The 114,887-nt window shown below is 69.7% G+C and carries 101 protein-coding genes, 1 tRNA gene and 5 pseudogenes (2 of these 107 cut by a window edge); 39 read left to right on the forward strand and 68 right to left on the reverse strand.

Features of this window, described 5'->3' with window-relative positions; genetic code table 11:
- Both ACN27F_RS13235 and ACN27F_RS13240 read left to right on the forward strand, forming a co-directional pair.
- Positions 1–910, forward strand: the 3' portion of a protein-coding gene (locus ACN27F_RS13235) for a cytochrome P450 (RefSeq protein WP_421433665.1). The gene continues 302 nt to the left of window position 1, outside the view; only the last 910 of its 1,212 coding nucleotides appear in the window; its start codon lies off the left edge, out of view; its stop codon occupies positions 908–910.
- Positions 911–929: 19 nt separating this feature from the next.
- On the forward strand, positions 930–1,760 hold the full coding sequence (locus ACN27F_RS13240; RefSeq protein WP_421433667.1) for an alpha/beta fold hydrolase: 831 nt from the start codon (positions 930–932) through the stop codon (positions 1,758–1,760).
- Between the two features lie 247 nt (positions 1,761–2,007).
- On the opposite strand, the gene ACN27F_RS13245 is transcribed toward ACN27F_RS13240, so the two are convergent.
- The 4 genes from ACN27F_RS13245 to ACN27F_RS13260 all read right to left on the reverse strand — a co-directional run bounded on the left by ACN27F_RS13245 (position 2,008) and on the right by ACN27F_RS13260 (position 6,201).
- Positions 2,008–4,215 carry a hypothetical protein gene (locus tag ACN27F_RS13245; protein WP_421433668.1) on the reverse strand — a complete coding sequence of 736 codons (2,208 nt, stop codon included), beginning with the start codon at positions 4,213–4,215 and terminating at the stop codon, positions 2,008–2,010.
- Positions 4,216–4,220: 5 nt separating this feature from the next.
- Positions 4,221–4,577, reverse strand: a complete 357-nt coding sequence (locus tag ACN27F_RS13250; protein WP_421433669.1) for a PadR family transcriptional regulator — start codon at positions 4,575–4,577, stop codon at positions 4,221–4,223.
- A 134-nt stretch (positions 4,578–4,711) separates the two neighbouring features.
- Entirely contained in the window at positions 4,712–5,332 is a 621-nt protein-coding gene (locus ACN27F_RS13255; protein WP_421433670.1) for a class I SAM-dependent methyltransferase, read from the reverse strand.
- Between the two features lie 80 nt (positions 5,333–5,412).
- Positions 5,413–6,201 (reverse strand): hypothetical protein, encoded by a 789-nt coding sequence (locus ACN27F_RS13260; protein WP_421433671.1) that lies wholly within the window; start codon positions 6,199–6,201, stop codon positions 5,413–5,415.
- A 297-nt stretch (positions 6,202–6,498) separates the two neighbouring features.
- On the opposite strand from ACN27F_RS13260, the gene ACN27F_RS13265 reads away from it, so the two are divergent.
- Complete coding sequence (locus ACN27F_RS13265; RefSeq protein ID WP_421433673.1) at positions 6,499–8,673, forward strand: ATP-binding protein; 2,175 nt, start codon at positions 6,499–6,501, stop codon at positions 8,671–8,673.
- A gap of 367 nt (positions 8,674–9,040) precedes the next feature.
- Here the strand turns inward: ACN27F_RS13265 and ACN27F_RS13270 are convergent.
- Positions 9,041–9,106, reverse strand: a pseudogene (locus ACN27F_RS13270) (hypothetical protein); the annotation flags it as partial.
- A 329-nt stretch (positions 9,107–9,435) separates the two neighbouring features.
- Between ACN27F_RS13270 and ACN27F_RS13275 the strand changes: the two are divergent.
- The gene (locus ACN27F_RS13275; protein ID WP_421433674.1) at positions 9,436–10,182 is read left to right on the forward strand and encodes a hypothetical protein; all 747 of its coding nucleotides are present in this window, start codon (positions 9,436–9,438) and stop codon (positions 10,180–10,182) included.
- Complete coding sequence (locus ACN27F_RS13280) at positions 10,074–10,571, forward strand: YcxB family protein (RefSeq protein WP_421433676.1); 498 nt, start codon at positions 10,074–10,076, stop codon at positions 10,569–10,571. The genes ACN27F_RS13275 and ACN27F_RS13280 overlap by 109 nt, the downstream gene beginning before the upstream one ends.
- A 32-nt stretch (positions 10,572–10,603) precedes the next feature.
- Here ACN27F_RS13280 and ACN27F_RS13285 read toward each other — a convergent pair whose 3' ends face one another.
- On the reverse strand, positions 10,604–11,731 hold the full coding sequence (locus tag ACN27F_RS13285; RefSeq protein WP_421433678.1) for a helix-turn-helix transcriptional regulator: 1,128 nt from the start codon (positions 11,729–11,731) through the stop codon (positions 10,604–10,606).
- Between the two features lie 21 nt (positions 11,732–11,752).
- Between ACN27F_RS13285 and ACN27F_RS13290 the strand changes: the two genes are divergently transcribed.
- The 3 genes from ACN27F_RS13290 to ACN27F_RS13300 all read left to right on the forward strand — a co-directional run bounded on the left by ACN27F_RS13290 (position 11,753) and on the right by ACN27F_RS13300 (position 13,263).
- Entirely contained in the window at positions 11,753–12,559 is an 807-nt protein-coding gene (locus tag ACN27F_RS13290) for an alpha/beta fold hydrolase (protein WP_421433680.1), read from the forward strand.
- A gap of 157 nt (positions 12,560–12,716) precedes the next feature.
- Entirely contained in the window at positions 12,717–12,956 is a 240-nt protein-coding gene (locus tag ACN27F_RS13295; RefSeq protein ID WP_421433682.1) for a hypothetical protein, read from the forward strand.
- Positions 12,898–13,263 carry a type II toxin-antitoxin system PemK/MazF family toxin gene (locus ACN27F_RS13300; protein WP_421433683.1) on the forward strand — a complete coding sequence of 122 codons (366 nt, stop codon included), beginning with the start codon at positions 12,898–12,900 and terminating at the stop codon, positions 13,261–13,263. Before ACN27F_RS13295 ends, ACN27F_RS13300 begins: the two co-directional genes overlap by 59 nt.
- Before the next feature lie 37 nt (positions 13,264–13,300).
- Here the strand turns inward: ACN27F_RS13300 and coaD are convergent, their stop codons facing one another.
- The 4 genes from coaD to ACN27F_RS13320 all read right to left on the reverse strand — a co-directional run bounded on the left by coaD (position 13,301) and on the right by ACN27F_RS13320 (position 17,774).
- Entirely contained in the window at positions 13,301–13,750 is a 450-nt protein-coding gene (gene coaD / locus ACN27F_RS13305) for a pantetheine-phosphate adenylyltransferase (protein WP_421433685.1), read from the reverse strand.
- A gap of 5 nt (positions 13,751–13,755) precedes the next feature.
- On the reverse strand, positions 13,756–14,340 hold the full coding sequence (locus tag ACN27F_RS13310; protein WP_421433687.1) for an HD domain-containing protein: 585 nt from the start codon (positions 14,338–14,340) through the stop codon (positions 13,756–13,758).
- Between the two features lie 377 nt (positions 14,341–14,717).
- Positions 14,718–16,547 (reverse strand): Hsp70 family protein, encoded by a 1,830-nt coding sequence (locus ACN27F_RS13315; protein ID WP_421433689.1) that lies wholly within the window; start codon positions 16,545–16,547, stop codon positions 14,718–14,720.
- 63 nt (positions 16,548–16,610) lie between these two features.
- Positions 16,611–17,774 carry a helix-turn-helix domain-containing protein gene (locus ACN27F_RS13320; RefSeq protein WP_421433691.1) on the reverse strand — a complete coding sequence of 388 codons (1,164 nt, stop codon included), beginning with the start codon at positions 17,772–17,774 and terminating at the stop codon, positions 16,611–16,613.
- A gap of 126 nt (positions 17,775–17,900) precedes the next feature.
- On the opposite strand from ACN27F_RS13320, the gene ACN27F_RS13325 reads away from it, so the two are divergent.
- From ACN27F_RS13325 to ACN27F_RS13340, 4 genes are all read left to right on the forward strand, one after another.
- On the forward strand, positions 17,901–18,146 hold the full coding sequence (locus tag ACN27F_RS13325; protein WP_421433692.1) for a toxin HicA: 246 nt from the start codon (positions 17,901–17,903) through the stop codon (positions 18,144–18,146).
- Positions 18,146–18,490, forward strand: a complete 345-nt coding sequence (locus ACN27F_RS13330; RefSeq protein ID WP_421440167.1) for a type II toxin-antitoxin system HicB family antitoxin — start codon at positions 18,146–18,148, stop codon at positions 18,488–18,490. Before ACN27F_RS13325 ends, ACN27F_RS13330 begins: the two co-directional genes overlap by 1 nt.
- Before the next feature lie 85 nt (positions 18,491–18,575).
- Positions 18,576–19,112 (forward strand): hypothetical protein, encoded by a 537-nt coding sequence (locus ACN27F_RS13335; protein ID WP_421433694.1) that lies wholly within the window; start codon positions 18,576–18,578, stop codon positions 19,110–19,112.
- Positions 19,105–19,599 carry a hypothetical protein gene (locus ACN27F_RS13340; protein ID WP_421433696.1) on the forward strand — a complete coding sequence of 165 codons (495 nt, stop codon included), beginning with the start codon at positions 19,105–19,107 and terminating at the stop codon, positions 19,597–19,599. Before ACN27F_RS13335 ends, ACN27F_RS13340 begins: the two co-directional genes overlap by 8 nt.
- Before the next feature lie 214 nt (positions 19,600–19,813).
- Here the strand turns inward: ACN27F_RS13340 and ACN27F_RS13345 are convergent, their stop codons facing one another.
- A complete protein-coding gene (locus ACN27F_RS13345) occupies positions 19,814–20,200 on the reverse strand; it encodes a squamosa promoter-binding protein 15 (RefSeq protein WP_421433698.1) in 387 nt (128 codons plus the stop codon).
- A gap of 347 nt (positions 20,201–20,547) precedes the next feature.
- Between ACN27F_RS13345 and ACN27F_RS13350 the strand changes: the two genes are divergently transcribed.
- A complete protein-coding gene (locus ACN27F_RS13350; protein ID WP_421440168.1) occupies positions 20,548–20,982 on the forward strand; it encodes an NUDIX domain-containing protein in 435 nt (144 codons plus the stop codon).
- Positions 20,983–21,031: 49 nt separating this feature from the next.
- Here ACN27F_RS13350 and ACN27F_RS13355 read toward each other — a convergent pair whose 3' ends face one another.
- Both ACN27F_RS13355 and ACN27F_RS13360 read right to left on the reverse strand, forming a co-directional pair.
- On the reverse strand, positions 21,032–21,880 hold the full coding sequence (locus ACN27F_RS13355) for a hypothetical protein (RefSeq protein ID WP_421433700.1): 849 nt from the start codon (positions 21,878–21,880) through the stop codon (positions 21,032–21,034).
- Between the two features lie 68 nt (positions 21,881–21,948).
- Positions 21,949–22,215, reverse strand: coding sequence for a hypothetical protein (locus ACN27F_RS13360; protein WP_421433701.1), 267 nt, complete (start codon positions 22,213–22,215; stop codon positions 21,949–21,951).
- Between the two features lie 387 nt (positions 22,216–22,602).
- Between ACN27F_RS13360 and ACN27F_RS13365 the strand changes: the two genes are divergently transcribed.
- Positions 22,603–23,259 carry a hypothetical protein gene (locus ACN27F_RS13365; protein WP_421433703.1) on the forward strand — a complete coding sequence of 219 codons (657 nt, stop codon included), beginning with the start codon at positions 22,603–22,605 and terminating at the stop codon, positions 23,257–23,259.
- A gap of 76 nt (positions 23,260–23,335) precedes the next feature.
- On the opposite strand, the gene ACN27F_RS13370 is transcribed toward ACN27F_RS13365, so the two are convergent.
- The 6 genes from ACN27F_RS13370 to ACN27F_RS13395 form a co-directional block, all read right to left on the reverse strand.
- Positions 23,336–24,388, reverse strand: coding sequence for a CU044_5270 family protein (locus ACN27F_RS13370; RefSeq protein ID WP_421433705.1), 1,053 nt, complete (start codon positions 24,386–24,388; stop codon positions 23,336–23,338).
- A complete protein-coding gene (locus ACN27F_RS13375) occupies positions 24,345–24,938 on the reverse strand; it encodes an RNA polymerase sigma factor (protein ID WP_421433707.1) in 594 nt (197 codons plus the stop codon). The genes ACN27F_RS13370 and ACN27F_RS13375 overlap by 44 nt, the downstream gene beginning before the upstream one ends.
- 125 nt (positions 24,939–25,063) lie before the next feature.
- Positions 25,064–25,789: a GPP34 family phosphoprotein gene (locus ACN27F_RS13380; RefSeq protein ID WP_421433709.1), complete on the reverse strand. Its 726-nt coding sequence runs from the start codon at positions 25,787–25,789 to the stop codon at positions 25,064–25,066.
- Positions 25,786–26,076 carry a flavin reductase gene (locus ACN27F_RS13385; RefSeq protein ID WP_421433710.1) on the reverse strand — a complete coding sequence of 97 codons (291 nt, stop codon included), beginning with the start codon at positions 26,074–26,076 and terminating at the stop codon, positions 25,786–25,788. The genes ACN27F_RS13380 and ACN27F_RS13385 overlap by 4 nt, the downstream gene beginning before the upstream one ends.
- On the reverse strand, positions 26,040–26,297 hold the full coding sequence (locus tag ACN27F_RS13390) for a hypothetical protein (protein WP_421433711.1): 258 nt from the start codon (positions 26,295–26,297) through the stop codon (positions 26,040–26,042). Before ACN27F_RS13390 ends, ACN27F_RS13385 begins: the two co-directional genes overlap by 37 nt.
- A 34-nt stretch (positions 26,298–26,331) precedes the next feature.
- On the reverse strand, positions 26,332–26,745 hold the full coding sequence (locus ACN27F_RS13395; protein ID WP_421433713.1) for a DivIVA domain-containing protein: 414 nt from the start codon (positions 26,743–26,745) through the stop codon (positions 26,332–26,334).
- A 475-nt stretch (positions 26,746–27,220) separates the two neighbouring features.
- Here ACN27F_RS13395 and ACN27F_RS13400 point away from each other — a divergent pair, with 475 nt between their 5' ends.
- Positions 27,221–27,463 carry a GntR family transcriptional regulator gene (locus ACN27F_RS13400; protein ID WP_421433715.1) on the forward strand — a complete coding sequence of 81 codons (243 nt, stop codon included), beginning with the start codon at positions 27,221–27,223 and terminating at the stop codon, positions 27,461–27,463.
- A 787-nt stretch (positions 27,464–28,250) separates the two neighbouring features.
- Here the strand turns inward: ACN27F_RS13400 and ACN27F_RS13405 are convergent.
- The gene (locus ACN27F_RS13405; RefSeq protein ID WP_421433716.1) at positions 28,251–29,876 is read right to left on the reverse strand and encodes a hypothetical protein; all 1,626 of its coding nucleotides are present in this window, start codon (positions 29,874–29,876) and stop codon (positions 28,251–28,253) included.
- A gap of 348 nt (positions 29,877–30,224) precedes the next feature.
- Positions 30,225–30,833 (reverse strand): alpha-amylase family glycosyl hydrolase, encoded by a 609-nt coding sequence (locus tag ACN27F_RS13410; protein WP_421433717.1) that lies wholly within the window; start codon positions 30,831–30,833, stop codon positions 30,225–30,227.
- A 342-nt stretch (positions 30,834–31,175) separates the two neighbouring features.
- Between ACN27F_RS13410 and ACN27F_RS13415 the strand changes: the two genes are divergently transcribed.
- Both ACN27F_RS13415 and ACN27F_RS13420 read left to right on the forward strand, forming a co-directional pair.
- A complete protein-coding gene (locus ACN27F_RS13415) occupies positions 31,176–32,531 on the forward strand; it encodes a hypothetical protein (protein ID WP_421440170.1) in 1,356 nt (451 codons plus the stop codon).
- The gene (locus ACN27F_RS13420) at positions 32,531–33,448 is read left to right on the forward strand and encodes a phosphotransferase family protein (protein WP_421433718.1); all 918 of its coding nucleotides are present in this window, start codon (positions 32,531–32,533) and stop codon (positions 33,446–33,448) included. Before ACN27F_RS13415 ends, ACN27F_RS13420 begins: the two co-directional genes overlap by 1 nt.
- Positions 33,449–33,482: 34 nt before the next feature.
- On the opposite strand, the gene ACN27F_RS13425 is transcribed toward ACN27F_RS13420, so the two are convergent.
- Positions 33,483–33,662, reverse strand: coding sequence for a hypothetical protein (locus tag ACN27F_RS13425; RefSeq protein ID WP_421433719.1), 180 nt, complete (start codon positions 33,660–33,662; stop codon positions 33,483–33,485).
- A gap of 161 nt (positions 33,663–33,823) precedes the next feature.
- On the opposite strand from ACN27F_RS13425, the gene ACN27F_RS13430 reads away from it, so the two are divergent.
- A complete protein-coding gene (locus tag ACN27F_RS13430; protein WP_421433720.1) occupies positions 33,824–34,324 on the forward strand; it encodes a helix-turn-helix domain-containing protein in 501 nt (166 codons plus the stop codon).
- A gap of 807 nt (positions 34,325–35,131) precedes the next feature.
- Positions 35,132–35,611: a hypothetical protein gene (locus ACN27F_RS13435; protein WP_421433721.1), complete on the forward strand. Its 480-nt coding sequence runs from the start codon at positions 35,132–35,134 to the stop codon at positions 35,609–35,611.
- 61 nt (positions 35,612–35,672) lie between these two features.
- Here ACN27F_RS13435 and ACN27F_RS13440 read toward each other — a convergent pair whose 3' ends face one another.
- From ACN27F_RS13440 to ACN27F_RS13460, 5 genes are all read right to left on the reverse strand, one after another.
- On the reverse strand, positions 35,673–36,461 hold the full coding sequence (locus tag ACN27F_RS13440; RefSeq protein WP_421433723.1) for a hypothetical protein: 789 nt from the start codon (positions 36,459–36,461) through the stop codon (positions 35,673–35,675).
- A 411-nt stretch (positions 36,462–36,872) separates the two neighbouring features.
- On the reverse strand, positions 36,873–38,720 hold the full coding sequence (locus ACN27F_RS13445; protein ID WP_421433724.1) for a glycoside hydrolase family 13 protein: 1,848 nt from the start codon (positions 38,718–38,720) through the stop codon (positions 36,873–36,875).
- Positions 38,721–38,723: 3 nt separating this feature from the next.
- Complete coding sequence (locus ACN27F_RS13450; protein WP_421433725.1) at positions 38,724–39,599, reverse strand: sugar ABC transporter permease; 876 nt, start codon at positions 39,597–39,599, stop codon at positions 38,724–38,726.
- Entirely contained in the window at positions 39,596–41,185 is a 1,590-nt protein-coding gene (locus ACN27F_RS13455) for an ABC transporter permease subunit (protein ID WP_421433726.1), read from the reverse strand. The genes ACN27F_RS13450 and ACN27F_RS13455 overlap by 4 nt, the downstream gene beginning before the upstream one ends.
- Entirely contained in the window at positions 41,185–42,441 is a 1,257-nt protein-coding gene (locus ACN27F_RS13460; protein ID WP_421433727.1) for a sugar ABC transporter substrate-binding protein, read from the reverse strand. Before ACN27F_RS13460 ends, ACN27F_RS13455 begins: the two co-directional genes overlap by 1 nt.
- 154 nt (positions 42,442–42,595) lie before the next feature.
- On the opposite strand from ACN27F_RS13460, the gene ACN27F_RS13465 reads away from it, so the two are divergent.
- Together ACN27F_RS13465 and ACN27F_RS13470 are read left to right on the forward strand one after the other, a co-directional pair.
- Positions 42,596–43,651 (forward strand): LacI family DNA-binding transcriptional regulator, encoded by a 1,056-nt coding sequence (locus tag ACN27F_RS13465; protein WP_421433728.1) that lies wholly within the window; start codon positions 42,596–42,598, stop codon positions 43,649–43,651.
- A gap of 100 nt (positions 43,652–43,751) precedes the next feature.
- Positions 43,752–45,560, forward strand: coding sequence for an alpha-amylase family glycosyl hydrolase (locus tag ACN27F_RS13470; RefSeq protein WP_421440172.1), 1,809 nt, complete (start codon positions 43,752–43,754; stop codon positions 45,558–45,560).
- Positions 45,561–45,708: 148 nt separating this feature from the next.
- Here the strand turns inward: ACN27F_RS13470 and ACN27F_RS13475 are convergent, their stop codons facing one another.
- The 5 genes and pseudogenes from ACN27F_RS13475 to ACN27F_RS13495 form a co-directional block, all read right to left on the reverse strand.
- Complete coding sequence (locus tag ACN27F_RS13475) at positions 45,709–46,128, reverse strand: hypothetical protein (RefSeq protein ID WP_421440174.1); 420 nt, start codon at positions 46,126–46,128, stop codon at positions 45,709–45,711.
- 72 nt (positions 46,129–46,200) lie between these two features.
- A pseudogene (locus tag ACN27F_RS13480) lies at positions 46,201–47,064 on the reverse strand (YihY/virulence factor BrkB family protein); the annotation flags it as partial.
- Between the two features lie 80 nt (positions 47,065–47,144).
- Positions 47,145–47,657, reverse strand: coding sequence for a 2'-5' RNA ligase family protein (locus ACN27F_RS13485; RefSeq protein WP_421440176.1), 513 nt, complete (start codon positions 47,655–47,657; stop codon positions 47,145–47,147).
- A gap of 38 nt (positions 47,658–47,695) precedes the next feature.
- Positions 47,696–48,721, reverse strand: a complete 1,026-nt coding sequence (gene trpS, locus ACN27F_RS13490) for a tryptophan--tRNA ligase (RefSeq protein ID WP_421433729.1) — start codon at positions 48,719–48,721, stop codon at positions 47,696–47,698.
- Between the two features lie 19 nt (positions 48,722–48,740).
- Positions 48,741–49,679 (reverse strand): hemolysin family protein, encoded by a 939-nt coding sequence (locus tag ACN27F_RS13495; protein WP_421433730.1) that lies wholly within the window; start codon positions 49,677–49,679, stop codon positions 48,741–48,743.
- Positions 49,680–49,802: 123 nt separating this feature from the next.
- Between ACN27F_RS13495 and galE the strand changes: the two genes are divergently transcribed.
- The 3 genes from galE to ACN27F_RS13510 are packed head-to-tail and all read left to right on the forward strand — an operon-like array spanning position 49,803 to position 52,663.
- Entirely contained in the window at positions 49,803–50,846 is a 1,044-nt protein-coding gene (gene galE / locus ACN27F_RS13500; protein ID WP_421440177.1) for a UDP-glucose 4-epimerase GalE, read from the forward strand.
- A gap of 20 nt (positions 50,847–50,866) precedes the next feature.
- Positions 50,867–52,066 carry a galactokinase gene (gene galK, locus ACN27F_RS13505; RefSeq protein ID WP_421433731.1) on the forward strand — a complete coding sequence of 400 codons (1,200 nt, stop codon included), beginning with the start codon at positions 50,867–50,869 and terminating at the stop codon, positions 52,064–52,066.
- Positions 52,067–52,090: 24 nt separating this feature from the next.
- Entirely contained in the window at positions 52,091–52,663 is a 573-nt protein-coding gene (locus tag ACN27F_RS13510) for a hypothetical protein (protein WP_421433732.1), read from the forward strand.
- Between the two features lie 51 nt (positions 52,664–52,714).
- On the opposite strand, the gene ACN27F_RS13515 is transcribed toward ACN27F_RS13510, so the two are convergent.
- The 8 genes from ACN27F_RS13515 to ACN27F_RS13550 all read right to left on the reverse strand — a co-directional run bounded on the left by ACN27F_RS13515 (position 52,715) and on the right by ACN27F_RS13550 (position 60,302).
- Positions 52,715–54,013 (reverse strand): sulfate adenylyltransferase subunit 1, encoded by a 1,299-nt coding sequence (locus ACN27F_RS13515; RefSeq protein ID WP_421433734.1) that lies wholly within the window; start codon positions 54,011–54,013, stop codon positions 52,715–52,717.
- Positions 54,013–54,924: a sulfate adenylyltransferase subunit CysD gene (cysD, locus tag ACN27F_RS13520; RefSeq protein ID WP_421433735.1), complete on the reverse strand. Its 912-nt coding sequence runs from the start codon at positions 54,922–54,924 to the stop codon at positions 54,013–54,015. The genes ACN27F_RS13515 and cysD overlap by 1 nt, the downstream gene beginning before the upstream one ends.
- A gap of 84 nt (positions 54,925–55,008) precedes the next feature.
- Complete coding sequence (locus tag ACN27F_RS13525; RefSeq protein ID WP_421433736.1) at positions 55,009–55,884, reverse strand: 3'(2'),5'-bisphosphate nucleotidase CysQ; 876 nt, start codon at positions 55,882–55,884, stop codon at positions 55,009–55,011.
- Between the two features lie 113 nt (positions 55,885–55,997).
- A complete protein-coding gene (pth, locus tag ACN27F_RS13530) occupies positions 55,998–56,585 on the reverse strand; it encodes an aminoacyl-tRNA hydrolase (RefSeq protein ID WP_421433738.1) in 588 nt (195 codons plus the stop codon).
- Positions 56,586–56,659: 74 nt separating this feature from the next.
- Positions 56,660–57,295: a 50S ribosomal protein L25/general stress protein Ctc gene (locus ACN27F_RS13535; protein ID WP_421433739.1), complete on the reverse strand. Its 636-nt coding sequence runs from the start codon at positions 57,293–57,295 to the stop codon at positions 56,660–56,662.
- A 298-nt stretch (positions 57,296–57,593) separates the two neighbouring features.
- A complete protein-coding gene (locus ACN27F_RS13540) occupies positions 57,594–58,574 on the reverse strand; it encodes a ribose-phosphate diphosphokinase (RefSeq protein ID WP_421433740.1) in 981 nt (326 codons plus the stop codon).
- Between the two features lie 63 nt (positions 58,575–58,637).
- Positions 58,638–60,140: a bifunctional UDP-N-acetylglucosamine diphosphorylase/glucosamine-1-phosphate N-acetyltransferase GlmU gene (gene glmU, locus ACN27F_RS13545; protein WP_421433741.1), complete on the reverse strand. Its 1,503-nt coding sequence runs from the start codon at positions 60,138–60,140 to the stop codon at positions 58,638–58,640.
- Positions 60,141–60,230: 90 nt separating this feature from the next.
- Positions 60,231–60,302: transfer RNA gene (locus ACN27F_RS13550), tRNA-Gln, on the reverse strand.
- A gap of 183 nt (positions 60,303–60,485) precedes the next feature.
- On the opposite strand from ACN27F_RS13550, the gene ACN27F_RS13555 reads away from it, so the two are divergent.
- Both ACN27F_RS13555 and ACN27F_RS13560 read left to right on the forward strand, forming a co-directional pair.
- Positions 60,486–61,457, forward strand: a complete 972-nt coding sequence (locus ACN27F_RS13555) for an acyl-CoA desaturase (RefSeq protein WP_421433742.1) — start codon at positions 60,486–60,488, stop codon at positions 61,455–61,457.
- Between the two features lie 183 nt (positions 61,458–61,640).
- On the forward strand, positions 61,641–62,246 hold the full coding sequence (locus tag ACN27F_RS13560) for a TetR/AcrR family transcriptional regulator (RefSeq protein WP_421440179.1): 606 nt from the start codon (positions 61,641–61,643) through the stop codon (positions 62,244–62,246).
- Here the strand turns inward: ACN27F_RS13560 and ACN27F_RS13565 are convergent.
- From ACN27F_RS13565 to ACN27F_RS13590, 6 genes are all read right to left on the reverse strand, one after another.
- Positions 62,224–62,709 carry a DUF4383 domain-containing protein gene (locus ACN27F_RS13565; RefSeq protein WP_421433743.1) on the reverse strand — a complete coding sequence of 162 codons (486 nt, stop codon included), beginning with the start codon at positions 62,707–62,709 and terminating at the stop codon, positions 62,224–62,226. The two genes, ACN27F_RS13560 and ACN27F_RS13565, sit on opposite strands and share 23 nt — an antisense overlap.
- An 80-nt stretch (positions 62,710–62,789) precedes the next feature.
- Complete coding sequence (locus ACN27F_RS13570; RefSeq protein WP_421433744.1) at positions 62,790–63,245, reverse strand: DUF4383 domain-containing protein; 456 nt, start codon at positions 63,243–63,245, stop codon at positions 62,790–62,792.
- Between the two features lie 139 nt (positions 63,246–63,384).
- On the reverse strand, positions 63,385–65,262 hold the full coding sequence (locus ACN27F_RS13575) for an ABC-F family ATP-binding cassette domain-containing protein (RefSeq protein ID WP_421433746.1): 1,878 nt from the start codon (positions 65,260–65,262) through the stop codon (positions 63,385–63,387).
- Between the two features lie 5 nt (positions 65,263–65,267).
- Positions 65,268–66,224: a 4-(cytidine 5'-diphospho)-2-C-methyl-D-erythritol kinase gene (locus ACN27F_RS13580; protein WP_421433747.1), complete on the reverse strand. Its 957-nt coding sequence runs from the start codon at positions 66,222–66,224 to the stop codon at positions 65,268–65,270.
- Positions 66,225–66,297: 73 nt separating this feature from the next.
- Positions 66,298–67,182 carry a 16S rRNA (adenine(1518)-N(6)/adenine(1519)-N(6))-dimethyltransferase RsmA gene (gene rsmA / locus ACN27F_RS13585; RefSeq protein WP_421433748.1) on the reverse strand — a complete coding sequence of 295 codons (885 nt, stop codon included), beginning with the start codon at positions 67,180–67,182 and terminating at the stop codon, positions 66,298–66,300.
- A gap of 78 nt (positions 67,183–67,260) precedes the next feature.
- A complete protein-coding gene (locus ACN27F_RS13590; RefSeq protein ID WP_421433750.1) occupies positions 67,261–68,181 on the reverse strand; it encodes a TatD family hydrolase in 921 nt (306 codons plus the stop codon).
- 117 nt (positions 68,182–68,298) lie between these two features.
- On the opposite strand from ACN27F_RS13590, the gene ACN27F_RS13595 reads away from it, so the two are divergent.
- Complete coding sequence (locus ACN27F_RS13595) at positions 68,299–69,648, forward strand: hypothetical protein (protein WP_421433752.1); 1,350 nt, start codon at positions 68,299–68,301, stop codon at positions 69,646–69,648.
- A 23-nt stretch (positions 69,649–69,671) separates the two neighbouring features.
- Here ACN27F_RS13595 and metG read toward each other — a convergent pair whose 3' ends face one another.
- Positions 69,672–71,474: a methionine--tRNA ligase gene (gene metG, locus ACN27F_RS13600; protein WP_421433754.1), complete on the reverse strand. Its 1,803-nt coding sequence runs from the start codon at positions 71,472–71,474 to the stop codon at positions 69,672–69,674.
- 127 nt (positions 71,475–71,601) lie between these two features.
- Here metG and ACN27F_RS13605 point away from each other — a divergent pair, with 127 nt between their 5' ends.
- Positions 71,602–72,525: a hypothetical protein gene (locus ACN27F_RS13605; protein WP_421433755.1), complete on the forward strand. Its 924-nt coding sequence runs from the start codon at positions 71,602–71,604 to the stop codon at positions 72,523–72,525.
- A 35-nt stretch (positions 72,526–72,560) separates the two neighbouring features.
- A complete protein-coding gene (locus ACN27F_RS13610; protein ID WP_421433756.1) occupies positions 72,561–74,282 on the forward strand; it encodes a dolichyl-phosphate-mannose--protein mannosyltransferase in 1,722 nt (573 codons plus the stop codon).
- Between the two features lie 212 nt (positions 74,283–74,494).
- Here ACN27F_RS13610 and ACN27F_RS13615 read toward each other — a convergent pair whose 3' ends face one another.
- The 4 genes from ACN27F_RS13615 to ACN27F_RS13630 form a co-directional block, all read right to left on the reverse strand.
- Positions 74,495–76,432 (reverse strand): hypothetical protein, encoded by a 1,938-nt coding sequence (locus ACN27F_RS13615; RefSeq protein ID WP_421433757.1) that lies wholly within the window; start codon positions 76,430–76,432, stop codon positions 74,495–74,497.
- A 56-nt stretch (positions 76,433–76,488) separates the two neighbouring features.
- Positions 76,489–78,180 (reverse strand): ATP-binding protein, encoded by a 1,692-nt coding sequence (locus ACN27F_RS13620; RefSeq protein WP_421433759.1) that lies wholly within the window; start codon positions 78,178–78,180, stop codon positions 76,489–76,491.
- Positions 78,180–78,917 (reverse strand): response regulator transcription factor, encoded by a 738-nt coding sequence (locus tag ACN27F_RS13625; protein WP_421433760.1) that lies wholly within the window; start codon positions 78,915–78,917, stop codon positions 78,180–78,182. The genes ACN27F_RS13620 and ACN27F_RS13625 overlap by 1 nt, the downstream gene beginning before the upstream one ends.
- A gap of 101 nt (positions 78,918–79,018) precedes the next feature.
- Positions 79,019–79,864, reverse strand: coding sequence for a serine hydrolase (locus tag ACN27F_RS13630; RefSeq protein ID WP_421433761.1), 846 nt, complete (start codon positions 79,862–79,864; stop codon positions 79,019–79,021).
- Between the two features lie 146 nt (positions 79,865–80,010).
- Between ACN27F_RS13630 and ACN27F_RS13635 the strand changes: the two genes are divergently transcribed.
- The 6 genes from ACN27F_RS13635 to ACN27F_RS13660 all read left to right on the forward strand — a co-directional run bounded on the left by ACN27F_RS13635 (position 80,011) and on the right by ACN27F_RS13660 (position 91,786).
- On the forward strand, positions 80,011–83,028 hold the full coding sequence (locus ACN27F_RS13635) for a glycine--tRNA ligase (protein WP_421440181.1): 3,018 nt from the start codon (positions 80,011–80,013) through the stop codon (positions 83,026–83,028).
- 230 nt (positions 83,029–83,258) lie between these two features.
- Complete coding sequence (locus ACN27F_RS13640; RefSeq protein ID WP_421440183.1) at positions 83,259–83,906, forward strand: CDP-alcohol phosphatidyltransferase family protein; 648 nt, start codon at positions 83,259–83,261, stop codon at positions 83,904–83,906.
- Positions 83,903–84,463 (forward strand): hypothetical protein, encoded by a 561-nt coding sequence (locus ACN27F_RS13645; protein ID WP_421433762.1) that lies wholly within the window; start codon positions 83,903–83,905, stop codon positions 84,461–84,463. The genes ACN27F_RS13640 and ACN27F_RS13645 overlap by 4 nt, the downstream gene beginning before the upstream one ends.
- Positions 84,464–84,736: 273 nt before the next feature.
- Positions 84,737–90,556, forward strand: a complete 5,820-nt coding sequence (locus tag ACN27F_RS13650; protein ID WP_421433763.1) for a ThuA domain-containing protein — start codon at positions 84,737–84,739, stop codon at positions 90,554–90,556.
- 146 nt (positions 90,557–90,702) lie between these two features.
- Positions 90,703–91,248: a hypothetical protein gene (locus ACN27F_RS13655; protein ID WP_421433764.1), complete on the forward strand. Its 546-nt coding sequence runs from the start codon at positions 90,703–90,705 to the stop codon at positions 91,246–91,248.
- 94 nt (positions 91,249–91,342) lie between these two features.
- Positions 91,343–91,786, forward strand: coding sequence for a DUF2809 domain-containing protein (locus tag ACN27F_RS13660; protein ID WP_421433765.1), 444 nt, complete (start codon positions 91,343–91,345; stop codon positions 91,784–91,786).
- A gap of 92 nt (positions 91,787–91,878) precedes the next feature.
- Here the strand turns inward: ACN27F_RS13660 and ACN27F_RS13665 are convergent, their stop codons facing one another.
- The 7 genes and pseudogenes from ACN27F_RS13665 to ACN27F_RS13695 form a co-directional block, all read right to left on the reverse strand.
- Positions 91,879–92,478, reverse strand: a complete 600-nt coding sequence (locus ACN27F_RS13665) for a hypothetical protein (RefSeq protein WP_421440616.1) — start codon at positions 92,476–92,478, stop codon at positions 91,879–91,881.
- Positions 92,479–92,689: 211 nt separating this feature from the next.
- A pseudogene (locus ACN27F_RS13670) lies at positions 92,690–92,821 on the reverse strand (helix-turn-helix domain-containing protein); the annotation flags it as partial.
- Positions 92,818–92,970 (reverse strand): hypothetical protein, encoded by a 153-nt coding sequence (locus tag ACN27F_RS13675; RefSeq protein WP_421433767.1) that lies wholly within the window; start codon positions 92,968–92,970, stop codon positions 92,818–92,820. The gene ACN27F_RS13675 and the pseudogene ACN27F_RS13670, both read right to left, overlap by 4 nt.
- Before the next feature lie 119 nt (positions 92,971–93,089).
- A complete protein-coding gene (locus ACN27F_RS13680) occupies positions 93,090–93,263 on the reverse strand; it encodes a hypothetical protein (protein WP_421433769.1) in 174 nt (57 codons plus the stop codon).
- Positions 93,264–93,539: 276 nt separating this feature from the next.
- A complete protein-coding gene (locus ACN27F_RS13685) occupies positions 93,540–94,661 on the reverse strand; it encodes a helix-turn-helix domain-containing protein (RefSeq protein ID WP_421433770.1) in 1,122 nt (373 codons plus the stop codon).
- A 694-nt stretch (positions 94,662–95,355) separates the two neighbouring features.
- A complete protein-coding gene (locus tag ACN27F_RS13690) occupies positions 95,356–95,634 on the reverse strand; it encodes an LLM class flavin-dependent oxidoreductase (protein ID WP_421433771.1) in 279 nt (92 codons plus the stop codon).
- A gap of 56 nt (positions 95,635–95,690) precedes the next feature.
- Entirely contained in the window at positions 95,691–96,710 is a 1,020-nt protein-coding gene (locus ACN27F_RS13695) for an aldo/keto reductase (protein ID WP_421433772.1), read from the reverse strand.
- 123 nt (positions 96,711–96,833) lie between these two features.
- Between ACN27F_RS13695 and ACN27F_RS13700 the strand changes: the two genes are divergently transcribed.
- A complete protein-coding gene (locus ACN27F_RS13700; RefSeq protein WP_421433773.1) occupies positions 96,834–97,457 on the forward strand; it encodes a TetR/AcrR family transcriptional regulator in 624 nt (207 codons plus the stop codon).
- 92 nt (positions 97,458–97,549) lie between these two features.
- On the opposite strand, the gene ACN27F_RS13705 is transcribed toward ACN27F_RS13700, so the two are convergent.
- Together ACN27F_RS13705 and ACN27F_RS13710 are read right to left on the reverse strand one after the other, a co-directional pair.
- The gene (locus ACN27F_RS13705; protein WP_421433774.1) at positions 97,550–99,379 is read right to left on the reverse strand and encodes a DUF2201 family putative metallopeptidase; all 1,830 of its coding nucleotides are present in this window, start codon (positions 99,377–99,379) and stop codon (positions 97,550–97,552) included.
- Positions 99,380–99,400: 21 nt separating this feature from the next.
- Positions 99,401–100,138, reverse strand: a pseudogene (locus ACN27F_RS13710) (MoxR family ATPase); the annotation flags it as partial.
- A gap of 23 nt (positions 100,139–100,161) precedes the next feature.
- On the opposite strand from ACN27F_RS13710, the gene ACN27F_RS13715 reads away from it, so the two are divergent.
- Positions 100,162–100,914, forward strand: a complete 753-nt coding sequence (locus ACN27F_RS13715; protein ID WP_421433775.1) for a hypothetical protein — start codon at positions 100,162–100,164, stop codon at positions 100,912–100,914.
- On the opposite strand, the gene ACN27F_RS13720 is transcribed toward ACN27F_RS13715, so the two are convergent.
- The 7 genes from ACN27F_RS13720 to ACN27F_RS13750 form a co-directional block, all read right to left on the reverse strand.
- Positions 100,911–104,234: a discoidin domain-containing protein gene (locus ACN27F_RS13720; protein WP_421433776.1), complete on the reverse strand. Its 3,324-nt coding sequence runs from the start codon at positions 104,232–104,234 to the stop codon at positions 100,911–100,913. The genes ACN27F_RS13715 and ACN27F_RS13720 overlap by 4 nt on opposite strands.
- 26 nt (positions 104,235–104,260) lie before the next feature.
- Positions 104,261–107,155 carry a discoidin domain-containing protein gene (locus ACN27F_RS13725; protein WP_421433777.1) on the reverse strand — a complete coding sequence of 965 codons (2,895 nt, stop codon included), beginning with the start codon at positions 107,153–107,155 and terminating at the stop codon, positions 104,261–104,263.
- A gap of 77 nt (positions 107,156–107,232) precedes the next feature.
- Positions 107,233–108,858 (reverse strand): glycoside hydrolase family 13 protein, encoded by a 1,626-nt coding sequence (locus tag ACN27F_RS13730; protein ID WP_421433779.1) that lies wholly within the window; start codon positions 108,856–108,858, stop codon positions 107,233–107,235.
- A gap of 91 nt (positions 108,859–108,949) precedes the next feature.
- The gene (locus tag ACN27F_RS13735; RefSeq protein ID WP_421433781.1) at positions 108,950–109,858 is read right to left on the reverse strand and encodes a carbohydrate ABC transporter permease; all 909 of its coding nucleotides are present in this window, start codon (positions 109,856–109,858) and stop codon (positions 108,950–108,952) included.
- Positions 109,859–109,870: 12 nt separating this feature from the next.
- Entirely contained in the window at positions 109,871–110,776 is a 906-nt protein-coding gene (locus ACN27F_RS13740; protein WP_421433782.1) for a carbohydrate ABC transporter permease, read from the reverse strand.
- An 11-nt stretch (positions 110,777–110,787) separates the two neighbouring features.
- Positions 110,788–112,191, reverse strand: coding sequence for an ABC transporter substrate-binding protein (locus ACN27F_RS13745; protein WP_421433784.1), 1,404 nt, complete (start codon positions 112,189–112,191; stop codon positions 110,788–110,790).
- Between the two features lie 217 nt (positions 112,192–112,408).
- On the reverse strand, positions 112,409–113,413 hold the full coding sequence (locus ACN27F_RS13750) for a LacI family DNA-binding transcriptional regulator (RefSeq protein ID WP_421433785.1): 1,005 nt from the start codon (positions 113,411–113,413) through the stop codon (positions 112,409–112,411).
- 274 nt (positions 113,414–113,687) lie between these two features.
- On the opposite strand from ACN27F_RS13750, the gene ACN27F_RS13755 reads away from it, so the two are divergent.
- A complete protein-coding gene (locus ACN27F_RS13755; protein WP_421433786.1) occupies positions 113,688–114,278 on the forward strand; it encodes a hypothetical protein in 591 nt (196 codons plus the stop codon).
- A gap of 18 nt (positions 114,279–114,296) precedes the next feature.
- Here the strand turns inward: ACN27F_RS13755 and ACN27F_RS13760 are convergent.
- A pseudogene (locus tag ACN27F_RS13760) lies at positions 114,297–114,569 on the reverse strand (IS701 family transposase); the annotation flags it as partial.
- Positions 114,570–114,723: 154 nt separating this feature from the next.
- On the opposite strand from ACN27F_RS13760, the gene ACN27F_RS13765 reads away from it, so the two are divergent.
- Positions 114,724–114,887, forward strand: partial view of a hypothetical protein gene (locus ACN27F_RS13765; RefSeq protein WP_421433787.1) — the 5' portion only. It continues 160 nt past the right edge of the window; 164 of the gene's 324 nt are visible here — the first part of the coding sequence; the start codon lies at positions 114,724–114,726; its stop codon lies beyond the right edge, outside the window.

Below are 114,887 nucleotides of genomic sequence, written 5' to 3' on the forward strand. Positions count from 1 at the left end.
ACTCAGAAGCATGATCACGTCACAATTCACCGCGCGGCGGGTCCGTGCCATGCAGCCCGCTATCGAAGCGCTGGCGGAACGACTGCTCGACGACGTCGAAACCCGGCCACGCCCGGTCGATCTGCACGACGCGTTCTCCAGGAAACTACCGACGCTGGTCGTCGCCAACCTGATCGGTGTTCCGGACGAAGACTCATCGTTCTTCGTGGAGAAGACCAGGATGGTGATGTATCAGGACGATCCCGCGAAATCCTTCGCCGCCTACCAGGATATGTCGAACTATCTGGCAGAACTCGCCCAACGCCGGCAGCACGACCCGCAGGACGATCTCATCAGCCAACTGGTGGTGAACAATCTCGCAACTGGTGAGATCTCGCTCAACGAGTTGATCGGCATCGCGCGACTGGTCCTCGTCGCCGGTCACGAGACGACGACCAACCAGATTGCCCTCAACACCCTGAGTCTGTTGCTCGACGCAGATCTACTCAAGTCGGTGCTTGCCGACGACGGAGCGCGGGTACCGCAGTTCATCGAAGAATCGATGAGATTTTGGTCGATCTCACAGGACGCCATAGTTCGACTTGCACTCGAGGATCTGGAACTCGGCGGCCGACAGATGCGTAAGGGCGACGCCGTCGTCATATCCATACCAGCCGGGAACCACGATCCCAAGGTCTTTCCGAATCCGCGTCGGATCGATATTCAACGGAATACCCAGGAGCACTTGCAATGGGGAATTGGGCCACACTATTGCCAAGGTGCACCGCTCGCCCGGCTGGAAATGGCAATCGCGGTGAAGTCCTTGTTCGCGCGGTTCCCGACACTGCGGCTGGCCACCGACAGACCTGAGACGCTCTTCCGCCGAAACACCGTATTCCACGGCCTGGAATCACTGCCAGTCGAGTGGTAACAACGACACGGAGGATACAATGCCGTTTGTCAAAGCAACCGATGGTACCAACATCCACTATGTAGACAGTGGTGCCGGTCGGCCCATGGTCCTGCTGAGCAGCGCCGCGATGGGTCTTCAGATGTGGGACCGGCACCTACCCCTACTGGCCGCCGCCGGCATCCGGGTCGTCGCCTACGACCGTCGTGGTCACGGCAGATCCGACTGGCCGTGGGACGGCTACGACTACGACACCCTCGCCGACGACCTGGCCTGCCTGATCGAAGGCCTCGGGCTGACCGAAGTCACCCTGGTCGGCAACGCGATGGGTGGTGCCGAACTGGTGCGCTACCTCGCCCGGCACGGCGCTGACAGGGTCCGTCGGGCCGTGCTGATCGCCACCGTCACCCCCACCCTGCGTCGCTCACCGGACAACGCGAGTGGAATGACGGCCGAGGAGTTGGAACACGTCCTGACCGCCCTGCGGGTGGACCGTCCCCGATACTTCACCGAGATCGCGACCCCCTTCTACGCCGGTGTCGATGCCGCGCCTGGCGATGTCCCGCTGTCGGCGGAGTTCATCCGATGGTTCAGCGACCAGGCGTTGCAGTGCTCGAGCCGAGCGACGATCGAGTCGAATCGACTGCTGTTCACCAGCGACCTGCATGAGGATCTCCCACATGTCACGGTCCCGACCATGGTGATCCACGGTGCTCGCGATCCGATCGCCAGGCTGGCGGAGTGTGGCGAAGCGACTACCGGTCTGATCAAGGACAGCCAGCTCGTCGTCTACGACGACGCTTCCCACGGCTTGGCGGTGACCGCCGCCGATAGGCTCGTCGCCGATCTCCTTGCCTTTGCCCGCGACTGACCGGTCGCCGGGACAGTCGGCACACCCGACTGTCCCTCCCAGCAGGTGAACTGGACACCGGCCAGCCATCGGGTATGACCCGAGGTCGGCCGGTGTTCAGCTTCTGGCCCGTCGGGGCCCGGCCCACCGGTTTTCCGCTACGGCAGCTGCTTCGTCTCGTCGACGGCGGCCCGTCGCGGTGAGCCCCGGCGGTTCGAGCCGCCTCGGACCGCCCGCCGCCTCGGACGTTGCCGCATTCCACAGCGGCTCAGCCCAGCGGGAGCTGGGCGACCGCCGGGTCATTTTCGGCGGCTGGTGATGGTGATGGTCTGGCTCGGTCGAGGCGGGTCGCGGCAACGTAGCCGATCAGCAGGCCGACGGTGATGGCACCGGGTAGGTAGGGCACACCGTCGTAGGCTCGCCCGTACTCCATCGGGAAGAGCACGAGCAGGGACAGGACCATGCCGACGATCACGATGGCGGGCGTGACGAGGAGGCCGACGACGAGCAGCGGCGGGGCGAGGAGCAGGTGTTGCCCGAGGCGTCGGGGGGAGGCGGGTCGGCCGCGGATCGCGGCGATCGCCCAGGCCGCTACGGGGACCGCCGATGCCAGAGGCACCGTCGTGGAGAGGAAATCGATCATGGGCCGTTGTCCATTGAGCGTGGGCTCGGGAGAGTACTGGTAGTAGAGGACGCCGCCGATCGCCGTTGTCAGTGCGACAGCGGCAGGCAGCCGCCAGAATGGTCGACGCGGCTGGCGACTGGACGTGGCCAGCACGCCCATGGCGGCGACGATCGTGAGTACGGTCGGCAGGCCGACCGCGACCAGCAGCAGGACCGGCGGTGCCGACACGTCCGGCACGATGTAGACCCGGGTGTAAAACCCGCCCGGGACGAGGAACGCGGCCAGCACGGTGATGGTGATGACGAGGCGGCGAGCGGGTGGCCGCCGCCGGGCCACGGCCGGGCGGGTCGAGACCGACCAGACGACGATGCCGAGGACGAGCCCACCCGCGGCGAGCCAGGGCAGCAGCCGGGGCGTCGTCCACCCGCCGCGTACCACTGCCATGTTGACCCCCACCAGTACGGCTGAGCCGGCCAGCGTCGGCAGCAGCGGCCGGCCACGGTAGGCGGCGGCGATGAGCAGGCACAGCGCGGCGCAGACGATGCCGGTCAGCTGAAGCTCGTGCATCCACACCCGTCCCTCCTCAGTCGACCACTGCGGCCAGCCGGCGGGCTGCGGGGGCAGCAAAGTGCCATCCGGCATCACCCGGCTGGGCCAGGAGTTCTGCACCCCGATGTTGGGCGTCAGATAGGCCAGCGTCACCGCCCAGGCGAGCACCGAGTAGATCGCGCCCGCCAGGGCGACCCGATGCCACCACGGACCACACGCCACAGCCGGAATCAGGCTGGTCGAGCGCTGGCCGGTCTGGCCAGGCGCGATCGGACCGATCTGGTCGGACGCGACCTGGCCGGACGCGACCTGGCCGGGCCCGGTCGCCGACGGCACAGCAGTCGCGGCAGCGGCAGCAGCAGCCGCGGCGGGGCCGAGCGGCCTGGCCAGCCTGATCGTGTGAGCCAGGGCCAGCACCACCGCGATGAACACGAGCCCAGGCAGGACCGGCAGGACGGCCTCGATCGGCAGCAAGTCGCGCGAGGTGCGGTAAGACAGTAGTGGAAAGGGCTCGCGGCTGAGGTAAGCGAGCCACCACCAGGGTCGCCCCGCCGCCACAGCCGGTGTCTGGGACGCCAGCAGCACCAGGGCATAGGTAGCGGCCAGCGTCAGCGCGGGAGCGGCGAGCCCGGCCAGGGCGATGGCCGACACCCGACGCGCCCGGCGGGACAGCACCGCGACACCCACCGCCACCGGCGGAAGCAGCACCACCAGACACGAAGCCACCACGACGGCGAACAACGCACCGTCCCACACCTGATTCGCGCCACGCGCGAGCACGTCGACAGCCAGCAGGCCCGCGATCACCGGTAACGTCGCCCACCCACACCCCGCCACACCGACCGGCCGGCCGACACGCCGCCGCAACAGCCGCCGGGCCAACAACGTGCCGACCACCGCCGCGAGGACGACATGAACCACGTAGTTCATGACCAACGAGGAGATGGCGGTGGCGGGCGTCGGGGGCAGCCAGCCGGTCAACGGCCCCAGCGAGCCCACCGCCGCCATCGCCACCACCAGACTGAGCAGCGGCGCGAGGAACAACCACCCCGCATGCGCCTGTACGGGTGAGGACCTACGCAGCCAGGACAGCACCCCGGAATCAGCACCCGGCGGACGGGCGAGCGCCAGACTGCCCGCGAACCGCACCTGCCGCCACATCCGTACCGGCGCGACGACACCGGCCTCGTGGCCGAGCGCGTGCAACTCGCCGGTCCACTCCCGACCCATCTCCTCGCGCAGGTACGCCGGCCAACGCCGCACCGCCACACCCAACAGCCACACCGCAATCCGTTGCGACACGACCCTCACCACCCCGGAACCGACGTGAACGTCGCGGCACCGGCCGCCCGCGTCCCACCCGCACCACGCGGACGCAGCTTCGCCCGCAGGGCCGCGAGCTCAGCACGGGCCGCTACCACCCCCTCCGGCGTGAGGCGGTGGTAGCGCCGGGCGGGCCGCCCTTCCACGCTGGGGTCGATGTCCTCCCAGTCCGCCCGCACCCAACCCGCCTCCTGCAGCCGGGTCAGGATCGGATACAGGGTGCCGCTGGGCTGGCCCGTGGCCTGCATGAGCTCCAGCCCGTACCGGCCGGTCTGCGGATCGTCGAGCAGCACTGTCAACACCTGAGCCACACTGGTGGTCATCCGGACACGTTCAGTCATGGGTGGGACCATACTCGGTCCTCTACATAGGGTCCATCCCTGATTCGGTTCAGTCACAGGTGCTGGCCCGTCCGCACGCACACGTACCGCCGCTGACCTCACCGTCGCTCCAAGACGGTTCGAGCTTCAGTACATCATGGATGAAGCGGGGCGGTGGCGCGGTAGAAGACGAAGCTGCTGAGGTGACCGAACCGGCCCCGACCGCGACCGTTCTCGGAAACGGCCGTCAGGCCTGCCCCCGACAGCGCGGCCAGCATCCGCTCGGGTCTGCTGGCCACCACTCGGGGATCACTGTGCAGCCGGCCCCTTCCGTGGCCAGGGGCCGTACCGTCGATGTCGACGAGGTGTAGCTGGCCGTCGGGGTGCAGCACCCGCCGGATCTCCCGCAACGCCCGGGTCCGTTCCTCATCGGCCAGGTGATGCAACATGAACGAGGACAGCACCCGGTCGACGCTGCCGTCGGGCAACGGCAAATCGTCGGCGAAGGCGACCTCGTACCGGATCGGGAGCCTGGCCCGGCCGGCCTTGCGCCGGGCCAGGCGCAGCGCACCCTGGTCCGGGTCGATGCCGACGGCGTCGACGTCCGGTTGTCGACGCCCGAGCGCCCGCAGCAGGTTGCCGATGCCGCAGCCGATCTCCAGAACGCGCTGACCGGGCCGGATGTCGGCACGGTCCAGCAACTGTTGGTGCACGCGCCCCGCACCGACGAGCCAGCTGAACGGGTCGTACAGGGGCAGCAACCAGTGCCGTCCCATGGCTGGCACCCGGGTAAACCCTGTTGACGAATGGTCCGACCAGACGGGCGGTCTGGTCAGACCCCAGATCGAAGGTGCTATTAACGCAACGGCCTGAGCGTGAACTCGTCGGTGACCGTGCCCGAAAACAGGGAACCGAGACGGCCCTCGACGACATACGTGCCAAGCGGAGTCACGGTCGCGGTCGTCGGGTTCTGCTCCGGTTGCGGCCACGGCTGCTGCCTGGCCGTGACTGCGGAGGCCCAACCGTCGGTTGAGCGCAGCACCGATACGCCCGAGGCGGCGGTGGAGGCAAGATGGTTGGTCACCACTGCAAGTGTGCCGTCTGGCCGCAGGGCCATCCCGTCCCCGCCAACGAGTGCGGTGTCGAGGTGGACCTCGGTCATCCGCTCCGGAGAAGCTACTGGGATGCGCCACAGGGCTCCCGTGTCGTACCGGACCACAAGAAGGTAACCGCCTGGATGCCAGATTATGCCGTTCGGCCCGACCCCGTCACGGCCCAGCCGCTCGTCGCGCAGCAGAAGGGTCGCGGTGCCGTCCCTGCGCACTCGATAGATCTCGCTGCTGACGATGTCGGTGACGTAGGCGTTCCCGCTCTTGTCGATCGCCAGATCGTTGGCGCCGTGGATGTATTCGGCGCCGCCCGGCACGGCCGACAGGTCGACGCGGTGCTGCAACGCACCGGACCGCAGGTCGAAGATGCCCACCCCCGACTGCCGCAGCCGCGTGGCCTCGCCGGAGCGTACGCCCACCCCCGGATCCTGATAGGCCACCAGGATCCGTTCACGGTGCGGGTCGACGTGCACACCGATGACCGAGACCATCACGCCGTCGTCGATGAGGGTGCGCACTGAGCCGTCGAGGCGCACGACGGAGACGGTGCCGTGGCGTACCGAACCGACGAGGAAGGCGTGCCGCAGCGGGTCCCAGGCGACCCCCTCGGGGTGCAGGCTTGGCGCCCGCGTTTCGATGACCCGCGGCGCCACGCCGGCGTGCGCCGCAGCCGGTGCGAGGGCGAAAACGAGCAACGCCAATGCCGTGGCGCGCGCCCGATGCCGAAGCTCGATCATTCTCGTACGGTAGGCCGGCCTCCCGGCGCGGGCAGGTGTCCGGGACGGACTTGGACGACTCGGGACGGGCGCGCGCCGATCTCGTATCCTCGGCTCGTGTCCGAACTTGACGCTGTGGCGTCGCTGCCGCAGATGCTGGCCGAGCTTGACCTGTTGCGTCGGCACGCTGCCACGGGCACGGGCAAGCTGCGTCTTTCCCTCTCGGACATCGCGAAGGCCAGCGGGATACCACGCAGCACACTGGCCTCTTATCTCAACGGCAGCACATTGATAACGGCCGATGCACTGGATTCGGTGGTGCTTGCCCTGGGCGTGACACCGCATGAGGCGCGCCGCTGGGCGACCGCGTGGGAGCGGATCAGTGCGGGACCGCGCACCCCGCCGGCCGTGCCGGTGCCGCACCAGGTGCCCGCCGACGTGGTGGGGTTCGTCGGCCGCGCGGCTGAACTGGCGGTGCTCGGCGGACCACCGGTCACGGTGATCTCCGGTCTGGCGGGAGTGGGCAAGAGCGCGCTGGCGATCCGCTTCGCGCATCAGGTGGTCTCGCGCTTTCCCGACGGGCAGTTGTACCTCGATCTGCGCGGTTACGATCCGGCGCTGCCGCTGGACGCCGACTCGGCGCTGGACTGCCTGCTGCGCTCGCTCGGCGCGTCGGTGCCAGCCGGGATCCAGGCGCGTGCCTCCGCCTATCGCAGCCTGCTCAACGGCCGGCGGATGCTTGTCATCCTTGACAATGCACGCTCCGCCGAGCAGGTGCGCCCGCTGCTTCCCGGCTCGGCGGGCAACACGACGATCGTGACGAGCCGTGACTCGCTGCCCGGGTTGGTCGCCCGTGATGGCGCTCGCCGTCTGGTCCTGGATGCGCTCACCGAAGCGCAGGCATACGACCTGCTGGCCGCGATGCTCGGGACCGGGCGAATCACTCAACGAGACGCGAGCGAGCTCAACCGGCTGTGCGCCGGGCTCCCGCTGGCGTTGCGCGTTGCGGCCGAGCGGATCGGGGCCCATCCCGCGCGCACCCCGGCCGGGCTCATCGAGGAGATCGCGCGTTGCGGGCTGGATGCGCTTGACGCGGGCGGCGATCCGCTCGTCGACGTGCGCACGGTCTTCTCGTGGTCCTACGCCGCGCTGAGCGCACCGGCCGCGCGGATGTTCCGCCTGCTCGGCCTGGTGCCTGGCCCGAGCGTGGCGGAGCCGGCGGTCGCGTGCCTGGCTGACACGACGGTCGAAACGGCTCGGCGTGCCATGGACGAACTCGTGCGGGCGCACATGGTCACCGCGGTTCCGCCGGTCGGATTCCGGCAGCACGATCTGTTGAAGCTCTACGCGTCGGAGCTGGCCTGCACCGACCCCATGTCGAGCGCTGCCCGCGCCCGTCTTCTTGATTTCTACCTGGGCACCGCATCAGCGGCGATGAATTTCATAGCGCCACACGAGCGACACCTGCGACCGCCCGCGCCCGCATCCACGTATGACTTCAGGGACAAGGCCAATGCACTGTCGTGGTTGGACACAGAGCGAGCCGGTGTTCTGGCTGCGGTCGACACCGCGCCGGACGCCTACGTCCACCGCCTGGCGGCCACGATCTGGCGTTACCTCGACACGGGCGGCCATTACACGCTCGGCCTGCGCCTGCATTCGCGTGCGCGCCTGGCCGCCCGTGCGCAGGGCGAGCCCGTCGCGGAGGCCATCGCCACGGGAGCCCTGAGCCTGGCCGAGTTTCGCCTGGGCCACCACGAGCGGGCGATGTACCACGCCCGGATTGCCGCCAGAGTCGACGATCCCGGCATCCGCGGACTCATGATCGTCCATCTGGCCGTACTCCACCTCGGCGCGGCCCGGCCGCTGCGCGCGCTGGCCACGGCGCGGCAGGCACTCACCCTGCTGGAGCGCGCGGGAGACCGGGCGAGCGCGGCCGTGGCGATGAGCAACATCGCCACCGCGCACGAGCGGCTGGGCTACGACGAACCGGCACTCGAATACTATCGCCGTGCCCGCGACACGTTCCGCGAACTGGACAACCTCGCCGGCGTCGGGCACGCCATCGCCAGCCTGGCGAACCTGCACGCCCGCCGCGGCGCCCACGCGTCCGCGCTCGCCAATCACGAGCAGGCCCTCGCGCTGTTCCAGGCGGTCGGCTACGCCGATGGCAGGGCCGCGGTCCTATGGGAGATGGCACGGCTGCACGCCCGCATGGGTGACATCCAATCCGCACGGACGCTGTTCGACGGGGCACGGGCAGCCAGGCACGCCATCGACCAGGCCGAGTGATCACACGGCGAGAAAGCGGGGAAACCTCAACTCGCCCCATGGACACGAACACGTAGATGGGCATCCGTTGACACAGCCGACGACACGTCGAGGTCATCACATGCTGCGCCGCCCCGGCAAGCCGAGTTGAACAGGCCGCGCCGCCCCGGTCGGCGTGGATCGTGTGCGGCTCGATCCCGTTCCGGCCGATCGCGTCGGCGAGGGGCGGTCGTTCGGGTACGCGGCGGCCGTGGCACGCAGGTCGGCGACGAAGGCAGCCGGCACGGCCCCGGAGACCCCATCGGGGGGTGACGCGCGGCCACGCGGACGACGCGCCCGGCGTGAACAGCACGCGCAGCAGGTTGCGCTCGTCCGGGGTGACGGCGGCCGGGTCGCCGGGCAGGGCAGCCCACAGCGGGGTCCAGGTGAGCAGCGTCCAGTCCGCCGAGAACATCGCGAGCGGGACGTCGCCCAGCCGGGCGGCGACCTGCGGGGACGGGTGGCGGGCGCGGCCCTGCTCCAGACATACCACGTAGTCGACCGACAGGCCGGCCAGCGACGCCAGTTCCTCGCGGCGCAGGCCGACCCGCCCGGCGGCGGGCGGTCGCCGGCAGGCCGGTGTCGGCGGCGGAGAGCCGGCCCCGCCAGGCCTTCACAGCGGCTCCGAACGCGCTGGTCACCCCACCAGTATCCGGGCCCGGCCCGGAGCTGTTCCTGGTACCGCTGGTCCTACCGTCGCGCCGGGTGCTGGCTACGCGTCGCGGCGGCGGCGACAGTCGGAGCATGGACGAGACGATGCTGATGACCGGCGCGAGTCGGGAAATCGGGTGGCACGCGGCGGTCGCGATGCTCGCGGCCGACCCGGGGCTGCGGATGTTCGTGACCGACCACACCGGCGGGTTGGCCGAAGGGCTGCGCGACAAGAACGGAAACCCGCAGGTGTACGGCGTACCCGCGGATCTGTCCTCGCTGGACTCGGTGCGCGCCGCCGCCGATCACGTGATGGCGCGGGCCGCGGTCACGTCGTTCGTCGGCGACGCGGGACTGCAGGTGACCGGCGGGGCCCGGCGCAGCGCCGACGGGTACGAGGTGACGTTCGCGGTCGACGTACTCGCCAACCACCTGCTGCTGCGGCTGCTCGGCGACCAGCTGCGACGGGTGGTGATCACCGGCTCGGACACCCACTTCGGGGACCTGCGGCACAACCTGGGGCTCGCTCCCGCGCCACGCTGGCGGCCCCCGACGGAGCTGGCCCGTCCCGACCAGCCGGACACCGCGGTCGCCGGGCGGACCGCGTACTCGACCAGCAAGTTCTCCGTCGTCTATCTGGTGCACGAGTGGGCAGCGGGAGCGCGACCTGTTCGCCGCCGCCGACGCCCTCACCGCGACCTGACGGTGGGTGCGGGCACTATCGTGCTGGCGTGCACATCCGTTTCGACGTCCCGGCCGATCCCGACTACCCGGGCCGGGTGGCCGCCGCGCTCAGCCGGGTGCGGCTGCGCAGGTACGGCTACATCGGCGCGATCCTGACGGCGACCGGGGTGGCCGCGTTCGTCGCCTCGCGGACGCTCGGCTGGGGTGAGCAGTTCTCGCTGCTGTGGATGTCGCTGGTCACCGCCGGTGTGCTGTCGATGCTGTACGGGCCGTGGGTGCGCTCGCGCGCCCGGCGCCGGTCCAGCGAGTACGCGGTCGAGGGCGGCTACGACATCACCGACGAGAACATCATGATGCGCAGCGGTACGGAGTCCAGCGGCATCGCCTGGGACGGAGTCAGCCAGGTCCACGACACCCCCGGGTTCTGGATCGTGTACGTCGGCCGGATGCCGGCGACCGTGATCCCCCGCGAGTTGATGTCCGGCGAGGACGTCGAGACGCTGCGGGCGTTCCTGGCCGACCGGGGCCTGCTCCCGGCCCGGTGAAGGCGGTCTCAGCCGTACCGTTCGACGAGCTCTCAGCCGTACCGTTCGACGAGCGCGGTGCCGATCGCGGCCAGGTGCTCCCGCACACCCGCCGGGCCGGTCACCTCCAGCCATTCGACCAGCCAGGCGAGCTCGCCGGCGAGCGTGTACTCACTGTGGCCGCGGATCACGACCTCGATGCGGCCGTCGGCCGTGGGGCCGCCCACCTCGAGCCGATCGCCGAGCGCCATCCGGAGCTTGCCTAACCCGTCGGGCGTGCAGACCGCCTGCATCTCGACGGGTGTTCGCCTGCGGTCGACCTCGTCGGCGATTTCCCGCCAGCTCCCGGCGAGGTCGAACCCCGCCGGCCGGTGCACCGGATCGTCGGTCGGGTCGACGGACGACACCCGGTCGATCCGGAAGCTCCGCCGGCCGGCCTCGGTGGTGGCGACGAGGTACCAGGATGGGCCTTTGGCGACGATGCCCAGCGGGTGGACGGTCCGCTCGGTTTCGGTGCCGGCGCTGTCGACGTAGCCGAGACGAACCTGGACGCCACGGATAACCGCCTCCTGGAGTTCGTCGAGGAAGCGAGGCTGCGGACGATCGGCCCAGCTCGCCCCCCATCGTTGGGGGTCCACGACGATCGACGACGCCGCTGCCTGCGCCTGCGCCCGGAACGGCTCCGGCAGGGCCTGGACGAGCTTGCGCAGCGCTGCTTTCACCTCCGGCGTCGCGGCCGAGGCCGGGCCGGCGACCAGGAACAGGGCGCGGGCCTCGCCTGCGGTCAACCCGGACAGGTCGGTACGGGCACCGCCCACGAGGCGCCAGCCGCCGCCTCGGCCCTGCGTGGAGTACACGGGCACCCCGGCCATGGCCAGGGCGTCGAGGTCGCGACGGGCGGTGCGCTCGGAGACCTCCAGCTCCCGGGCAACCTCCGCCGCGGTCACCTGCTCGCGCTGTTGCAGCAGCAGGAGGATGGCCACCAGCCGGTCGGTTCGCATGCCGCCAAGATTCTCAGATAAACCGGTCATGAGGTGACCGGTTTCGGTCGGCAGGATGGCGGCATGAATTTTCCCGAGCCAAGTCTTGTCCCCGTCAACGGCGTGAAGCTCGAAGTCTTCGAAGCCGGCCGACAGAACGCAGGAAACCCGATCGTGCTCTGTCACGGCTGGCCGGAGCACGCCTTCTCCTGGCGTCACCAGATGGCTGCCCTCGCTGAGGCGGGCTACCACGTCATCGCCCCGAACCAGCGGGGCTACGGCAATTCGTCGCGCCCGTCCGAGGTGACCGACTACGACATCGCGCACCTGTCGGGTGACCTCGTCGCGCTTCTGGATCACTACGGGTACAACGATGCCACCCTCGTCGGCCACGACTGGGGCGCGATGGTCGTCTGGGGGCTCACCCTGCTGCATCCGGACCGGGTCAACAAGGTGATCAACCTGAGCCTGCCGTACCAGGAGCGCGGAGACACGCCCTGGATCGAGCTGATGGAAGCCGTACTCGGCAGCGACTTCTACTTCGTCCACTTCAACCGACAGCCGGGCGTCGCGGACGCCGTGTTCGACGAGAACACCTTCCAGTTCCTGCGCAACCTGTACCGGAAGAACGTGCCGATCCGGGAGCCTCAGCCGGGCATGGCGTTCATCGACCTGGCCAGAGCGGAAGCTCCGCTGGGCGAGCCGGTGATGAGCGACGACGAGCTGGCCGTCTTCGTCTCGGCCTTCGAGTCGACCGGGTTCACCGGCAGCATCAACTGGTACCGCAACCTCGACCGCAACTGGCACCTGCTGGCGGACGTCGACCCGATCATCCAGCAGCCCACACTCATGATCTACGGCGACCGGGACACGATCGCGAAGTCCGACCGACTGGCGGACTTCGTGCCCAACGTGGACGTGGTCACCCTGGACTGCGGTCACTGGATCCAGCAGGAAAAGCCGGAAGAAACGACCCGAGCGATCCTGATCTGGTTGGAACAGCAGGACGCCACGGCCCGCGTCCGTTGATCCGCCGTCGGACGTACTCGTCGAGGCTCCGTCGTCGTCACGCCGATGCGCCCGATCCCCCTGATGCCCGGTAGGTCAGCTCTGGGGTTCCGCGCACGGGAAGCACCAGTAGATCGTTGTTGTAGACGGAGCGTAGCCCGTTCCGTAGACTAGCGGCATGGCGACTACGACGATCAGGGTCAGCACGGTCACTCGTGACCGACTGATGCGCACCCGTGCACAGGATTTCGGTGACGCACCGATCGACGAAGTGATCTCGCGGCTCCTCGACGAGCATGCCGACCAGGCGCTGCGAGCGAAGATGCGGGCCGATGCGGAGCACGCTCGCAGCAACGCCGATGACCTCGCGGAGATTCGCCGAGTTCAGGCAGAGATGGACGAAATCAGTGCGTGGTGACGTCTATCGGCTCCGCGCACCCCGCGATGCGGTCGGTCACGAACAGCAAGGCCGACGGTACGCCGTGGTGGTGCAGTCAGACGATCTCAACCTCTCGACGACGGTCGTTGCTCCTACCTCCACCTCGGCGCACCCCTACGTGTTCCGGCCTGAAGTCACCGTGCGCGGCGAGCCGACCCGACTCATGCTGGATCAACTGCGTGCTGTCGACGTCGAGAAAACCATTGGCGACCGGGTCGGACGGCTGAGCCCAGCTGAGATGATCGAGATCAACCGGCTGCTACGGGCTGTTCTCGACGTCCTCTGACCGGAGCTTCAGACACCCTCGCCAGCATCATCGAGCATCACTGTTCAGCGTTGTGCGACGGACGGACCGACTGTGCCGAACGGTGGGCGCGTACGGCGGTGGAGGAGGTGGCGGCCAGCGCTGGACGGGCCGGCAACCAGACGGTCTGGATGCCCAGTCGCTCGTTCATCACGGCGAGCCGGTGCTCATAGTGAAGGTCGGCAGCGGTGCGCACGCCACGGACGATGACCGTGGCGCCACGGTGAAGGCAGTAGGCAGCAGTCAGGCCGGTCCAGGTGTCGACCTCGACGTTGCCCCAGTCCGCCGGAAGGACGTCGCGCACACGTGCCGCCCTGGCCGTGGCCTCGGTGGTCGGCTGCTTGTCGGCGTTCACCGCCAGCAACACGATGACCCGGTCGAACATCACCCGGGTGCGAGCCACCAGGTCGCGGTGCCCCGGGGTGAACGGGTCGAACGTACCAGGATAGACAGCCAACGAACCGCGCACCGGCGTCAGCCGGCCGTGATGGGGTAGCTGTTCTGGAAGGCGAGCCGCTGGTCAGCGTCCGCCGCGATGCCGTCAAGGTGATCGTCGAGGTTGACGAAGGCCCGCCAGGGTTCCTGCCCGGAGGAGGCAGCGAGACGGTCCACGACGAGTTGTTCGAGGTCGACGACTCGTTTGGCCTTCCAGATCATGTCGGCCAGGCTGACGAGCAGGTCTTCGCACTCGATGCCGGGCGACCGCCAACCGGCGTGCGTCGCGGCGAAGCGCGCCAGGTACGGGTCGATGCCGGCGTCGAGCAGGATCTGTCGACCGGCCGGCTCGTGCCGCGAACCCGGCCCGGACAGCTCCGCCACGTGGACGGTCTTGCCGATGTCGTGGGTGGCGGCGCCGAAGAGTACGGCGTCGCGGTCGACAACCAGGGTCGGGTAGTGGACGGTCAGCCAGTCCGTGAGCTGGGCGGCGACGTCGTGTACGGCGCGCAGATGCGCGGCCAGCCGTGGTGACGCGTCGAGCCTGAGCAGAAGGTCACCGACCGGGGCCGGCAGCTGCCGCAGCGGCGGATCATCCAGGGCATGGCGCAGCGTCAAAGGCATGCCAACTCCGTCCCTGCTTGGCGTGCCGGCCTCGGCAAACAATCGTAGTGCGCAGTCAGCTGCCGCATTGCCACCCGTCGCGCGTGGCCTGCTGATGGGCCCGTCAGCCGTACCCGCGCCACCTGGCACCGCCTGCGCCGGAGCCGGCCGTGGTGGCCGCCTGATCTTCGGATGCTCCGCCGAGGTGTCGCCTACGCACGTCAAAATCGCCCCGTGAGGTGTCTGAGCGTCACCTCGATGCACGTCTGCCGTCAGCCTGCACTTCGCTGTCCGGGGTCCGGTCGATCCGGGCTTCATCGGTGGAGAGCTTCATCAGTGGAGCGGGGCGAGACAGCATCGTCGGTCCGGCCAGCCCGTGCGACGTGGCGACGAACCCGTCAGCCGGTGGTCCGGGTCAGGGCGGCGGTTGCTGTGTTGGTGGGGTCACCGAACTCTGTCCAGTACATGTCGACACTGTCCGGGGCGCGGGCGATCAACATCCAGTCCGCCGCGTCGACACAGATCGACTGCGGATCACGAGTGGTGCGCTGGCGCAGGTGCACCTCGCGCTCGGTCGGTAGTGGGGCGACCACGGTGATCGTGCCCTCGCAGCCCAGGCGGGTGGAGCTGAACGTCCCGACATCGGTTCCAGGGCCGAGGGCGATCCGTACGTCCCATGACGTCACCAAGCCGTTCGGCTGTCTGACGGTCCCGCTCCACTGTCCGATGAAGCGTTCCGGCGGACCCGGTGCCACGGACGCCGACGGGCTGGGCGTGGGAGTCGGGGTTGCCGGGCTGGAAACGCCGTTGGTCGGCTCTTGACCTGTGGGCGTCGTGCCGGTGGCGTTGACACCCGATCCGTCTACCCGGTCGCGCACGATGGGATACGCCACAGCGGCCGTGACCAGGATGACCAGACCGAGCCCGGCGGCCACCAGCGACCGCCGGTTCCGCACCGCTCTCCTCCACCAGTCGTTCCGGGGCGGCGGCAACAGTGGTGGTGGCGTGACGGATTCAGCTGACGGCGCGGGACCGGCAGGACCGGCGGGTGCGGTCGGCTCCGTACCGTTGGCGGGCGACAGCGAACCGACCTGCCGGCCGATGTCCGGGACGGAGGCTACTTCTGGAACGGCCGCTCCGCTCTGGACAGCGGCCGTGTCCGCGACGGCTCCGTACGCTACGGCGAGTTCTGGCTGGTCGAAGACGATCGGGGGGCGGCCCAACGCGCGGTGCAGCAGGGTGCCGACCAGCGGGATCCGGGTCGACCCGCCGACCAGGAAGATCGCCGCGACGTTCTGCTCGCTGACGTGGGCGTCGCGCAGCACCGCCCGGGTCGCGGTGACCGTCCGATCGAGGATCGGCAGAGCGAGCGATTCGAACTGCTCCCGCCCGAGCGGCACCTCCGCGTCCAGCACCGGAATGTAGATCGACGTGGACGACGTTCGCGACAGCACCTCCTTGGCCGCCCGTACGCCGTCCATCAACATCCGACGGTTACGCAGGTCGGCTGGGGTGCGCGGATGACGCAGACGCTGCCAGGCCTCATCGGTGGGGCGTAGGTGGGCGTAGATCGAGGCGACGATGGTGGCGTCGATGTCGAGGCCGCCGGCGTCCGGCAGCCCTTGACTGGCGACCACCTCGAACCCGGCCGCCGACCGCCTGATGAGGGTGGCGTCGAACGTGCCCGCGCCCAGGTCGTACACCAGGGCCAGGTCGCCCTCGGGCAGGTCGACGCCGGGCAGCCCGACGAAGTGCGCGGCGGCCGCCACCGGCTCGTGGACCGTCGTGGGCGTCGGCAGTCCGGCGAGTGACGCGGCGGTGGTGAGGGTGGCGAGCCGGCGCGATCCCCACGCCGCCGGATAGGACAGGGTCACTGCACCTACCGGCCCCGCTACCTGCTCGGCCGCACCGCGTACCCGCCGCAGGATCGCCGCGAGCAGCGCTTCGACCGTCACCTCCTGCTCGCCGAGCAGCACGGACCGGTCGTCGATGCACCGCTTGGGGTTGGGCTCCAGATGGGCGGGTCGGGCTGTGGCGGCCTGCTGGGCGTCCACGCCGACCAGGACGGTGTCGCCGTCGACGAACACGGCGGACGGCAGCAGCGGCACGCCGTCGAAGAGGACCGGCCGGACCTGTCCGTCCCGACCGCGTACGGCCGCTGCCGTGTTCGACGTGCCGACATCGATGCCGACGTGGATGAGACCACGCGGTACGGGGCTTTCACTCATTGATGCAACATCCTATGGCCGTCCGACAAGCGGTCCCGGAATCGGCGGCTGGTCTACTGTGGATCAGAATCGCTTCGGTACGGCTCCGTGGTCCGCGAGGTCGGAGCTTCCTCCGGACTCGGGTGCCAGCGCTTCGATGGGCATCTGATGCGGGGTGGGCAGGTCGTCGGGGGTCACGGTGCCGTGCAGCAGCTCGACGACCCGGTCGGCGCTGATCACGCCGTGCCGGTAGGCCCGCATCACCGCCTGCGCGTACGCCGGGGCGAGCGCCGGCGGCTGAAGCTCCTGGACGAACCGCGCGCCACGTACCTCGAGGTAGTCGCCGACGGTCGGCCGCTGCACCTGTAGCAGCTCGCGCTCGGCCCGGGAGATCAGCTCCAGGGTGTACGCGTGGGAAACGACCGCCGACCAGCTCACCCGGTGTTCGGCGGCCAGGACGAACAGCCGCTGACGGGGGTACTCCCACTCGCCCGACAGCTCAGCCCAGCGGGATCTGACCGACGGCCCTGGCATCAGGAAATGGATCGCGAAGGCGTCGATCAAGGCTTCCCGCTCGGACCGGCCGGAGCCGCCACCGACGTCCGCCGCGTACTCGTCGGCGAGCAGGTGGTGACCGAGCTCGTGCGCGAGATTGATCCGCCGCTGACCGGCAATCGCGGCACCGTTGACCAGCGCCACGCCCACCTGACCGGTCCGCAGATAGCCGCCGTCGATCACGCCCGGACCCAGGTCGAGCGAGAACGCGAGCAGGCCCAACCGTTCGACCGCCGCCTGCAGGTCGACCAGCGGACCGTCCCCGCCGCCGAGCAGGGCGCGCGCCTCGGCCGCCCCGGCTTCCGCCTCGGCGAGGGTGGTGACGCCGGGCTGCAGGGCTACGGGCGCCAGCGTCAGGGCTCCGACGTCGCAGAGCAGCTCGACGTCGCGGCTGACCCGATCCAGAATGTCTTCCAGCCGCTGCACGTCCTGGTCTGCCGAGATCCCGGACCGCCGGCTGACGACGGTCTCCGCCGGGGCGGTGAGAAACCATTCGACGGTACGGCCGAGCAGCTCGGCGATCCGCGCCAGCTCAAGCGCGTCCAGTTGACGCTGACCGAGCTCGACACGGGTCAACGCCGAGCGATGGATGCCGAGTCGTTCGGCCAGCTCACGCTGGCTGAACCCGGCCAGCTCGCGGGCGGCTGCCACCCGGCCACCCACCGCTGTCCAGCTTCGCAGCCGTGCACGCATCACAGCCCCACTCCCGCCTCGATGGTGCGAAAATCGCACTACTGAAGGATAGATCGGCAAGATCTGGTACGCCTTGCATACCTCGACAGGTTGCAGTTGTAGTACCACCAGCGGTACCATCGACCCATGCCGTCCGTAGAGAAGCTCATTGAAGCGATGCGAAGAAGCCAGCAGAACATCGCCTACAACGACCTCTACCGGGTGTGCGAGCACTACTTCGGGAAGCCCCGACAAGACAGCAGCTCCCATGCCGTGTTCAAGATGCCCTGGCCAGGCGATCCGCGAGTCAACATCCAGAACGACAAAGGCAAGGCCAAGGCGTATCAGGTGCGGCAGGTGCTCAAGGCGATCGAGAAGAAGGAGGTGCTGTGATGCAGTCCGCTGACCGGCCCGAGGTGTCTCACTTCACCTACCGCGTCACGTGGTCGGCCGAAGACGGCGAGTTTCTCGCTACCTGCGCCGAGTTCCCATCCCTCTCGTGGCTAGCATCCACCCAGATCAAGGCTCTCCAGGGGCTCCAAGATCTACTGCGTGAGGTGCTCACCGACATGGAGGAGCAGGGCGAGCAGGTGCCGCAGCCGTTCGCTGACCGCAGCTACTCAGGCAAGTTCAACCTCCGCGTCGGAGAGAGCCTGCACCGCGAACTCGCTATCCGCGCCGCCGAGGACGGCATGAGCCTCAACCAGTACGTCTTGCGAAAGCTCAACGCTGCCTGAGCATAGAGCTACCGGCGACCAAGCCGCGCGAGGTGGTCCGGCCAGAGAATCCTGTCGCGTCGCGGCGAAGGCGATGATCGGGGCCGTGACCAGCTTCCCAGCGCAGGCGCGCCGCGTACGCGACAGCACGCTCGCGCCACAACGCAGGCTGTCCGCGTTGCGGGAGTGCACCCAGCACTGCGCGCCGTACGGATTCCGCGCCACCTGGCACCACCTGGTCGTCTCCGCGTGTATCCCACGCAAGCCGGTCGACGACCCCGACGCGCTCGTCCGCGCCGTCGACGAACTGCAGCGGGTACGCGACGTGGTCCTGCCCCGCGCACACGAGTACGCCCGCTTACGGCGTCGGGAGAAGCTCGATGGCCAGCGTGGCAAACGATCGTCGCCGCCCTGGTACTCGTTGGGCTGGTCAGACATCGCCTACTGCCCCGACCCGGAACACCACCCGACAGCACCACTGGACACGGTCGTCCGGGCGGTCCTCGACCGCCAAGCAGCCGGTGTCAACTCCGATACGCACTGCCTCGCGTGCGGCAAGGAACGACCCCGACCCGGCCGCGCCTGCCCGACCTGCGGCGTCCATCCAGCCGGTCTCGGCGCACGCTGGTATGGCGGTGGCTGACATCGACGAGTTGCTGCCACGCTCACGTTCCCCTCGGGACTACCTGGATCTCGTCGCCGATCCTCGGGTCGACCAGGCGGTATTGCACACCCTGGCGACCAGCCCGTACTCGTTCGTGCGCCAAGCGGTCGCCGACCATCCGCTCGCCGACGCACGAACCCTGCCCACGCTGCCGACAGACGACCTCGACCGGTGGGATCGCAACCGCCTGGTCGCCACAATCGCGCGGCACCCGAACGCCGACCGGGCGGTGCTGCTCGGCGTATTGGCTGAGACGTCGATGATGCTGCGGCTGCCTGACGTCAGGCCGTATGCCTGTGCCCTCGCTCTGGCTGAGCGTCCCGAGCTTGAACCCTTCGAGGTGTCAGCCCTCAACGATCAGCCTGGCGCCTCCCGCCGGATGCGCCGCGGTGTGCGTCGTCGTCTGGCCATGCGTCCACCAGCCCACCGGTCGTTGTCGTCACCGGACTACGCCGATCGGTCATGATCGGGCTCGTGCCCGCCGCCGCTGGCGCACGTGTTCATGTACCGGCGAGTGGCCAGGCTGGTCTGGCATCCAAAATGTGTCGTCGAGGTGAGGCTGACGCACGTCAAAATCGCGAGGTGAGGTATCTGAGCCTCACCTCGATGAAGTCCCCGCCGTCTCGACACCCGGATCTGCCGCCCGCAGTACGGGCGACGGCACCGGAACTCTCGGCGGGTTACCAGGCATGCTGATCCTCCGCGTCGGGTGGGGGCGGCGGGGCGTACTGGCTCCAGGCACCGTCGCGGAGCATGTAGAGCCGGAAGTAGGACTCCTCCTGGTCCATCAGGAACACCTGCACCCGCTGCGGGTAGCGCCACGGCGTCGCGCGGATCCGGTCCAGTAGCGCATCCAGGTCGGCGTGGTTGAGCGCCCCGGCCCAGACCTCGCACTCCGGGTTCTTCCACCCACCCCAGTGGTTGACGCCTGGCCCAGTCAGAGTCCGAAGCGTGCCGACTCCCCGCGCCTGGCTATTGCAGGCGTCAGCCCTCCAAGGTGCTTCGCGTTCCAGCCAGGCGCTCAACGACTCCACGTTGCCTCGGTCCGCCATGTCCGTCTGAATCATCAGGTTCGCCACCCAGCTCACCCGTACAGGCTTCACGACCTCGCGGCGCCGGACCACCGATTTCGTTGCGTAGCAACTCCTCGACGCGCTCGGAGATGTCGTCGCACCCGCTCCGACCGGCCGCACGTGCAGCAAGCGTCCGCTGGCCAGGCGGGCCGGACTCTGGCAAGGGGCGCACCGCCTCACGGACGTCAGCAGCCGACGAATCCTTCACGATGTCAGCCTCGCTCTCTCCGTCAGCGACCATTCCATCGTCATAGCAGCACCGCATCCAGTCGACCAGCATCTCCACGAGATCGACGGCACCCTACGCCGGGCAGCAGTAGGCTGCCCGGGTGGCCGAACGAGTGGATGCTCGGATCGCCGGCGTGATCCTGGTCGATTCGACAGGTCGATTGCTGTTGCAGCTCCGGGACGGCGACACCCGCGTCGACCCGTACCGCTGGTGTCTGCCGGGCGGGAACGTCGATCCGGGCGAGGATCCACTGGCGGCGGCTCACCGGGAGTTGCTGGAGGAGACCGGCCTCACGGTGCCGGAGCTGCGCCTGTTCTGGCAGGGCCTCGCCCCGTCGGCGAAGTTCCCTGGCGCGGTCGGCGAGTTCTCGATCTTCTACGCGCCGACCGACGCCACGGACGAGGATGTGGTGTGCGGGGAGGGTGCCGCGATGCGGTTCGTGGCCGGCACCGACGTGCGCACTCTGGAGTTCGGACGGGCGTACGGCGAAATCGTCCCGCGCTTCCTGGACTCCCCGCTGTACCGCGAGCTGATCACCGCCGGTTGACCCGATGGCGGGCGGCCGGGTGGATCGCTGATCCGGCGGGGCTGTCCCGTCAGGAGACGCGTGTTGCGTGGGGCGGCGCGAGTAAATCGTCGATCGCCGCGTAAAACTCCTCGAAGCTGTCAATCCGGTCGAGCTTCCTTAGGTAGCGGCGAAACGCCTGGCTGAAGTGGTCAGCAAGCTGGTCGATCTCATCGACCGCCTCGGAAGCCTTCACCGTGAGCGTGCTGGTGAAGCCGAGATCGTGCGCCACCGTCAGGTCGACGAAGATGTCGCCGGATTGGAGGATGTCCGCCAGGTCCGGGCGGTCATCCTGGCTGAGGGCTGCGGTCAGCAGCTCGGCCCGGTCTGGGACGGAGAGCGCGAAGAGCGTGAGTTCCGAGCTGGCATCGCCCGAGACAGCCAGGTGCAGATTGAGGAGATCTTCGGAGCTGTCGAGCGTGAACAGACCAGCGAACCCGGCGTGATCGCGTTCCCACTGATCCGCCGGTGGCCACATGAAAACGCTGGCTCGGCCTGGGACAAACCCGACATCGGCCGCAGGCCACTCGGGGCCTTCAGAGTCGACCTTGTACTCCCACCGGACCAACTGCACCGCCTCCCGGTCGATGCCGAGGAGCCGCGCTGCTGCGTCCCGGTAGTAGGCGGGTATGGCGTACCGACTCCGGCCTGCGGTGAGCGCCCACGCAAACGCCCGCCAGACGGCGAGCGCCTCCCCATCGTTGTTGTTGATCGCGTACCGACGCCACGGGTTCCGGCGCGGCTCCCCGGGATAGTCCTGCTCCCACAATCCGGTCCACGCCGGGCCAGGCAGCTCCGCCTCGGCCGGACGAGCGACGTAGACGTGCAGCCCGTCTCGGTGCTCGTGGTCGAACGTCAGGAACCGCTCCCGGTCAGCCATGGCGTCAGGATGTCAACTCCTGCCGCCGAGGGTCGAGCCCGCTTGTCAAGGGGATGTGGTGGGGATGGTCAGCGGCGGCGGTGGGAGGCGCCGTCGAGGCGGTGGCGGGCGATGGTGAACAGTTCAGCGATCTCGCCCGGCAACCGGGCTGCGGTCTCCCGGTGCAGGTGGCGGCGGGCCTCCGCAGGCAGGCCGGTGAGCACGAAGTCGTCCAGCCCGGTCACCAGACACAACCCGCCCAGCCGGGCCTCGAAAGCCGGCAACGGTTCGCCGTGCTCTAGGCGTACGGTCAGGCGGGCACAGGCCCAGGCGGCCCGGTCCGTGTCGGTCGGCACAGGGACCACGGCGGTGGTCAGCAGCCGGCGACTTACTCCGCCGAGCTCATCAGTGGATCCGGTTAGACGTCATGAAGGCAAATATCTGACCAATTTCGCTCGGGTGACAGCGAGACGCCCAGCTTTTGTCAGGCTCCCTGGAGATTCACTGCCACCGTAGGTCAACCAAGGTCCGACAGACATGACGATCCAAATAAATGACAAAAACCAGCCAGATTCCTGTCCACAATCCACCATTAGCCAGACCGACTTATGCCTCGAAAAGAGATCCTTTCTCTGGGTGACTTGCTGCTAGCTTGGATGGAAGCCCGACACCGTAAAATCAACTCACGCAAGGAGACACGCAGAGTGAGATTGACGCCACGATCGGCAATTTACAGAACGCTTGTGATCAGCATTTTGATCGCGATCACATTCTCCGGCCAGATGGGCGCGGCACACGCAGCGCCGAGCCCAGTTGCGCCGACCGAGCCGACTTTGCCTCGAATCACACAAGAGCCAGAAGGACCTGCGCCTGTAGATCTTGAATCAACCGCGCCAAGCAACAGAAAGGAGATCACTGCAGCGGACATACTTCGAGCCAACCCGAATGCAAAACAGGTCCGAGAAAACGCGGTCAACATCGCACCGGGAGTCGATGTACTACTGCCACCGAAAAGAACCGGGCAGGACAACACTCAAGCTCGGACAGATATTTGCGACTACTACAACCTTTGCTTTTGGGAACACAGCTACGCGGACCTGTTTGGTGCCGGACTTGGATTCTATGCCTGCCAACCAGCAAATGCCATCATGAACCTCGGTGGCATGCGATATCCCGATGGAGCATGGGTAGGAACAGGCAGCTCGGCGCCGAAGTGGAACGACCGCATCTCATCGTTCGAGAATAACCAAACGCCCGGAACGGCCAGCCGCTTTTACAACTACCTTGGATCCAACAACTGGAGCGTCGTAGTCACAAGCTATGCATTCGACTACGAAAGCAACATGCACAACCGGAACGCGAATGACATAGTCGACGGGATTCATGTCTGTACCGAATGACATGCAGCAAGCCCAGCTCTCCCCTTGAGGTGCGTCGGGGCGGCTTCCATCGACCTGGAAGCCACCCCGGTCAACGTCAGCCAGCTTCAGCTGTGCGTCCGTAACTCAGAATCAGATTGTAGACCTGCACCTGTCGTGGTTCGGTAAGCTTGACCAGCTCGTGTGCAAGCAGTTCTCCGGTAACCGGGTCGAAGATCAGCAAGTGTTGGACGTTGCGCTCGGTGTCGTCGGCCGTGACAGCAACACCAGTCCGACCAGCGCGGTCGACGACCTCGCCACGCCAGTGCAGACCAGGCGTGTCAGCGAGGATGCGTAGAATCTGCGAACGGACCGAACGCGGCACCAGGTACAGGCTGTAAATGTCGTTAACTGCCTTGACCGTTGCCCCTGCACCGGCACCGGCACCGACCTTGAGCTTCCTGGCGAGTTCGGACGGGTCCTCGGTGATCGGCTGATCCGGGCCAACCAGCCCTGTTGACGTAACGGGCGTACCGGGTGTCCGGGCGCCAGGTTCGAGGACGCCTTCCCAATACAGTCGGGACTCTTCAGTGGGGAATTCCGGCATCAACTGCTGAGTCCTAGTCATGCCGTTTCCGCTACTGTCCGACCAGGTCTCGACCTCCTCCGCGATACTCATGACATGACCGCCTGGCCCCAGCGCTTGCCGGGCCCCCCAGGACTTACGCCGATGATACGAGTAGGTCCCGCCGGCGTTGTCATATGGGGCATCAGAAATACGGTCGGCGAGGTCCATGAGCATTGGTCCAGCAGCCGGAGGACTGTCCGGCTGTTGGTATGCAACAGGCGTCAACACCTCCAGTTCAGCTCCGGCAGCCGTACTAAGGGAATCATTCGGTGCAGGGCCGGTGGTTCGGTCTCCCAACATCCAGGCCGGCACAGTCACCGCCGCCGCTGCTACAACGATCGCGACAGCAGCCACAACGGCCAATCGTGGCCTGCGGACAAGTGACGGACGCACATCGCCGCCAGCCTTCAGATCCAGCCGAACCGAGCTGTGGTCAGTACGCTCGATGATCTCGTGTGCTGTTTGCTTGGGGGATGGCAAACCCATTCCCCCGACCGGGTCAGCCGGCCCGAGAAGTTCTTGAACTCGCTGGGATGCGCGCATCCTCGCCCCTCTCACTTACAGAGTCGTTCCGCTGTGCGGTACCACCGGTTGTCGAGTCGATGGCTGACTTCAGGCGGCGGCGGGCGCGGTGTAATCGCACCGCTGCTGCCGTCCGACTGCAGCCGAGCGCCGAGGCGGCTTCGGCGACTGATAGACGCTCCCAGCCGATGAGGCGCAGCAGTTCCTGATCCGCCTCAGGCAAGGTCAGCAGTGCCCGCCGAAGGTCAACCATTTCCGCCCTGGACTCGGGATGAGACCAACTGCTCGCATCAGGCTGACTCATCTCGGCAAGCGGCGTTGTGGGTGGCCTTGCGCGTTGTACCCGCCAAAGGTTGGCCAGGAGCCGCCGGGCGACGCCGTACAGCCAGGGGAGCTCGCGGTCCGGCACGTCCGCACGCCGCCGCCACGCGACCGTGAAGACCTCCTGGGCGAGCTCGACCGAGACATCCATGTCAGCCGTACGCCTCAACCCGTACGCCACTATGTTTCGGTAGTGGGCGGCGTAGACGCCAGTGAACCAGCGTTCGTCACGCTCCCCCGTGGGCTTCATACGGTCTCCTGACTGACGGGCTGATGCGGTCTCCCCTACTTGTGTACAGATTCGCGTAAGTGTTACCGCCAAGGACACGTCGATCAGCAGCCGGGCGGGAGAAGACGTCACTGCCAGTGCCACGGTCAGCGGCGGCGGCGGTGGGCGGCGCCGTCGAGGCGGTGGCGGGCGATGGTGAACAGTTCGGCGATCTCGGCCGGCAACCGGGCTGCGGTCTCCCGGTGCAGATGCCGGCGGGCCGCCGGCGGCAGGCCGGTGAGCAGGAAGTCGTCCAGCCCGGTCACCAGGCACAACCCGCCCAGCCGCGCCTCCAGCTCCGGCAACGGTTCACCGCGCTGTAGGCGTATGGTCAGGCGGGCCCTGGCCCAGGCGGCCCGGTTCGTGTCCGTCGGCACCTGGACCACGGCGGTGGTCAGCAGCCGGCGGCGTACCGTCCGGGGCCGGACCACGCCCGCCGCGGTCAGCCGCCGCGCGACCTGGCCGTGGGCCCGCGGCGCCAGCAACGCCAACCACGTCCCGACCCGCCGGTGCCTCGGCTCCGCGTCCAGCCAGCGCAGGATCCAGCCGCCGAGCGCGTCCACCGGTACGTGCCGCGCGGCCAGCCACAACCGGCCGTCGTGCACCCGCACCGCGCCCGCGTCGACCAGGTCGGCCAGCAGGGCGGCGGCCAGACCGTACCCGAGCGGCCCGGCCGGCAGACGCGGCCGACCCGTCACATCATCGGCCGCCAGCAGGAAGAACTCGTCGGCCAGCAGCGGCGACCGGCCCCGTACCGCCGCAGCCGGCACCGGCACCCCACCACCGGAAGCTACAGCGGCGGCCGTGGTGGTCCGGGTGCGGTAGACCGTCATGCCGGATCCCGCCGCCGCGCCCAGGCGATGAACCGCGCGTACGTCTGCGCCGGGGTCAGGCCGGGCAGGTCACGGGCGGCTTCGGCGGCGAGCTCGGCGACGTACATGCAGCGGCCGATCCGGTCGAAGCTCGCCATCAGCTCCGCGCGGGCCGGCTCGCACGGCCACGGCCGGCGGCAGGCCCGGCACCGCCACGACGGACGCCACGCCACATGCCCGACCCGGCCCACCACGGCCACCACCCGCGCGGTCACCGGCCGGCCCGCCGCCGGGCCCGGCCGGGCCACACCCAGGTCCGCCGCAGGGTGACGGTCCGCGCCGGCTGCGGCGCCCACCGACGCCCGGCCGCCTCGACCTGCGCGGGCAGCAGCCCGCCGGTCGGACATGCCGGGCAGGTCAGGGTACGGCCGCAGCCGGGACACCAGCGATGCCGATGCCGGCACAGACTGAACCCGACCACCGCGCCGACCAGCACCGCGATGGCGGCGGCGAGCACCACATCCAGCATCAACGCACCCCTCTCCCTGCATCGCCTACTGTGTTCAACCGACCGGCCGGGCCTGGAACTGCTGCGACTGCCAGTCCCGCAACGCCTGCTTGATCCGCACGTTCTCGTCCCGGGTGGCCGCCAACTCGGCCCGCACGGCGGTCAACTCGTCGGCGACCAGGTGCAGAAAGGCGCGTACCTCGGTCGGGTCGCAACCGCGCCGGCTGCGGACCGCGAACCGCCGGTCGCGGACCAGCCCGGGGCTGATCGACGGCCGCACCACACTGGCGCCGTAGTAGAGGTGGGTGCCGGCGTTGCCGCCGCGCCGGGCCGGCGGACGCGACCCGCCGCCGCCAGCAGCGGCGCCAGGCCGAGCGGCCGGCCGGGTCTGGTTGGCGAGGCTGGCGAGCAGCCGGGCCTGCCGCCGGGTACGCCGAGGGAACAGGACACGGTCGAGGAGTCTGCGCACGGGTGGGACCGCCCTTTCGATAGGTCACGGGATCGCCGCTACATCGCGGTTCGGTGGGGTAGGTGGGATGGGCGGCCCGACCCCGAACGGGGGCGCGGAGGTCGGGCCGCCCGCCCTGCGCACGCAGCCACAAACGGCGGTACGCCCACAGGGCCGCTGGTACGGACATCCGACGGCTCACGTTCCGCCGAACGCCGGAGGTCGGGTTCCTCCTGGTTGCGTGCAGTGGCCGACGGTGCCGCGTGCACCGGCCCGGCCGGGGCGTCGATGGGGATCGCCGAGGTAGCGCCGATCGTCGAAGGAGCAGCTGAGCGCCGCTCCACGGGATCGACGCCACCCCGGCGGGTCTCCCGCAGTGCCTAGCTGGGGGAAACCGTCGCCCACTTTACCGACGTTGCCGGTAAAGTCAACGATGCACTTGAAGTGACCTCGTGATCTGTGATCGAATGTGCGGGCCTAGCTGGGGGATTTCCACATGCCCGCACGTCAGTTCGAGCCGCACTACCGACGCATCATCGCCGACATCCGGCAGCGCATCGCCTCTGGCGAGTGGCCGCCGGGACACCGGCTGCCGTCAACCCGTGAGCTGGCCGACTTCTACGAGGTCAGGAGCCAGTCGACCGTCCGTCAGGCCATCACGATCCTGATCGAGACCGGCGAGCTGTACGGCCACCAGGGACTCGGTGTCTTCGTGCCCAAGGAGACCCCGGGCCGGTAGGTCGGCACAGTGGCCGCCTGCCACGCCGTCTCGCTCCGGCACGACCGGGACCTCGCCGTCGGGCAACCGGGGCGGCACGCATCGCTTCCAGCATCACAACCCCTTTCCCGGGTACGTCCACTATGTTGGCCGGTTGGCCTGGGCTCGTCGCGGGGCCTGCCGCCGCCGGTCACGGGGGCTTCCGGCGGCGGCAGGCCCCGTCGGGGTCCGGCGACTTCTGCCGTACGGCGTTTGTGCCGAACCCCGTACACACCGTGGCCGATGACTGACCGCCTGCGGTAGGCGTCCCGGCCGGGACGGGGCGACGCTCCCGCGCCACTAAAAGGGATGCTTCCCGTTGCGGGAACCATCCCCTGCCTCCCCCTCTTGACATTCACGCGTTGACGTATTCCCCGGCAGGGACAGAAATTGCTCGACGCAGATGGTTGAAGGCGGCGTTCACCAGGTGGGAGATTGTCCAAAATGGATTAGTGCTACAGGCATCCCATCAACAACCTGGGCGCACCCGAAACGGCAAGATCTGCTACCCGCCGAGGACCACCGCACCAACCCATGCACCGCCCTCGCGCCGACACCGACGACGAACTCGAATTCCGACCAGCACGGGAGGCGAACCGCAGTCGCCCTGGCCCGACGCCCCCCAGGTCCGGCGCCGAATTCCTGGTGCACCGAGCCTTACATAAGTCGCTGCCTGAATGGCCCGCGGGGAACGCAGCGCACAGAAGATAGGCCGTTTGGAGACGATAACGGCTGGTCCGGCCTCAGCGGCTTTTTGTCCAATGTGCGGTCAGTCTAGCAATCTGTGTAGACTCTTTCCACCAGGCATGCCGGCAAGCCCCAACTCGACGGAGGCGCGCGCCGCCAGCGCAGCAGGTGTTGACGGCATCGGCTGGAATGCGGCATGCACAAGGCGGTCAACACCTGCAGCAACCAGCATCGGCACAGTACGGAGCGTAGCCCCCAACGCTACCGAATCTGACCTCCCCTTATGCATTACCAGGTTACGCTGTTGGTATAGCCTACGAAATGCATCGCAATAGTAAGAGCGCACCCTTCCAAGAACGGCTGGCGGATCGTCGTACAAGGCTCGCATGCGGGCCAAAGCCGCCATGTCGCCTGGTTCAGCTAGCAGTAATGCCTGCTTCTTGGCGAGAAGATTGTCCAGGACGTCGAGGCGATCAGTGACCGTAGGTTTACTTTCAAGTAGATTTCCGATCTCTCCTCCACCTGATATCAGAGCATCAACTAATTGTGTCATCTCAGCCCGTGGCCAGCTGCACGCAACGATAGCCGCCATTCTGTCCGCAGAACTGGCGCCCGAGTCATCCGGTGGAGCGAGGAGACCTTCCACAACCGCCCACGTTGCAGCTACCGACGCCCAAGTGGTCGAAGTACCTGCGCTCGCCAACAGCTCAAACGCGTCGTCTAGGGCGGCCGTGACGTCGGGATTGGAGCGCTTCAAGAGCAGTCCGTTGCGCTGTATTGAGGGAACGACGACGTCCTTGCGCCAACTGCGAAACGGGCGCCATCTAAGCACGTCTTGGCTAGAACCAACCAAGGCGTCCGAGGCAGCTTCGATCGAATCGGACGATAGTCCGACCACGGTTCGAGCAGTCAGGCGCCGCACCTCATCTTCCGCTGCTGCGATGGCAGCGAAAGGTTCTCTTGCGACGACGCTAAGACGCAAGGCTCCTACCCCTTCACGGAGCTTCGGGGCCCCGGACCGAGTCGAGGTTTGTACCGCCCGGAGATCGTTCCAAGATACAAAATCTTCTCCTGCGGCGTTCACTACCTCAGCCGGCAATTTCTGAAATGGGACGATAACTATGTAGGTAGCGTCTGCCCGCTCCCACATCCTATGAGCTTGCAAGAAAAGCTCACCCAACGATATATCTCGATTTTTATCAAGCGTCGACAGGAGCCAACCGTGTAGATGGTTGGCGGAGAATTGCGCGTCCAAGAGAAAGGCGGCTACCGATCGGGACGCCATTTCAATGCGGTCAGGAGTGATACGCCCCTGATCCGCGACTTCGGCCCACGATTCGAGATACCGCATTTGGGTTCTACGAGCCAGCTCACGCAATTCGTCAGCGTTCGTGGTCGAGGCGAGGCCAGCCGAGTTCTTGCGCGCATGTGATGTGTTCAGAAGCTTAGTGATCTTGTCGCGCACCCCGTCCGGCCCAAGCCCGATGTCACGCCGCACCAGGGTAGCGGCCGACGCAGTCACGTACTTGAGGCCTTCGTCCGAGACCATCGCCGACGAGCGGTACCCGTCGGCATACTCGAGCACCTCCTGAAGCGCAAGGTTCGTTCCGACCTGCCAGAGGCTCCGGTTCCATGAGCTGCGGCGGTCGAAGAGCTCTAGAAGCCGGCGCTTGAGCATTACCTCGACGTTCTCGTCTTGCAGGCTCATGCTTCCATGCTACGGTAGGACCTACGGGCCTCTGGCTCGGTGCTTCCTAAGAAGCGGGAGTCGCCTGATGGCCGCTCCCGCTTTTACCTTGCCTACCAGCCGCAGCTTTCGTCACAGCGTTCGTAGGTCTGCCGGAGCACTCAGCTCGCCCAACCGCTGCACGAGGTGCAACACGCCGTTCCGCCGCAAGCGTCGACCTTCACCCTCGCGGCGGCTCGACAGAGTCGCTGCGCAACTACGGTAAGTCGCTACCGCATCCGTGACATCGGGCTGAGGCAACGACGTCGAACTCACCTGTGGATGCGGCTGAACTGCGGCTCATGGTCCTGCCGGGGGCAGGTCAAGGCGTCAGGGAGGCGCCAGTGTTGGAAGGTGGGGGCCGTCTGCGGGCAGGGTCAGGATGCCGTCGGCGGACGGGCGTAGCGGTGGTGCGCCGCCGTACAGGTTGGCCAGTGCCGGAGCAGCAGCGGACGGCGGGGCCACCAGACCCATCAGGCGCACCGGAGCACCCGACGCACGCCGCGCCAACGCCAACACCGACCCGGACGGCGACTCCCGCAGATAGACCAGGGCATCGTCATCGGCGTACACCCAACGAAGCCCACCGTGCCGCAGCTCCGGCACCTCCCGACGCAACGCCACCAACGCCCGATACACCCCGAACGTCGCCTCATCCCACGACTCCGGCCGATCCCACGGCATCGGCGTCCGCGAACCCTCCCCGTTCTCCCCCCGCAACCCCAACTCATCCCCCGCGAACACCATCGGCGTCCCCGGCAACGTGAACTGCAACCCGGCCGCCACCTCCTGCCGACCCGCGTCCCCCACCACCGTCCGAATCCGCGCCGAATCATGCGAACCGAGCAGCTGCCACGAATGCACCAACGACCGCCACGACACCAACGCCCCGAACGCCCGCATCGTCGCCAACGCCGCCGACCCCGACCGGGCCGGCACACCCTGCGGCTCGGTGGACGTGGCTTCCGCAGAGCCTGCCGCCGCCGGTCGCGCCGGCTTCCAGCGGTGACTGGCCGCGCTCCCGCGCTACTGGAGGGGATGCTTCCCGTTGCGGGAACCATCCCCTGCCTCCCCTCTTGACATTTACGCGTTGACGTATTTCCTAGCAGGGCCAGGAATTGCTCGACGCAGATGGTTGAAGGCGGCATTCAGCAGGTGGGATACTGTCCAAAATCGATCACCGCCACAGGCAGTTCGCGCCACCACGTATCAGATCGTGCGCCACACTTCGGGGGTGTCATGCAGAACCATCCGCTCACCGCAGCACGCGAACGCCTGGGCCTGACCCGCCGGCAACTCGCCGACGCCGTCAACAAGATCCTCTACCCCGACCCCGGCCAAGCAGCCCACAGCGCCTTCACCGCCAACTACCTGGGCAAACTCGAAAACGGCAAGATCCGCTACCCCGCCGAGGACTACCGCACCGCCCTCCGCATCGCCCTCAACGCCGACACCGACGACGAACTCGGATTCCGGCCAGCACGCGAACTGAGGACCACAGTCGCCCTGGTCCGAAGGGTCTACTCCCGATCGGCGAGACATGAGAGTGACCCAGCCGGCGTACTCCCAGGGAACGACATGCGACCCGGGCAGATGCCAGAACACGGCGAGGCCGGAGAGCCGGACACGAACCGTCGCTCCCTGCTCCAGGGGATCGCAGCGGTTGCCGCCTCAGCCGGTCTTCTCGGCGGCTCCGCCGATGACGGCTCGCGTCGGGTAGGCCACAGCGACATCGACCGACTCGACGCCGTGATATCACTCTACCGATCTATCGACTACGAACGCGGCGGAGGCGCGCTCTACCGCGACGTCGCACACCTAGCCGACTCCGCGTCAGCCATGCTGGACCAGCCCTACCCCTCATCGGTGGGCTCTCGGCTGCTGCGGTCGGTCGCGTCAGTCCGACAACTGGCGGGTTGGACCGCGTTCGACGCCTGCCGACATCTCGATGCACAAAGGCACTTCCTCCTGGCTGAGCGGATGGCGGTCGCCGCGAACGATGTACTGCTCACAGCGCGGGTGCGCTACTGCCAGGCCCGCCAGTTCCAGCACCTGCGCCACAACAAGGACGCGCTGGAGACGCTTCGCCTGGCCCGCGACGAGGTAGGTCGACGGGTCACCCCGGCTGTCAGCGCGATGCTCCACGGAGCCGAGGCTGCCTCCCTTGCCGCTCTCGGCGACGGGCCGTCGGCGACACGCGCCCTCGGGTCGGCCACAGACGAGTTCGACCGCATCAACCCGGACAACGAACCAGACTGGATGCGCTTCTACGACCGCGGTGAACTCCTCGCCCAGTACGGACGGGTCTACCGCGACCTCGCCCGGAAGGAAGAAAGCGACCGCTACGGCGAAGCCGCCACCCGCACCGTTACGGAAGCGATCGACACGCTGGGGTCACAGAACGTACGGAGCAGCGTCCTCAGCAGCGTCAGCTTGTGCAGCTCACTGTTCCTGGCAGACGAACCCGACGAGGCAGTAAGCGTCGGCGCCCGCGTCATCGAACAAGCCCGGCAGCTCAGCTCACCACGCATCCTGGACCGCATCCACAACCTGCGACGGGACCTCAAGCGCCACGAACGCCTGTCCACCGTCGCCGACTTCTCCCGCACCGTAGCTGCGGTAGGCGTAGGCAGCTGATGACCGGATCGGCCGGACGGTTCACCGAGCAGGCAATGAGAGCAGCGATGCACCAGATCGCCGCCCGACTCGGCGTCGCTGCCGGCGACGTCCAACAGCTACGGATGACCAACAACGCCGTGTTTGCACTCCCCTCAGCCGGCCTCGCCATCCGCATCGCCCGGTCCCACGCCCTGCACGACCGGGCACTGAAGGTCACCCGCCTGGCAACCTGGTTCGCAACAGTCGACGCCCCGACCATCCGCCTCGCACCCGACATCGAGCAACCGGTACGGGCCGACGGCCTCTCCGCCACGGTGTGGCGGCTCGTCGCTCCTACGCCACGACCGCCGACCGTCGAGGAACTTGGTCAGGTACTCCGCGAGTTCCACTCCCTCGGCTTGCCACAGTTCCCGCTGCCCGAGTGGGACCCGGTCGACGACGTCCGCGCCCGTCTCACCGACGCGGAAGCGCTGAACCCCGACGACCGAGGCTTCCTGCTGGACTGGTGCGACCAGCTCGCACCACGCATCGCGGACCTGAACGCCCAGGCGCGCGGACTGATCCACGCCGACGCACACGTCGGCAACCTGCTCCGCGAAGCCGACGGCCGCGTAGTCCTCTGCGACTTCGACCCGACCTGCATCGGGCCGTGGCAGGTCGACCTGGCCGCCGTCGCCGTCGGCGAGATCCGCTTCGGCCGAGCCGGCGCACACCAAGCCCTCACTTCGGCGTACGGCTACGACGTCACCACCGACCCCGCCTGGCCGACCCTCCGCGAAGCCCGCGAACTGAAGATGATCGCCGCCGCCGTACCGCTCCTAGCCAGTACCCCCGGCGTCGCCGACGAGTTCGCCGTCCGCCTGGCCTCCGCCCGCGACAACGACGACACCGTACGCTGGACCCCCTTCGCCCAGCTCACCGACCGACATCGATAATGTCGTGTCGCTTCGCGTCGCCCATGACAGTGAATCACTGGTACCGTCCGCCTCCGGCGTAGTGAGCGATTGCGAGCAGGAGCAGGAAGGTCCCAGCAAACGAAGCGCCGCCGGTGAGGGCAGCCCGAGGCACCGACGGATCGTCAGCGTAGGCGAGCAGGCCGGCCACGCCGCCGACGATGGTCGACGTGAGCAGCATCAACAGCAGCCACATCCAGCGCGGGGCAGCAGGGCGGTGAGAGGTCTGGGGCGTCACCATGGCTGTCGAAGTTTCATGCATGGAACTACGGTAGCGCCTACGCAACATGTCGCACAAGTGAGCCTGTTGCGGTAGCGTGTTGCGCACACGCAACACCTCAGAACGGAACCCGCAACATGGCAGACGCTGACGAGACAGCCCGCGAGGGTACAGCCGTTGCACCCCCCAACAAACCTGGCGACCGCTTTGCGCAACTGATACGAAGTGCACGCAAAAAGGCTGGATTGACCCAAGACGACCTTGCCAACCACACGGGGATCAGCCGAAGTTCGATCATCCGGTGGGAGCATAGCCATTCTAACCGACCCGATCCCCAGGGCGTCCGCGTCGTCTGTTCTTTTCTAGGAATTGACCCACGGGAAGCAGCTATCGCGCTCGGCTACCTGAGCCGTAACGAGGCTTACAGCTCAGCACCCAAAATCCTCGACCCCCTTGCGGAAGAAGTGATCGAAATACTCGCAGATCCGAATATACCCGACACAGAAAAGGAACATTGGATCGACTACCTGAGGTTTCTTGCCAACAAGCATCGCCCAACTAAGGCTGCAGCAATGCGAGCAACCAACACGTACGGCGCCGCCGAGGCAGCCAAATCCGTTGAATCTGACCCACGGTAGTCTAGATTCAAACCGCATGAGTAGCGCCGAGAAATGTGGCAGCGCAAAAATGAGCAGGAATGACGTCATCGCTGGAACATTCACCTGCAGCGGAATGGACTTCACGCGCATCGACGAGACGTCAACCGGAGTCACATATCCAGTTCCTTGCTAGCCTAGAAGCAATGGTATTACTCTCAGCCCAACAGGGCCTTCCTTAACTACAGGTAGGGCTGGCTGGTATTGTTCGCCGCTATGTCAAGCGACAGGGCCATCCGAGCACGGCAGCGCCTCTTCATCATCGAAGGGGACCGCTCCAAGGAGTTGTTTGGCAGTGACCGCCGGCTTGCTGGAGGCGTCCATGGCAGATGCAAACTGTGTCGAAAGACCAAAAGGTTGCAGTTGAGCCACATTGCACCCAAATGGGCATATCGGTGGATGAAGGAGGAAGGTGCCGTTGTCGGTCGTTACGATTCACTTGGAGTAAGGACCCAGTCTCAGGACGGGGGCAAGCACTATTTGCTGTGTTCCGCCTGTGAACAATACCTAGGTGACGCCGAATCTTATCTCGCTGCTTTGACGCGTGGCACCGCCGAAGACCTGGCAGCTCACGGAATCTCCATGTTTCCGGGTCCTGTACTCTCGGGCGTCAAAGCGCACCTAGTGTACCGTTCTCTAATCGGCCTTTTGATCAAGACCCATTACAGCGATTCGCCTCCATATCACCGCATCGGTATACGTCGGCGGAATTTGGAAGTGCTGCGCCAAGCGGTTGTCCAGGATACGTATAGTGACTTCAGGGTACTGGCAACTCGGTGGATGTGTTGCATGACTCCGGGAATCAACCCGCGAGCCATGTTGTTTGAATCGATACACAGACTACAGGGCTTTGCCGTCTTTGCCGCGACGATTGGTGGCACAGAATGGATGCTATTCTTCGAACGCGCCTCAATCGCTGCACAACAGTTCGAATCCGTCCTCATGGGTTGCAACTATCTGCCGATATTGCTTGGCGATATTACCGAGCACCGAAATCTGGACGAGGTGCGGAATGCCATTGGTGCCACAGCGGACGACATCAGACCGTGGCGAGTCTCTTCACGCGACCAGCCCTGCCCGTGTGGATTGGACGTGAATCGGAATTTTGGTAACTGCTGTGCCGACACATGGTGCCATGCCGCCGAGGTGAGCAACGACTTCGGGAACATGGGAATATTGCATGTCCTGACAGCCGATCTCGCACGCTTATCTGCAGTGGCCAACGCCGACAGCCCACCCGCCGCCCGTTACTGGCGTGGAAGTGCGTAGAGATGGAGCGCTTGCCACGCCCATTGCTAGCCAAGCGTTAAGCGTGTTTGAAATTCAATTGTCAAGGTAGGTCAACCTGACCGATCCCTGGATCCTCGGGTGACCGCAACGCGCCTTTCTGGCGCCAGTGAGCGATCCTTGCCTCGGTTGTTGCAACACTGGCTCGCATCTCCCTGGCCCAAGACAATTGTTCGTCGAGAATTGCTGCAAATCTCTCGCCATCCGGGACCGATACTAAGGTAGTACCGTCAACAGTTCTGATTACTTGATCCACTTGTATGCCCCGGTATAAGGGCTGCTCAAGCTGCGATCGGAGCCGCCTGCGCCACTCCCGGACGGCCCTAGTCGGTATCAGCTGTCGCCAGCCGCTACTTGGTCTCTCCCTAAGGATTCTGTTGAGCCCACTGTCACGGCGTCGGCAATCCACCACCGACGCACGCACTTGCTCGTACGCCGCGGCCGAGCCGTCATTATTGGCGAAAATCGTCTGGTAAAATTTCCCCAGCACTGGCCGAATGACGTTCATATCGGCCGCATGGGACTCCAGCTGGTCGATGCCTTGGACGAGAAGGGCGTGGCACCTCCGAGTTCCTTCCTCCCTATCACGCTTCGTCATTGATTGAAGTCCGTCCACTTCATCCACGTAACTGCGGGCGATGAAGTTCCAAGCTACATCCCCAGCCGCCAAGATCAAGTCGTATGCCGATTCTCGGGCTTGAGCGTGCCGACCATCGAGAGCGACGCGCCCGTCAACGCGCTTTCCATAGATTGCAACGATACCGGCGATAATGGCGCAGGCCAGTGGGACAAGGGCGGAGACGGTGACGGTTACGATGACTGCAGTCGGCACAGCCCCCATTATCGAGATGGGCGGCGGCCTGTGCTAGGCATAGCCCGGCCATTGAACATGTTGCAGTGTCGGGTTTGCGACAGACTCTCGCGTCCATCCCTTGCTGGTCAGACTCTGGATGGCAGTCGGTGCTGCGGTCGATCCGCTGGACGAGTTGGTAGGCGTGCCAGGATCGGCGGTGGTCACAGTTCGGAAACCCAAAGCACAGTTGCCCGCGACACCGTTCGATGTTCGCGTTAGCATGCTGCGATTGCGTAGGCTGCTCATCCAGTTGACCGCCACGACGGACCGCGTGACGACAGCCAGCTACTCCTGCATCGTGGTGTGCCGAGCTGTACGCCAGCCACATCTAAATGCGAGCCAGCGTGACTAGCCTACAGCTCGTGGTCCTACCGGGGCAGGATCAAGGCGTCAGGGGAGGCGCCACACCTGAAAAGTCGGGCCGGTGGCGGGCAGGGTCAGGGTGCCGTCGGCGGACGGGCGTAGCGGTGGTGCGCCGCCGTACAGGTTGGCCAGTGCCGGAGCAGCAGCGGACGGCGGGGCCACCAGACCCATCAGGCGCACCGGAGCACCCGACGCACGCCGCGCCAACGCCAACACCGACCCGGACGGCGACTCCCGCAGATAGACCAGGGCATCGTCATCGGCGTACACCCAACGAAGCCCACCGTGCCGCAGCTCCGGCACCTCCCGACGCAACGCCACCAACGCCCGATACACCCCGAACGTCGCCTCGTCCCACGAGTCTGGCCGCTCCCACGGCATCGGCGTCCGCGAGCCCTCCCCGTTGTCGCCCCGCAACCCCAGCTCGTCCCCGGCGAACACCATCGGCGTCCCCGGCAACGTGAACTGCAACCCGGCCGCCACCTCCTGCCGGGCCGCGTCCCCGACCACCGTCCGAATCCGGGCCGAGTCGTGCGAGCCGAGCAGCTGCCACGAATGCACCAACGACCGCCACGACACCAACGCCCCGAAGGCTCGCATCGTCGCCAACGCCGCAGACCCCGACCGGGCCGGAACCCCACCCGGTACGCCGAGGAAGTCCGGCAACTCCAGCGTCGGTGACCGCAGCCAGCTCCACACCGGCCGGGTGAACCCGGCATAGTTCATCGTGCCGTGCCAACCGTCGGCGTCCAGGTCACGGGTGAAGTCGTGCCCGTGCTCGGCGACGATCAGCCCGTCCGGCCGGGTGTCGGCGACCGCCCGCCGCAGCAAGGCTGCCACCTCCAGCGTAAGCGCGTCGGCACCGCGCCGGCCGGTCATGTTGGCCACGTCGATCCGCCAACCGTCCAACCCGTACGGCGGCAGCAGCCACCGACGCGCCACCGACGCTGGCCCGTCGACGAAGCGTCGCCGCAGCTCAGCGCTGCCCCAGTTGAGTTTCGGCAGCGACTTCACACCCAGCCACGACTCATAATCGCCGTCGTCGCCGAAGTAGTACAGCTCCCGCTCCGCCGACGACACGTCCGACACGGCGGCGGTGAACCACGGGTGGGCGTCACCGTTGTGGTTGCTGGTGATGTCGCCGAGCAGCCGCCACCCGCGATCGTGCACCGCCGCCGACAGCCGCGCCAACGCCTCGTCCCCGCCGAGCAGCGGGTCGACGTGGTCGAACGCGGCGGCGTCGTACCGGTGATTGGACCGGGCCGGGAAGATCGGCGTCAGGTAGACGGTGTTGACGCCGAGCCGCTCCAGGTGGTCGAGCCGCTCCCGGATGCCGTCCAGGTCGCCGCCGTAGAACTGGGCCGGCGTCTCCGGCCCGCGCCCGACGACCGGGGTGTCCCAGTCGCACCGGATCGCCCACTCCGGCAACTCCCGCCCGTCAGCGGCAGCCGACCGGGCGAACCGGTCCGGGAAGATCTGGTAGATCACCGCGTCGGCGGCCCAGGCCGGCGGCGCATCGTGGGTGACGAGCCGGAAGTCGGTGGCGTCCGGCACGTCGTGGTCGACCTCGCCGACCCCGGTCAACCAGCGCCGCCCACCGCCGGCCAGCAGGAAACGGTACGGCGTGACCGGGTTACGGGCCTCCACCTCGCCCCGCCACCACACGTCCCCGTTCGGATCCTGCCGGTCGACCACCGCCTCCGTGAAGCGCGGCTCACCGTCGGCTGTGGAGCGTACCCACAGCTTGTCGACCGGCCGCGCGCCCGCCGGCACCCGGACGAAGACCGACACCCGATCACCCAGGTTTACCCCGGCGGCGGCACCCGGCGCATACAACGACGATCCGTCGTGGTGCGCCTCGAACAGCTGGCCCACAAGCTAACCCTTCACAGACCCGGAGGTGAGACCGGCGACGATGTAGCGGCTGAGCAGCTGAAACACCAGCACCGTCGGGATCGCCGTCAGCAGCGTGCCGGCGGCGAAGATCCCGAAGTTGTTGTTCCGCTCCCCCGCCACCAAGCCGTACATGCCGACCGCAAGAGTCTTCGCCTCCGGGTTGGTGAGGAAGACGTTGGCGATCAGGAACTCGTTGATGGTGTTGATGAACGCCAGCAGCCCGGTGACCGCCAGGATCGGCGCCACCAGCGGCAGCATGATCCGGAAGAACACCTGGGCGTGCGACGCCCCGTCCATGGTGGCCGACTCGTCCAACTCCCTCGGCAGGGTGTCGAAGAAGCCTTTCATCAGCCACGTGTTCACCCCGAGCGCGCCACCGAGGTAGAGCAGCATCAGCCCCCACGGGGTGTTGAAGCCGATCGTCGGCCACAGGTCGGTCATCGTCGAGAAGATCAGGAAGATCGCCACGATCGCCAGGAACTGCGGGAACATCTGGATCAACAGCAGCGACAGCAGCCCGACCCGCCGGCCACGGAACCGCATCCGGGAGAAGGCGTACGCCGCCAGCGACGACAGGAACACCGACGCGAACGACGCCAGCCCGGCGATCAGCAGCGAGTTGCCGAACCAGCGGCCGAACGACGTGTCGGCGAACAGCCGCCGGAAGTTGTTGCCCGACGCCCCGGTCGGGAACAGGTCGGTCGACGACAGGGTGCCCAGCGGGTTCACCGCCGCCGACAGCACGAACACGATCGGGAACAGCGAGAACGCGACGGCCAGCAGCGCCACCAGGTGCCGCCAGCCGACCCGGCCCAGCCAGCGGGTCAGCCCACGACGGGTCAGCGAGCGCCGGTTCACGCGTACACCTCTTCCTGAGCCCGGGTGCGCCGGAAGCTGACCGCGGAGATCACCGCGACGAGCGTGAAAATGAAGATCGAGATGGCGGCGGCGAAGCCGTACTGCGCGCCGGCCGCGCCGAACGCCAACCGGTACGTGTAGGTGATCAGCAGGTCCGTCGCGCCGACGCTCGGGTTGTCCGCCGGGAACGGCCCACCCTCGGTCGTCAGATAGATCGCGTTGAAGTTGTTGAAGTTGAACGCGAACGAGGCGATCAGCAGCGGCGTCAACGCCACCAGCAGCAGCGGCAACGTCACCCGGCGAAACGCCTGCCACGGATTCGCGCCGTCGATCGAGCTGGCCTCGGTCAACTCCTTCGGGATCGCCTGCAACGCGCCGGTGGCGACCAGGAACATGTACGGGTACCCGAGCCACAGCTGTACGCCGATCACCGCCAGCCGGGCCGACCAGTCCTGCCCGAACCAGTCCACAGTCAACCCGAAGAACTGGTTGATCAGCCCGAAGTCGGTGTTGAACATGTCCCGCCAGACCAGCAGCATCGCGAACGACGGCATCGCGTACGGCAGGATCAGCAGCACCCGGTAGAGGTTGCGCCCGCGCACCCGGTCGGAGTGCAGCGCCAGCGCGCAGAGAAGCCCGAGGACGAACGTGCCGCCGGTGGAGCCGATCGCGAAGGCAAAGTTCCAGACCAGGGTGCCGAGGAACGGCCCGGAGATGCTGCGGTCGGTCAACACGCGGGTGAAGTTGTCCAGGCCGACGCCGACCCGCCAGCCCTGCAGCAGCCGGTCGCCGTCGGCGGAAACGAACGAGCCGGCGTCGTCGTCGGCCGTCCACACCGTGCCCGTCACGGTGTCGGTGACACAATCACAACCTTCGTCGTACGCCCGGACGGCGACCCCTTCGTACGCCCTCGACAGCCCGATGGAGCGGATCGCCCCGTCGTCGGTCGGCACCGCCAGGTCGGTGATCTCCTGGCTGCGGGCGCTGGCCTGACCGGCGTTGAGCAGCGTGAACCCGTCGGCCGACGTCACCTTGCCGGCGTCGGTGACGGTGACGTCGCCGGCCGGCAGTTCACGCAGCCCGGACTCGTCACCGGCGTAGACGACCCCGTCGGCCGGGTCGACGACCAGCAGCACCAGGTCACCGGTGGCCGGGTCGCCGACCGTGGCGACGGTCATCGCGTACTCGATGGATCCTGGGACCTGGACCACCGACGTGGCCTGGATGGCCGCGATCGCCTCGGTCTTGCTGCCCCGGTGTCCGTCGCCGAAGTTGGTGAACGCGGTGGAGGCGGTGTAGAGCACCGGGAAGATCTGGAAGGCGATCAGGAACAGGGTGCCGGGGATCAGGTACTTCGCCGGCACGTGTCGCCGGCCCAGGTAGAGGTAGCCGATGCCGGCGGTCGTGACGACCAGGATGCCGAGCCCGACCCACGCCTCGGCGTCGATCAGCGGGAACGCCGCCCAGATCGCGATTGCCGCGACCAGGCCGAGCAGCAGCGCCTTGGCCAGCAGACCGCCGGCCGTGACCGGGTGCGGGGCCCGCTGCTCGGCGGGCCCCGCTCCGGTCGATCCGGTGTCGCGCATTACGTGATCTGTTCGGCGATCGTCTGACCGGCGGCGGTCATCGTGCTCGCCACGTCGGCGCCGCCGATGATCGCGGCTTCGGCCTTGCCGAACGGGTCCCAGATGGCGGCCATCTCGGGGATCGCCGGCAGCACCGCGCCGCCCTGCCCGGCCTGCTGGAACTTCGCCAGATCCGGGTCGGCCCCGGAGACCTGCTCCAGGGCGGCGGTCAGCGCCGGCGGGCGCGGCTCGGCCTCGTACAGGGCGACGGCCAGCTCGGTCTGGGTGGTGTAGTTGGCGACGAACTCCTGCGCCAGCGCCTTGTTGGTGCCCTTCGCGGCGACGTAGAAGGTCTGCACGCCGACGAACGGCTGCGCTTCGGCGCCACCGGCGAAACCGGGGACCGGGCTGATGTCGTACGCGATGTCCGCGCCCTTGGCGTCGGTGATCGCCCACGGCCCGGAGACCAGGAACGCGCACTTGCCGCTGGTGAAGGTGGCGATCGAGTTCTCCGGGGTGATGGAGCGCTTCAGCGCACCTTTGCCCTTCTCGCCCAGCGTGGCGATCTTCTCGAACGCGGCGATCGACTCGGGGGTGCCGACGCCGAGCTGCGTCGGGTCGTAGTCGCCTTCGGCGGTGGTGCCGAACAGGCTGCCGCCGGCCGAGGTGTAGAGCGGGTACAGGTGGTAGGCGTCGCCGTTCTGCCCGACCTGCAGGCAGAGGATCTCCGACACCTTGCCGTCGGCTTTGAGCTGCTCGCCGGTGGCGACCAGTTCTTCGATGGTGGCGGGGGCGTCGGGGGCGAGCGCGGTGTTGCGGATCAGGGCGATGTTCTCCATGGCGTACGGGACGCCGTAGACCTGGCCGTTGAAGGTGACGGCTTGGATGGCGACGTCGGCGAAGCTGGCGGTCTGGTCGGCGGTGAGCTGGACGGGCTCGATGGCGCCGTTCTGCACCAGGTTGCCGATCCAGTCGTGCGCGCCGACCATCACGTCCGGGCCGCTGCCCTGCTGCGACGCGGTGACGAAGGTGGTCTGCTGGTCCTTGGAGATCGCCTGCACTTCGACGGTGACGCCGTTGTCGGCGCCGAACTTCTCGGCGAACGGGGCGAGGGCGGCGCTGCGCTTGTCGTCGGCCCAGATGACCAGGGTGCCGCCAGCGGCGGTGTCGGCGTTGTCGGTGGTGGCGGGTTCGCCGTCGCTGCCGCCGCAGCCGGCCGCGGCCAGCGCGAGCGCGGCGGCCAGCCCGGCGGCCACCGACGTGGTACGGACGCGCATCGGGACTCCTGTCCTGGAAGCTATTGCAGTACGGTGCCGGGTTCGCGGCACAGGTTTCGTCGCGTGTTGCCGGGACGTTAGCAAGACGTTGCAAGTAATGGAAGGGCTTGCAGGTCCGGTCGCAAGAACTTGCCGGTGCGCTACCGTGAACGCCATGCGCGCACGACTGTCCGACATCGCTCGCCAGGCCGAGGTGAGTGAGGCCACCGTGTCCCGGGTGCTCAACGACCGCCCCGGGGTGGCTCCGGAGACCCGCCAGGCGGTGCTGACCGCGCTGGACGTGCTCGGCTACGAGCGCCCGGCCCGGTTGCGCAAGCGCAGCGCCGGCCTGGTCGGCCTGGTCGTGCCGGAGCTGGACAACCCGATCTTCCCGGCGTTCGCGCAGACCATCGAGTCGGCCCTCGCCCAGTCCGGCTACACCCCGGTGCTGTGCACCCAGACCCCGGGCGGGGTCACCGAGGACGAGTACGTCGAGATGCTGCTCGACCGGCAGGTCTCCGGCGTGGTCTTCGTCTCCGGCCTGCACGCCGACACCACCGCCGACCACGAGCGCTACCGCACGCTGATCGCCCGGCCGCTGCCGATCGTGCTGATCAACGGGTACGCCGAAGGCATCGCGGCGCCGTTTGTCTCCTGCGACGACCGGGAGGCCGGCGAGCTGGCGGTGGCCCATCTGGTCGCGCTCGGCCACCGCCGGATCGGCCTGATCACCGGACCGGACCGGTTCCTGCCGGTGCAGCGCAAGGTGGCCGGCTTCCGCGCCGCCATGCAGCGGCTGGTCGGCAGCACCGACGCCGAGCTCGACGAGTTGGTGGCGTTGTCACTGTTCGGTGTGGAGGGTGGCAAGGCCGCCGCGAACCGGCTGCTGGACCAGGGCGTCACCGGCATCACCTGCGGTTCGGACCTGATGGCGCTCGGCGCGATCCGGGCCGCCCGCCAGCGTGGTCTGTCGGTGCCGGGCGATGTGTCGGTGGTCGGCTACGACGACTCGCCGCTGATCGCGTTCACCGATCCGCCGCTGACCACGCTGCGCCAGCCGGTGATCGCGATGTCGGTGGCCGCGGTCCGGGCCCTGGTCGACGAGATCAACGGGCACGCCGCCCCGCACTCGGAGTACGTGTTCCGCCCCGAGCTGGTGGTGCGCGGCTCCACCGGCATCGCCCCGCAGGTCACCCACCTCGCCGCCGCGGCAGCCGCCACCACCGGCTGAATCGGCTTGCGCAAGGATTGCTTGACTCTTGCAACAGCGGCCGGGCATCCTCGATGGCAGGCCCAGCACCACACCGACCGGAAACGGGGAGTCCGTGACGATCAACCCTGCCCAGGCCCACCCCGGCACCGCCCGCGACGACTGGTGGCGCGGCGCCGTCGTCTACCAGGTGTACGTGCGCAGTTTCGCCGACTCCGACGGCGACGGCATCGGCGACCTGCAGGGCATCCGCAGCCGGCTGCCGTACCTGCGCGACCTCGGCGTCGACGCGCTCTGGCTGACCCCGTTCTACCGCTCCCCGATGGTCGACGGCGGCTACGACGTCGCCGACTACCGCGACGTCGACCCGATGTTCGGCACCCTCACCGACTTCGACGAGATGATCACCGACGCGCACGCGCTCGGCCTGCGGATCATCGTCGACATCGTGCCGAACCACACGTCCGACGTACATCCATGGTTCGTCGCGGCGCTCGCCGCCGCGCCCGGGTCGCCGGAGCGCGACCGGTACCTGTTCCGCGACGGCCGCGGCGTCGACGGCGAAGAGCCGCCGAACGACTGGGAGTCGATCTTCGGCGGCCCGGCCTGGACCCGGCTGCCCGACGGCCAGTGGTACCTGCACCTGTTCGACCCGGCCCAGCCGGACCTCAACTGGCGCCACCCCGAGGTACGCGCCGAGTTCGAGCAGATCCTGCGGTTCTGGCTGGACCGGGGCGTCGACGGGTTCCGCATCGACGTCGCCCACGGGATGATCAAGGCCGACGGGCTGCCGGACATCGGCTGGACCTCGGCCACCACCGGACGCCGGCAGATCGAACTGCTCGGCAAGGGCCGGCTGCCGTACTTCGACCAGGACGAGGTGCACGACATCTACCGCGCCTGGCGGCCGATCCTGGACAGCTACCCGGGCGGGCGGATGACGATCGCCGAAGCGTGGGCGGAGACGCCGCAGCGGCTGGCCAGCTACATCGGCCCGGACGAGCTGCACCAGGCGTTCAACTTCGACTTCCTCGACGCCACCTGGTCGGCCGACTCGTTCCACAAGGTGATCGACACCGCGCTCGCCGAGGCGGCGATCGTCGGCGCGCCGACCACCTGGGTGCTGTCCAACCACGACAAGCAGCGGCACGTCACGCGCTACGGCGACGGGCCGGTCGGGCTGCGCCGGGCCCGCGCGGCGGCCCTGCTGATGCTCGCCCTGCCCGGCAGCGCCTACCTCTACCAGGGCGAGGAACTCGGCCTGCCGGAGGTCCTCGATCTGCCGGACCACCTGCGGCAGGACCCGGCGTTCGGCCGTACGGGGGAAAGCCGCGACGGCTGCCGGGTGCCGCTGCCCTGGCAGGGGACTCAGCCGCCGTACGGATTCGGGCCGGACGGCTGCGAGGCGTCCTGGCTGCCCGCGCCGGCGGACTGGGCCGGGCTGTCGGTGCAGGCGCAGACCGGCGTGGCGGACTCGACGCTGGAGCTGTACCGCCGGGCGCTGGCGATCCGGGCGGAGCATCCCGCCCTGCGGGCCACCCCGGTCGCCGGAGCCGGCGCGCAGCCGGGCAGGCAGCGGCCAGACAGACAACAGCCAGACAGACAACAGCCAGACCGGCAGCAGCCGGAGGGCACCGGGGTGACCTGGTTGGCGAGCGAACCGGGGCTGCTGGCGTTCCGGCGCACCACGCCGGCCGCGCCGGCCGAGCCGGTCGGGACTGGCAAGCCGGACAAGCTAGCCGGGCCGGCCGGGACCAGCGGGAACAGCGCCGCCGACCTGGTGTGCGTGGTCAACCTCAGCGGCGCGCCGGTGGCGGTCGGCCGGTACGGCGTACCGCTGATCACCAGTGAGCCGCTGGCGGAGCAGCCGGACGCGACGGTCCTGCCGGTCGACGCCGCCGGCTGGTTTACGTCCTCGCGAGCTGGGTAAACACGGGACAGATCCTGGTCGTTCGTCGAGCTGGCATCGCCGCCGGGCGGCTGGGCGCGGAACCCCTTGTGGTGGGGGGCGAAGGTGGTGTGGTGCCCCGGGAACCAACGGCTCCCGGGGCACCACCGCTGTTCACGGCTGCCGCTGTTCACGGCGGGGAGGTCAGGATGGTGGCGATCCGGGCCATGCCGGCGCGGACCTCGTCCGGCGACGGCGGCGGTGACGGCTCCACGTGCCGCTGCTCCGGCTCGTCGTCGGCGCCGCCGACCAGATCCTCGAAGTCGCCGTACTCGGCGACGTCTTCCTGGCTGGCCGCCTGGGTGGCCGCGATCTCGGCCCGGATCTGGTCCACGGTGACCAGGGTGAGCAGCGGTTCCACCACGGCCATCAGTTCCTCGTCGGCCACCACCGTCTCGGCCAGCGCCAGCGCGTGCGCCCGCTCGTACGGACCGCACACGACCGGCTCCCATTCACCGTCCTGCTCGCCCAGCGGGCCGAAGGTGATGATCCACGGCATCGTGTGCGCCGGCGAATCGTCCGGCAGCTCAAGCGTGACTAGTGCCCCCACCCGACCGATCATCGCGGTCGGAAGCTGCCGCACCACGACTTTGGAGTTATTTCCTCCTTCCGCCGCCTGATCGGGCCGGCGGGTCGGGTCGACCACCCGACCGTGCCGGCTGGTGGCGGCCAGCGCGGCCCCGAACAGCAACAACTGGTTGAGCAGGTAGAGGTAGATCAGCAAACCGACCGCGCCGGCCACCACGGTGTACGCCGGATTGCGCTCGAACCGGCCGACGTAGAACCGCCCCACCGTGTTCAGCACGGTGATGCCGACCGCGACCCCGATGATCGGGACGGCCAGGCAGCGGGCGGGCATCCGCACCCGGGGCAGCACGATCAGCAGCGCTGCGGCCAGCACCATGTTGATCACGACGGCGAGCGCGACGCTGGACACCGCCGCGGCCACCGAATTCTCGCCCAGCAGCCAGCCGAGCAGCGAGCGCAGCGCGTCCACCGCGCCGACCGAGACGCCCAGCAGCAGGAACACCCCGACCAGCGCGACGAGGTCGATGACCTGGCGGACGCCGGGATAGCCGGGCTGCTGGTCGAGCCCGTGGATGAGCCGTTGCGAGGACCGGATCGCCTCGACCCAGCCGATGCCGGTCAGGGCGAGCAGCACCAGACCGATCACTCCGACCCGGCCGTTGTTCTGCTGGATCTGGGCGAGGTCGAGGAACGGCAGGTTCTGCAGCAGGAAGTCGGACACCGCCACGGCGACCTCGGCGTTGCCCTCGACGACCGCCCCGAAGATCCAGTACGCGACGAGACCGAGCGCGAAGAAGGCGAAGAACCCGTAGTAGGCGATCGAGGCGGCCAGCCGCCCGCCGAGCACGTCGTTGTAGCGTTCACCCGCCCGCCACAGGTGGTCGAACCTCGGGTACCGCCGCCTGGTCCGGTTGATCACACTGAGCACGGCGGCGACGATCCGGCCGATGACGTTCACGCCGTCATCTTGCTGCACGCGGCACCCGTTCGAAGCGCCCAGGTGCGGTCAGCCGCGCAGCGACGCGGCCCCAGGTGCGGTCAGCCGCGCAGCGGGAAGTCGCGGTGCGGGCGCCAGCGGCCCTCTCCGGTGTGCGAGAACAGGGTGAATGCGTCGACGTCGAACTGGGCCTCGAAGCCGGCCAGGTCGTCGAAGACCTTGTCCAGCGCGTCGGTGGGCACGTCCTGGGCGACGGTGACGTGCGGGTGGTACGCGAACCGGGTTTCCCGGGTCAGCTCGCTGGCGGCGCCGATCGCCGTGGCGAGCAGTTCGCATTCGCTGATCCCGGCCGCGACCGCGACGAAGACCACGTCGGTGATCGGCCGGAAGGTGCCGGTGCCGCGCAGGTGCAGCGGGTACGGCGGATACGCCGCCGCAACCGCGTCCAGGTGCTCCTCCACCTGCGGCAGGTGGCACTCGACGATGTCGGTCGGGCCGAGCAGGGTGATGTGGGCCGGCACGTACTCGGCGGCGGGATCGCCCGCCTCGGCCCGACGCCGGGTCAGCACCTCGCCCCACGGTGGCGGGACGTCGATGGCGACGCCGATGCGCATCCGCCCGGGGGCCGGCTCGGTCCCGATCACCGCCACGTTCAGCGGCCCGTCGCCGGGGGCAGGAAACCGATCCGGTCGTACGTCGCGGTCAGGGTCTGCGCGGCGATCGCCCGCGCCTTCTCGGCGCCGATCGCCAGCATCTTGTCGAGCTGGGCCGGATCGTCGAGGTAGCCGCGGGTGCGGTCCTGGATCGGCCGGACGAACTGCACCACCACCTCCGCCAGGTCCTTTTTCAGGTCACCGTAGCCGCTGCCCTGGTACGCGGCGACGAGGTCGTCGATCGTACGGCCGGACAGCGCGGCGTAGACGGTGAGCAGGTTGCTGATGCCGGGCTTGTTCTCCGGATCGTAGATGATCTCCCGGCCGGTGTCGGTGACCGCCGAGCGGATCTTCTTGGCCGATCGGGCCGGCTCGTCCAGCAGGTCGATGACGCCGGCCGGGGCGGACGACGACTTGGACATCTTGGCCGTCGGATCCTGCAGGTCGAGGATCTTGGCGGTCTCCCGCACGATGTACGGCGCGGGCACGGTGAAGGTGACCCCGTACCGGGAGTTGAACCGCTGTGCCAGGTCCCGGGTGAGCTCCAGGTGCTGCCGCTGGTCCTCACCGACGGGGACCGCGTCGGCCTGGTAGAGCAGGATGTCGGCGGCCTGCAGGATCGGGTAGGTGAACAGGCCCACGCTGGAGCGGTCCGCGCCCTGCTTGGTGGACTTGTCCTTGAACTGGGTCATCCGGCTGGCCTCGCCGAACCCGGTGATGCAGCTGAGCACCCAGGCCAGCTGGGCGTGCTGCGGCACCTGCGACTGGACGAACAGCGTGCACCGGTCCGGGTCCAGGCCGGCCGCGAGCAACTGGGCCGCCGCCACCCGGGTCCGCTGGCGCAGCACCACCGGATCGTGCCCGGCGGTGATCGCGTGCAGGTCGACCACGCAGTAGAGGGCGTCGTGCGTGTCCTGCATCGTCACCCAGTTGCGCACCGCACCCAGGTAGTTGCCCAGGTGGAACGAGTCGGCGGTGGGCTGGATACCGGAGAGCACCCGGGGGCGGGCGGCAGGCTCGGACATGCCAACGATTCTGACAGCCTCAGCGTCCAGCGGTCCCCCCGGGCAACGGCACCAGCGCGAGGCGGGCGACGCGCCGCCCGTCGAGGCGACGTACCCGCAGCTGCCACGGTTGCGCCGGGATCGGCACGGCGTCGTCCACCCGCGGCAGCCGGCCCAGGACGGCCATCACGTATCCGGCGACCGTCTCGTACGGTCCGGCCGGCAGCGCGAGGCCGGTCCGTTCGGCGAAGTCGGCCAGGTTGAGCCGGCCGTCGAACTGCGCGGGCAGGCCGACCGCCGGCGGGTCGGGTGCGCTGTCGTACTCGTCGTGGATCTCCCCGACGACCTCTTCGATCAGGTCTTCGAGGGTGACGATGCCGGCGGTGCCGCCGTACTCGTCCACCACCACCGACAGGTGCTGGCGTTCCCGGCGCATCTCGGTGAGCGCGGCGAGCACCCGCTTGCTGCCCGGCAGCCGCTTCACCTCACGGGTCAGCTCGCCGATGGTCCGGCAGGTGTCGCCCGGCGGGCGCAGCAGCACGTCGCGCAGGTGTACGAAGCCGATCACGTCGTCGTGCGTACCGTCGACGACCGGGTAGCGGGTGTGGGTCTGTTCGCGTACCAGCCCGGCGGCCGTGTCGAGGGCGAGCCCGGCGGGCAGGAACACCACCTCGGTACGCGGCATCATCACCTCCCGGACCAGGCTGGTCCCGGCGACGAGGACCTCGTCGATGAGCCGCCGTTCGACCGGATCCAGCAGGGTGTTGGCGGCGATCAGGGCCCGCAGCTCGGCTCCGCTGATCCGCTCCCGGCCGGCCGTCGGGCCGGCCCGCAACAGGCGGGTGACCAGCCGGATGGTGGTGTCGGCGGCGCGGACCATGAGCCGGGCGGCGGCACGGGCCAGCGGCCCCGGGTGGTCCGGCAGGGCATCCCGCGCGGCGGGGCGTCGGCGGGTTTCGGCAGCGCCGGCAGGCCCCATGAAGCGATGGTAGACACTCCGGCCGGGATAACCGGGTCGCCACGCGTGCGGCGGATACCGTCGTGCGGTCCGGTACCTTGTTGAGCGATCATGTTCGACTCTGTTGAATCATGGCTGAATATGATGGAATACCTGTCGGCCAGCTGGCCTCCGCGAAGGGACGCCAACGTGAAACTCCTGGTAACCGGCGGCGCCGGATTCATCGGCAGTGTCGTGACCCGGTTGCTCGTCGACGCCGGACACGAGGTCGTCGTCCTGGACGACCTGCGGACCGGGCACCGGGTGGCGATCGCCCCGGAGGCGACGTTCGTCGAGGCCAGCGTGCACGACGCCGGTGCGGTGCTGACCCCGGACGCCGGCTTCGACGCGGTACTGCACTTCGCCGCGTTGATCGCCGCCGGCGAATCGGTCGCCCACCCCGAGTGGTACTGGCACAACAACGTCGTCGGATCGCTCGCGCTGATCGACGCCGCGCGCGTCGCCGGGGTACGACGGTTCGTCTTCTCCTCCACCGCAGCGGTCTACGGCAACCCGGCCGAGATGCCGATCACCGAGACCGCGCCGAAGGCACCCACCAACCCGTACGGTGCCACCAAACTCGCCGTCGACCTGGCGCTGACCGGCGAGGCCGGCGCCCACGGGCTGGCGGCCGTGTCACTGCGCTACTTCAACGTGGCCGGGGCGTACCTGCGGCCGGACGGTACCGCGCTGGGTGAGCGGCACGACCCGGAAACCCACCTGATCCCGATCGCACTGGAGGTGGCCACCGGTCGGCGGGAGAAGCTGCAGCTGTTCGGCGACGACTACCCGACTCCGGACGGTACCTGCGTGCGGGACTACATCCACGTCGAGGACCTGGCCCGGGCACATCTGCTCGCCCTCGGCACGGCCACCGCCGGTCAGCACGCGATCTACAACCTGGGCAACGGCAACGGCTTTTCCAACCGGGAGGTGGTGGACGTGGTCCGTGCGGTGACCGGGCATCCGGTACCGGTGGAGATGTCACCCCGACGGTCCGGCGACCCGGCGGCCCTGGTCGCCTCGGCCGACCGGGCGCACGAGGATCTCGGCTGGCGGCCGACGAAACCGGCGCTCGCCCAGATGGTCGGCGATGCCTGGGCGTTCCGGCAGCAGCAACGACCGACGACCAACGTCGGTGCGGCGTGAGCGGGCCGGTCGGACGCCAGGTGAGCGGGCCGGTCGCGCGCGGTGGAAGTGAGCCGGTCGGACGCCGCGCGGACGCCGGCTACCGCCAGCGGTACGGCGGCCCGCCGACCGGGTGCTGGGCGGCGCCGGGACGGGTGAACCTGATCGGCGAGCACACCGACTACAACGACGGCTTCGTGCTGCCGTTCGCCCTGCCGCACCGCACGGTGGTCGCCGCCGGGCCCGCCCCGGCCGGCGGGCCGACGTGGACGGTCTGGTCGGAACAGTCCGGCGAGGAGATCGTCATCGACGAGTCCGACGCCGACTCGCCGGGCGCCGTCGACGGCTGGGGCGCGTACGTCGCCGGGGTGATCTGGGCACTGCGGCAGGCCAATTTCGCCGTGCCGGCGGCCCGGCTGGCGATCGCGTCCGACGTACCGCTCGGTGCCGGGCTGTCCTCGTCGGCCGCGCTGGAGGCGGCGGTGCTGACCGCGCTGGCCGACCTGGGCGGCATCGGCCCGGACCGGCTGCCGGTGCCCGACCGGCCGGTGCTCGCCCAGCGGGCGGAGAACGGCTACGTCGGCGTGCCCTGCGGGATCATGGACCAGTCGGCGTCGATCCGCTGTCAGGCCGGCCACGCGCTCTTTCTGGACTGCCGGTCGCTGGAGGTCGAACAGGTGCCCTTCGACCTGGCCACCGCCGGGCTGGCCGTCGAAGTGATCGACACCCGGGCCCCGCACCGGCACGTCTCCGGCGAGTACGCCGCCCGGCGGGCCGCCTGCGAGCAGGCGGCGGCCATGCTCGGCGTACCGGCGCTGCGGGACGTGCCGGCGGACGGACTGCCGGCTGCCCTGGACCGGCTGCCGGACGAGACGATGCGCCGACGGGTCCGCCACGTGGTGACCGAGAACCAGCGGGTACGCGACACGGTCGCGCTGCTGCGGGCCGGCCGGGTAGGCGGGATCGGCCCGCTGCTGACCGCGTCACACGCCTCGATGCGCGACGACTTCGAGATCACTGTTGCCGAGGTGGACACCGCGGTCGCCGCGGCACTGACCGCCGGGGCGTACGGCGCCCGGATGACCGGTGGCGGCTTCGGCGGCTGCGTACTCGCCCTGGTCGACGCGGGTGCCGCCGGCCAGGTGGCAGCCGCTGTCGGCGAGGCGTTCGCGGACAACGGATTCGCCGCACCGGCCTGCTTCACGGCCCTGCCCGCCACCGGGGCCGAGCGGATCGACTAACCTCGCCGCCGACACAGTAGACCGGTGCGGTGGAGGTTGCCCGTGGTGCAGGAGATGACCGACCGGGCGTCGACGGACAGTGCGCTGTTCGTGGTGCGGGTCGACAGCAACAAGTTCCTGGCCTGGGCCGGCGGGTCGGCGGCGGGCTGCTGGCTGCTGCTCACCGGGGCGCTGTCCGGGGTGGCGTTCCTGCTCGCCCGGGAGCTGGCCGCCGGCGGGCTGCTGGCCACCGTGCTGGTCGGGCTGCCGCCGGTGTTGCTCGGCGGGATGCTCGCGGCGGCGGTGGCGGTGTGGCACGGCCGGTTCACCGGGCGCGGCCCGGTGCTGGCGGCGGACCGCACCGGGGTGTGGGTCGTCAACGGCAGCTTCCGGGCCAACCCGGTCTGGCTGCCCTGGGACGCCGTCTCGTCGGTGCAGGTACGGCACACCCTGCTGGAGGATCTGATCTTCATCGACGCGCGGACCCCGCATCCGGCGGTGCCGCCGGGCGCCCGGCTGATGGTGCCGACGCTGCTGGCCGACCGCCGCAGCGGGGACATCGTGGCAGCGCTCGGCGCGCTCGCCGCCGGCCGGGCACCGGTCTACGGCCCCTGGTGACATCGCGCTGCCGGCCCGGCCTGCTGGCCGGGCCGACCGCACGCGAATGGATCAGGCCGCCTCGATGATCATGCCGGCGGCGGCGGTCCGGTTGGTCTGCTCGTCGATCAGAATGAACCCGCCGGTGGTCCGGTTGCGCCGGTACTCGTCGGTGAGCAGCGGCACGGTGGTCCGGAACCGGACCCGGCCGATGTCGTTGAGACCGAGCTGGCTGGCCGTCTCGTCGCGGTGCAGCGTGTTCACGTCGAGCCGGTACTGCACTCCCCGGACCACCGCCCGGGCGCTGCGGGTGGTGTGCTTGATCGCGTACTTGCCGCCGACCTGCAGCGGCCGGGTCTCGTCCATCCAGCAGATCATCGCCTCGACGTCCTGGGCCGGGGTGGGCGCGTTGTGCGGCCGGCAGATCAGGTCGCCCCGGGAGATGTCGAGCTCGTCGGTGAGCCGGACGGTGACCGACATCGGTGGGAACGCCTCGGCCACCGGGCCGTCGGCGGTCTCGATGCTGGCGATCCGACTGGTCAGCCCGGACGGCAGCACCATCACCTCGTCGCCGGGCTTGAGCACCCCGGAGGCGACCTGGCCGGCGTAGCCCCGGAAGTCTGTGACCGTGGTCGACTGCGGCCGGATCACGTACTGCACCGGGAAGCGCACGTCGACCAGGTTGCGGTCGGAGGCGATGTGCACGTGCTCCAGGTGGTGCAGCAGCGACGGGCCTTCGTACCAGGGGGTCTTCTCCGACCGGGTGGCGATGTTGTCACCGTGCAGCGCGGATATCGGAATGACCGACAGGTCCGGCGCCTCCAGCTTGGCGGCGAAGCTGGTGAACTCGTCGGCGATGGTCTCGAAGATCTCCTGGGACCAGTCGACCAGGTCCATCTTGTTCACGCACAGCACCAGGTGTGGCACCCGCAGCAGGGAGCAGAGAAAGGCGTGCCGGCGGGACTGCTCGACCAGCCCTTTGCGGGCGTCGACCAGGATCAGCGCCAGGTCGGCGGTGGAGGCCCCGGTGACCATGTTGCGGGTGTACTGGATGTGCCCGGGGGTGTCGGCGATGATGAACTTGCGCCGTGGGGTGGCGAAGTAGCGGTACGCGACGTCGATGGTGATGCCCTGTTCCCGCTCGGCGCGCAGGCCGTCGGTGAGCAACGCCAGGTTGGTGTACTCGTCGCCGCGGGCAGCGCTGACCGCCTCGACCGCTTCCAGCTGGTCGCTGAACAGCGACTTGGTGTCGTAGAGCAGCCGGCCGATCAGCGTCGACTTGCCGTCGTCGACGCTGCCGGCGGTGGCGAACCGCAGCAGGTCCATGGACCGGGTGGTGGAGGCGTCAGTCGCCTCGGCCGTCACCGTCATCAGAAGTAGCCCTCCCGCTTGCGGTCCTCCATCGCGGCCTCGCTGACCCGGTCGTCGCCGCGGGTCGCCCCGCGCTCGGTGATCCGGGTGGCGGCGACCTCGTCGATCACCTTCTCCACGGTGTCCGCCGGGGAGCGGACCGCCGCCGTGCAGGAGGCGTCACCGACGGTACGGTAACGAACCTGTTCGATGAACGGCGTCTCACCGGAACGGGGCTGGATGAACTCGTTGACGGCGTAGAGCATGCCGTCGCGTTCGATCACCTCACGCTCGTGGGCGAAGTAGATCGACGGCAGATCGATCTGCTCCCGGGCGATGTAGTGCCAGACGTCCAGCTCGGTCCAGTTGGACAGCGGGAAGATCCGGATCGACTCGCCGGCGTGGTGCCGGCCGTTGTACAGCGACCAGAGCTCGGGACGCTGGTTCTTCGGGTCCCACTGGCCGAACTCGTCGCGGAACGAGAAGACCCGCTCCTTGGCCCGGGCCTTCTCCTCGTCCCGGCGGGCCCCGCCGAACAGGGCGTCGAACCGGTACTTCTCCACGGCCGCCAGCAGCACCGGCGTCTGGATGCGGTTGCGCATGCCGTCCGGCGACTCGCTGACCAGGCCGGACTCCAGGGCCTCGGGCACGCTGGCCACCACCAGCTGCAGGCCGAGCTCGTCGACCCGGCGGTCGCGGTAGTCGAGCACCTCGGGGAAGTTGTGCCCGGTGTCGACGTGCATCACCGGGAACGGGATCCGGGCCGGCGCGAAGGCCTTCTGCGCCAGCCGCAGCATCACGATGGAATCTTTGCCGCCGGAGAAGAGCAGCACCGGCCGCTCCAGCTCGGCGACGACCTCACGCATGACGAAGATGCTCTCCGCCTCCAGCGCGTCCAGGTGGGAGACGCGGTAGGCGGTGGCGCCGCTCATTGCGGCCGTCCCTGGGCCGAGGTCATCCGAAGCTTGGTCATCCGAATACCAGACCTTTCCGGTTGGCAAGCTGGAGATAGATGGTCAGGATACCTGCAGATGCCGTCGCAACGCTGCGAGCAGTTTGCTGGCAAGATCCCGTCGGCATACCACCAAATCTGGCAGCCGCGGGTTGGCCTCGTTGTATTGCAGCGCAGATCCGTCGATCCGGGAAGCGTGCAGTCCGGTGGCGGTCGCCACGGCCACCGGCGCCGCCGAGTCCCACTCGTACTGGCCGCCGGCGTGCACGTAGGCGTCCGCGTCGCCGGCGATCACCGCGGCGATCTTCGCCCCGGCCGAGCCCATCGGCACCAGCTCGGCGCCGATCTCCTCGGCCAGCGCGGTGACGAAGGCGGGCGGGCGGCTGCGGCTGGCGGCCAGCCGGATGACGCCCGGGCCACCCGAGCCGGTCGGACCCCCCGAGCCGGTCGAGCCCGGCGTCGGCATCGGCGGGTACGGCGGTGGGTACTCGGTGCTGATCGTCCGGTGCTGTGCGGGCAGCGCCACCGCGCCGGCGACCAGCCGGTGCGTGGTGGACGCGTTGCGTGACCAGAGCGCCACGTGCACCGCCCAGTCGGTACGGCCCTCCTCGGAGAACTCCCGGGTGCCGTCGAGCGGGTCGATGATCCACACCCGGTCGGCGGTGAGCCGGGACGGACCTGCGTCGGCGTCGGCAGGGCCGGCGGTCGGGTCCGGCAACGCCTGGCGGGCGCCGTCGTCCTCCTCGGACAGCACCGCGTCGGCCGGCCGCCACCGGCCCAACTCGGTGCGCAGCAGATCGTGCGCAACCTTGTCTCCGGCCGATTTGAGCGCCTTCGGGTCGGCGTACCCCAGCTCTGCGCGGACCTGTAGCAGCGACTCGCCGGCGCGCCCGGCGAGCCAGCGGGCGAATGCGGCGTCGGTTACCGGCGGCGTGGTCATCTGGCTCCTCTCCTGCCGGCCCGGCGGTTGCGGGCCGGTTGCCCGGGATCCACGGGCGCGGCTGCGCCCGGTTCACGATCCAGCTGTCCCAGGTGTAACGGACAGCTTCCCGTTCAGGTGCTGTGGTACGTGTTCTGCGCCCACTCGAGTCCACGGACGACGACCGCTTCCACCAGGTCAGCGGCCCGGTCGACCAGATAGTCGAGTTCTTTTCGTTCAGTTGCCGAGAAATCTGACAAAACGTAGTCCGCCGGATCCTGACGACCTGGCGGGCGTCCGATGCCGAACCGAACCCGCAGATAGTCCTTGCTGCCCAGCGACCGCGACATCGAGCGCAAGCCGTTGTGGCCGCCCTCGCCGCCGCCGCGCTTGGTCCGCAGCCGCCCGTAGTCGATGTCCAGCTCGTCGTGCACCGCGACGACCTGCTCGACCGGCACCTTGTAGAACTGGGCGAGGGCGGCGACCGGCCCCCCGGACAGGTTCATGTAGGTCAACGGCTTCGCCAGGACGAGCCGTGGCCCGCCGAGGCCGAGCCGGCCCTCGCCGGTCTCGGCGGCGGCCCGGCGGTGCCGACTCAGCCGGGTGGCCAACCGTCCGGCGAGCAGATCGGCCACCATGAAACCGACGTTGTGCCTGTTGCGGGCATACTGCTTGCCTGGGTTACCCAACCCGACGACCAGCCACGGTGCCGTGTCCACCACACCTCCCGAAAACGGATCAAGGCGTCACCGTGCTGGCGGGGCCAGCGACGGGACGCCCGGATCGCAACGGCTGGTCAGGCCTGGGCCGGCTGCTCCGCGACCTCGGCGGCGCCTTCCTCGGTCGGAGCCTCGGCACCGGGCTCCTCGGTGTCCAGCTGCGCCGCGGTCGGCGCGGCCGAGACGACGACCAGCACGGTGGCCGGGTCGGCGGTCAGCTCGACGCCACGCGGCAGCGTGACGTCACCGGCGGTGATCTGGGAGCCGGCCTCCAGACCCTCGATGGACACCTCCAGCGACTCCGGCACGCGGGTCGCCTCGGCGCTCACCGCAAGGGTGTCGTGCTCGTGCATGACCAGCGTGCCCCTGGCCGGCTCACCGACCAGTTGCACCGACACGTCGACGGAGACCTTCTCGCCCCGGCGGACCAGCAGCAGGTCGACGTGCTCGAAGGTGTCCTTGACCGGGTCGCGCTGGATGGCCTTGGTCAGGGCGAGCGCCTGGGTGCCGTCGGAGATCTCGATGGCGAACAACTGGTTGGCGCCGCCGTGGCGGATCGCGGCGGCGAACTCGCGGGCGGGCAACGCGATGTGCTTGGGCTTCTCGCCGTGGCCGTACAGCACGGCGGGCACCTTGCCGGCCCGGCGGGTACGGCGGGCACCACCCTTACCGAACTCGGTGCGGGGCTCGGCGCTGATCTTTACCTCGGACACGGGAGTACTCCTGGAGTTTCGGCAGTGCGTGCGGGGGGCGAACGGGATCCGGCTCCGGAGAGCCGGACGTGATGTCGGCGGTGCCGGGCGAAGGGGCACGCAGGGCGCTCGTCCTCGGGGCAGTGCCCGGAGCACCGCGTCGATCACGGTGCTTCCGTGCTGGCAACGCTTGGTCAGCAGCGGCCCGCAGGGCACCCTCGCCGTGGCAACCGCACCAGTTTACCCGAGGCCGCTGAACTGGTTCAGGCAGTACCCGGTCAACGGGCCCGTCGGCTTCCCGGAGCCGACCGGACCGGGCTCAGCTGAGCCCGCCGAACAGAGTGGTGACCGAGCCGTCGTCGAACACCTCGCGGATCGCCCGGGCCAGCAATGGCGCGATCGACAGGACGGTCAGCTTGTCCAACTGCTTCTCGGTCGGCAGCGGCAGCGTGTTCGTCACCACCACTTCGCTGATCCGACTGTTCTTCAGCCGTTCGGTAGCCGGGTCGGACAGCAGCGCGTGGGTCGCGGCGACGATGATGTCCGACGCGCCGGCTTCGTACAGGATCTCCGCCGCTCTGGTGATGGTGCCACCGGTGTCGATCATGTCGTCCACGATCAGGCAGACCCGGCCCTCCACGTCCCCGACGACCCGGTTGGCCACCACCTGATTGGGCTTGAGCGGATCGCGGGTCTTGTGGATGAAGGCCAACGGACAACCACCGAGCCGGTCGGTCCAGCGCTCGGCCACCCGTACCCGGCCGGAATCGGGCGCGACCACGGTCATCGGTCGCCCGGCGAACTGGCTCTCGACGTAGCCGGCCAGGATGTCCATGGCGAACAGGTGATCGACCGGGCCGTCGAAGAACCCCTGGATCTGGGCGGTGTGCAGGTCGACGGTGAGGATCCGGTTCGCCCCCGCCGTACGCAGCAGATCGGCGATCAGCCGGGCGGAGATCGGTTCCCGGCCGCGGTGCTTCTTGTCCTGACGCGAGTACGGGTAGAACGGCAGCACCACGGTGATCCGCTTGGCCGAGCCCCGCTTGAGCGCGTCAATCATGATCAAGGTCTCCATCACCCAACGGTTCACGCCGTGGGTGACCGACTGGACGACGAACGCGTCCGAGCCACGGACCGACTCCTTGAACCGGACGAAGATCTCGCCGTTGGAGAATTCGTACGAGTCGGCCGGCGTGGGTGCGATGCCCAGCACCTCGCCGATCGCCTCGGCCAGCTCAGGAAACCCCCGGCCGGTGAAAAGCATCAGGCTTTTTCGGTTCTCGGCGACGATGCTACCCATCGAGACGTCTGCTCCCGTGCGGTGATAGCGGACGCCTACCTCTGCTGGTGACGCGCCGCGGGTCTAGTCAGTCGCAGTATCTCCCGGATCGCCGCCGCCGGCATCGGGATGGTGGTCGGCTTCACCGTCGGGGCGGGCAGCTGCGGCAGCGGCAGCGGCTGCCGCAGCGGCGGCGGGGGTACCGGGCCGGCGGGAGTGCACCCAGCCCTCGACCGCGCGCTGCGCCGCCCTGGTCACCGCGAGCGATCCGGGCGTGACGTCCTTGGTCACCACGCTGCCGGCGCCGACGTACGCGCCGGCGCCGATCTCGACCGGCGCGATCAGGCAGCTGTCGCAGCCGACGAAGGCCGCCTCACCCACGGTGGTGTGACTCTTGCGGACGCCGTCGTAGTTGACGAAGATCGTCGCCGCTCCGATGTTCGCCCGTGCGCCGATGGTGGCGTCACCGACGTAGCTCAGGTGTGGCACCTTGGCTCCGGCCCCGATCTGCGACTTCTTCACCTCGACGAAGGTGCCGACCTTGGCCCGCTCGTCGAGGTGCGCCTCCGGGCGCAGGTACGCGTACGGGCCGACGCTGGCTCCCGCGCCGATCCGGGCCTGTACGGCGTGCGAACGCAGCACCGTCGCACCCGCGCCGACCACCGTGTCGATCAGGGTGACGTCCGGCCCGACGCTGGCCCCGGCCGCGACCGTCGTCGCCCCACGGAGCTGGGTGTTCTGGTCGATCACCGCGTCGCGGTCCAGCTCGACGGTGACGTCGATCCAGGTCGTCGCCGGGTCCAGGATGCTCACCCCGGCGCGCATCCATCGCTCGTTGACCCGGTCGGCGAGCAGCCGACGCAGCCGGGCCAGCTCCACCCGGTCGTTGCAGCCCAGCGTCTCGGTGACGTCGGCGGCGACGTGTACGCCGACCGGCGCACCGGCGGCGGCGAGCAGCCCGACGGCATCGGTGAGGTACTCCTCGCCCTGGTCGTTGTCGGTGGACAGCTTGCCCAGCGCCTCGCGCAGCCCGGCCGCGTCGAAGGCGTAGATCCCAGCGTTGATCTCCCGGATCCGGCGCTGTTCGGCGCTGGCGTCGCGTTCCTCGACGATCCGTTCCAGGCCGCCGGTCGAGTCGCGGACGATGCGCCCCAGGCCGGTCGGGTCGGCGACCTCGGCGGTCAGCACGGTCGCCGCCGCACCGGCCGTTTCGTGCGCGGTGATCAGCTCGGTCACGGTCTGCGGGCGCAGCATCGGTACGTCGCCGTTGAGCACGACCACCGTGCCGGTGGTCTGCGGCGCGGCGGCCATCGCCAGGCGTACCGCGTGCCCGGTGCCGTGCTGCTGGGCCTGCAGGACCGGTCGGGCGGTCGGGGCGATCTCGCACAGGTGCGTGGTGACCTGCTCGGCGCGGTGCCCGACGACGACCAGGGTGCGCTCGGCGACGGCGGCTTCGGCGGCCGCCAGCACGTGCCCGACCAGGGTGCGGCCGAGCAGTGGATGCAACACCTTGGGTAGATTGGACTTCATCCGCTTGCCTTCGCCGGCGGCGAGGACGACCACGGTACGGGACCGGGGCTGGGTCACGAGAAATGCTCCCGTCAGGGCGGCGACACAGGTGCTGATCCGGTGCGACGCTCAACGTCGCCGACGGGTGACGCGCAACGTCGCGGGAAGCTCGGCCGCTAGGACTCGAACCTAGAATATCGGGACCAAAACCCGAGGTGTTGCCAATTACACCACGGCCGACCGCGCTACCCGCACAGCCTATCGCGCGGGACCGATCCCGTCGCGCTCCCGGTGCCGTCACCGCCCGGCCGCCCGCGACACCGCACAACCGTAGAAAACTACGGCTCCGTAGGTTACGGTGACGTAGGCGTAAGTTCCCAGACTTCACGCTTGTCGCCGTACCATCACCCGCTGCGAGGTGCCATGTCCACCGCCCTTCTCGAGTCACCACAGACCAATCCCGGACCCGCCCCCAAGCCGCTGACCGTCGGCAAGCAGTCGGCCGGCATCCTGATCGCCCTCGGGGCGTTCGTGGTCATCCCCTTCCTGGCGCTGATCGCCGCCGTCCCGGTCGCCTGGGGCGGCTGGCTCGGCTGGACCGACGTGGTCATCGGATTGGTCTTCTACGTGGTCGCCGGGCTGGGCATCACCGTCGGGTTCCACCGGTACTTCACCCACAACTCGTTCAAGGCGAAGCGGTGGCTGCGCATCACCCTGGCGCTCGCCGGCTCGCTGGCCATCGAGGGCAACGTGATCCAGTGGGTCGCCGATCACCGTCGCCACCACGCGTTCTCCGACGTCGAGGGCGACCCGCACTCGCCGTGGCGGTTCGGCTCCAGCGTCTGGGGCCTGACCAAAGGCCTGTTCTACGCCCACGTCGGTTGGTTGTTCCACCGCGACCTGACCAACCAGGAGCGGTTCACCCCGGACCTGCTCGCGGACAAGGACATCCGCCGGATCGACAAGCTCTTCCCGCTGCTGGTCGTCGTAACGATGCTCGCCCCCGCGCTGATCGGCGGCCTGGCCACCGGGTCCTGGCAGGGCGCGTTGACCGCGTTCTTCTGGGCCGGTCTGGTCCGGGTGGCGCTGCTGCACCACATCACCTGGTCGATCAACTCGGTCTGCCACGTCTACGGTGAGCGCCCGTTCGAGGTCCGCCAGGGCGACAAGGCGTCGAACTTCTGGCCGCTGGCCATCCTCTCCTTCGGCGAGAGCTGGCACAACCTGCACCACGCCGACCCGACCTGCGCCCGGCACGGCGTGCTGCGTGGGCAGATCGACATCTCCGCACGGGTCATCTGGCTGCTGGAGAAGACCGGCGCCGCGTCCAACGTCCGTTGGCCGAAACCGGAACGGATCGCTGCCAAGCGCGTCAAGTCGGTCACCGGCGCCTGAACGCCGACCGCTGCCCGAAATCCTGCCAGTGCCGGGCTACCTGTCAGGTAGCCCGGCACTGGCAGGATGAACCAAGTGACTGACAAGCCAATCACCAACGGTGAGGTTCCGGCGGACCGCACACCAACATCGGCGCCGGCACCGCCCGCCCCGGCGCCGGCAAAACCACATTCGCGGGTACGCATGTCCGCCGCGCAGCGACGGGAGCAGCTGATCACCATCGGCCGGCAGCTCTTCGCCGAACGCGGATTCGACGCCACCTCCATCGAGGAGGTGGCGTCCCGGGCGAAGGTCTCCAAGCCCGTGGTGTACGAACACTTCGGCGGCAAGGAAGGCCTGTACGCCGTGGTGGTGGACCGCGAGGTCCGCTCCCTGCTCGACCGGATCACCACCGCGCTGACCGCCGGACACCCGCGTGAGCTGCTGGAACAGGCCGCGCTCGCGCTGCTGGACTACATCGAGACGGAGACCAGCGGCTTCCGGGTCCTGGTGCGGGAGTCTCCGCTGCTCTCCGCCGCCGGCAACTTCTCCAGCGTGATGAACGACGTGGCGCACCAGGTCGAGCACATCCTCGGAGCTGAGTTCAAGAGCCGTGGCTACGATCCCAAACTCGCCGAGCTCTACTCGCAGGCGTTGGTCGGGATGGTCGCACTGACCGGCCGCTGGTGGTTGGAAGTGCGTAAGCCCCGCAAGGAGACGGTCGCCGCCCACCTGGTCAACCTGGCCTGGAACGGACTGTCACACCTGGAGGCCAAACCCAGCCTGCTCACTCGGCGCCGTACCCGCTGACCGCCGTACGCTCGGCGCGGCGGGTGCGGTCCTCGCCACCGGCGTCCCCGCTCGGACCCACCTTGTCGTACAGACCGGTCGCCAGGAAGATCAACCCGAAGATCAACGAGACGACGACGGTGGACATGGAGAAGTTGAGAAAGTTCGCCGACGTCTGCAACAGGCCCATCATCAACAGCCCGGTGACCATGAAGATCACCGCGATGGTCAGGTTCGCGTAGTGCCCGAGCCGGCCGCCGGCCAACGCGCCGATGAAGATCAACCCGCCGAAGGCCACCGACGAGAGGGCGAACGCCAAGTTGGTCCGCAGGCCCAGCACCCAGACGTCGTCCCGGGCGAACGGCGGTTCCCCCCAGGTGGCGATCGTCCCGGCGATCCCGAAGACCAGCACGTAGAGTCCGGTCAGTCCGGCGATGGTCCGGTACACCGGGCGGAGCGGATGGTTGACCGGAATGTGCACCATGGCCGCATCTTCCCGCGCGGCTCGGGGTGGCCGCAGCCGAACCACGACAACCGGCGGCCAGTCGGCCCGGCGCAGCCGGCTCAGTGCACCAGCCGGGCCCGCTCGGCGGCCTCGGCCTCCTCTGCGGTGCCGGTCTTGCCGTACATCGCGGTCATCAGCAGCACCAGACCAACGATCATGATCACGACGCAGGTGCTCATCGTGAAGTTGAAGATGTTGGCATCGGTACGCAGTACCGCCAACCCGGCCAGGCTCAGCACCAACAGCCCGTACGCCGACGCCTGGTCGATCGCGACGTCGACGTTGCGGCCCAGCACCACACCGACGATGATCACCACGCCCAGCGCCACGCACAGCACCGCAAAGCCCAGGTTCGTGCCCTGGCCGAGGGCCCGGGTCCCATCTTGGGCGAACGCCTCGTTGCCGCTGTTGGCGACGAGGCCGAAAACTCCGAAGACAATCAGGTAGAGACCGGTCAGTGCGCCGATCGCCCGGTAGATCGGCCGAGCAGGGTGGTTCACGGGGGTGTGCGCCATGGGGTCTGTCTCCAACGCCGGACGAGGGGTGACGAGGGGTGGTGCGACATAGGGGTGTCGCCGTGGATTGTCGCGCATCGGTCCCGGCCGGCGGCGCGTGGCCCTGCCCGGCAGCGGCCCGGATCACTGGCAGCGGCGCTCAGCCGACCCGGTCGGCGAGGGCGAGCCACCGCTCCTCGGTGCGGCCCCGCTCGGCCCGCACCTCGCGCAGCCGCGCGTCCAGCTCGGCGAGCCGGTTGAAGTCCGTGGCGTGCCTGGCCAGTTCCTCGTGCAGCGCCGCCTCCTGCTGTTCCAGCTTGCCGACCTGGCGTTCCAGTCGGGCGAGCTCCTTGCGGGCCGCCCGCAACTCGCCGGCGGACAGACCACTGCCGTCCTCGGCGTCCGCACCGGCGGTGGGCGTACTGGCGGTGGGCGTACCGGTCGCGTCCCCGCCGGTGGTCGATCCGGCCGACGGCGCCGCCGGTCCGACGGCCACCGGTCGCACCGCCGCGGCCACGCCACCGGCCGCCGCCCGCGACAGGTACTCGTCGACCCCGCCCGGCAGGTGCACCAGGCGGCCGTCGCCGAACATGCCGTACACCTCGTCGGTGACCCGCTCGATCAGGTAACGGTCGTGGCTGGCCACCAACAGCGTGCCCGGCCACGAGTCGAGCAGGTCCTCCAGGGCGGCGAGGGTGTCGGTGTCCAGGTCGTTGGTCGGCTCGTCGAGCAGCAGCACGTTCGGCTCCCCGGCGAGCAGCCGCAGCAGCTGCAACCGGCGCCGCTCGCCCCCGGACAGATCACTCACCGGAGTCCACAGCCGCCGGTCGGTGAAGCCGAACATCTCCGCGAACTGGGTGGCGGCGAGTTCCCGCTCGCCGAGCACCACCCGGCGGGCCACCTCCTCCACCGCTTCCAGCACCCGCAACTGTCCGGGCAGCTCCGCGAGCTCCTGGGACAGGAAGGCGGGCCGGACCGTCGCCCCGGTGACCACCCGGCCCCGCTGCGGCTCGCGTACCCCGGCCAGCAGCCGCAGCAGCGTCGTCTTTCCCGCGCCGTTGGCCCCGACCACGGCGATCCGGTCCCCCGGACCGACCTGCCAGGTCAGCCCGTCGAGGATCAGCTTGTCCCCGGCGTACGTGGTGACCCCGTCGAGTTCGTACACCTGCTTGCCGAGCCGGCTGGTGGCCAGCCGCTGCAGCGACACCGTGTCCCGGGGCGGCGGTACGTCGGCGATCAGCGCGTTGGCCGCCTCGATCCGGAACCGGGGCTTCGACGTACGCGCCGGGGGTCCGCGCCGCAACCAGGCGATCTCCTTGCGGAGCAGGTTCTGCCGACGTGCCTCGGTGGCCGCGGCCACCCGCTGACGCTCGGCGCGGGCCAGCGTCCAGGCGGCGAACCCGCCCTCGTAGGCCCGTACCGTCTGGTCGGCGACCTCCCAGGTGCCGGTGCAGACCGCGTCGAGGAACCACCGGTCGTGGGTGACCACGACCAGTGCGCCGCGCCAGCGTTGCACCAGATGGTCGGCGAGCCACGCCACCCCGGCGACGTCCAGGTGGTTGGTGGGCTCGTCGAGGACCAGCAGGTCGGCCGGACGGATCAGCAGCGCGGCCAGCGCGATGCGGCGCCGCTCGCCACCGGACATCGGGCCGACCGGCTGGTCCAGCCCGAGGTGCGGCATGCCGAGCCCGTCGAGCACGGTACGCACCCCGGCGTCGCCGGCCCACTCGTGCTCGGCGCCGAACCCCTCGGCCAGCCAGGCGGTGCCGAGTACGACGTCGCGAACGGTCGCCTCGCCGGCCAGGTCGACCGCCTGGGGCAGCGCGGCGGCCCGCAGGTCGCGACGATGGGTCACCCGGCCGGAATCCGGCTCCTCGGTCTTGCCGAGCAGCCGCAGCAGGGTCGACTTGCCCGCCCCGTTGAGACCCACCACGCCGATGCGGTCGCGGTCGTCCAGCCCCAGGGACACGTCGGTGAGCAGCTGGCCGGCGGCACCGTAGCCCTTGTCGACCCGGTCCAGGTTGACGATATTCACCATCGGGATCAGATTAACCGGGCACCTGGTACGGCGCCGTGGGTCAGGTGCACGTCCCGGCAGACCGCGGCGTCGTGCAACGCGTCGGCCACCGTCTCCGCCTGTGCCGTGTCGCGGGCCAGGAAGGCACAGGTCGGCCCGGAGCCGGAGACCAGGCCGGCGAGCGCGCCGGCGGCCACCCCGGTGTCCAGCACCTGGGCCAGCGCCGGGCGCAACGACAGCGCCGCCGGCTGCAGATCGTTGCCCAGCGCACCGGCCAGCACCTGCGGATCCCGTTGCCGCAGGGCGGCGAGCAGATCGTCGGGTGGTCCGACCGGATCCGGTGCCGCCCCGGCGGCCCGGAGCCGGTCGAGTTCGGCGTACACCGCCGGGGTGGCGAGGCCGCCGTCGGCCATCGCGAGCACCCAGTGCCAGGTGGCCGGGCGGGCGAGCACCGGGCTGACCGCCTCGCCCCGGCCGGTACCCAGCGCGGTGCCGCCGTGCAGCAGGAACGGCACGTCCGATCCGATGCTCGCGGCCAGGGTGGCCAGCTCGTCACGGGACAGCCCGATCCCCCACAGCTCGTCGCAGGCGACCAGGGCGGCGGCGGCGTCCGCGCTGCCGCCGGCCAGGCCACCGGCCAGTGGGATCTGCTTGCGCAGGTGCAGCCGGGCCTGAGCGGGCACCCGGGCGTACGCGGCGAGCGCCCGGACCGCCCGGATCACCAGGTTGGTCTCGTCCAGTGCCAGCTCACCGGTGCCTTCGCCGTCCATGGTGAGGGTGAGGGTGTCGGCGCGCCGGGCGGTCAGCTCGTCGTAGAGCGCGACCGCGTGGTAGACGGTGCTGAGCTCGTGATAGCCGTCCGGGCGCAGCGGCCCGACCGCCAACCGGAGATTGATCTTGGCAGGCACCCGTACCTTGACCGACCCGCGGGCACCGCGACGGAACCGCTCATCCTCGTCGTCCGGCCGCCACGCCTCGGTCACCGGGGGAAGCCCTGGATGGCCCCAGCCGTACCCGCGCTCATCGCGTACCTCCCGTAACGATCACGGCGCCAGCCTACTCGGCCGCTGGAGCGGCCACCGGCGCTGCCGCGGCGATCGCCGCGAACTGCGCGACGGTCAACGCCTCGCCCCGAACGCCCGGGTCCACCCCGGCGGCGACCAGGATCTCGGCGGCCAGTCGCGCGCCGCCGGCCCAGCCGGCGAGCGCCGCGCGCAGCGTCTTGCGCCGCTGGGCGAAGGCCGCGTCCACGACGGCGAAGACCCGCCGTCGGAACCGGTCGACAGGCTCACCGGGCGGGACCGGCGGCGGGTCACGGCGGGTGAAGGCGACCAGGCCGGAATCGACGTTCGGCACCGGCCAGAACACGCTGGGCGGCACCCGCCCGGCGGTGCGGGCGGCGGCGTACCAGGCCAGCTTGACCGACGGCACGCCGTACGTGCGGGAGCCGGGCGGCGCGACCAGCCGGTCGGCGACCTCCTTCTGCACCATCACCAGTCCACTGTCCAGGCCGGGCAGCTCGGCGAGCAGGTGCAGCACCACCGGGACCGCCACGTTGTACGGCAGGTTCGCCACCAGCGCGGTCGGTGCCGGAGCACCGAGGTCGGCGGCGGTGACCCGTAACGCGTCGACGGGATGCACGGTCAACCGGCCGGTGTCGCCGCCGTGCGCGGCGACCGTCGCCGGCAGCGCCCCGGCGAGCACCGCATCGATCTCCACCGCGTGCAGGTGACGGACCTGGTCGAGCAGGCCCAGGGTCAGCGAGCCGAGCCCGGGACCGACCTCGACCACGACCGCACCGGCCGGCAGCTCGGCGGCGGCCACAATCCGCCGTACCGTGTTCGGATCGTGCACGAAGTTCTGCCCGAGTCGTTTGGTCGGCGCGACCCGCAGGCGACCGGCCAGCTGGCGGATCTGCGCCGGACCGAGCAACTCGCTCACCTGGTCACTCTCGCCTGCCTGGTCACCATCGCCTGCCTGGTCACCATCGTCCTCGCCCACCCGGTCGCCACGGCGTGCCTACCACGGACCGAAGACCCGGTCACCGGTCGCCGAGATCGCCGCGCACAACTCGTCGAGGTCGGTGCCGATGGTGGCGGCCAGCGACCGCACCGTGTCCGGGATCAGGTAGGAAGCGTTGGGCCGGCCACGGTTGGGTACCGGGGTCAGGTAGGGCGCGTCCGTCTCCACCAGCAGCTGGTCGGTCGGGGTGATCTGGGCCGCCGCCCGCAGCGCCGACGCGTTGGCGAAGGTCACGGTGCCGGCGAAGCTGAGCACGAAACCCCGACGGACGCAGTCGGCGGCGAACTCGGCGTCGCCGGAGAAGCAGTGCATCACCACGGTGTCCGGCGCGCCTTCGGCGTCGAGCACCCGTAGTACGTCGGCGTGCGCGTCACGGTCGTGGATGATCAGCGGCTTGCCGTACCGCTTGGCGATCGCGATGTGCGCCCGGAAACTGGCCTCCTGCGCCGCCCGCCCGTCCGGGCCGGTACGAAAATGGTCCAGCCCGGTCTCCCCGATGCCCCGGACCCGCTCGGCGCCGGCGAGGGCCTCGATGCCGCGCAGCGCCTCGTCCAGGTCGGCCAGCCGGGGTGCCTCGTTGGGGTGCAGCGCCACCGTGGCCAGCACCGCCGGCACCCGGGTGGCGAGTTCGGCGCCCCACCGCGACGAGTCCAGGTCCACGCCGACCTGGACCAGCCGGTCCACGCCGACCGCCGCCGCGGCGCAGACGAGTTCGCCGACCGGGTCCCGGCCACCGCCGTGCCCGGGTGCCTGCGGCTCGGCCGCGGTCAGGTCGAGATGGGTGTGGCTGTCGATCACCGGCACCGGCAACGGCGCGGCCGGTGGCGGGAACTCACCGGCGCGGCGCGCGGCGCGCTCGCGCCGGGTCTCGGCGGGCGGACGGCGGGTCTCGGCGGGCTGTGTCATCGCCGCAAGCATCACACGCGCCCCGCCGCCCCGGTCAGCGGCCCGCCCGAGAGCCGGCCCCGGCGATGGACATGCACCGGTAACCAGGTATTCACCCAGTGATGTGAGCGGACGACTACCTTCAGCGCGGTGACCGTGAGCTCTGCGCGTGGTGGTGTCGCCGACGCCCCGGCCGGCCTGCACGTCAGCTACGGCGGTGCGGTCTACCCGGCCGAGGAGATCGCCCGTGGTGCCGCGTACCGGCTGGTCAGCCGCGACCGGGTGGCGGGCTTCCAGCCAGCCGGCCGCGACGGTACGACGTGGCAGCGGTACGTGCACGTCACCGAGATCGACGCGGTGCACGGTGCCCGCGCGGTGACGCTGGACGGTGGCGCACCGACCGTCGGCGGGCCGGAAACGCCGCTGATGGTGCCGCTGAGCCGCACGGCCACCTGGGCGAGCGTCCATCGGCTCAGTCAGAGCCCGGCGCGCGACGGAGGTCCCCACGGGAGTCCCGACCGGGATCGCGACCGGGATCGCGACCGGGATCGCGACCGGGATCGCGACCGGGATCGCGACCGGCAGCCGATGATCGCCACGATCCGCCGCACCGCCACCATCGCCCGGGGCACCCGGCTGATGAAGCTGCTCTCCGGCCGCCAGGCGGCCGGGTTCCTGCGCGGTTGGTCACCGGCCGGGTTCTGCTACCGGGAGTACGACATCGCCCACCTGCGCACCCCCGCCGACCTCGCGTTGCTGCGTACCGATGGTGCACTCGGCCGGGACGGTCAGGACGTCGCGTACGCGCTGCGGTGGCGGGCGATCGACCCGGTCGACTACGAGGCTCCGGTCGGGCCGGCGTACCAGGGGCTGGTGTCCATGCCCCCGCACGACCGGGTGGGCCCGCCGGTGCTCGGCACCGGGTTCACCCCGAGCGAGCGGCACCTCATCCCGGAGTTCGTCACCGCCGGGTTCACCGACGTGCCACTGCCGGCGAACGCCTCCCTGCTGGCGTACACCCCGCAGGGCACCGAGGTGGTGCTCTACCTCTTTCAGCCCGAGCAGCGGGGTTGGATCCGGATGGCCGGCCCGCAGTGGCGTCACCTGCTCGACGGCATCCCCGACATCTCCTCCGACCAGGAGTACCTGCCGACCGGCGAGGTCGCCCAGCCGACGCAGCTGGTCGGCTGGTACCGCGACCAGTGCTACGAGGCGGTCGCCGACCCGCCGGACGAGTTCCGCATCCTGGCGATGACCCGGGCCGCCCGCTACCCGGTGCAGTCCCTGGCCCGCCGGCTGCGGTTCGCCACCTGGCGCGGGGCCCGGTGCCAGGTGCTGCGACACGAGTCCGGATGGAGCCGGCTGCGGTTGTGCCAGCCGGCTCCGGAGTCGGTGGCCGCCCTCGGCGCACAGTGCTACGAGCGCGGGATCTACGAGGTGTGGGCCCCGACCATGGAAATCACCGACGAGGATCCGACGGACCTGCCGTACGAGTTGTGACCTCGCGGGTCGCCGACCGCCGGTCAGCCGCCGATGCGGGACAGTTCCTCGTCGACGATCGACTCGTCCAGCTTGCGGAAGACCGGCTTGGGCGCGGACAGCACCCGGCCGGCCACGATCGGCGTGGACACCCAGCGGGCGCCCCCGGTGTAGTCGCCGGTGAGGATCGGGTACGCCGGGCCGCCGTCCAGGTCGTCCACCTCGACGATCTCGGGCATCGGGGCGTGCACGCCGGTGCCGCCGAGCAGCTCGTGAATCCGCTGGGCCGAGTGCGGCAGGAACGGGGTGAGCAGCGTGTTGGCGTCACTGACCACCTGCAGCGCGACGTGCAGGATGGTGCCCATCCGGGGCTTGTCCGCGTCGCCCTTGAGTTTCCACGGTGCCTGATCGGACAGGTAGCGGTTGGCCTCGGCGACGACCCTCATCGCCTCACCGATCGCCTGCTTCTGCCGGTGCCGCTCGATCAACCCGCCCACCGTGGCGAAAGCGGCCCGGCTGGTCGCCAGCAGCGCCTCGTCAGCCGGGGTCAACCCGGCCGGGCCAACCGGTGGGATGGCGCCGAAGTTCTTCGCGGCCATCGAGATCGACCGGTTGACCAGGTTGCCCCAGTCGTTGACCAGCTCGTCGTTGTTGCGGCGGCGAAACTCGGCCCAGGTGAAGTCGGTGTCCTGGCTTTCCGGGCCGGCCACCGCGATGAAGTAGCGCAACGCGTCGGCGTCGTACCGGGCCAGGAAGTCGCGTACGTAGATGACGACCTGCCGCGACGAGGAGAACTTGCGGCCCTCCATGGTCAGGAACTCGCTGGACACGACCTCGGTCGGCAGGTTCAACCGGCCGAGCTGGCCGGGCTCGCCGTCCCGGTCGCCCGCGCCTGAATAGCCGAGCAGCAACGACGGCCAGATGACCGAGTGGAAGACGATGTTGTCCTTGCCCATGAAGTAGTACCCGCGGGCGTCCTTGCCCTCGCTGTCCGCCGTCCACCAGCGCCGCCACGCCTGTGGGTCGCCGCTGCGCCGGGCCCACTCGATCGAGGCGGACAGGTAGCCGATGACCGCGTCGAACCAGACGTAGATGCGCTTGTCGGCGCGGTCGCGCCAGCCGTCGAGCGGGATCGGCACCCCCCACTCCAGGTCCCGGGTGATCGCCCGGGGCTGCAGGTCGTCCAGCAGATTGCGGGAAAACCGTAGTACGTTGGGCCGCCAGCCGTCCCGCGAGTCGAGCCAACCGGCGAGCGCCTGGGCGAACGCCGGCAGGTCCAGGAAGAAGTGCTCGGTCTCCACGAACTTCGGCGTCTCGCCGTTGATCTTCGAACGTGGGTCGATCAACTGGACCGGATCGAGTTGATTGCCACAGTTGTCACACTGGTCGCCCCGGGCCGCGTCGTAGCCGCAGATCGGGCAGGTGCCCTCGATGTAGCGGTCGGGCAGGGTGCGGCCGGTGGACGGGGAGATCGCGCCCAGCGTGGTGCGGGCCACGATGTAGCCGTTGCGGTACAGCCCTTCGAACAGCTCCTGGACGACCTGGTAGTGGTTACCGGTGGTGGTCCGGGTGAACAGGTCGTAGGACAGGCCGAGCCCGTGCAGGTCCTGCACGATGACCCGGTTGTACCGGTCGGCGAGCTCGCGCGGGGTGACCCCCTCGTGATCGGCCTGCACCTGGATCGGGGTGCCGTGCTCGTCGGTGCCGGAGATCATGAGCACGTCGTGGCCGGCCATCCGCATGTACCGGCTGAACACGTCGGACGGGACTCCGAACCCGGACACGTGGCCGATATGGCGGGGGCCGTTGGCGTATGGCCAGGCGACCGCGGCGAGAACGTGGCTCATGCCGCCAGCCTAATGATTCGGCCGTACGGCACGCGAACGGGTTGTCCGGCCGGTCACCAGCGCGGCGGCCACGACACACCCCCGTGGCTTGGCCCGGACGCCGCCCGAACGGGTGTGAAATGGCGGGGTGACCCATGATCCAGCCGCCGCCGCGCCGGACGGCCAGCCGGTGGCGCAGCAGCCGGCCACCGTACGGCCGCGCGCTCCGGTACGGCGGAAACTGCCGAGTCCGTGGGCGGCGATCGGCCCCGAGGGCAGCTGGTGGCACGGTGGCAGCGCCGGCCCACCGACCGGCGGTGACGACGCCACCGACGAGCGGGCACCGCACGCCACAGACGAACCGGTACCGCACGCCACCGACGAGCGGGCACCGCACGCCACCGACGAACCGGCACCGACTCCGCCACCGGCGGCTCGGCCACCGACCCCGCAACGGCCCGCCCAACCACCGCCCGCCCAACCACCGCTACCCGCCCGAGCACCGCTCACCCAACCACCGCTCCCCGCACGACCGCGGGCGGCACGGCCGACGCGGCGGGCACGCCGCCGCCAGGTCAAGGTCCGTCGGCCGGTCACCGGGCTGGCCTGGATTCTGGTGCTGTCAGCGGCAGCCGCGTTCTTCGGCTGGGTCAGCGCCGAGCCCCTCTGGCTGGCCGCCGGTCGGGGCACCGCCGGCACCGCCACCGTCATCGGCTGCAGCGGCAGCGGGCTGAGCCAGCGCTGCCTCGGTGACTTCGTGGCGAACAGCGGCTTCGCCGTCGAACGGGTCCGGCTGCTCGGCGTTCCACCGCAGGCACAGCAGCACGGCACCCAACTGGCCGCGCAGATGCTCGGCCGGGAACGCGGTACCGCGTACGTCGCGGCCGACCTCGCCCTGCTGCACCTGCGCTGGACGGTCGGCTGGACGCTGGTCGGGGTCTGTGCCGTGGCGCTGGTCTGGGGCAGCGGTGCCCGGCGCCTGGCCACCAGACAGGCACGGTGTGGCGCGACAGCCGCCGCGCTGGCCGCGCCGATACTCGTCGCCGCCGGTTTTCTGGTCGCGACCTGGTAGATATATCGACGACTCAGAATGTATTTCGATGGACGATGTCCCCGGATCGTCGATCGGCAGCCTACGATCACTGGGTGATCTCGGCGGCAGCTTCGGACGCAGTGCATGACGACCCCGCTGGCCCGGCCGTTGTGGCCCGGCCCGCCAGCCCCGACGTGTCGGTTACGGCCGGTCCGCCCCGACCCGGGCCGCACGGTCGGCACACCGGGCCGCCCGAGCCGGCCGGTGCCGGCCTGCCAGCCATCCTGCGGCGCCGGCTGGCACCGCTGGACAACTGGTTGGATCCGTGGTCGTGGCTGGCCACCGGGGTAGTCGTGGTGATCGCGGCGGTGCTGCGGCTGGTCAACCTGGCCCACCCGTCACACACGATCTTCGACGAGGTCTACTACGCCAACGAAGCCAACGAGCTGATGCGCTACGGCTTCGAGTGGGACGAGAACAACAACACTCCGGCGTACGTGGTGCACCCGCCGCTCGGCAAGTGGCTCATCTCGCTCGGCATCCGGGTGTTCGAGTTCGACGCGTTCGGCTGGCGGATCTCGGCGGCGGTGGCCGGCATCCTGATGGTCCTGATTCTCACCCGTACGGCGCGCCGGTTGTTCCGCTCGACCGTGCTGGGTTGCACCGCCGGCCTCCTGCTCGCGCTGGACGGGTTCCACCTGGTGCTCTCGCGCACCGCGTTGCTGGACATCTTCCTGGCGTTCTTCGTCCTCGCCGCCTTCGCCGCGCTGGTGCTGGATCGGGACTGGAGCCGACGGCGCTGGCTGCGGGCGGTGGAGAACGGGCTCGACCCGGGCCTGCCCGGCCGGTCCGGCCGGCCAGCGCTGCGCGTGCCCTGGTGGCGGCTGATCGCGGCGCTCCTGCTCGGTTGCGGACTCGCCGTGAAGTGGAGCGCGGTGTGGTTCGTACCTGTATTCGGCCTGTTGGTGCTGCTGTGGGAGGTGGGTGCCCGCCGTTCGGTGGGAGTCCGCCGGCCGTGGCGGGACACGCTGATCGACGAGAGCGGCTGGCTGGTGCTCGGCGGTGTGCTGATCGTCTGCACCTATCTCGCCAGCTGGTCCGGCTGGCTGGCCACCGACGGCGGCTACCTGCGCCACTACCGCGCCGACAACGGCCTGCCCGAACCCCCGGGGATCGGCGCGCTGCTCAACCTGTGGCACTACCACCAGCAGGCGTACGGCTTCCACAGCACGCTGGAGACCGAGCACCGCTACCAGTCGTGGCCCTGGCAGTGGTTGTTGTTGGGCCGACCGGTCGCCTTCCACTGGACCGACCAGGCGACCTGCGGGGCGGCCAGTTGCGCCGAGGAGATCCTGCTGCTCGGCACCCCGCTGCTGTGGTGGTCGTTCCTGCCGGCCGTGGGCGCGCTGGTGTGGCTGGGTATCGCCCGACGCGACTGGCGGGCCGGCGCGATCCTGGCCGGGGTCGCCGCCGGTCTGCTGCCCTGGTTCTACTACGCCGCCGAGAACCGGACGATGTTCTCCTTCTACACCGCCCCGGCGCTGCCGTTCCTGGTGCTGGCGGTCACGTACGTACTTGGCGCGATCGCCACCCCGGCCCCGGCCGTCGGCGTCGGCGGGTACGGGACGCCGGGTCCGGTGAGCGGCGACCGCCGGATGGTCGGCGCGGTGATCGCCGGCGCGTACGTGCTGCTGGTGGCGATCTGCTTCGCCTATTTCTATCCGATTTTCGCCGGCCAGGCACTGCCCTACGAGGACTGGTCGGCCCGCATGTGGCTCGGCAACCGCTGGATCTGACCGACGATCTGGGCTGCAGGGCCTGGGTGGGCGAGGCCGGGGCACAAAGAGGCGCGCCCCGATCGCCTGCCACGGGGGAAGCGGGCGATAGGGGCGCGCGACTAAATCTTAACCAGGCAGACGTTGCTGCACAACGGGCCGGCCAGGGAGAGTTTGACGTTCCGCACGGGACAGCAAAAGTCCCAAAGCGCTCAGGTCAGCGGGTCTGCGGGTCAGCGGAAACGGTGCTGCAGGCTCCGCCGGTTCTGCCCCGGCGCGGTGCGGTCCAACTGGCGGCGGGCCAGTTCGGACTCCCGCCGACGTTGTTCAGCCACGTCACGCAGGGTCAGCACCAACCCACGCACGCCGCGCACCTTGCGTAGATCCCGACACCACACCTCCAGCAAGGTGTGACTGCCGTCCGGACGACGCAGCACCCACTGGTCGCCGGCAGCCCGGCCGGCATAGTGTTCAGCGCCGTCGCCGCCTGCCTCGGCGGACCCGGCGGGGTAGCCGATGCCACGACCCGCGCCACGTTCGCCGGCCTCGGCGAGCGTGCGGGCCACCTGGCCGTGGTCTTCGGGGTGGATCAGCTCACGCCAGTGGGCGAGCACCGGCAGCTCGATACCGAGCAGCTGGCCGCAGGGTGGGCTGGCGTACCGGATCCGGCCGTCCGAGTCGATGATCATCACCGCCTCGCCGACCGTGCCCGCGATGAGGTTCAAGTACCGGTCCCGGTCGCGGCGGGCCGATTCTTCGGTGGCCGCCATCCGGTGCAGCGCCGACGCGGCCAGCCCGGCGATCACCTCGATCGCGTCCCGGCTCGCGGTAAGCACGCCGTCGGCGGCGGCGACCAGCAACGCCGTACCCGAGCCCGCCGACTGGACCGGAGCCGCCAACGAGGCGACCACAGTGGTCGGCGCCGGCGCGAGCCGCGCCGCCAGCACCGGGTGCAGCAGCCGGGTGGGCAGGATCCGGCTGCGCAGCCGCCCGGCGTCGACCGGCAGCGGGTCATCCATCACCAACTGCGGCTGCCAGCCAGCCATCACCGCGGAGTCGATCTGCTCCGCGCCCGACTCCAGCGCCGACCGCTGGATGACGAAGAGCAACGTAGCCTCGGCACCGGCCGGCATCAGGTCGGTCACCGACCGGCGTACCGTCGCCGCGACATCGTCGACGGTCGTCGCGCCCAGCAACTCGGTGCCTGCCGTGCGCAGCGACCGTTCCCGGTTGACCGCGCTCCGGTGCTTGTCGACCGAGTCGATCACCCGGGTCACCGCCAGCAGCGTGGTCAGCCCCGCCGCCGCGGCGGCGAACAGACCGTCGGCGAGATCGGCGGCGGCCCCGGTGAAGGCCTGGATCAACAGCAGGACCGGAACGCTCAGGCAGGTCAGGGTCACCAGGCTGACCCGCATCGCGGCGACCTCGTCCCGGCTCGGCCACGCCACCGCGGTCAGCGGCGCCATGCTGCGGTGCAGGGCCGCTGCCCCCCAGGTCAGGTAGAAGACGAACCAGCCGAGTTCGACCGGGCCGCCCGGCTGCCAGCCGGCGCCCAGCTCGGCGATCGCGTAGCAGACGTCGGCGACGAGCATCGCGGCCGCGCCGGTGGTCAGCAGAAGCACGGCGGGGCTGCGCCACGCGGCGGCGGCCAGCCGCAGCATCACCACCACGACGAGGACACCGCCCAGGCTGTGCACCGCCAGCAGGGCTTTCTCCACCGCCGGCAGGTCCGTGTCGGCAATCGCGGGCTTCATCACCAGGATCCAGGTGATCAGCCCGGTGACCAGCACCAGGGTGAGCATGTCGAGCAGCCCGGACCGGTCCCGCAGCGCGAGCGAGGTCCGGGTCAGGCTCAGTACCCCGGCCGCGAGCAGGCCGAAGGTTGCCAGGTAGCAGACATCCGCACAGATCGCGAGTATGTCGCCGGCCGGCAGCCGCAGGGACAGTTCATAACAGACGTCGCCGCCGGCGAGGGCAGCCACCCCACCGGCGAACAGCAGCCAGGGAGCACGCCGGGGTGGACGGTGGCGGTGGATTCCCCAGCCGATCGCCCCGACGCTGACCGCCCCGATCAGTCCCCACCACAACGCCGCGGCACCGGGCAGCGTGAACACCGCTGTCGCGAGGGCACCCAGCACCGTGAGGTAACCGGTGAGGGTGTGCCGTGGCAACGGAACTCCTTCGGACCCCGGCGGACACATCGGACCACCGGATTGAGCCGACCCGGTTACAGCATGCTGGCCACTGCGGACTGGCACAACATCGGATCGGGTAGCAGCACCCGGAAGATGGCGCCGCCACCGTCGCGGTCGAGCAGTTCGACCCGGCCTCCGTGGCCGTCCACGATCGCCGCGACGATCGCCAGGCCGAGCCCGGAACCACCACCGTGCGCCCGGTTGCGGCTCGCGTCCACCCGGTACAGACGCTCGAAGATCCGGGCCGCGTGCGCCGCCGGCACGCCCGGTCCGGTATCGGCCACCTCGAAGACCGCCAGCGGTACGCCGATCGGCAGCTCCCGGCCGACCGCCGCGAGCAGCCGTCCCGGCGTGAACGACGGCCCCGGCGTGAGTGTCGGCGCAGCCACGAGTGACGGCTCAGCCGTGATCGACCGCTCAGCCGGGAATGGCCGCTCAGGGGCGACGGCGCAGGCGGGCAGACGCGCCACCCGTACGGTGATGTCGGCGCCGACCGAGGTATGCGCCAGGGCGTTGGCGACCAGATTGGCTGCCACCTGCCGCAGCCCCGGCTCGTCACCCGGCACGCAGACCGGTTCCAGGTCCGGTGCACGACCGTCGGGCGCGACGAGCTCGGCGTCGTACGCCGTACCGGCCGGCACCATCCGTACCGGACGGTCGGGGTGACGGGCGTACGCGTCGCGAATGGTGTCCGCCGCGACGGCCAGCAGGTCGACCTGGCGTGGCACCGGCCGGCGACGCTGGTCCAGCCGGGCCAGCAGCAACATGTCCTCGACCAGCAGGCCCATCCGGGCCGCCTCGGCCTCGATCCGGCGCATCGCCTCGTCGAGCTCGGTGCCGGGCCGGGCACCGCCCCGACGATACAGCTCGGCGAACCCGCGGATCGAGGTGAGCGGGGTCCGCAGCTCGTGCGACGCGTCCGCGACGAACTGCCGCAGCCGCTGCTCGGAGGCGGTCCGCGCGGCCACCTCCGACTCGATGCGGTCGAGCATCGAGTTGAGGGCGCCGCCCAGCCGGCCGACCTCGGTGTGCGGATCGACGTCTGCCACCCGGTGCGAGAGATTACCGGCGGTGATGCTGGTCGAGATCCGCGCCATCCTGGTCAGCGGGCGCAGCCCGAGTCGTACGGTGGCCGCAGCCACCAACCCGAGCAGCACCAGGACCAGCAGTACCACCGCGATGTCGATCATCAGCAGGGTGTCCGCGGTGGCGTCCACCTGCCGCAGCGAGACGCCGTGCACCGCCACCCCGCCGCCGGTGAGCGGCACCGCCAGCATCCGCCACGACCCGTCACCGTCGACCGCCGGCACGGTGTACGGCCGGCCGGCGTCCGCCCGCTCGACCAGCACGGCGTAGTCCTCGACGGACGGCAGCGAGGTGTCCGGATCCGAGGAGACCTCGTCGGTCTGCGTCCCCTGGGCGTCGTAGAGCCGGACGAGTTGTGCGGGCTGCAGGGCGGCGCCGGCGAACAGTCGTGGTCGCCGACCGTCCGATTCGATCGACGGCGGAGCTGGACCGGCGTACGGTCGGCTCATCAGCCGCAACTGCCCGTCCACCCGGTCGGTGAGGCTCTGCCGCAGCAGCACCAGGCCGGCGAAGTTGGCCAGCACCAACGCCACGGCCGTGAGCAACGCGGTGGCCAGCACCAACCGCGCGCGTAGGGTCCAGTGGGACCAGCGGCGCAATCTCGGCCGCCGCCAACGGTCGCGTGGCCGTGCCGGCATCACTCGTCCGCCGGGGTCCGGGGCAGGCGCAGCGTGTAGCCGACGCCCCGCACGGTATGGATCAAGGCGGGCCCGTCCTGGTCGATCTTCTTGCGCAGGTAGTAGACGTACGACTCGACGATGCGCCCGTCGCCACCGAAGTCGTAGCTCCACACCCGGTCCAGGATCTGCGGTTTGCTGACCACCCGGCCGGCGTTGACCATCAGATAGCGCAGCAGCTTGAACTCGGTCGGCGACAGGTCGACCCGCCGGCCCGCCCGGCGGACCTCGTACGCGTCCTCGTCGAGCTCCAGGTCGGCGTAGCGCAGGGTCCGGGTGTCCAGGTCGGTGTCGGCGGCCACGCCGATCCCGCTCCGCCGCAGAATGGCCTTGATCCGCAGCACCACCTCCTCCAGGCTGAACGGCTTGCTGACGTAGTCGTCGGCGCCGACGGTCAGCCCGGCGATCCGGTCCTGCACCGCGTCGCGGGCGGTCAGGAACAGCACGGGTACGTTGCGCCGGCCGCCCCGGCGCATCGCCCGAGCCACCTCGAACCCGTCGATGTCCGGCATCATCACGTCCAGCACCACCAGGTCCGGATCGAACTCCTCGACCGCGACCAGAGCGGCTCGGCCACCGTCGACGACACGTACCTCGAACTCGATCAGGCGCAGCGTCGCGGCGAGCAGAGCGCAGATGTTCGGCTCGTCGTCGACGACCAGGACGCGGGGTCGCCCGGCGACGGTGGGTACAGTCATGCCGGCATGGATACCGGCCGGACCTCGAAGAAGCCTGAGCCCGACCTGTACGGTTCCCGCAAGCACCGCAGCGGTCCTGGTAGATCGCCGGCGGATCGCCGTCAGCTGTGGCCGACCGTGCCGAAGCCGACCGTGTCGAACATGACCCGGCCGAGCACGGCGTGCGCCCGCACCGCGGGGTGGGTGGCGCCGTAGTCGTCCAGCTGGCCGAGTCCGTCGGCGAAGAACGCGTACACCAGGGCGGGCGCGCCCGCCGTGTCGAACACGACGCCCGCCTCGTGCCGGGCCGCGCCACGCTCGTCGTAGTCGGCACCGTGCTTGGTGGCCACCCGGCCGCGCTCGATGGACGACATCTCGCGGCGCACGCCGTCGTGGTAGCCGTCGACCCAGCGCAGGATGGTGAGCAGGAAGCGGCAGGACGCGTCACTGAGCAGGGTCCGCTCGGCCAGCCGGGTGAGCAGGTCGTGCGTCTCGCGCGGGGTGGTGGTGCCGAGGTGGAACCGGTTCGGGTCGGCCACCGGCTCCACCCGGGTGTGGACGAAGCCCTTCGCCGCCAGGATGTCGTTGATCTCCAGTGCCGGCGCGACCCGGCCGCACATCCGTACCGCGGTGTTGTCCGAGACCAGCAGCATCGCGGTGAGGACGTTGGCGATGGTGATCTCGTCACCCCAGACACCCTGCAGGTGATAGATGCCGCTGCCGCCGACGATGACGCCCGCGTGCAGGTCGAGCCGCCGGTCCAGGCTCAGCAGACCCCGGTCGACCTTGTCCAGCACGGCCGTGGCGACCGCGAGTTTCTGGACGCTGTAGCCGTGGATCACCCGGTCGGCGTCGTCGGCCAGCACCGGTTCCCGGCCGCCGGTGGCACCGGCCCGGGTCACGTACGAGTGCCAGGTGCCGCCGGCGATCGCCGTCTGCTCGGCATAACTGCGTCGAATCCGCTGCACGCTCCGGATGGTGCCATCACCCGGGACGCCGGCGGTGCCGGCGCGGTCAATAGAATGGCCTCGGTAATCCGCACACCCGCCGGCCGGTGCACGCCTGACACGGCACCGGCCGCCGCCGATTCTTGGGAGCGAAACTCGTGCTGACGATGCAGGACGCGCTGGCCCGCCTCGCGGCGTACTGGGCCGAGCAGGGTTGCCTGACGGTCCAGCCGATGAACACCGAGGTCGGCGCCGGTACGCTCAACCCCGCGACGTTCCTGCGGGTGCTCGGCCCCGAGCCGTGGCGGGTGGCCTACGTCGAGCCCTCGGTGCGCCCCGACGACTCCCGCTACGGCGAGAACCCGAACCGCGTCCAGACCCACACCCAGTTCCAGGTCATCCTCAAGCCGGAGCCGGGTGACGCCCAGGAGCTCTACCTCGGCAGCCTGGCCGCACTGGGCATCGACGTCGCCGCGCACGACGTCCGCTTCGTCGAGGACAACTGGGCCTCCCCCGCGCTCGGTGCCTGGGGGCTGGGCTGGGAGGTGTGGCTCGACGGGCTGGAGATCACCCAGTTCACCTACTTCCAGCAGGCGGGCGGCATCAACCTCGACGTACCGTCGGTGGAGATCACGTACGGCATCGAGCGGATCATGATGGCGCTGCAGAAGGTGCGCCACTTCAAGGAGATCGCGTACGCGCCAGGTGTGTCGTACGGCGAAATCTTCGGCCCCGGCGAGTACGAGATGTCGCGTTACTACCTCGACGACGCCGATGTGGCCACCAACCGGCAACTGCTCGACCTGTACGCCGCCGAGGCGCAACGCATGATCGACGCCGGCCTGCCGGTGCCCGCGCACAGCTACGTGCTCAAGTGCTCGCAGGCGTTCAACGTGCTGGACGCCCGGGGCGCGGTCTCCACCGCCGAGCGGGCCACCGAGTTCGCCCGGATGCGCCGGCTCGCCGGCGAGGTCGCCCAGCTCTGGGTGCGTCGCCGCGACGAGCTCGGCCACCCGCTCGGCGTGGTGGCGCCGGCCCCGCCGGCTCGGGCACAAGCCGCCGACCCCGCGACGGGCGACCGCCCGGCGGCCGGTGCCGCAGCCGGCTCAGCGGTCGGCACCGGTACGCCCCGGCAGCTGGTCTTCGAGATCGGCACCGAGGAGATGCCCCCGTCGGAGGTGCGCTCCGCCCGCGCGCAGGTGGCCAAGCTGGTCGCCGACCGGCTCGCCGGCACCCGGCTGGCGCACGGCCACGTCCGGGTGCTGGCCACCCCGCGCCGGCTGGTCGCGGTGGTCGACGAGGTCGCCGCCGGCGAGCCCGACCACACCCGGACGGTACGCGGCCCGAAGGTCAGCGCCGGGTTCCGCCCGGACGGCAGCCCCACCCCGGCGGCCAGCGGCTTCGCCCGCGCCCAGGGCATCGAGGTGACCGACCTGGCCCGGGTGGAGATCGGCGGCGTACCCCATCTGGCGGTGCTGCGTGACGAGCCCGGCCGCCCGGCGACGGAGGTCCTCACCGAGGTACTGGCCGGGGTGGTCACCGGGCTACGCTCGGCCAAGAACATGCGGTGGCGGGATCCGCAGCTGACGTTCACCCGGCCGATCCGCTGGCTGCTCGCCCTCTGGGGCGACACGGTCGTCCCGGTCGAGGTCGCCACGCTGGCCGCCGGGCGGATCACCCGGGTGCACCGCACCGCCGCCGAGCCGGATGTCACGGTCGCCGAAGCGGAGAGCTATCTGGCCACCGTCCGGGCCGCCGGGATCGTCGTCGACCCCGACGAGCGTCGCGGGACCGTCACGACCGCAGCCGCCCGGCTGGCCGCCGACGTCAACGGCACGGTGGACCTGGCCGCCGAGGCCGGACTGCTCACCCAGATCGTCGACCTGGTCGAGCAACCGACGCCGCTGCTCGGCCGGTTCGAGGAGCGCTACCTGGAGCTGCCCGAGGCGGTACTGGCCACGGTGATGCGCAAGCACCAGCGCTACCTGCCGGTGCGCGACGCACAGGGTGCCCTGCTGCCGTACTTCGTGGCGGTCGCCAACGGCGCCATCGATGCCGACCTGGTCCGGACCGGCAACGAGGCGGTGCTGCGGGCCCGGTACGAGGACGCGGCCTTCTTCTACCGGGCCGACCGGGCCACCCCGCTCGCGCAGCTGCGGGACCGGCTGGACCGGCTCACCTTCACCGACAAGCTGGGCTCGATGGCCGACCGGGCCGGGCGTATCGCCGGGCTCGCCGGCGAGCTGGCCGGCACGGTCAACCTGTCCGCCGCCGACCGGCAGACCCTGGACCGCGCCGCGCAGCTGGTCAAGTTCGACCTCGGTTCGCAGATGGTCACCGAGATGACCAGTCTCGCCGGGCTGATGGCCCGCGACTACGCCGAGCACGCCGGCGAGCCGGCCGCCGTCGCCCAGGCGGTCTTCGAGGCCGAGCTGCCCCGCAGCACCGGTGACCAGCTGCCGCAGACCCCGCCCGGGGCGCTGCTGTCGCTGGCCGACCGGCTGGACCTGGTGGTCGGGCTGGCCGCCACGGTCGGACTGCCGACCGGCAGCAGCGACCCGTTCGCCATCCGGCGGGCGGTACTCGGGCTGCTCGCGGTGCACCGCAGCCAACCCACGCTGGCGGGCATCTCGCTCACCGACGGACTCGCCGCGGCGGCCCGACGTCAGCCGGTTGCGGTCGACGCGGCGGTGCTGGCCGAGGCCGGCGAGTTCCTCACCCGCCGGGTGGAGCAGTTGCTCACCGAGGAGGGCCAACCGGTCGACCGGGTCCGGGCGGTGCTGCCGCACGCCGACCGACCGCAACTGGTGGACCGGTTGCTGGCCCAGCTCGACCGGCTGCTCGGCGACGAGCAGTTCCGGGCGCTGGCCGAGGCCGTGGCACGGGCCCGCCGGATCGTGCCGGACGACGTGCCGGCCGAGTACGATCCGGCGCTGCTCACCGACCCGGCCGAGGTACGGCTGCACGAGGTGGTCAAGCAGGTCCAGGCCGACCTGGACCACAGCGCCGACCTGGACCGCTTCACCGATGTCGCGGGCCGGCTCACCGCACCGGTGAACGTGTTCTTCGACGAGGTCTTCGTGATGGCGGAGGATCCGCAGCTGCGCCGGGCGCGGCTGGGGCTGCTCGCTTCGGTCGCGGCACTCGCCGCGGAATTGCTCGACTGGCCACAACTACGGATGTGACACCCCAGATTCCGACACAGTAGACAATTGCGCCACTCGATCCGGTACGAATTCCGCTGAACTGACCATTCCCATTGCCGTGCTAGCATCTGCCCGTTCTCACCCACCGGCGGTTGTGGCAAGGAAGGGTAGGATTCCTCATTTCAGCACGGGGAGATGGCGGCACACGCGCGGAGAACGCTGCGGCTGACGCGTCGCCGGTGGCTGACGCGCCGTCACCGCACGGCCGGGTGGACGGCACACCGCACGGCTGGGTGGACGGCACCGAGGGCGGCATCGCCAACGTACCGAATCTGATCACCACGATCCGGACCGTCGTCGCCGTCTGTCTCGGCGTACCGGCCATCGTCACCGGCAGTGCCGCGCTGACCGGCGCCGCGATCGCCTGCTACTGGATCGGCGACATGCTCGACGGCCTGGTCGCCCGGCGGATGCGCCAGGAGACCCGGTTCGGCGCGGTGTACGACATCGTCTGTGACCGGGTGTGCTCGGTGGTCGCCGCCGCCGCCCTGGTCCCGCTGCTGCCGTCGATGGCGCTGCCGCTGGGCATCTTCGTCGTCCAGTTCGTGCTGGTGGATCTGCTGCTCAGCCTCGCGTTTCTGCGTTGGCCGGTGCTCAGCCCCAATTACTTCTACCTGATCCACAAGCAGGTCTTCCGGTTCAACTGGTCGCCGTTGGCCAAGGCGGTGAACACCGGCGGCCTGGTGATCCTGGTGGTGATCGCTCCGTCGCCGATCTATCCGGTGGTGTTCGCGTTGGCGGTGACCACGGTGAAGATCGCCTCGCTGGTCGCCGTCGCCCGGATCCCGCCCGCCCGGATCCCGCCCGCCGGCGCACCGGGTGCCGAGGTTTCCGGCGTGCGAGCCGCTACGTCGTGATCGCGGCGATCGTCGCCACCTTCGCGATGGGTGCGCTGTCGGCGGTGCTGCCGGTGACGCCCATCGAGCCGTACCTGGTCGCGCTGACCGCGACGTCGACGTACGATCCGGTGGCACTCGGCGTCGCCGCGGCGGCCGGGCAGACGATTCCCAAGCTGGGCATGTTCCTCGCGGCGCGCGGCGTGATCCGCTCGCCCCGGGTCAACAAGTGGCTGGCCAAGCGGACCGCGACCCGGAAAGGGGACGGGCGGGAGACCCCGGGGCGGGTACTCCGGCTGGCGCACCGGGCCGCGGACCGACTGCCGGAGCGGGCCCGCAGCAGGCTCGCCGGCTGGTCGAAGTGGCTGGCCAGGGAACACCGCCGGCTGTACGAACCGGCCTTCGTCGCGCCCACGTTGTTCGTCAGCGCGGTGGTCGGCGTACCGCCGTTGCTGGTGACCAGCGTGGTGGCCGGCGGCACCCGGATGCCCGGTGTGGTCTTCACCGTCGTGTGCTTCGTCGGCCGGTCGATCCGCTTCGTCGCGCTGGCCAAGGTGCCCGGCCTGTTCCTGGACTGAGCCTGCCGGCAACGCTCAGGTTCCACCGGTTTATGAAACCGTTACATGTCGAACCCTTGCCGGAAACAACCCTGGCAGTCCCTAATTTGTACAACGGCTTAACAAAACCGGCGAGCGGGTAGTGGCAGCGCGCTCGTCGGCTGGACCGGGCGGCCATCGGCGGGTTGGCCCGGGAATCGACGTTCGACAGGACGAGGAGACCAGGTGTCCCGAACCCGCCGACGCCACGTTCCGCGTGGCCCGTTCACTGCTGCCCTTCTTTCGTTAACCCTTTTGTCCACTGTCATGCTCGCCGCGCCGGCCGCGCAGGCGGCTCCCGGCACCCCGGGCAACCCGGTCGACCAGCCGCAACCGGGTGCCGGGGCCGCTGTCGAGGTGGCCGACGCCGAGGCCGAGGGAGCTCAGGCCGCGGCCGATGAGCCGTACTCGGTGCTGGTCTTCTCCAAGACCGCCGGCTTCCGGCACGGCTCCATCCCGGCCGGCATCGCGGCCATCGAGCAACTCGGCGCCGACAACGGCTTCACCGTCGACGCCACCGAGGACGGTGCCGCCTTCACCGACGAGAACCTGGCCAACTACCGGGCGGTGATCTGGCTCTCCACCACCGGCGACGTCCTCGACGCCGACCAGCAGGCCGCGTTCGAGCGCTACATCCAGGCCGGCGGCGGGTACGCCGGCATCCACGCCGCCTCCGACACCGAGTACAGCTGGGCCTGGTACGGCGACCTGGTCGGCGCCTACTTCGCCAGCCACCCGGCCAGCCAGCAGGCCACCGTCACAGTGGAGGACCACGCGCATCCGGCCACCGGCGGCCTGCCGACGCAGTGGTCCCGCTACGACGAGTGGTACAACTTCCAGTCCAATCCGCGCGGCGGCGTACACGTGCTGGCCAGCCTGGACGAGGACAGCTACACCGCGGGTGCCGGGGCGATGGGCCACGACCACCCGATCGCCTGGTGCCACGACTTCGACGGCGGCCGGTCCTGGTACACCGGCGGCGGCCACACCGACGAGTCGTTCGCCGAGCCGGAGTTCCTGGCGCACCTGCTCGGCGGCATCCAGACGGCCGCCGGCGTGATCGACGCCGACTGCCGGGCCTCGCTGACCGAGAGCTTCGAGAAGGTCACCCTGGACAGCAACACCAGCAACCCGATGGAGCTGGACGTCGCGGCGGACGGCCGGGTGTTCTACATCGAACGCGACGGCCGGGTGCAGATCGTCAAGCCGGACACCGGCAACACGGTCACCGCGATCGACCTGGACGTGTTCACCGGCAACGAGGACGGCCTGATCGGCATCCGGCTCGACCCGGACTTCGTCGACAACGGCTGGGTGTACCTCTACTACGCCCGCAACGACGGCGTGGCCCGCAACCTGCTGTCGAGATTCACCGTCGCCGGTGACACCATCGACCCGGCCAGCGAGCGGGTCGTGCTGCAGGTCGACACACAGCGCAACACCTGCTGCCACGCCGGCGGCAGTATGACCTTCGACAGCGCCGGCAACCTCTACCTGGCGACCGGGGACAACACCAACCCGTTCGAGTCCGACGCGTTCACTCCGATCGACGAGCGCCCCGGCCGGCAGGACTACGACGCGCAGCGCAGCTCCGGCAACACCAACGACCTGCGCGGCAAGGTGATCCGCGTCCACCCGGAGGACGACGGGACCTACACCGTCCCGCCGGGCAACCTGTTCCCGCCGGGCACCGCGCAGACCCGCCCGGAGATCTACGCGATGGGTTTCCGCAACCCGTTCCGGATCGGCGTCGACCCCGCCACCGACGTGCTGTACGTGGCCGACTACGGCCCGGACGCCGGCGCGGCCAACCCCAACCGGGGCCCGGAGGGCACCGTGGAGTGGAACATCGTCGACACCCCCGGCAACTACGGCTGGCCGTACTGCACCGGGGCGAACTACGCGTACAACGACTACCAGTTCCCGTCCGGACCGAGCGGAGCGCCGTTCGACTGCTCCGCACCGGTCAACGACTCCCCCAACAACACCGGCCTGACCCAGCTGCCGCCGGCGATCCCGGCGACGGTGGACTACGACTACGGCGGCAACCCGCTGTTTCCCGAGATCGGCGGTGGCGGCGCCCCGATGGGCGGGCCGGTCTACCGATACGACGCAGACCTTGCCTCCGACCGTCAGTGGCCGGCCTACTACGACGGCAAGGCGCTGTTCGGCGAGTGGAACCAGTCCAAGATGTACACGATGCAGGTCAGCGCGGACGGCACCGAGCTGGTCGACATCAACGAACTGCTCGCCGGGATGAGCCTGATCCGGCCGATGGACTTCGAGTTCGGCCCCGACGGCGCCATGTACCTGATCGAGTGGGGTACCGGGTTCGGCGGCAACAACGACGACTCCGGGGTCTACCGGATCGACTACATCGCCGGCAGCCGGGCACCGATCGCGCAGGCCAGTGCCACCCCGACCGCCGGGCAGGCACCGCTTGACGTGCAGTTTTCCAGCGCGGGCTCACGCGATCCGGACGGCGGCACACTGACCTACGCCTGGACGTTCGGCGACGGCGGGACCTCCGACGAGGCCGACCCGACCCACACGTACACCGAGCCGGGCAACTACACCGCCCAGCTCACCGTCACCAACCCCAACGACCGGACGGCGGTGGCCAACGTACCGGTGACGGTCGGCAACACCGCCCCGACGGTGACCATCGAGTTCCCGCCGTCCGGCGGCTTCTTCGACTGGGGTGACCAGGTCGAGTACACGATCACCGTGACCGACCCGGAGGACGGCGACATCGACTGCGACCGGGTGGAGCTGCAGGTGCTGCTCGGCCACGACGAGCACGCCCACCCCCTCGAACAGCACACCGGCTGCTCCGGCACGGTGCAGACCCAGCTCGCCGCCGGGCACGGCGCCGAGGCGAACGTCTTCGGCGTGTTCGAGGCCACCTACACCGACGACGGCGGAGTCGGCGGCGCGGCGGCGCTGACCGGCCGGGCGATCGAACTGCTGCAGCCCAAGCGCAAGCAGGCCGAATACTTCAGCTCGACCGGCCGGGTGGCCGGTGCCACCGGCGGCGGCGACCCCGGCGTGCAGGTGGAGGCCACCAGCGACCCGGCCGGCGGCGGCGACAACATCGGCTTCATCGAGGACGGCGACTGGTGGTCGGTCGACCCGGCGAACCTGACCAACATCGACTCGATCCGGTTCCGGGTCGCGTCGGCGACGGCCGGTGGCCGGATCGAGGTACGCGCCGACGCGGTCGACGGTGCGCTGGTCGCCTCGGTCGACGTACCGGGCACCGGTGACTGGCAGTCGTGGACCGACGTCACCACGTCGGTCGGCGGCGGTGCCGACGCCACGACGCTGTACTTCGTCTCCCGGGACCCGGGCGGTGGCAGCGGGTCGCTGTTCAACGTCAACTGGATGGACTTCCTCGGCCGCGGTGTCACCGAGAACGCGCCGCCACAGGTCAGCGTCACCGCGACGCCGGTCACCGGCACCGCGCCGCTCACCGTGGCGTTCGACGGCACGGCCGCCGACGCCGAGGGCGACACCCCGTTGACGTACGCCTGGGACTTCGGCGACGGCGGCACGGCAGGCACCCTGGACGCCAGCCACACGTACACCGCACCGGGCACCTTCGTCGCCACCCTGGTGGTGACCGACGCCCGGGGCGCACGCGCGTCGGCGTACGTGTCGGTACGGGTCGACGCGCCGAACACGTCCTGCTTCGGGGCCCGCTCGGACGACTTCCTCGGTGACACCCTGGACCGGGACCGTTGGCCGACGGTGGTCCGGGAGAACCAGCTGTACTCGGTGGTCGACGGGGCGCTGCGGCTGCCCACCGGCGTGGGCGACCTGTACGGCGACCGCAACGACGCCACCAACCTGGTCCTGCAGCCGACGCCGGACGGTGCCTGGCAGGCCATCACCAAGGTCACCTTGCCGACCAGCGCCAACTACCAGCAGGCCGGCCTGCTGGTCTACGGCGACGACGACAACTACGCCAAACTGGACGTGCTCTACTCCGGCAGCCGCCGGGTGGAGTTCATCCGGGAAACCGCCGGCACCCCGCGCAACGAGGGCGCCGACGCCACCGACGCACCCGCCGGTGACACCATCTACCTGCGGCTGACCAGCGACGGGACGAACCTGACCGCGGCGTACTCGGCCGACGGGCAGACCTTCACCCCGGTCGGCCGCCAGGCCGCCCTGGCCGGCATCACCGACCCGCAGGTCGGCGTGTTCGCGCTCAACGGCGGGACCGAAGCACCGGTGGTGGACGCGGTCTTCGACTGGTTCCAGTTCACGCCGGACACCCCGGCCGGACCGGTCGAGCCGTCCGACGAGTTCGACGGCGGCACGCTGGACGCCTGCCGCTGGGACGCCGTCGTCCGCGAGGACGCGGCCGCGTACCGGGTCGTCGACGGATCGCTGCACATCGACGTACCGAACGGTGACATCTACGGTACGGACAACTCCGGGCCGACGAACTTCATCCTGCAGACCGCGCCGGACGGCGACTGGACCCTGCAGACGAAGGTCGACGGCAGCCTGCTGGACGAGCAGTACCAGCAGGCCGGGCTGCTCGTGTACGCCGATGACGACAACTACCTGAAGTTCGACTTCATCGCCGACAACACGGTCGGCCAGCCGGTCAGCCGGCGCATCGAGTACCGCAGCGAGATCGACGCGGCGGTGCAGAACCCGCAGCCGCAGGTCACCGAGCTGACCTCGGCCGTGTGGCAGCTGCGGCTGACCCGCGTCGGTGACACCTACACCGCCGCGTACTCGGCCGACGGCACCGACGACTGGACCGAGTTCGAGCCGCTGACCAACGCGGCCGTCGGGGCCAACCCGAAGGTCGGGCTGTTCACCCTCGGCGCCAACCAGACGGCGTCGAAGACCGCCTCGTTCGACTACTTCCGGTTGACCACCGAGGTGTCGGAGGAGGACACCACCGCGCCGGTGACCGCCACGGCGGTCTCCGGAACCGGTGAGCCGGTCGAGGGCTGGTACCCCGGGCCGGTCACGGTCACCCTGACCGCCGCCGACGAAGACGGTGGCAGCGGGGTCGCCGGCACCGAGTACTCCCTCGACGACGAGACCGGGTGGACGGCGTACGCCGAGCCGGTGCCGGTGAGCGGCGACGGCAGCCACGAGCTGCGGTTCCGGTCCACCGACGAGGCCGGCAACGTCGAGCAGACCAGGTCGGTCACCATCCAGATCGACGGTACGGCACCGGTCAGCTCGGCGGAGTTCGCCCCGGCGAACGACAACGGCTGGCACGACGGCACCATCCCGGTGGTGCTCTCCGCCACCGACGCCGGCTCCGGGGTCGAGCTGCTGGAGTGGTCGCTCGACGGCGGAAGCTGGACGCCGTACACCGAGCCGGTGCCGGTGGCCGGGGACGGCAGCCACGAGCTGCTCTACCGGGCTACCGACGTCGCCGGCACCGTCGAGGCGCTCAAGTCGGCCGTGGTGAAGATCGACGGCACCAGGCCGACCCTGCTGGTCTCCGGGCTGGCCGACGGCCAGCTCTACGGCGACAGCCAGGACGTACGGGTGTCGTGGCAGGCGGTCGACCCGACCTCCGGCATCGCGACGGTGGTCGGCACGCTGGACGGCCAGCCGTACGGCAACGACACCCTGCAGGTGATGTACGACCTGCCGCTCGGCCTGCACGAGCTGACCGTGACCGCGACCGACCAGGCGGGCAACAGCACCACCTCGACGGTCCGGTTCTTCGTCACCACGTCGTTCCGGGACATGCAGAACCTGATCGACAGGTTCAGGTCGACCGGTCGACTGTCCAACAAGGCCCACCGCAAGCTGTCCAACAAGCTGGGCGCGGTCCGGCTGTCGGAGGCGGAGGGCAACGACAAGCGGGCGATCCAGCAGCTGACCGCGTTCAAGGCACTCGCCGACGACCCGGAGCTGGTCACCGACACCGACGTGCGGGACACGCTGATCCGCGACGCCGACGCCATGATCGAACGGCTCGGCGGCACGGCGAGCGCGGCCGGGGTGGCGGCGAACGGCGGCAAGCCGGTCACCGGTGCCGGCCGGTTGGCCGAGGATCCCACCCGGATCGGTCCGGACGAGCAACTCTGACGGTTCGTGGCCCTGTCCCGTCCCAGGCTGGGGCGGGACAGGGCCCCGGCCGTTGCATGCCCCGTCCGTTCGACAGGGCCGCGACCTGCCGACAGGGCGCGACCCGATGAGGAAGTCGCGACCGTCGACGAGGAAGGAACACTCTGATGGGCCGTGGTATCCGGGCGGTGGCTGCCGTCCTGGTCGGGCTGCTGTCGGCCGTGGTGACGGCCGTGGTGGCGGCCGCTCCGGCGGCGGCGCACGACCGCAATCTCGATCTCACGGTGGCCGGCGACGGTGCCACCGGCGTCACCGTGCAGGCCACCCACACCGACGGGCACCAGCTGGATACGGTGATCCGTCTGGTGCTCACCGCGACCGCGCAGGACGGACGGATCGTCGGGCCGCTGCAACTGGAACCGGCCGGTGAGGGCAAGGGTTTCTACGCCAGCGGCCCGGTGCTGACCCCTGGCGCCTGGCGGGTGACGGTCACCGCGCCGGCGCCGTACGCCGGTACGGCGACCGTTGACGTGCGGGCCGCGCCGGCCCAGTCGCCGCCGGTGGCGGCCGCGCCCCCGGCGGAGTCCGACGGGTCGCCCTCGGTCGGCGCCGGCTGGTGGCGGTGGTGGCCCGCCTGGCTCGGCGTCCTCGTCGGGGCCGGGCTGGCGCTCGCCGTGCCGGTGGCGCGCCGCCGGGGGACCCGACGCGGCTGATACTTGCGGCTGATACTTGCGGCTGACAACACGCGGCTGGACGACGGTACGGGCGGGAAGGTGGCATCCCGCCCGTACGTCTAGGGTCGCCACCGTGGCGGTTCAGGGGTGGCGGGTGCGGCTGGCGGGTCTGGCCGCCGCGGGCGGCTTCCTTGCGACGGCGCTCGGCATCCGGGTGCTGACCCAGGGTGACGGCGTCCTGGACAGTTCCGGCGCGCTGCGGCAGCATTCCGGTACCGCCCTGTACGCGTCCATGGTCTACGCGGGGGTTTTCGTCCTGGCTCCCCGTGCCCGACCGGTGGTGGCCGGGACGCTCGCCGTCGCCTTCTGCTGGCTCGTCGAGTTGCTGCAGCTGACCGGCTTACCTGCGGAGCTGTCCGGACGCAGCCTGGCGGCGCGGCTGGTCCTGGGCGTCCGGTTCGACGCCGCCGACCTGGTCTGGTACCCGGTGGGCGTGCTGCCGCTGGTGCTGATACATGCCGGTGTCGTCCGCTGGCGGTCACATGAGGCCGGGTCCCCGTCGTCGCGCACGATCTGAGTGCCGCCAAGCCGGTCGAACATGGCACGTCCCCGACGGTCGTCGCAGCCGTACGGATCCTCGCGCGAGTTGATGAACCCGATCCCGCCCGGTCAACGGGCCAGGCCGAGCGCCGTCGCCAGCCGGGCCACTCCGGCGACCTGCGGCCCGCGCCGGGCGACCTCACCGATGACGGTACGGGCGGCGGGCCGGCAGCGGATCTCAGCCGGTGCGACGCGGTGCGCCTCGACCAGCCACCGTCCCGCCGCGACCAGGTCACCGAGGTCGAGGTACGCCCGCGCGGCGTCCACCAGGTACGCCGCCCGGTGCTCGACCGGCAGCCGCAGCCAGCCGCCGCGCCGGATGATCGTCGTGTGCCGCCGGACGGCGTCGGCGGCGTCGCCGAGTTCCACGGCCGCCGTCACGCGGGCACACTCGACAGCAGCCGGACCGAAGCTCAGCTGCTGGTGGTCCTGGCCGTCGCCCACCTGCCCGGCGAGGGCGCCGGCCTGCCCGATCAGGTCGGTCACCCCTGCGGTGTCGCCGCAGCCGGCAGCAGCCAGGCCGGCCTCCAGCAGCAGCGTCCCGTACACCGAACGGAGGTCTGCGGACGCGACCGCATCGGCCGCGCCGGCCCTGCCTGCGGCGTCGGCGCCATCGGCCGCGTCGGCCGGTGCGGCGAGCCGGCCGGCGGCGGCGATCGTCGCCATCATCGCCAGCCGGCTCTGGCCCAGGCCACGCAGCGACTGCCCGTGTCGGTGCGCTGTCGACGGCGGTGAAGACGTCGTAGCGGGCCAGCGCCGTCCGGACCGCGTCGACACCGGGTGTCGCGGTGCCGGTCTCCGATCGGCGGTCGCCGCCGAGCAGCTCCGCCGGGTCGACCCGCAGCACGTCGGCGACCGCGCAGATCACCGAGAACCGGTCCAGGGTCCGGACCCCGCGCTCGACCTTCTCCACCCAGCTTTTCGACCGGCCGATCCGGTCGGCGAACACCTGCTGGGTCATCCGTCGCCGGACCCGCCACAGGGCAACCCGACGCCCGATCGCCACGCTCATCGGCGATCGACTCCGACCCACGTCCAGCAGACGAACCGTTCGTACAACTCGGCCGGATCGGCGATGCCGGCTTCCTCTGCGGCGATGGGCAGCAGCTCACCGACGTCGACCGACAGCGCCACCGGCTCTCCGACGTATGCCTCCGCCAACTGGACCCGACCCGGCGGACACGGCCATGGCGTCCCCTCCGGGCACACCGCGCACGACCAGGAGGGACGCACGGGCTCATGCACCGGCTCCCCACCGCCGGCCGCGACCCGCCGCAGGGTCACGGCAGGAAGTGCCGGCCGGCGTTACCGCCGCGCCGCTGGGCGCGGTCCGTCCGGGTCGCCGGCCGCCGATCCGGCGGCGGTGCGCTCCATTGCGCGTACTGCCGCCGACCTGGCACCGGATACACCACATCCACCGGCAGGTCCGCACGCTGAAACCACTTGCCGAGCACGACGGCCCCCTCAACGAGAGTTGGCGGGCGGCGACCCCGAGGTGGCTCTCCACGTCGACCCCGAGGCCGCCGCCCAGCGGGCGGGCCCGACGCGCGAAAAGGGCGATCACGGGGTACGGCGTCGGGCCCAGCTGATGCGAGGCCGCGCAGCCGCCGGAGTCACAGCCCCGATACGGGAGGCGACGGCGCAACCTCTGCAGGCAGCCTGCCTGCCGTGTGCGGTGACGGTCTACAGTGTGGGCGTCTGACCGGCGTCCGCAGACCGGCGGACAGCGGTCAGCAATCGATCTCCCGCTCGACCTGCGCAACTTCCCCGGCGAGGCGCCTCGCCCCAGTCGAGTCGGCGATCTCTCGCGCCTCCGCGATCCACGATGCCGCTATGTCACGATCACCCGCAGAAAAATGAGTCGAAGCCAGCTGGCACACGTACCAGCCGATCCAGTCTGATCGGCGAACCTCATCCGAGAGCTGATCAAGGCCGTCCGTGAGCAGGTCGGCTGCCAGGTCGAACCGGCGCAGGTACTGCTGTGCCAGGCCACGCTGCAGCGAGAAGAAGGTGGGATCGTAGAAGTACAACCAGCCGGGCTCTCGATCTCGCGCGTCGGCAGCCCTAATCGCTAGCTCTTCGGCATGGTCAAGCTGCCGATCGGTACCTTCGGCGTCGCCCAGGATTGCCAGTCCACGCGCCTCCTGCTGGGTCGCGAGCGCGTGCACTCCCGGGCTGGCCGGTTGCCACGCGGCGGCGCGCGAGAGTTCCACCATCGCGGCGGTTTCGCCGCAGACCCACGCCAGGTGTCCGCGCATACTCAGTACGGTGGCCGTGAGGTGCGGATTTCCTGATTCCGTCGCCCACTCCATGGCTCGGACGTACCAAGCGCGACCGGCGGCGTGGTCGCCAGTGGTCGCGGCCAGCCAACCGCCGAACTGAGCCCACTGACCGGCAACGTCAACGAGCCGCAGCCAGTGCTTGTCGTGCCGGGCCCCGTTCACGAGCTGCTCGATGGCTGACAGTTGTGCGAGCACCGGCTTGACCACCGCCGCCGATCCAACGACATCTTCGAGCCGACGCTGATGAGCAAGCACCGCTGTAAGTGAGTCGACTGTGCCCGCATCGATCCGACGCGGCTGGGCGATGGCAGCACGGAGTCTCTGCTGTTCCTCGCCGGACAAACCGGCTGGATCCTCGCGCACCATCGCGATAAGGTGTCCGCCGGCCTGTAGCGCTTCATCAAGCCGAGCGATCAATTCTGACGGTGGCGCCTTGCGGCCTTGCTCAAGGTCATGCAGATGCGACCGACTGGAGTAGGCGCGTTTCGCAAGATCGCGGAGTGACAGTCCAGCCTGCTCCCGGAGAGCCCGTAACGTCGCTGGCAGACGTGGATCGACGATTCGTGACATAACCGTTCACCACCACCCCAGGCAGAGGACGACCGGTGACAGTCGTGTGCGCGCTACGCGCCCGCCACCGCATCAGACAGTACCCCTGGTGTGTCGCTCCGCCCGATCGCGACGCGTCGCTGGCTGCCCGTCCTACGACCCAGACAGTAGTCCGAATGCCCCGTCGCTATCCAGAAGCGCCGACACCCGTGAACTCGGATCCACAGCGGCCCGGCGGAATCCGCGTGGAAACCCGCTCGGTTGCTGACCAACCGCCGACAATCATCGTCGATAATCGATGCGGTTCGCTGTGCATACCGGCGTCACTCCAGGGCACATGCGGTACGCCGTCGAGCTGATCGACCGCGCCGAGGCAGGGGAAGGTGCCAGGTTGACGAGTGGTCCAAGCCCAGATGTCGGCAGCGGGCAGGGCAGAAAACCGGAATCTGTGGCTCGCGGCGGACCGGCTGCAACCGTCGCCCAGTTGGTGGAGGTGCACCGGCTCGCGGTGGCCGGCAGGGAGCCGACGATCGCTCGTGACGTCGGGCGGTGGGTGGCGAGGGTGTGGCTGCGTACGTCCCGGTTCGCCGACGTCGCGGCCCTGTCGACCGCGACCCTGACACTCGGCCCGGACGCCGGCGCCTTGTACGACCTGGGCTGGGCCCGGTCCTCCACCGGGCAACCCCGGCAGGCTCTGACCAGCTACGAGCAGGCCCTACACCTTCACCGCCAAGCCAGCGACCGCGGCGATCTTGGCGAGCACGGCGGGCGGCCGAAAGCGGTTGCTGGTCACCAGCAGGCCGAGGCGCAGCCGCCGGGTCTGCGCGGCGAGCGCGGCGAGCAGGGTCCAGCCCTCGTACGTCGGCCCGCCCGGATCACCGCCGATCGGCTTGAAATGGTCGTACAGCCAGGCGTGCTCGATCGCCGGGATCGTGTCCGCCTCGCGCCAGACCCGCAGCACGTCGTGGTAGTCGACCTGCGACGGCGCGGTCATGATCCCGAAGCTGGGTCGGGGTGTCAGCGACATGAGGTCCCTTCGGACGGTACGGGTCAGCGGCGGCGTAGCGCCGGGTCGAGCAGGGCGGGCGGGGTGTCGTGCTTCTCGTGCGGCGCCAGGTCGACACCGGGGGCGACGATCGCGTCGACGGCGTCGAGCACGTCGGCGGTCAGCACGGTGTCCGCGGCGGCCAGTTGCGACCGCAGGTGCTCCACGGTGCGCGGGCCGATGATCGCGCTGGTCACCCCGGGATGCGCGGTGACGAAGCCGAGCGCGAGTTGGATCATGGTCAGGCCAGCCTGGTCGGCGACGGTGGCCAGGCGCTCGACCGCGTCGAGCTTGGTCCGGTTGGCGGGCACGCTCAGGTCGTACCGCTGAGGCATCTTGCCGGACCGGTTGGTGCTGATCTCGCGGCCGGCGCGGATCGCGCCGGACAGCCAGCCCGAGGCGAGCGGGCTCCAGGCGAGCACGCCCATGCCGTACTCCTGGGTCGCCGGCAGGACGTGGGCTTCGATGCCGCGCTGCAGGATCGAGTACGCGGGCTGCTCGGTGACGTACCGGCTGGTCCTGTTTTCCCGGGCGGCCCACTGTGCCTGCACGATCCGATAGGCAGGGAAGGTCGACGAGCCGAAGTAGCGGATCTTGCCGGCCCGCTGCAGGTCACTCAGCGCCGACAGGGTCTCCTCGTCGCTGGTCGCCGGATCCCAGCGGTGGATCTGGAAGAGGTCGACGTGATCGACGCCCAGCCGGCGCAGGCTGTCGTCCAGCGCGGTGACCAGCCAGCGACGCGAGCTGCCCTGGTGGTTGCGCTCGTCACTCATCGGCATGTTGGCCTTGGTGGCGAGCACGACGTCGTCGCGGCGGCCGGCGATGGCCTTGCCGACCATCTCCTCGGACTGGCCCTGGCTGTACCAGTCGGCGGTGTCGACGAGGTTGATCCCGGCGTCGAGCGCAGCGTCGACGATAGCGGTGGCTTCGTCCTGGCTGGTGTCACCGATCGCGCCGAAGTTCATCGCGCCGAGCGCGAGGGCGCTGACCTGCACGCCGGTGCGGCCGAGGGTGCGGTACTGCATGGCTGTTTCTCCTTGAGCGGGGTCGGCTGGTCTGGCACGCTGACGAAAACCGGATCAACGTTCCGCTAAAACAATACGGAACCGTGTTCCGTTTGCCAACCGGAGTGACGGAGGTAACCGCGCGTGGTCGACACCAGCGCTGGCAGCGACAGCAACGACAGCGGACAAGGGCAGCCGGCCCGGTCGGCTCAGCCACGCAAGCAGCGGGCCGACGCCCGGCGCAACGAGCAGGCACTGCTGGACGCCGCCGCAGCGGCGTTCGTCGCGTCCGGCGTCGATGTGCCCGTACGCGACATCGCCGCCAGGGCCGGCGTCGGCGTCGGCACGATCTACCGCCACTTCCCCACCCGGTCGGACCTGATCGTCGCCGTCTTCCGGCACCAGGTCGAAGCCTGCGCCGCTGCCGGCCAGACCCTGCTGGCCGGCAGCGACACGGCGCACACCGCCCTGGCCCGGTGGATCGACCTGTTCGTCGACTTCCTGGTCACCAAGCACGGCCTGGCCGGGGCGTTGCAGTCCGACGCCGCCGCCTTCCAGACGCTGCACGACTACTTCCTCGGCCGGCTGGTCCCCGTGTGCACCCGACTACTCGACGCCGCTGCCGCCGCCAGCGAGATCCGTCCCGACATCGACGCCTACCAGCTGCTACGCGGCGTCGGCAACCTCTGTGTCGGTGCCGACAGCGATCCCCGCTACGATGCCCGCCGCCTGGTCGGTCTCCTCGTCGCCGGACTGCGCCTCCGTTGACGTGCGCTGGCGACGCCGACCGGTATACTGCGGTTCCGTACGATGAACCGTAGGTAGCGGATGGACGTCCGCAGCGGCTGACCCCGGTGCCCTCACCGTAGCCGGAAGACCGGGCCGCGCGGAGTGAACGGCAGCCGGGCGGCCTGCGGCACGAGAAAGGCGTGTTCACGGCGGACGCGCACCACGTCGCAGTACCCGTCGGTGATGACCAGGATCGGTGCCGCGGCGGGAAAGTCAGCGGCGGCCTCCAGCAGCCGGACGCCGGGCTGGAGCACGGTGCCGCCCCGGCCCCGCACCCGCACCCGGCCGGCGATCTGGTCCACCGGCAGGTATCCGGCGTCGTAGGGATGGGCGTCGCAGAACACCACCCGGGCGGCGGGCACGTCCCGGGCGGTGGCGTAGGAGGCGATCGCGCCAAGCGCCTTGCCCAGCAGTTCGTGGTTCATCGAACCGGAGGTGTCCAGCACCACGCCGAAGGTCCAGCGGGATGCGGGCTCGTCCGGCCACCGCCAGCCCGGTCGCGGGATTTCCGGCGTGCTGGCCTGCCGGCGGGAGGGGCGGGCGTACGAGCGGACCCGCTGCGGCGATGGCACGTACTCGTCGAACCAGCGGGCCAGCCGGGCGTCCCACGGCAGCGGCGGCTGTTCCAGCACCCGGATCTCGGCGACGAGCCCGGCCGGCAGGTGGCCCCGACCTGCCCGCAGGTGGTACGCGTAGCCGGTCAGCAGCGCCCGCCGGTAGAAGTCGTCCAGGTCGACCCCGTGACCGGGTGTGCCGCCGACCGGCAAGGGCTCGCCGAGCAGATCACCGAGACCGGTGCCCCGCAGGGTGGCGAGTTTGCGCAGCCGGCGCAGATCCGTGGCGATCTGGTCGTAGACCGCCTCGGCCGACATACCGGCCAGCTGAGGGTCGTACAGCAGCCCGTCCGGCGGTTCACCGATGCCCATCTCGATCAGCCAGCCGTTGATGACGTAGTCCGCCGCCACGTTCCACAGGTACGGATCACGGCCACCGACCCGGTCACCGTGACGCAGCGCGGCGTGCAGCATCTCGTGTGCCAGCACGAACCGCCACTGCGTGGCCGACAACTGCTGCAGCGGGTTGAGGTAGATCTCCGCGGCGGCCGGGGACACGGCGGCGATCGTGATGTCCCAGCCCCGCGCCAGCTCGGCGTCGGCGACCAGGGTGAACCGTGCCGCCAGCGCACCCAGCAACGGGTACGACGACAGGAACCAGCTCATCGCCAGGCGCCACGGCTGGCGGCGGCTGGCCGGATCGGTCAGCGAGGTACGGGCACCACCGGCGACGTCCACGGCCGCCGTCGCCGCGGCCGACAGGCCGACCGCGAACTGGGCCGGCCAGTCCGGCACGCCGAGGCGGTTCGAGTTGGCGATCTCGTACGGTGGGATCAGGTCCGGTCCGTGGCCGCCGGTGCCACAGCCGGCGTACTCGGCCGGTGTGCCGGCCTGTCGCCACTGCCGCAGCAGCGCCTGCTCGTCGACGGTCGGCAGCTCGGCCGGCAGCGGCGACGGCTCGGTGCCGAGCTTGACCGCCCGCTGGAACCGGGTGACCGCGAGGCAGGCCACGTCGGCGTACGCCCGGTCGGCGGCGTAGCGGTCCGGAGCGAGGTGGCCGAAGCCGAGGTGCAGCAGGCAGTGAGCCAGCACCCAGGTCCACTGCTCCTCGTCCAGCCGGTGCGCCTTGCTGGCCCGGATCTTCCCACGCGCGTCGACCACGGCGATCGCGCCGGCCGCCGCGAGCGGACCGGCGTCGACCAGCACGGCCTGCGCTCCGGCGCGCCGCCACGGGCCGACCTGGAAACCGAGCAGTGGAGCGAACATCGGGTGGCCGGTCAATGTTCGCCAGGCGGCTTCGAACGCGGCCACGTTCGGGTCGACCGGTGCCCGCTTCCGCTTTCCCATCGCGGCGTCCTGCCCCTCGCGTCAGTTCCGGGCGGCGACCAGCCGGGGCAGGTCCCGGCTCACCTCGACCAGGAACCAGGCCGGCAGCACGGGTGCGCTGTCCTCGTCGGTGGCGATGACCAGCTGGGCGCATTCCAGCGAGATTTCCGCCAGCTCGACCAGCAGCGCCTTGGCCCGGTGGGCGAACTGCCGCAGTGTCGGCGAGGCGTGTTCCTTGCTGGCCGGTAGCTCCTTGACCAGCCGGGCCCGGAACGTCTCCGCCAAAAAGTACAGCAGATCCCGGTCGTCGGCGGCGGCCGGCCAACCAGCGTCGCCGCGGACGACCGCGTCGATCCCGTAGCGGTGCCGCACGATCTTGACGTACCCGCAGAAGCCGCCGGCGTGGGCCGGGCTCAGCGTGCCCGCGGCCAGCAGCCGCAGGGTGTGCTCGTCGATGTCGTCGCCGTAGGACAGCAGCGCGTCGGAGAGCATGTGCCAGCTACGTGGGGTGGAGAACACCTCTTCCACCTTGGGTGGGTTCACCCACAGCTGGTCGGGGCGCTCGGTCAGGTAGTCGACCACCCAGCGGTGGATGCCGGCTCCCTGCGCCCAGGCCAACCAGTCGTCGGCGCTGGCCCGCAGGTGGACGTGGACCAGCCGGTTGACCAGCGCCGAGGCCATCGGCCGGGCTAACGCGTTGTCCGTGGTCCGGTTGCCCGCACCAATCACGATCGATCCAGCCGGCAACTCGTACGCGCCGATCCGGCGGTCCAGGATGAGCCCGATCATCCTGCCTGCCGCCGGTGCCGGCGCGCATCCCGATATCCATCACGATGGCGCATGACGACCAGACGCGACGGTTGCCGTGCCGGCAGCCACCGGTGAAGAATGACGGGATGGCGATCCTATGGCTGGGCGGCGCTATTCTATTGACCGTTGTCAGTGGTTTTCTGGTTAGCGAGGAATCGACGATCATCGCCGGACTCCCGTTGGCGGTGGGTGGCGCGGCGTGCTATGTGGTCGCCGCCGTCTGGGCCGTCCACGGGCCCGCCGAAAAGCAACGGCGCTGGGTGTGGACGGTCGCCACGACGGGACGGACCATGCTGGGACTGGCGGTCGCGGTGCTCGCGTTCGGATTCAGTGTCTCCTTCATCGACCGTGATCGTGTGACGCTGAGCGAACGGATGACCGCCGAGATCACCGACACCCGGGTGTGCGAGCAGGCCGGGCCCGGCTGCCAAGACCGCTACCGGCTCTCGGCCGACGGCGAAGATCTCGGCTGGACCTACCTGTGCGACTCACCCGGCCCGCAAGAGGCAGGCGGGCCGGTCGGCACGCAGATCGAGATCGTCGCTGAACCGCTTGGCCGGATCCCGCCGCAGGCCGCCTCGTGTACCGGCGGGTGGAACCCGGCGTCGTGGGTGACGCCGCTGTGGCTGGGCGGTGTCGGGGCCATCGCCGTGCTGATCGCAATCGGTTCCAGGTGGCGCGCGGTCGCTGGTGACGCTGCCGGGAGGGACCAGTCCCTCCCGGCAGCCCGCCGACGCGGCGACTAGTTCCGGACGATGGTGAACGTGGCCGTGGTGTTGCGGATGTCCTGCCAGTTGTTGCTCATCCGCAGGTTGGTGAAGGTGGCCGAGCCGACCGCCGGTCCCTGACCCGCCTCCGGCATCTCGTTGACCCAGATCCCGAAGCCCGACTTGGCGTCGAACTCGTCACCACTACGCTGCGCACCGCTGATCGACACGTTCGTGAAGACCGTGTCGGTGACCGGATACTCCGGCTGGCCGCCGGTGTACTTGGTCTGGAACATGATTCCCGAATACGTCGGATCCACGATGTCCACGTTCGTGACGCGGATACCGCGGAACTCCTTCGACGCGGAGAACACCCAGATCGCCGGGAAGGTCTGCCCGCCCCAGAAGTGTCCACCGGCCCGGACGATCGAGATGTTCTCGAACCGGGTCGGCGGGCTCGCCCCGAACCCGATGAACGGATACCCGAAGTCCAGCGAACTGATCGTGATGCCCGAGTACGTCAGCATGTCCGCGATGTAGATGTTGCGGAACACGTTGTCGTAGCCGCCGTACACCGCGATCCCGGCCGCCCGCCAGGTCAACGTGGCGGTCAGGTTCTCGAACACGTTGCCGTGGTTGCCGGTGGTCGCCCCCTGGTCGGTGGCCGAGAACAACGCGAACGCGTCGTCGCCGTTGGACCGTCCCTCAGAGTTGCTGACCAGGTTGTTCGTGCTGCCGTTGGTCAGGTTCACCGCGTCGGCGAAGGTGTTGCGGAACCGGCTGTCGGTGATTGTCAGCCCGCTGACGCTGACTCCCCAGTACGCGCAGACGGTGTGCTCGACCCACACGTTGTCCAGGGTCAGGTTGTCGACGTCCTTGAGCTCACCCCAGACCTTGCCCGGCCCGTCCTGGCGGACGGTGTAGTTGCCGAAGAACGCGAGATGCGCGAACGACGACCCGCTGGCGCTGGGCTCCACCCGGAACCCGGCGTCGGTGTTGCTCTGCCCTGGCGGGGTACGGAACCGGGTGAACCACATTCCGGCGCCGACCACCTGCACCGCCTTGCCGTACACCTGGAACTTCTGCGCCGTCTCGTAGGTGCCGGCCGGCAGGTAGACACCGATCAGGTTGCCGGTGGTGTCCATCCGCACCGCGTCCAGCGCGCTCTGCACGTCGGCGTGGCCGAACCCGGTCGGCACCCGGTAGCGGGCCGGGTCCGGGTTGTCCCGGGGCGTCACCCGCTCCAGGTTGATGAAGTCGATGGCGTACGTCGTGGTGTTCGCCGGATCCTTCTGCAACCGGATCCGGGAACCCGCCGGGATCGTCGAGTCGAGCAGCACGTTCGCCTCGTCGTAGAGGTGCCGGGGTGGCCCGGCGCCCGGCGAGTCGCTCGGGCTGGCCTCCCCGCCGTACAGCCAGATGTGCTTCGAGGTCAGGCTGATCGGCTTGTGCAGCGTCCCGTCGACGTAGATGTTGAGCGTCGCGGTGATCCCGCCGCCGCCCGGGGCGTCCGGGATGGAGAACCGGGTCACCAGGGCGTTCGCCGGCGCCCTGGTGGTCCACTCGACGTACGCGCCGGTGCTGTCGAGGGTGACCGCCCGCCGCCCGGACGCCTCACCGGCCAGGTCGCCGATGGTCCGGTTCGGCCCGACCACCCGCGCGCCGCCGCCGACGGCGCCGTCCTCGGCCTCGTACATGTCGTACGGCAGGTTGGCGCCCCGCCCCACGAACAGTGGCCGTTCACTGGTGTTGTTGGCCCGCTTCACCGGCAACTCGTTGACGTCGGCGGCGATCACCACGCGTACGGTGAACCGGCCGTCGGCAGCCGTCCAGGTGCCGCCCAGGTTGACCGGGCCGGCACTCGCGCCGACACCGATCGTGCCGGTGTACGAGCCGGTCAAGGTGCGCACCGCGGTGCCGGCGCCGTCGATCACGGTGAGCGTGACACCGTGCCCGCCGCCCGCCGAGGCGATGGTCCCCTGATTGCGCAGGGTCACCGCGAAGCTGACCGGCGCGCCGGCGTTCGGGGTGGCCGGCGACCAGGTGACCGCCGAGGCGACCAGGTCCGCGCTGTCCACCGGGCGGACCACCAGCGCACTCGGGCTGGTCCGGCTGTTGTTCGACTCGTCCCGCTCGACGACCGTATCGGCAGGGTCGGCGGTGGCGCCGAGCTGGTAGCTGCCGGCATCCCGTGCCCCGATGCCGGTCGACACGGTGGTCGAGGCACCGGCGGCGAGCGCACCGAGAGCGGCCTGGCCCACCGTGGTGCCGTCGAGGGTGAAGTCGACCGTGGTCGCACCGGCCGCCCGGTCACCGGCGTTGCGTACGGTGGCGGACAGGGTGATCTGGTCGGTCTCCACCGGTGCGGCCGGCGCTGCGGTCACGGCGGTGACGGTGAGGTCCGGATTCGCCGCCGGAGCGCCGATCACCTGCAGTTCGGCGACCTGCCCGTTGGGCGCCCCGGTGTTGGCGGTGAACCGCAGCCGTACGTCGGCGACGGTCGCCGACACCGGGATGGTCACCCTGTTGCCGCCGGCCGGGCTGAACGCGTAGTCCGCCACGCCGACCAGCGTGCTGAACCCGGCGGCGGACTGTTCCCGGCCGAGGACCTGGAGGGTCTGGGTACGCGGCCCCCACGCCGGGTCGGGGTTCAGCCTGACCACGATCGCGGTGATGGTGGCGTTCGCGCCCAGTGCGACGGTCAGCGTGCTCGGGTACGCCCCGGGTGCCCCTTCCCAGTAGGTGCTGACGTCGTCGTCGACGGCGTTGGCCGCCTCGAACACGTGCACCGTCGACGAGGCGGTGGCCGGTTTGCCGACGGCGAGGTTGGTGCCACCCGGCGGTGGGCCGCCGGACTGCCCGTACACCTCGAACTCGGCCAGTTGCCCAGCGGGCCAGCCGGTGTTCGCGGTGATCAGCAGCCGGACGTAGCGGGTGGTCGCCGACCCGACGGCGATGCTCACCGTGTTGTCGGCGGCCGGGGTGAAGGGGTAGCCGGCCGAGGCGACCAGGGTGGCGAACCCCGACCCGGTGGTGCTGCCCTGCACGGTCAGCGTCTGGGTGCGGGCCCCCCAGCCGGCGGGCAGCGTGAGCACCAGCTGGTCGACGGTGACCGTGGCACCGAGGTCCACCTGGATCCACTGCGGGAACGCGTTGTTGACGCTCTCCCAGTAGCTGCTCTGGCTGCCGTCGTTGGCGTTGCCGGCGACGTACACGTCAGCGTGGCCGCTGGCGGTCATCGGGCGCCCGGCGGCGAGATTCGGGCCGTCGGCGGCGCTGGCCGGCGGAGCGGGTGCGGCGATCAGGAGGAGGCCGGCCACGGCGAGTACGGCGGTCAGCCGGGTGCGGAATCTGGACATGGCGGATCGACACCTTCTTCCGGGGGTCAGGCGGGGTGCACCTCGAACTCGGCGATCTGCCCGGCCGGCCAGCCGGTGTTGCCGGTGATGCTCAGCCGCAGGTAGCGGCGTTGCCCGGCAGGAACGGTGATCGTGACGGTGTTGCCGGCGGCCGGGTCGAACACCCGAGCGGCCGGGCCGGCGAGCGTCGCCCAATTGCTGCCGTCGGTCGAGCCGAGCACCGACAGCGTCTGGGTCCGGGTCTGCCAGGCCGGCGACGGCGGCAGTTTCAGCACCACCCGGCCCACCTGCCGGGCGGCGCCCAGATCGACCGTAAGGGTCTGCGGGAAGGCGTTGTTGGCGCTCTCCCAGTACGTACCCGCGTCACCGTCGACCGCGTTCGCCGCCACGTACACATCGGTGTGACCGGACGCGGTCACCGGCCGACCCAACGCCAGATTCCCATCCGGCGGCGGTGCGGTCGTCGGCGGTGCGGTCGTCGGCGGCGGCGGGGTGCTGCCGCCGTACACCCCGAACTCGGCGATCTGCCCGGCCGGCCAGCCGGTGTTGCCGGTGATGCTCAGCCGCACGAACCGTCGCTCACCCACCGGCAGTGCGATCGTGACGGTGTTGCCGGCGACCGGGTCGAACACCCGAGCGGCCGGGCCGGCGAGCGTCGCCCAATTGCCGCCGTCGGTCGAGCCGAGCACCGACAGCGTCTGGGTACGCCGCTCCCAGCCGGCCGGCACCGTCAGCGCCACCCGGTCGACGGCGCGGGCGGTGCCCAGGTCGACGGTCAGCGTCTGCGGGAAGGCGTTGTTGGCGCTCTCCCAGTACGTACCCGCGTCACCGTCGACCGCGTTCGCCGCCACGTACACATCGGTGTGACCGGACGCGGTCACCGGCCGACCCAACGCCAGATTCCCACCCGGTGGCGGCGGGGTCGTCGGCGGTGCGGTCGTCGGCGGCGGGGATGTCGGTGGGCTGGTCGGCGGTGTGGTCGGCGGACTGGTCGGGCCACCACCCCACTGCGGCTCCGGCCACGGCCCGCAGTACGGGGTGGCGGTGTACCAGCCGGAGTTGCCGCCGCCCTGGGTGATCTGGAACCCGCTGCCGACACAGTTGTGGATCGGATTGGCCTGGGCTATGCCGGTGGCCCGCACGTTGGTGAACGACACCTGGCTGGGTGCCTGCACCTGCAGGGCGTAGGTGCCGGCCCCGTCGATGCGTACGTTGGTGAAGCTGATTCCGCTGGTCGCGCCCTCGATCCAGTGCAGCGCCGCGTAGGAGCTGTCCAGGATGTCGGTGTCGGTGACCACGATCGAGGCGTTCTGGATCGGCTCGTTCAGCGCCGAGAACCAGATCGCCCCGACCCCGAAGCGCCAGTTGTAGTCGGAGTTGCCGTTGCGGATCAGCGTGTTACGGGCGACCGTGATGGTGCCGGCGACGGCGGTCGGGCCGGTCACCCCGGTGTAGCGGTTGGCGACGTGGATGCCGCCGCCGTTGGTGACCGAGTCGGCGGTCACGTTGTCGGTGATCCGGATGTCCCGCCCGCCGTAGGTGACCAGGTGGTTGGCGAGAATGGTCACGCCGATCGTGTTGTGGGTGAACGAGTTGCCCACGTTGGGCACGGTGTCGGCCCACATGGCGAGGGCGTCGTCACCGGTGTTACGGACGAACGTGTTGGTCACCGTGGAGTTGGTGACCCCCCAGTGGAAGTTCACCCCGTCCGCCGTCTGGTTCAGGATCCGGCTGTCGCGGATGGTGAAGTTGTCCATCGGGCCGTCCATCCAGGCGCCGACCTTGGTGTGCTGCATCCACACGTTGTCCACCACGGAGTCCGACATCGCCCCGCCGATGGCGTTGACCTGGTCTTCGTCGATCCGCTCCCGGATGTCGCCGATGATCGCGAAGTCGCGCAGCACCACGTTGCGGCTCGGTCCGCCCGCCTCGTGCGGACGGATCTCGCCGCGGTATCCGCCACCGGCCACGTACTTGCCGTAGATGCCGGCTGCGCGTTTGCGGTCGGTGGGGTGCCGGCCGCCGAGCACCGAGTACCAGGGACCGGCGCCGCGCAGGGTCACCCCGTCGACGACGACGTGGTCCCACAGGGTGTAGTTGCCCGGCGGGATCCAGACCGCACGGCCCTGGGCCCGACCGGCGTCGACGGCGGCCTGCAATCGTGCGGTGGAGTCGGTGGCGCCGGTCGGGTCGGCACCGAAGTCGGCGACCACGTCGAGCACCCCGGCCGGTTTAGCGATCGGCGCGGCGACCAACTCGAAGTCGGCCAGGTCGATGGTGAACGTCGGTGACTGCGCGGTCGACGAGACCTGCAGCCGGATCTTCGTGCCAACCGGATAGGTGGTGCCGAACAGCGTCCGGGTCTCGTCGTAGAAGTGGTGCGGGTTGATGTCGCCGGGGTTGTTGTTGAACGGGTAGCCGCCGTAGTACCAGCCGTACCGTGAGGTCACCGGCACCGCCCTGACCAGGGTGCCGTTGGCGCGCAGGTCGATGGTGGCGTCGCGGCCGGTGCCAGCGGCGTTGTCCGGCAGGCTGTAGCGGAACGTGACGGCGTTCGCCGGTGCGGTGAGGGTGAACTCGACGTACTCCCCGACCGCGTCGAGGGTGACCGCCTCCCGTCCGCTGGCCTCCGACGGCAGTGTGCCGTAGTGCCGGTCCGGGCCGATCCGGGTGCCGTTGTGCGCGGCGTTCTCGGCTTCGTGTTCGATGAATCCGACGGTGGCTCCCCGGCCGACGATGTCGAACGGGGACAGTCCGGCGGCACGGGCCGGGCCCGCGGTGGTGAGGGTGAGGACCGAGATCGACGCGGCGGCGAGGACGGTGCCGGTGACCGCGGCGACGGCCGCCCGGGTTCGGCTCCTCGCGGACGAGCGGGACTGGTGGTGCGGGACGGGGTCGGGTGGGACGGTGCGGTTGGCCATGAGAGCGCTCTCCCTTTCTACGGGTGGCCTGATCCCCCGTGCGTGCGGTGCGGCGGTACCGGTGGTGCGGTCAGGAACTAATCGGACGTACGCAGCCAGACAGTGGTGTCCGGGGGCAGTCGGTCGTCGTCGAGTGGACTGCTGGCCAGCAGCAGCGCGGTGTGCTCCGGCAGCGGCACCGCGCCGCCGGAGAGGTTGACCAGGCAGGTGAAGCCGGCGGCGCGGCGCACCGCCAGCACGTCGTCCGGGGCGGGCAGCCAGGCCAGCTCCCCGTCGCCGAGCGCCGGCTCGGTCCGCCGCAGCGCCAGTGCCGCCCGGTAGAGCTCCAGCATCGAATGCGGATCACCGGTCTGGGCCCGGACGGTGCGGTCCTTCCAGTCGGCCGGCTGCGGCAGCCAGGGCCGCGCGGTGGCACCGTCGGGGCTGAATCCGAACGGCGGCGCGTCGCCGGCCCACGGCAACGGCACCCGGCAGCCGTCCCGGCCGGGATCGGCGCCGCCGGAGCGGACGAACATCGGGTCCTGCCGCAGCGCGTGCGGGATGTCCTCGACCTCCCACAGCCCCAGTTCCTCACCCTGGTAGAGGTAGGCGGCACCGGGCAGGGCCAGGCTGAGCAGCACGGCGGCGCGGGCCCGGCGGGTGCCCAGCTCCAGATCGGTGGGCACGCCCTCGCGGCGGGTGGCGAAGCTGAAGGTGGTGTCGGCGCGGCCGTAGCGGGTGACGTGCCGGGTGACGTCGTGGTTGGACAGCACCCAGGTTGCCGGGGCACCGACCGGAGCGTGTGCGGCCAGGGTCGCGTCAACGCAGGCCCGCAGCGCCACGGCGGTCCAGGCACAGCCGAGGAAGTCGAAGTTGAACGCGGCGTGCAGTTCGTCAGGGCGCAGGTAGTTGGCGAAGCGCTGCTGGTCGGGCAGCCAGATCTCGCCGATCAGCGCCCGGTCGCCCGGGTACGAGTCGGCGATCCGCCGCCAGTCGCGGTAGATGTCGTGCACCGCGTCGACGTCGACGAACGGGTGCGGGCCGTCGTCGGTCACCTGCGGCAGGGTCGGATCCTTGGCCAGCATCGCCGCGGAGTCGATCCGGATCCCGTCCACCCCACGGTCCAGCCAGAACCGGATGATGTCGGCGAACTCCGCCCGTACCCGGGGGTGGTCCCAGTTGAAGTCGGGCTGCTGCGGGGCGAACAGGTGCAGGTACCAGTCGCCTGGGCTGCCGTCCGGGTCGGTGGTGCGGGTCCAGGTGCCGCCGCCGAACGGGGAGACCCAGTCGGTGGGCTGCTCGGCGCCGTCCGGGCCCCGGCCGGGCCGGAACCAGAACAGGTCCCGCTCGGGCGCGGCCGGGTCGGCCAGTGCCGCCTGGAACCAGGGGTGTGCGTCGGAGCAGTGGTTCGGCACCAGGTCGACGATGATCCGCAGCCCCAGCCGGTGTGCGTACCCGATCAGCTCCTCGGCCTGGGCGAGGGTGCCGAAAACCGGGTCGATGTCGCGATGGTCGGCGATGTCGTAGCCGGCGTCGGCCATCGGCGACGGGTACCAGGGGCTCAGCCACAGGGCGTCCACCCCGAGTCCGGCCAGGTACGGCAGGTGCTCGCGGATGCCGGTGAGGTCACCGATTCCGTCACCGTCGCCGTCGGCGAAACTGCGCGGGTAGATCTGGTAGATCACCGCGTTTCGCCACCACCGCTCGTTGTCTGCTGTGGACACGGACACCTGCTTTCTGGGATCGGTCCGATGTTTCACCGGATTCCGGCGACGGATCAGCTGAGGCCGCCTGTCAGCCTTTGAGGGCCACCTGTCAGCCTTTGAGGCCGCCTGCGGACAGGCCGCTGACGATGCTGCGCTGGAAGATCAGGAAGATGACGACCATCGGGATACTCGCGATGACCAGACCCGCCATCATCTCGGTCGGTGGCACCTGGCTGGTGTTGGACAGCCGGCTCAGCGCCACGCTCAGGGTCTGCGTGTCCGGGTCCTGCAGCACCAGCAGCGGCCAGAGGAAGTCCTTCCAGATGGCGATGATCGAGAAGATGGAGACCACACCGAGTACCGGGCGGGACAGCGGCAGCACGATCGAGGTGAGCACCCGCAGCCGACCGGCGCCGTCCAGGCTGGCCGAGTCGAGCAGGTCGTCGGGAATCTGGTCGAAGAAGCGTTTCAGGACGTACACGTTGAACGCGTTGGCCGCCGCCGGCAGCCACAGCGCCCATGGCGTGTTGAGCAGGTTGACGCCGAAGATCGGCACGTCACTGACGGTCAGGTACGCCGGCACCAGCAACGCGGCCGCCGGCAGCATCAGGCTGGCCAGCATCCCACCGAGCACCAGGCCGCCGAACCGGGGCCGCAGTTTCGACAGCGCGTACGCGGCGCTCACCGCCACCGCGAGCTGGATCAGCCAGCCGCCGAGCGCGTAGTAGACGGTGTTGAGGAAGTAACGCGGAATCCGCATGTGCTGCCAGGCAAGCACGTACGTGTCGGGATGGAACGACTCCGGCACGAACGTCGGTGGGGTACGGGCGAACTCGGCCGGCGCTTTCACCGCCGAGGTCACCATCCAGTACACCGGGAAGAGGAAGACCAGCACGAACACGACCAGCACCAGGGTCAGCACCACGACGTACCCGATCCGGCCGTGACCACGGCGCAGCTGGGTGTCGGAGATGAGCGTGCGGGTCGCCGGAGCGGTCCGGCGCTTCGGTGCGGTCATGACCGTGTCTCCTCAGTCCGCCTGGCGGGTGAGCCGCAGATAGCCGGCGGAAAACGCGCCGAGCACCACGAACAGCAGTACGCTCGCGGCGGCGGCCAGGCCGAAGTCGTTGTTGACCGTGAAGGCGTACCGGTAGATGAGCACCAGCACGGTGACCGTGTCCGGGTTGGTGGTGCCGGTCAGCTGGTACGGCTCGATGAACACCTGCATGGTGGCGATGATCTGGAGCAGCAGCAGGACCAGCATGATGAACCGCAGCTGCGGCAGGGTCACGTGACGCAGCCGCTGCCAGATGCCGGCACCGTCCAGCTCGGCCGCCTCGTACAGTTCGCCGGGCACGCCCTGCAACGCGGCGAGGTACATCAGCGTCGCGCCGCCGAGGTTCGCCCAGGTGGAGACGAGCACCAGGGACAGCAGCGCGGTGGACGACGACTGCGTCCACTGACTCTCCGGCAGGTGCGCCCCGCGCAGCAGGGTGTTGAACAGGCCGTTGCCGGGATCGTAGAAGTACTTCCAGAGCAGCACCACGACGATCGGCGGCAGCATCACCGGCAGGTAGACGGCGATCCGGAAGAAGCCGGCGAAGTGTCGCAGCTCGTTGAGCAGGATCGCCAGTCCCAGCGGCAGCAGGTAGCCGAGCAGCAGGGCCAGGCCGGTGAAGACCAGGGTGTTACGCCACGCGGTCCAGAACAGCGGGTCGGCGAACAGCGCCCGGAAGTTGTCCAGCCCGACGAAGGACGGATCGGTGACGAAGTTGACCTGCTGGAAGCTGAGCACGACGCCGCGCACCAGCGGATACCAGGAGAAGAACGCGAAGCACAGGATGCCGCCGGCGAGGAACGCGTACGCCAGCAGGTTGTCCTGCACCCGGCGGCGCAGCCGGGCCGCCCGCGCCGGGTGCGTGTCAACCGTCATCATCTGGCCGGCGGCTATCCGACGGTGGCGAGGATCGCGTTGACCTGCTTCTCGGCGTCGGCGAGCAGCTGGTCGACGTCGGCGTCGCGATCGGTGAGGACCTTGAGCATCGCCACGTCCAGGACGGCGTAGATCTGCTGCGCGTTCGGCGGTTCGAGCTTGACCGGGATGTCGTCCATCGCGGCGACGAACGGCGCGTAGTTTTCCTGCGGGACGTTGGCGTACTCGGCGTCGGCGGCGGCCTGGGTCTCGGCGGCCGCGCCGGTGAAGATCTGCGGCTCGGGCAGGCCGACCGGCAGATTGTTCTCGGCCGCCCACTTGTTCTCCGCTTCGATCCGCTCCGGGCTGGTGAACCAGTACGTCAGCCATTTCAGTCCGGCGCGGATCTTCGCCGGAGACGCCTTGGCGTTGAACATGTAGCCTTCGCCGCCGCCGAGGGTGCCCTGGCCGCCGGGGATCGGGCCGAGTCCGTAGTCGGCGAAGTCACCGTCGTACTGGTTGACGATGGTGGGGATGTTGTCGGCGGTGGCCAGGTACATGCCGAGCTTGCCGGATCCCATCAGCTGGAGCAGGTCGGCCCATTCCAGCGACTGCCGGCTGCCCATGCTGTCGTCGGTCCAGCGCATCTGCTTGAGCTGGGTGAGCACGTCACGGCCGGTGTCGTCGTTGAACGCCGCCGTCCAGGTGCCACCGTCGTTGGTGGCGATCTCGCCGCCCCGGGAGTACATGTGGGTGGTGAAGTGCCAGCCGCCGGTGTTCGACTTGCTGTACTCACCGAACCCGACGACGTCGTCACCGAGCGCGGCGATGCGCTTCGCGGCGGTACGCACCTCGGCCCAGGTGGTCGGCGGGTCGTCCGGGTCCAGCCCGGCCTGGCTGAACAGCGGCCGGCTGTAGAGCAGGCCCATCGAGTAGTTCTTGTACGGCAGCCCGTAGAGCCTGCCGTCGTCGTCGGAGAAGACCCGCTTGACCTCGGGACGGATCTGGTCGACGACCGGGAACTCGGCGGCGTACTCGGTGATGTCGGCGACCTGCCGCTTGGCGATCAGGTTGGCCGGGTCGGTGAAGTAGACGTAGAAGACGTCCTCCAGCTGCCCGCCGGCGAGCTTGGCCGAGAAGGTCTGCGGGTCCATCTTGCCTTCACGGGCGTCGATCCTGATGTCCGGGTTCTGCCGCTCGAACTCGGCCACGTTGTCGAGGAAGCGCTGGTGGTTCGCCGCCTCGGTGGCCGGTGGTAGCCCGTTCACGGTGATCGTCACCGTGCCGTCGTCGGACTGTCCGTCGTCGGAGGAGCCGCAGCCCGTCGTTGCCAGCGCGATCCCGCCGACGAGAAGGACCCCGAGTGCGCCGTGCAGCCTGGTTCTGGTCGCGCCGTGCAGCCTGGTTCTGGTCGCGCCGTGCAGCCTGGTTCTGGTCATGGAAAGCACACCCTTTCTGGGTGGATGTGATCTCAAGCTCGTCACTGCCTTGTTTCGTGGCGATGACGATACAAACACAGACCGAGCTGCGCAAGAAGTTGACGTTCATACGAAAATTTGGGACGGTCACTCGGATGCCGGCGATCCTGGATGCAGAAAAGGGGCGAACCCACTCGGTTCGCCCCTCGCCTGGTCGATCGTTTCCGCAGGCGGCCGCCTAGCCCCTCGGGATCGGCGCGGTCGACCCCCGGACCACCAACTCCGGCTCGAAGAGCAGTTCGTCGGCGAGCACCCCGCCGCCGTCGATCTGGGTGACCAGCAGGTCCACCGCCGCCTGGCCCATCGTCTCGATCGGCTGACGCACCGTGGTGAGTGGCGGATCGGTGCAGGTCATGAAGGCCGAGTCGTCGAAGCCGACCACCGACACGTCGCCGGGCACCGATCGGCCGAGCCGACGGACCGCGCGGATCGTGCCGAGCGCCAGTACGTCGCTCGCGCAGATCACCCCGGTCGCGCCCCGGTCGACCAGTCTGGTCGCCGCGACCCGCGCCCCCTCCATCGAGAAGCTGGACCGCTCGACCCACTCGCCGTACCCGGCGGACCAGCCGGCGACCTGCCGCATCGCGGCCAGCTTGCGCTGTGACGGCACGTGGTCGGCCGGACCGAGCACCAGACCGATCCGCTCGTGTCCCAGTGCGCGCAGGTGACCGTACGCCTGTTCGACCGCCACCGCGTCGTCGGTGGACACCCGGGGGAAGCCCAGCTTGTCGACCCCCGCGTTCACCAGCACCACCGGCAACCCCCGGTCGGTCAGCCGCCGGTAGTGCTCGTGCGCAGCGTCGGCCAGCGCGTACGACCCACCGGCAAAGATCACTCCGGACACCTGGTGGTCCAGCAGCATCTCGACGTACGCCGACTCGGAGACCCCACCGATGGTACGGGCACACAGCGCGGGGGTGAACCCACGCTGCGCCAGCGACCCGGTGACCACCTCGGCGAGCGCCGGGAAGATCGGGTTCTGCAACTCGGGCAGCACCAGCCCGACCAGCCGGGCCCGCTCTCCGCGCAGCTTGCTGGGCCGTTCGTAGCCGAGCACGTCCAGCGCGGTGAGCACCGCGGTCCGGGTCGTCTCGGCCACGCCACCACGGCCGTTGAGCACCCGGCTCACGGTGGCCTCACTGACGCCCGCCTTGCGGGCCACCTCGGTCAACCGTTTCGTCACGGCCGCAATCTTACGCTCCACCGATGAAAAAACAGGACAACACCCTGCCGCAGATTGACGTACGGCGACGGTCCGCCGCTCGACACCGCGCGGCTGGCCTCCCGCGCCCTCCCCGGTACGCCATCGGGCACTGGCCCGTGTCGTGGTCACGACACCGACCGGACGTATCAGCCACCACGCCTCGCGCCTCTCGTGGACGACCGATGCCGCACGGCCCCGGGCGCTCTCGCGCCGGTCGTACGGTTTGCTCCGCATGATCCCGGAGGTGGATCCAATGACGACCCCGATCGAACTCACGGTGACCGCCGACGTCACCTCGTCACACTGGCTCGGCGGCCAGCAACAGGCCACCGGTGCCTGGTGCTTCGCGGCCGCCACCGCCACGGTGCAGCACGGCTTCGGCACCGAGATCTCGCAGGGCGAGATCGCACACAAGGTCCTGATGGCACGTGGCGAGGCGAACGACCCCCAGCAGAACGCCGCGCAGTACCTCGTGGGCGTGCAGAACCTGTGGGCGCTGCACAATCTCAATGACACGAGCTGGGCCAGTGTCGGGCAGTACGTCAACACCGACGACACGCTCCGGGGTTACCTCCGCCAGAGCTGGGGGTCGCCGCTGCTGGAAGGCCGGACCTCCAACCTGGGCGGCCGGCTGACCGAATCCGAGATCACCACGACCCTCGACAACAACGGCCTGGTCCTCAGCGGCAACGCGATGCACTGGAAGGTCATCTACGGCTACCTGCGGTACAGCGACGGATCGCTGAAGCTGAAGGTGTACGACCCGATGAACGGTGCGAGCAACCCGGTTCCCGCCGCGACCGTCCGGAACGACATGCAGGTCAGCTACCGGATCACTGCCTAGTACGGCAGCCGCCATTTGCTAGTTGACCAGGGCGTAGTCGCGGTTGAGGCGGGTGCGTTGGTGGTGCCAGCGGGCGCGGGCCTGGTGCCGGCGTCGCCAGGTCAGCCAGTCGATGGCGTGGTCGGGTGGTTGTGGGTGGTGGAGTGCGTCGGCGAGGAGTCGTCCGATCTCGGGCACGGTCAGCGGGATCAGGCCGGGCTCGGCCGGTGGCGGCTGGTCGGGTGTGGTCGGCGGGGGTGCCTGGGTGTCGGTGCGGTGGCGTAACCGCGCGGCGGTGACCGCGCAGACCGCGTGCCCGGTCCACCAGCAGCGCGATCAACTGCTCCATCCGTGGCCGTACCCACCGACCCGCCTGCGGGCTCCTGCTCGATAGTGGTCTCGGTCGTCATCTGGCGCATCTCCCTTGATCAGCAGATCCGCCGTTAGTTGTACACACCCGCCGTGGATGGCGTACGGGGCATGGCTTCGCAGCGCGGGACTGGGCGCTATTCCCCCAGACGGGGAGTCCCGCAACGCGGCCGTCGGGCGGATGCTCGCCGGGCTTACGGGAAGCCTCGACCTGCCGGGGCCTCGGCTCGTCGTCGGCCACGGCCTGATGATCTCCGCACT

It is taken from the genome of Solwaraspora sp. WMMB335 (assembly GCF_049179075.1).
Taxonomy (GTDB): domain Bacteria; phylum Actinomycetota; class Actinomycetes; order Mycobacteriales; family Micromonosporaceae; genus Micromonospora_E.

Excerpts from the sequence above, each read along its gene's own strand:
- ACN27F_RS13240 (WP_421433667.1), top strand. The coding sequence starts at position 930 with ATGCCGTTTGTCAAAGCAACCGATGGTACCAACATCCACTATGTAGAC.
- ACN27F_RS13250 (WP_421433669.1), bottom strand. The coding sequence starts at position 4,577 with ATGACTGAACGTGTCCGGATGACCACCAGTGTGGCTCAGGTGTTGACA.
- ACN27F_RS13255 (WP_421433670.1), bottom strand. The coding sequence starts at position 5,332 with ATGGGACGGCACTGGTTGCTGCCCCTGTACGACCCGTTCAGCTGGCTC.
- ACN27F_RS13275 (WP_421433674.1), top strand. The coding sequence starts at position 9,436 with ATGGACGAGACGATGCTGATGACCGGCGCGAGTCGGGAAATCGGGTGG.
- ACN27F_RS13290 (WP_421433680.1), top strand. The coding sequence starts at position 11,753 with ATGGCTGCCCTCGCTGAGGCGGGCTACCACGTCATCGCCCCGAACCAG.
- ACN27F_RS13295 (WP_421433682.1), top strand. The coding sequence starts at position 12,717 with ATGGCGACTACGACGATCAGGGTCAGCACGGTCACTCGTGACCGACTG.
- ACN27F_RS13300 (WP_421433683.1), top strand. The coding sequence starts at position 12,898 with ATGACCTCGCGGAGATTCGCCGAGTTCAGGCAGAGATGGACGAAATCA.
- ACN27F_RS13310 (WP_421433687.1), bottom strand. The coding sequence starts at position 14,340 with ATGCCTTTGACGCTGCGCCATGCCCTGGATGATCCGCCGCTGCGGCAG.
- ACN27F_RS13315 (WP_421433689.1), bottom strand. The coding sequence starts at position 16,547 with ATGAGTGAAAGCCCCGTACCGCGTGGTCTCATCCACGTCGGCATCGAT.
- ACN27F_RS13320 (WP_421433691.1), bottom strand. The coding sequence starts at position 17,774 with ATGCGTGCACGGCTGCGAAGCTGGACAGCGGTGGGTGGCCGGGTGGCA.
- ACN27F_RS13325 (WP_421433692.1), top strand. The coding sequence starts at position 17,901 with ATGCCGTCCGTAGAGAAGCTCATTGAAGCGATGCGAAGAAGCCAGCAG.
- ACN27F_RS13330 (WP_421440167.1), top strand. The coding sequence starts at position 18,146 with ATGCAGTCCGCTGACCGGCCCGAGGTGTCTCACTTCACCTACCGCGTC.
- ACN27F_RS13345 (WP_421433698.1), bottom strand. The coding sequence starts at position 20,200 with ATGATTCAGACGGACATGGCGGACCGAGGCAACGTGGAGTCGTTGAGC.
- ACN27F_RS13355 (WP_421433700.1), bottom strand. The coding sequence starts at position 21,880 with ATGGCTGACCGGGAGCGGTTCCTGACGTTCGACCACGAGCACCGAGAC.
- ACN27F_RS13370 (WP_421433705.1), bottom strand. The coding sequence starts at position 24,388 with ATGCGCGCATCCCAGCGAGTTCAAGAACTTCTCGGGCCGGCTGACCCG.
- ACN27F_RS13375 (WP_421433707.1), bottom strand. The coding sequence starts at position 24,938 with ATGAAGCCCACGGGGGAGCGTGACGAACGCTGGTTCACTGGCGTCTAC.
- ACN27F_RS13380 (WP_421433709.1), bottom strand. The coding sequence starts at position 25,789 with ATGACGGTCTACCGCACCCGGACCACCACGGCCGCCGCTGTAGCTTCC.
- ACN27F_RS13390 (WP_421433711.1), bottom strand. The coding sequence starts at position 26,297 with ATGCTGGATGTGGTGCTCGCCGCCGCCATCGCGGTGCTGGTCGGCGCG.
- ACN27F_RS13400 (WP_421433715.1), top strand. The coding sequence starts at position 27,221 with ATGCCCGCACGTCAGTTCGAGCCGCACTACCGACGCATCATCGCCGAC.
- ACN27F_RS13405 (WP_421433716.1), bottom strand. The coding sequence starts at position 29,876 with ATGAGCCTGCAAGACGAGAACGTCGAGGTAATGCTCAAGCGCCGGCTT.
- ACN27F_RS13420 (WP_421433718.1), top strand. The coding sequence starts at position 32,531 with ATGACCGGATCGGCCGGACGGTTCACCGAGCAGGCAATGAGAGCAGCG.
- ACN27F_RS13425 (WP_421433719.1), bottom strand. The coding sequence starts at position 33,662 with ATGTGGCTGCTGTTGATGCTGCTCACGTCGACCATCGTCGGCGGCGTG.
- ACN27F_RS13430 (WP_421433720.1), top strand. The coding sequence starts at position 33,824 with ATGGCAGACGCTGACGAGACAGCCCGCGAGGGTACAGCCGTTGCACCC.
- ACN27F_RS13435 (WP_421433721.1), top strand. The coding sequence starts at position 35,132 with ATGACTCCGGGAATCAACCCGCGAGCCATGTTGTTTGAATCGATACAC.
- ACN27F_RS13455 (WP_421433726.1), bottom strand. The coding sequence starts at position 41,185 with ATGCGCGACACCGGATCGACCGGAGCGGGGCCCGCCGAGCAGCGGGCC.
- ACN27F_RS13460 (WP_421433727.1), bottom strand. The coding sequence starts at position 42,441 with ATGCGCGTCCGTACCACGTCGGTGGCCGCCGGGCTGGCCGCCGCGCTC.
- ACN27F_RS13465 (WP_421433728.1), top strand. The coding sequence starts at position 42,596 with ATGCGCGCACGACTGTCCGACATCGCTCGCCAGGCCGAGGTGAGTGAG.
- ACN27F_RS13485 (WP_421440176.1), bottom strand. The coding sequence starts at position 47,657 with ATGCGCATCGGCGTCGCCATCGACGTCCCGCCACCGTGGGGCGAGGTG.
- trpS (WP_421433729.1), bottom strand. The coding sequence starts at position 48,721 with ATGTCCGAGCCTGCCGCCCGCCCCCGGGTGCTCTCCGGTATCCAGCCC.
- ACN27F_RS13495 (WP_421433730.1), bottom strand. The coding sequence starts at position 49,679 with ATGGGGCCTGCCGGCGCTGCCGAAACCCGCCGACGCCCCGCCGCGCGG.
- galE (WP_421440177.1), top strand. The coding sequence starts at position 49,803 with ATGGAATACCTGTCGGCCAGCTGGCCTCCGCGAAGGGACGCCAACGTG.
- ACN27F_RS13515 (WP_421433734.1), bottom strand. The coding sequence starts at position 54,013 with ATGACGGTGACGGCCGAGGCGACTGACGCCTCCACCACCCGGTCCATG.
- cysD (WP_421433735.1), bottom strand. The coding sequence starts at position 54,924 with ATGAGCGGCGCCACCGCCTACCGCGTCTCCCACCTGGACGCGCTGGAG.
- ACN27F_RS13525 (WP_421433736.1), bottom strand. The coding sequence starts at position 55,884 with ATGACCACGCCGCCGGTAACCGACGCCGCATTCGCCCGCTGGCTCGCC.
- ACN27F_RS13540 (WP_421433740.1), bottom strand. The coding sequence starts at position 58,574 with ATGGGTAGCATCGTCGCCGAGAACCGAAAAAGCCTGATGCTTTTCACC.
- ACN27F_RS13555 (WP_421433742.1), top strand. The coding sequence starts at position 60,486 with ATGTCCACCGCCCTTCTCGAGTCACCACAGACCAATCCCGGACCCGCC.
- ACN27F_RS13560 (WP_421440179.1), top strand. The coding sequence starts at position 61,641 with ATGTCCGCCGCGCAGCGACGGGAGCAGCTGATCACCATCGGCCGGCAG.
- ACN27F_RS13565 (WP_421433743.1), bottom strand. The coding sequence starts at position 62,709 with ATGGTGCACATTCCGGTCAACCATCCGCTCCGCCCGGTGTACCGGACC.
- ACN27F_RS13570 (WP_421433744.1), bottom strand. The coding sequence starts at position 63,245 with ATGGCGCACACCCCCGTGAACCACCCTGCTCGGCCGATCTACCGGGCG.
- ACN27F_RS13575 (WP_421433746.1), bottom strand. The coding sequence starts at position 65,262 with ATGGTGAATATCGTCAACCTGGACCGGGTCGACAAGGGCTACGGTGCC.
- ACN27F_RS13590 (WP_421433750.1), bottom strand. The coding sequence starts at position 68,181 with ATGCTTGCGGCGATGACACAGCCCGCCGAGACCCGCCGTCCGCCCGCC.
- metG (WP_421433754.1), bottom strand. The coding sequence starts at position 71,474 with ATGAGCCACGTTCTCGCCGCGGTCGCCTGGCCATACGCCAACGGCCCC.
- ACN27F_RS13610 (WP_421433756.1), top strand. The coding sequence starts at position 72,561 with ATGTCCCCGGATCGTCGATCGGCAGCCTACGATCACTGGGTGATCTCG.
- ACN27F_RS13620 (WP_421433759.1), bottom strand. The coding sequence starts at position 78,180 with ATGCCGGCACGGCCACGCGACCGTTGGCGGCGGCCGAGATTGCGCCGC.
- ACN27F_RS13625 (WP_421433760.1), bottom strand. The coding sequence starts at position 78,917 with ATGACTGTACCCACCGTCGCCGGGCGACCCCGCGTCCTGGTCGTCGAC.
- ACN27F_RS13635 (WP_421440181.1), top strand. The coding sequence starts at position 80,011 with ATGCAGGACGCGCTGGCCCGCCTCGCGGCGTACTGGGCCGAGCAGGGT.
- ACN27F_RS13655 (WP_421433764.1), top strand. The coding sequence starts at position 90,703 with ATGGGCCGTGGTATCCGGGCGGTGGCTGCCGTCCTGGTCGGGCTGCTG.
- ACN27F_RS13665 (WP_421440616.1), bottom strand. The coding sequence starts at position 92,478 with ATGATGGCGACGATCGCCGCCGCCGGCCGGCTCGCCGCACCGGCCGAC.
- ACN27F_RS13685 (WP_421433770.1), bottom strand. The coding sequence starts at position 94,661 with ATGTCACGAATCGTCGATCCACGTCTGCCAGCGACGTTACGGGCTCTC.
- ACN27F_RS13690 (WP_421433771.1), bottom strand. The coding sequence starts at position 95,634 with ATGACCGCGCCGTCGCAGGTCGACTACCACGACGTGCTGCGGGTCTGG.
- ACN27F_RS13695 (WP_421433772.1), bottom strand. The coding sequence starts at position 96,710 with ATGCAGTACCGCACCCTCGGCCGCACCGGCGTGCAGGTCAGCGCCCTC.
- ACN27F_RS13705 (WP_421433774.1), bottom strand. The coding sequence starts at position 99,379 with ATGGGAAAGCGGAAGCGGGCACCGGTCGACCCGAACGTGGCCGCGTTC.
- ACN27F_RS13720 (WP_421433776.1), bottom strand. The coding sequence starts at position 104,234 with ATGTCCAGATTCCGCACCCGGCTGACCGCCGTACTCGCCGTGGCCGGC.
- ACN27F_RS13725 (WP_421433777.1), bottom strand. The coding sequence starts at position 107,155 with ATGGCCAACCGCACCGTCCCACCCGACCCCGTCCCGCACCACCAGTCC.
- ACN27F_RS13735 (WP_421433781.1), bottom strand. The coding sequence starts at position 109,858 with ATGACCGCACCGAAGCGCCGGACCGCTCCGGCGACCCGCACGCTCATC.
- ACN27F_RS13740 (WP_421433782.1), bottom strand. The coding sequence starts at position 110,776 with ATGATGACGGTTGACACGCACCCGGCGCGGGCGGCCCGGCTGCGCCGC.
- ACN27F_RS13745 (WP_421433784.1), bottom strand. The coding sequence starts at position 112,191 with ATGACCAGAACCAGGCTGCACGGCGCGACCAGAACCAGGCTGCACGGC.
- ACN27F_RS13755 (WP_421433786.1), top strand. The coding sequence starts at position 113,688 with ATGACGACCCCGATCGAACTCACGGTGACCGCCGACGTCACCTCGTCA.